This window comes from Streptomyces albus subsp. albus, assembly GCF_000725885.1.
Taxonomy (GTDB): Bacteria; Actinomycetota; Actinomycetes; order Streptomycetales; family Streptomycetaceae; genus Streptomyces; species Streptomyces albus.
In genome coordinates, this window is the sequence record NZ_JODR01000008.1 from 1 (window position 1) to 113,307 (window position 113,307).

Annotated in this window: 103 protein-coding genes, 2 tRNA genes and 3 pseudogenes (1 of these 108 only partly in view); 66 read left to right on the plus strand and 42 right to left on the minus strand. The window is 70.9% G+C overall.

Going from position 1 to position 113,307, the window contains the following annotated elements:
• Positions 1–708 (plus strand): Hsp70 family protein (locus tag IO40_RS0109445; protein WP_031175248.1); only part of this gene is annotated, 708 nt, incomplete at its 5' end.
• Positions 709–758: 50 nt separating this feature from the next.
• On the opposite strand, the gene IO40_RS0109450 is transcribed toward IO40_RS0109445, so the two are convergent.
• Positions 759–2,210 carry an FAD-dependent oxidoreductase gene (locus IO40_RS0109450; RefSeq protein ID WP_031175249.1) on the minus strand — a complete coding sequence of 484 codons (1,452 nt, stop codon included), beginning with the start codon at positions 2,208–2,210 and terminating at the stop codon, positions 759–761.
• A 68-nt stretch (positions 2,211–2,278) separates the two neighbouring features.
• Here IO40_RS0109450 and IO40_RS0109455 point away from each other — a divergent pair, with 68 nt between their 5' ends.
• Both IO40_RS0109455 and IO40_RS0109460 read left to right on the plus strand, forming a co-directional pair.
• Positions 2,279–2,908 (plus strand): TetR/AcrR family transcriptional regulator, encoded by a 630-nt coding sequence (locus IO40_RS0109455; protein ID WP_016469784.1) that lies wholly within the window; start codon positions 2,279–2,281, stop codon positions 2,906–2,908.
• 275 nt (positions 2,909–3,183) lie between these two features.
• Entirely contained in the window at positions 3,184–3,627 is a 444-nt protein-coding gene (locus IO40_RS0109460) for a hypothetical protein (protein WP_016469785.1), read from the plus strand.
• 276 nt (positions 3,628–3,903) lie between these two features.
• Here IO40_RS0109460 and IO40_RS0109465 read toward each other — a convergent pair whose 3' ends face one another.
• The 3 genes from IO40_RS0109465 to IO40_RS0109475 all read right to left on the minus strand — a co-directional run bounded on the left by IO40_RS0109465 (position 3,904) and on the right by IO40_RS0109475 (position 5,431).
• Positions 3,904–4,227, minus strand: a complete 324-nt coding sequence (locus IO40_RS0109465) for a hypothetical protein (protein WP_016469786.1) — start codon at positions 4,225–4,227, stop codon at positions 3,904–3,906.
• A 164-nt stretch (positions 4,228–4,391) separates the two neighbouring features.
• On the minus strand, positions 4,392–5,039 hold the full coding sequence (locus IO40_RS0109470) for a chaplin (RefSeq protein WP_016469787.1): 648 nt from the start codon (positions 5,037–5,039) through the stop codon (positions 4,392–4,394).
• 155 nt (positions 5,040–5,194) lie between these two features.
• Positions 5,195–5,431 carry a chaplin gene (locus IO40_RS0109475; protein ID WP_016469788.1) on the minus strand — a complete coding sequence of 79 codons (237 nt, stop codon included), beginning with the start codon at positions 5,429–5,431 and terminating at the stop codon, positions 5,195–5,197.
• Positions 5,432–6,065: 634 nt separating this feature from the next.
• Between IO40_RS0109475 and IO40_RS0109480 the strand changes: the two genes are divergently transcribed.
• The 3 genes from IO40_RS0109480 (at position 6,066) to IO40_RS0109490 (ending at position 7,873) form a co-directional block, all read left to right on the plus strand.
• Positions 6,066–7,052, plus strand: coding sequence for a universal stress protein (locus IO40_RS0109480; RefSeq protein WP_031175251.1), 987 nt, complete (start codon positions 6,066–6,068; stop codon positions 7,050–7,052).
• 49 nt (positions 7,053–7,101) lie between these two features.
• A complete protein-coding gene (locus IO40_RS0109485; protein ID WP_016469790.1) occupies positions 7,102–7,323 on the plus strand; it encodes a hypothetical protein in 222 nt (73 codons plus the stop codon).
• Positions 7,324–7,489: 166 nt separating this feature from the next.
• Positions 7,490–7,873 (plus strand): DUF6083 domain-containing protein, encoded by a 384-nt coding sequence (locus IO40_RS0109490; protein WP_016469791.1) that lies wholly within the window; start codon positions 7,490–7,492, stop codon positions 7,871–7,873.
• 238 nt (positions 7,874–8,111) lie between these two features.
• Here the strand turns inward: IO40_RS0109490 and IO40_RS0109495 are convergent, their stop codons facing one another.
• The 3 genes from IO40_RS0109495 to IO40_RS37560 all read right to left on the minus strand — a co-directional run bounded on the left by IO40_RS0109495 (position 8,112) and on the right by IO40_RS37560 (position 10,228).
• Positions 8,112–8,372: a hypothetical protein gene (locus tag IO40_RS0109495; protein ID WP_016469792.1), complete on the minus strand. Its 261-nt coding sequence runs from the start codon at positions 8,370–8,372 to the stop codon at positions 8,112–8,114.
• Positions 8,373–9,404: 1,032 nt separating this feature from the next.
• Positions 9,405–9,878, minus strand: coding sequence for a DUF3574 domain-containing protein (locus IO40_RS0109500; protein WP_016469794.1), 474 nt, complete (start codon positions 9,876–9,878; stop codon positions 9,405–9,407).
• 279 nt (positions 9,879–10,157) lie between these two features.
• Positions 10,158–10,228: transfer RNA gene (locus IO40_RS37560), tRNA-Arg, on the minus strand.
• A gap of 121 nt (positions 10,229–10,349) precedes the next feature.
• On the opposite strand from IO40_RS37560, the gene IO40_RS0109505 reads away from it, so the two are divergent.
• Positions 10,350–11,249 carry a phosphotransferase family protein gene (locus IO40_RS0109505; RefSeq protein WP_031175252.1) on the plus strand — a complete coding sequence of 300 codons (900 nt, stop codon included), beginning with the start codon at positions 10,350–10,352 and terminating at the stop codon, positions 11,247–11,249.
• Here IO40_RS0109505 and IO40_RS0109510 read toward each other — a convergent pair whose 3' ends face one another.
• The gene (locus IO40_RS0109510) at positions 11,250–12,641 is read right to left on the minus strand and encodes a helix-turn-helix domain-containing protein (protein WP_033228650.1); all 1,392 of its coding nucleotides are present in this window, start codon (positions 12,639–12,641) and stop codon (positions 11,250–11,252) included. It lies immediately after the preceding gene.
• A gap of 268 nt (positions 12,642–12,909) precedes the next feature.
• On the opposite strand from IO40_RS0109510, the gene IO40_RS33365 reads away from it, so the two are divergent.
• From IO40_RS33365 to IO40_RS35680, 5 genes are all read left to right on the plus strand, one after another.
• Positions 12,910–13,446: a bifunctional DNA primase/polymerase gene (locus IO40_RS33365; RefSeq protein ID WP_234336538.1), complete on the plus strand. Its 537-nt coding sequence runs from the start codon at positions 12,910–12,912 to the stop codon at positions 13,444–13,446.
• On the plus strand, positions 13,436–13,738 hold the full coding sequence (locus IO40_RS0109520) for a hypothetical protein (protein WP_031175255.1): 303 nt from the start codon (positions 13,436–13,438) through the stop codon (positions 13,736–13,738). Before IO40_RS33365 ends, IO40_RS0109520 begins: the two co-directional genes overlap by 11 nt.
• A 23-nt stretch (positions 13,739–13,761) precedes the next feature.
• Positions 13,762–14,085 carry a hypothetical protein gene (locus tag IO40_RS0109525; RefSeq protein WP_234336535.1) on the plus strand — a complete coding sequence of 108 codons (324 nt, stop codon included), beginning with the start codon at positions 13,762–13,764 and terminating at the stop codon, positions 14,083–14,085.
• 1,165 nt (positions 14,086–15,250) lie between these two features.
• Positions 15,251–15,604, plus strand: a complete 354-nt coding sequence (locus IO40_RS35675) for a trypco2 family protein (protein ID WP_078659700.1) — start codon at positions 15,251–15,253, stop codon at positions 15,602–15,604.
• A 785-nt stretch (positions 15,605–16,389) separates the two neighbouring features.
• Positions 16,390–18,768, plus strand: a complete 2,379-nt coding sequence (locus IO40_RS35680; RefSeq protein ID WP_234336541.1) for a tetratricopeptide repeat protein — start codon at positions 16,390–16,392, stop codon at positions 18,766–18,768.
• 311 nt (positions 18,769–19,079) lie between these two features.
• On the opposite strand, the gene IO40_RS0109530 is transcribed toward IO40_RS35680, so the two are convergent.
• A complete protein-coding gene (locus IO40_RS0109530; RefSeq protein WP_031175257.1) occupies positions 19,080–19,835 on the minus strand; it encodes a GntR family transcriptional regulator in 756 nt (251 codons plus the stop codon).
• Positions 19,836–20,039: 204 nt separating this feature from the next.
• On the opposite strand from IO40_RS0109530, the gene IO40_RS0109535 reads away from it, so the two are divergent.
• From IO40_RS0109535 to IO40_RS0109560, 6 genes and pseudogenes are all read left to right on the plus strand, one after another.
• Positions 20,040–20,417 (plus strand): SCO3933 family regulatory protein, encoded by a 378-nt coding sequence (locus IO40_RS0109535; protein ID WP_031175258.1) that lies wholly within the window; start codon positions 20,040–20,042, stop codon positions 20,415–20,417.
• Positions 20,414–21,757, plus strand: a complete 1,344-nt coding sequence (locus tag IO40_RS0109540; protein WP_033228665.1) for an FtsK/SpoIIIE domain-containing protein — start codon at positions 20,414–20,416, stop codon at positions 21,755–21,757. Before IO40_RS0109535 ends, IO40_RS0109540 begins: the two co-directional genes overlap by 4 nt.
• 18 nt (positions 21,758–21,775) lie before the next feature.
• On the plus strand, positions 21,776–21,967 hold the full coding sequence (locus IO40_RS0109545) for a hypothetical protein (protein WP_031175260.1): 192 nt from the start codon (positions 21,776–21,778) through the stop codon (positions 21,965–21,967).
• A 370-nt stretch (positions 21,968–22,337) separates the two neighbouring features.
• A pseudogene (locus IO40_RS33375) lies at positions 22,338–23,695 on the plus strand (replication initiator).
• Complete coding sequence (locus IO40_RS35685) at positions 23,685–23,876, plus strand: helix-turn-helix transcriptional regulator (protein ID WP_078659708.1); 192 nt, start codon at positions 23,685–23,687, stop codon at positions 23,874–23,876. The pseudogene IO40_RS33375 and the gene IO40_RS35685 overlap by 11 nt, the downstream one beginning before the upstream one ends.
• Positions 23,873–25,279 carry a tyrosine-type recombinase/integrase gene (locus IO40_RS0109560; protein WP_031175261.1) on the plus strand — a complete coding sequence of 469 codons (1,407 nt, stop codon included), beginning with the start codon at positions 23,873–23,875 and terminating at the stop codon, positions 25,277–25,279. The genes IO40_RS35685 and IO40_RS0109560 overlap by 4 nt, the downstream gene beginning before the upstream one ends.
• 220 nt (positions 25,280–25,499) lie before the next feature.
• Here IO40_RS0109560 and IO40_RS0109565 read toward each other — a convergent pair.
• Positions 25,500–25,571 (minus strand) — tRNA-Arg (locus IO40_RS0109565).
• Positions 25,572–25,722: 151 nt separating this feature from the next.
• On the opposite strand from IO40_RS0109565, the gene IO40_RS0109570 reads away from it, so the two are divergent.
• From IO40_RS0109570 to IO40_RS0109685, 24 genes are all read left to right on the plus strand, one after another.
• On the plus strand, positions 25,723–26,160 hold the full coding sequence (locus tag IO40_RS0109570) for a response regulator (protein WP_016469795.1): 438 nt from the start codon (positions 25,723–25,725) through the stop codon (positions 26,158–26,160).
• A 268-nt stretch (positions 26,161–26,428) separates the two neighbouring features.
• On the plus strand, positions 26,429–27,307 hold the full coding sequence (locus IO40_RS0109575) for a DALR anticodon-binding domain-containing protein (RefSeq protein WP_234336536.1): 879 nt from the start codon (positions 26,429–26,431) through the stop codon (positions 27,305–27,307).
• A 36-nt stretch (positions 27,308–27,343) separates the two neighbouring features.
• Entirely contained in the window at positions 27,344–28,735 is a 1,392-nt protein-coding gene (gene lysA / locus IO40_RS0109580; RefSeq protein WP_031025908.1) for a diaminopimelate decarboxylase, read from the plus strand.
• A gap of 108 nt (positions 28,736–28,843) precedes the next feature.
• Positions 28,844–30,142 (plus strand): homoserine dehydrogenase, encoded by a 1,299-nt coding sequence (locus IO40_RS0109585; RefSeq protein ID WP_016469798.1) that lies wholly within the window; start codon positions 28,844–28,846, stop codon positions 30,140–30,142.
• A 184-nt stretch (positions 30,143–30,326) separates the two neighbouring features.
• Positions 30,327–31,433, plus strand: a complete 1,107-nt coding sequence (thrC, locus tag IO40_RS0109590) for a threonine synthase (RefSeq protein ID WP_041968901.1) — start codon at positions 30,327–30,329, stop codon at positions 31,431–31,433.
• Between the two features lie 384 nt (positions 31,434–31,817).
• Positions 31,818–32,801, plus strand: a complete 984-nt coding sequence (thrB, locus tag IO40_RS0109595) for a homoserine kinase (RefSeq protein WP_033228669.1) — start codon at positions 31,818–31,820, stop codon at positions 32,799–32,801.
• Between the two features lie 403 nt (positions 32,802–33,204).
• On the plus strand, positions 33,205–35,280 hold the full coding sequence (rho, locus tag IO40_RS0109600) for a transcription termination factor Rho (protein WP_016469801.1): 2,076 nt from the start codon (positions 33,205–33,207) through the stop codon (positions 35,278–35,280).
• A 304-nt stretch (positions 35,281–35,584) separates the two neighbouring features.
• Positions 35,585–36,760: an LCP family protein gene (locus IO40_RS0109605; RefSeq protein ID WP_016469802.1), complete on the plus strand. Its 1,176-nt coding sequence runs from the start codon at positions 35,585–35,587 to the stop codon at positions 36,758–36,760.
• A 121-nt stretch (positions 36,761–36,881) separates the two neighbouring features.
• Complete coding sequence (gene rpmE, locus IO40_RS0109610; protein WP_016469803.1) at positions 36,882–37,106, plus strand: 50S ribosomal protein L31; 225 nt, start codon at positions 36,882–36,884, stop codon at positions 37,104–37,106.
• Between the two features lie 215 nt (positions 37,107–37,321).
• Positions 37,322–38,392, plus strand: coding sequence for a peptide chain release factor 1 (prfA, locus tag IO40_RS0109615; RefSeq protein WP_016469804.1), 1,071 nt, complete (start codon positions 37,322–37,324; stop codon positions 38,390–38,392).
• Positions 38,393–38,450: 58 nt separating this feature from the next.
• The gene (prmC, locus tag IO40_RS0109620; protein WP_016469805.1) at positions 38,451–39,296 is read left to right on the plus strand and encodes a peptide chain release factor N(5)-glutamine methyltransferase; all 846 of its coding nucleotides are present in this window, start codon (positions 38,451–38,453) and stop codon (positions 39,294–39,296) included.
• Positions 39,296–39,943 carry an L-threonylcarbamoyladenylate synthase gene (locus IO40_RS0109625; protein WP_016469806.1) on the plus strand — a complete coding sequence of 216 codons (648 nt, stop codon included), beginning with the start codon at positions 39,296–39,298 and terminating at the stop codon, positions 39,941–39,943. The genes prmC and IO40_RS0109625 overlap by 1 nt, the downstream gene beginning before the upstream one ends.
• Entirely contained in the window at positions 39,943–40,605 is a 663-nt protein-coding gene (locus tag IO40_RS0109630) for an arsenate reductase/protein-tyrosine-phosphatase family protein (protein ID WP_016469807.1), read from the plus strand. Before IO40_RS0109625 ends, IO40_RS0109630 begins: the two co-directional genes overlap by 1 nt.
• Positions 40,606–40,706: 101 nt before the next feature.
• A complete protein-coding gene (locus tag IO40_RS0109635) occupies positions 40,707–42,062 on the plus strand; it encodes an MraY family glycosyltransferase (RefSeq protein ID WP_016469808.1) in 1,356 nt (451 codons plus the stop codon).
• 266 nt (positions 42,063–42,328) lie between these two features.
• Positions 42,329–42,754 carry a Cg1360 family ATP-synthase-associated protein gene (locus IO40_RS0109640; RefSeq protein ID WP_016469809.1) on the plus strand — a complete coding sequence of 142 codons (426 nt, stop codon included), beginning with the start codon at positions 42,329–42,331 and terminating at the stop codon, positions 42,752–42,754.
• 222 nt (positions 42,755–42,976) lie between these two features.
• On the plus strand, positions 42,977–43,804 hold the full coding sequence (gene atpB, locus IO40_RS0109645; RefSeq protein ID WP_016469810.1) for a F0F1 ATP synthase subunit A: 828 nt from the start codon (positions 42,977–42,979) through the stop codon (positions 43,802–43,804).
• Positions 43,805–43,879: 75 nt separating this feature from the next.
• A complete protein-coding gene (gene atpE / locus IO40_RS0109650; protein ID WP_016469811.1) occupies positions 43,880–44,137 on the plus strand; it encodes an ATP synthase F0 subunit C in 258 nt (85 codons plus the stop codon).
• A 42-nt stretch (positions 44,138–44,179) separates the two neighbouring features.
• On the plus strand, positions 44,180–44,749 hold the full coding sequence (locus IO40_RS0109655) for a F0F1 ATP synthase subunit B (RefSeq protein ID WP_016469812.1): 570 nt from the start codon (positions 44,180–44,182) through the stop codon (positions 44,747–44,749).
• A complete protein-coding gene (locus tag IO40_RS0109660; protein WP_016469813.1) occupies positions 44,746–45,561 on the plus strand; it encodes a F0F1 ATP synthase subunit delta in 816 nt (271 codons plus the stop codon). The genes IO40_RS0109655 and IO40_RS0109660 overlap by 4 nt, the downstream gene beginning before the upstream one ends.
• Before the next feature lie 170 nt (positions 45,562–45,731).
• Positions 45,732–47,303, plus strand: coding sequence for a F0F1 ATP synthase subunit alpha (atpA, locus tag IO40_RS0109665; protein ID WP_016469814.1), 1,572 nt, complete (start codon positions 45,732–45,734; stop codon positions 47,301–47,303).
• Positions 47,304–47,305: 2 nt separating this feature from the next.
• Positions 47,306–48,223 (plus strand): F0F1 ATP synthase subunit gamma, encoded by a 918-nt coding sequence (locus IO40_RS0109670; protein WP_016469815.1) that lies wholly within the window; start codon positions 47,306–47,308, stop codon positions 48,221–48,223.
• A 2-nt stretch (positions 48,224–48,225) separates the two neighbouring features.
• Positions 48,226–49,668: a F0F1 ATP synthase subunit beta gene (atpD, locus tag IO40_RS0109675; RefSeq protein ID WP_016469816.1), complete on the plus strand. Its 1,443-nt coding sequence runs from the start codon at positions 48,226–48,228 to the stop codon at positions 49,666–49,668.
• 185 nt (positions 49,669–49,853) lie between these two features.
• Positions 49,854–50,237 carry a F0F1 ATP synthase subunit epsilon gene (locus tag IO40_RS0109680; protein WP_016469817.1) on the plus strand — a complete coding sequence of 128 codons (384 nt, stop codon included), beginning with the start codon at positions 49,854–49,856 and terminating at the stop codon, positions 50,235–50,237.
• A 150-nt stretch (positions 50,238–50,387) separates the two neighbouring features.
• Entirely contained in the window at positions 50,388–50,846 is a 459-nt protein-coding gene (locus IO40_RS0109685) for a DUF2550 domain-containing protein (protein ID WP_016469818.1), read from the plus strand.
• 52 nt (positions 50,847–50,898) lie between these two features.
• On the opposite strand, the gene IO40_RS0109690 is transcribed toward IO40_RS0109685, so the two are convergent.
• On the minus strand, positions 50,899–51,558 hold the full coding sequence (locus IO40_RS0109690; protein ID WP_031175265.1) for a response regulator: 660 nt from the start codon (positions 51,556–51,558) through the stop codon (positions 50,899–50,901).
• 86 nt (positions 51,559–51,644) lie between these two features.
• Positions 51,645–52,988 carry a sensor histidine kinase gene (locus IO40_RS0109695; RefSeq protein ID WP_031175266.1) on the minus strand — a complete coding sequence of 448 codons (1,344 nt, stop codon included), beginning with the start codon at positions 52,986–52,988 and terminating at the stop codon, positions 51,645–51,647.
• 185 nt (positions 52,989–53,173) lie between these two features.
• On the opposite strand from IO40_RS0109695, the gene IO40_RS0109700 reads away from it, so the two are divergent.
• The gene (locus tag IO40_RS0109700; protein ID WP_016469821.1) at positions 53,174–53,779 is read left to right on the plus strand and encodes a hypothetical protein; all 606 of its coding nucleotides are present in this window, start codon (positions 53,174–53,176) and stop codon (positions 53,777–53,779) included.
• Positions 53,780–53,818: 39 nt separating this feature from the next.
• A complete protein-coding gene (gene aac(3) / locus IO40_RS0109705) occupies positions 53,819–54,670 on the plus strand; it encodes an aminoglycoside 3-N-acetyltransferase (RefSeq protein WP_031175267.1) in 852 nt (283 codons plus the stop codon).
• Positions 54,671–55,013: 343 nt separating this feature from the next.
• Here aac(3) and IO40_RS0109710 read toward each other — a convergent pair whose 3' ends face one another.
• The 5 genes from IO40_RS0109710 to IO40_RS0109730 all read right to left on the minus strand — a co-directional run bounded on the left by IO40_RS0109710 (position 55,014) and on the right by IO40_RS0109730 (position 58,790).
• Positions 55,014–55,859 carry a hypothetical protein gene (locus IO40_RS0109710; protein WP_234029807.1) on the minus strand — a complete coding sequence of 282 codons (846 nt, stop codon included), beginning with the start codon at positions 55,857–55,859 and terminating at the stop codon, positions 55,014–55,016.
• A 29-nt stretch (positions 55,860–55,888) separates the two neighbouring features.
• Entirely contained in the window at positions 55,889–56,521 is a 633-nt protein-coding gene (locus IO40_RS0109715; RefSeq protein WP_031175268.1) for an HAD family hydrolase, read from the minus strand.
• Positions 56,518–57,090: a cob(I)yrinic acid a,c-diamide adenosyltransferase gene (locus IO40_RS0109720; RefSeq protein ID WP_016469825.1), complete on the minus strand. Its 573-nt coding sequence runs from the start codon at positions 57,088–57,090 to the stop codon at positions 56,518–56,520. Before IO40_RS0109720 ends, IO40_RS0109715 begins: the two co-directional genes overlap by 4 nt.
• Positions 57,091–57,184: 94 nt before the next feature.
• On the minus strand, positions 57,185–57,940 hold the full coding sequence (locus tag IO40_RS0109725; RefSeq protein WP_031175269.1) for an ABC transporter permease: 756 nt from the start codon (positions 57,938–57,940) through the stop codon (positions 57,185–57,187).
• Between the two features lie 61 nt (positions 57,941–58,001).
• Complete coding sequence (locus IO40_RS0109730) at positions 58,002–58,790, minus strand: ABC transporter ATP-binding protein (RefSeq protein ID WP_031175270.1); 789 nt, start codon at positions 58,788–58,790, stop codon at positions 58,002–58,004.
• Positions 58,791–58,871: 81 nt separating this feature from the next.
• Between IO40_RS0109730 and IO40_RS0109735 the strand changes: the two genes are divergently transcribed.
• The 4 genes and pseudogenes from IO40_RS0109735 to IO40_RS0109750 all read left to right on the plus strand — a co-directional run bounded on the left by IO40_RS0109735 (position 58,872) and on the right by IO40_RS0109750 (position 63,891).
• Positions 58,872–59,528, plus strand: coding sequence for a TetR/AcrR family transcriptional regulator (locus IO40_RS0109735; protein WP_030408169.1), 657 nt, complete (start codon positions 58,872–58,874; stop codon positions 59,526–59,528).
• Positions 59,529–59,714: 186 nt separating this feature from the next.
• Entirely contained in the window at positions 59,715–60,563 is an 849-nt protein-coding gene (locus IO40_RS0109740; protein WP_030408170.1) for a 3-hydroxyacyl-CoA dehydrogenase family protein, read from the plus strand.
• 246 nt (positions 60,564–60,809) lie between these two features.
• Positions 60,810–61,097: pseudogene (locus IO40_RS0109745) on the plus strand (STAS domain-containing protein); the annotation flags it as partial.
• A gap of 229 nt (positions 61,098–61,326) precedes the next feature.
• Entirely contained in the window at positions 61,327–63,891 is a 2,565-nt protein-coding gene (locus IO40_RS0109750) for an ATP-binding protein (protein ID WP_030408172.1), read from the plus strand.
• A gap of 151 nt (positions 63,892–64,042) precedes the next feature.
• On the opposite strand, the gene nucS is transcribed toward IO40_RS0109750, so the two are convergent.
• Positions 64,043–64,705 (minus strand): endonuclease NucS, encoded by a 663-nt coding sequence (gene nucS, locus IO40_RS0109755; RefSeq protein ID WP_016469832.1) that lies wholly within the window; start codon positions 64,703–64,705, stop codon positions 64,043–64,045.
• Between the two features lie 217 nt (positions 64,706–64,922).
• Between nucS and IO40_RS0109760 the strand changes: the two genes are divergently transcribed.
• Positions 64,923–65,315 (plus strand): SCO5389 family protein, encoded by a 393-nt coding sequence (locus IO40_RS0109760; RefSeq protein ID WP_016469833.1) that lies wholly within the window; start codon positions 64,923–64,925, stop codon positions 65,313–65,315.
• Positions 65,316–65,636: 321 nt separating this feature from the next.
• Here IO40_RS0109760 and IO40_RS0109765 read toward each other — a convergent pair whose 3' ends face one another.
• The gene (locus IO40_RS0109765; protein WP_016469834.1) at positions 65,637–66,695 is read right to left on the minus strand and encodes an LLM class flavin-dependent oxidoreductase; all 1,059 of its coding nucleotides are present in this window, start codon (positions 66,693–66,695) and stop codon (positions 65,637–65,639) included.
• A 288-nt stretch (positions 66,696–66,983) separates the two neighbouring features.
• On the opposite strand from IO40_RS0109765, the gene IO40_RS0109770 reads away from it, so the two are divergent.
• Positions 66,984–67,346 carry a hypothetical protein gene (locus tag IO40_RS0109770; protein ID WP_016469835.1) on the plus strand — a complete coding sequence of 121 codons (363 nt, stop codon included), beginning with the start codon at positions 66,984–66,986 and terminating at the stop codon, positions 67,344–67,346.
• Between the two features lie 39 nt (positions 67,347–67,385).
• On the opposite strand, the gene IO40_RS0109775 is transcribed toward IO40_RS0109770, so the two are convergent.
• From IO40_RS0109775 to mce, 7 genes and pseudogenes are all read right to left on the minus strand, one after another.
• Positions 67,386–68,372, minus strand: coding sequence for an ABC transporter permease subunit (locus IO40_RS0109775; RefSeq protein WP_030408174.1), 987 nt, complete (start codon positions 68,370–68,372; stop codon positions 67,386–67,388).
• Positions 68,373–68,611: 239 nt separating this feature from the next.
• Positions 68,612–69,961, minus strand: a pseudogene (locus IO40_RS0109780) (ABC transporter ATP-binding protein); the annotation flags it as partial.
• 125 nt (positions 69,962–70,086) lie between these two features.
• The gene (locus IO40_RS0109785) at positions 70,087–70,857 is read right to left on the minus strand and encodes an ABC-2 transporter permease (RefSeq protein ID WP_016469838.1); all 771 of its coding nucleotides are present in this window, start codon (positions 70,855–70,857) and stop codon (positions 70,087–70,089) included.
• Complete coding sequence (locus IO40_RS0109790) at positions 70,854–71,933, minus strand: ATP-binding cassette domain-containing protein (RefSeq protein WP_031175272.1); 1,080 nt, start codon at positions 71,931–71,933, stop codon at positions 70,854–70,856. Before IO40_RS0109790 ends, IO40_RS0109785 begins: the two co-directional genes overlap by 4 nt.
• Positions 71,934–72,079: 146 nt before the next feature.
• A complete protein-coding gene (locus tag IO40_RS0109795) occupies positions 72,080–73,021 on the minus strand; it encodes a coiled-coil domain-containing protein (protein ID WP_016469840.1) in 942 nt (313 codons plus the stop codon).
• Positions 73,022–73,145: 124 nt separating this feature from the next.
• Positions 73,146–77,354, minus strand: coding sequence for a polarized growth protein Scy (gene scy / locus IO40_RS0109800; protein ID WP_031175273.1), 4,209 nt, complete (start codon positions 77,352–77,354; stop codon positions 73,146–73,148).
• 238 nt (positions 77,355–77,592) lie between these two features.
• Positions 77,593–78,036, minus strand: coding sequence for a methylmalonyl-CoA epimerase (gene mce / locus IO40_RS0109805; protein ID WP_030408177.1), 444 nt, complete (start codon positions 78,034–78,036; stop codon positions 77,593–77,595).
• Positions 78,037–78,172: 136 nt separating this feature from the next.
• Between mce and IO40_RS0109810 the strand changes: the two genes are divergently transcribed.
• Both IO40_RS0109810 and meaB read left to right on the plus strand, forming a co-directional pair.
• Complete coding sequence (locus IO40_RS0109810; protein WP_031175274.1) at positions 78,173–79,372, plus strand: acetyl-CoA C-acetyltransferase; 1,200 nt, start codon at positions 78,173–78,175, stop codon at positions 79,370–79,372.
• Between the two features lie 133 nt (positions 79,373–79,505).
• Complete coding sequence (gene meaB / locus IO40_RS0109815) at positions 79,506–80,462, plus strand: methylmalonyl Co-A mutase-associated GTPase MeaB (protein ID WP_030408178.1); 957 nt, start codon at positions 79,506–79,508, stop codon at positions 80,460–80,462.
• Positions 80,463–80,716: 254 nt separating this feature from the next.
• Here the strand turns inward: meaB and IO40_RS0109820 are convergent, their stop codons facing one another.
• Complete coding sequence (locus IO40_RS0109820) at positions 80,717–81,415, minus strand: PepSY domain-containing protein (RefSeq protein ID WP_031175275.1); 699 nt, start codon at positions 81,413–81,415, stop codon at positions 80,717–80,719.
• A 124-nt stretch (positions 81,416–81,539) separates the two neighbouring features.
• Between IO40_RS0109820 and IO40_RS0109825 the strand changes: the two genes are divergently transcribed.
• Together IO40_RS0109825 and IO40_RS0109830 are read left to right on the plus strand one after the other, a co-directional pair.
• Positions 81,540–82,244 carry a response regulator transcription factor gene (locus IO40_RS0109825; RefSeq protein WP_016469846.1) on the plus strand — a complete coding sequence of 235 codons (705 nt, stop codon included), beginning with the start codon at positions 81,540–81,542 and terminating at the stop codon, positions 82,242–82,244.
• Positions 82,237–83,703, plus strand: coding sequence for a sensor histidine kinase (locus IO40_RS0109830; RefSeq protein ID WP_030408181.1), 1,467 nt, complete (start codon positions 82,237–82,239; stop codon positions 83,701–83,703). Before IO40_RS0109825 ends, IO40_RS0109830 begins: the two co-directional genes overlap by 8 nt.
• 133 nt (positions 83,704–83,836) lie before the next feature.
• Here IO40_RS0109830 and IO40_RS0109835 read toward each other — a convergent pair whose 3' ends face one another.
• From IO40_RS0109835 to IO40_RS0109850, 4 genes are all read right to left on the minus strand, one after another.
• Entirely contained in the window at positions 83,837–84,310 is a 474-nt protein-coding gene (locus tag IO40_RS0109835) for a MarR family winged helix-turn-helix transcriptional regulator (protein WP_031025938.1), read from the minus strand.
• Between the two features lie 137 nt (positions 84,311–84,447).
• Positions 84,448–85,275, minus strand: a complete 828-nt coding sequence (locus tag IO40_RS0109840) for an AIM24 family protein (protein WP_016469849.1) — start codon at positions 85,273–85,275, stop codon at positions 84,448–84,450.
• Positions 85,276–85,926: an AIM24 family protein gene (locus IO40_RS0109845; protein WP_016469850.1), complete on the minus strand. Its 651-nt coding sequence runs from the start codon at positions 85,924–85,926 to the stop codon at positions 85,276–85,278. It lies immediately after the preceding gene.
• Entirely contained in the window at positions 85,926–86,570 is a 645-nt protein-coding gene (locus IO40_RS0109850; protein WP_016469851.1) for an AIM24 family protein, read from the minus strand. Before IO40_RS0109850 ends, IO40_RS0109845 begins: the two co-directional genes overlap by 1 nt.
• Before the next feature lie 93 nt (positions 86,571–86,663).
• Between IO40_RS0109850 and IO40_RS0109855 the strand changes: the two genes are divergently transcribed.
• Together IO40_RS0109855 and IO40_RS0109860 are read left to right on the plus strand one after the other, a co-directional pair.
• On the plus strand, positions 86,664–87,062 hold the full coding sequence (locus IO40_RS0109855) for a DUF3817 domain-containing protein (protein WP_041968443.1): 399 nt from the start codon (positions 86,664–86,666) through the stop codon (positions 87,060–87,062).
• Positions 87,059–87,355, plus strand: a complete 297-nt coding sequence (locus IO40_RS0109860) for an MTH1187 family thiamine-binding protein (RefSeq protein ID WP_016469853.1) — start codon at positions 87,059–87,061, stop codon at positions 87,353–87,355. The genes IO40_RS0109855 and IO40_RS0109860 overlap by 4 nt, the downstream gene beginning before the upstream one ends.
• Before the next feature lie 231 nt (positions 87,356–87,586).
• Here the strand turns inward: IO40_RS0109860 and IO40_RS0109865 are convergent, their stop codons facing one another.
• The gene (locus IO40_RS0109865) at positions 87,587–88,609 is read right to left on the minus strand and encodes an ArsR/SmtB family transcription factor (protein WP_031175276.1); all 1,023 of its coding nucleotides are present in this window, start codon (positions 88,607–88,609) and stop codon (positions 87,587–87,589) included.
• Between the two features lie 482 nt (positions 88,610–89,091).
• Here IO40_RS0109865 and IO40_RS33380 point away from each other — a divergent pair, with 482 nt between their 5' ends.
• The 4 genes from IO40_RS33380 (at position 89,092) to icmA (ending at position 93,238) form a co-directional block, all read left to right on the plus strand.
• The gene (locus IO40_RS33380) at positions 89,092–90,480 is read left to right on the plus strand and encodes an MFS transporter (protein WP_106963792.1); all 1,389 of its coding nucleotides are present in this window, start codon (positions 89,092–89,094) and stop codon (positions 90,478–90,480) included.
• Entirely contained in the window at positions 90,434–90,952 is a 519-nt protein-coding gene (locus IO40_RS0109875) for a MarR family winged helix-turn-helix transcriptional regulator (RefSeq protein ID WP_030408190.1), read from the plus strand. Before IO40_RS33380 ends, IO40_RS0109875 begins: the two co-directional genes overlap by 47 nt.
• 129 nt (positions 90,953–91,081) lie before the next feature.
• Positions 91,082–91,423, plus strand: coding sequence for a DUF3817 domain-containing protein (locus tag IO40_RS0109880; RefSeq protein ID WP_016469857.1), 342 nt, complete (start codon positions 91,082–91,084; stop codon positions 91,421–91,423).
• A gap of 114 nt (positions 91,424–91,537) precedes the next feature.
• A complete protein-coding gene (gene icmA / locus IO40_RS0109885; RefSeq protein WP_030408191.1) occupies positions 91,538–93,238 on the plus strand; it encodes a coenzyme B12-dependent isobutyryl-CoA mutase large subunit in 1,701 nt (566 codons plus the stop codon).
• On the opposite strand, the gene IO40_RS0109890 is transcribed toward icmA, so the two are convergent.
• Positions 93,214–93,894, minus strand: a complete 681-nt coding sequence (locus IO40_RS0109890; protein ID WP_016469859.1) for a TetR/AcrR family transcriptional regulator — start codon at positions 93,892–93,894, stop codon at positions 93,214–93,216. The genes icmA and IO40_RS0109890 overlap by 25 nt on opposite strands.
• A 225-nt stretch (positions 93,895–94,119) precedes the next feature.
• Between IO40_RS0109890 and IO40_RS0109895 the strand changes: the two genes are divergently transcribed.
• The 4 genes from IO40_RS0109895 to IO40_RS0109910 all read left to right on the plus strand — a co-directional run bounded on the left by IO40_RS0109895 (position 94,120) and on the right by IO40_RS0109910 (position 98,545).
• Positions 94,120–95,076, plus strand: a complete 957-nt coding sequence (locus IO40_RS0109895; protein ID WP_031175278.1) for a tetratricopeptide repeat protein — start codon at positions 94,120–94,122, stop codon at positions 95,074–95,076.
• 634 nt (positions 95,077–95,710) lie between these two features.
• The gene (locus IO40_RS0109900) at positions 95,711–96,328 is read left to right on the plus strand and encodes a DUF6230 family protein (protein ID WP_016469861.1); all 618 of its coding nucleotides are present in this window, start codon (positions 95,711–95,713) and stop codon (positions 96,326–96,328) included.
• 113 nt (positions 96,329–96,441) lie between these two features.
• Positions 96,442–97,035: a DUF6114 domain-containing protein gene (locus IO40_RS0109905; protein WP_030408193.1), complete on the plus strand. Its 594-nt coding sequence runs from the start codon at positions 96,442–96,444 to the stop codon at positions 97,033–97,035.
• Positions 97,004–98,545 (plus strand): hypothetical protein, encoded by a 1,542-nt coding sequence (locus IO40_RS0109910; protein WP_234029808.1) that lies wholly within the window; start codon positions 97,004–97,006, stop codon positions 98,543–98,545. The genes IO40_RS0109905 and IO40_RS0109910 overlap by 32 nt, the downstream gene beginning before the upstream one ends.
• A gap of 155 nt (positions 98,546–98,700) precedes the next feature.
• Here the strand turns inward: IO40_RS0109910 and pyk are convergent, their stop codons facing one another.
• The 3 genes from pyk to pta all read right to left on the minus strand — a co-directional run bounded on the left by pyk (position 98,701) and on the right by pta (position 103,605).
• The gene (gene pyk / locus IO40_RS0109915) at positions 98,701–100,128 is read right to left on the minus strand and encodes a pyruvate kinase (protein WP_016469864.1); all 1,428 of its coding nucleotides are present in this window, start codon (positions 100,126–100,128) and stop codon (positions 98,701–98,703) included.
• 91 nt (positions 100,129–100,219) lie between these two features.
• Complete coding sequence (locus IO40_RS0109920; RefSeq protein ID WP_016469865.1) at positions 100,220–101,428, minus strand: acetate kinase; 1,209 nt, start codon at positions 101,426–101,428, stop codon at positions 100,220–100,222.
• Between the two features lie 47 nt (positions 101,429–101,475).
• Complete coding sequence (gene pta, locus IO40_RS0109925; RefSeq protein ID WP_016469866.1) at positions 101,476–103,605, minus strand: phosphate acetyltransferase; 2,130 nt, start codon at positions 103,603–103,605, stop codon at positions 101,476–101,478.
• A gap of 453 nt (positions 103,606–104,058) precedes the next feature.
• Here pta and IO40_RS0109930 point away from each other — a divergent pair, with 453 nt between their 5' ends.
• Entirely contained in the window at positions 104,059–105,084 is a 1,026-nt protein-coding gene (locus tag IO40_RS0109930; protein ID WP_016469867.1) for an ATP-dependent 6-phosphofructokinase, read from the plus strand.
• 75 nt (positions 105,085–105,159) lie between these two features.
• Here the strand turns inward: IO40_RS0109930 and IO40_RS34800 are convergent, their stop codons facing one another.
• Positions 105,160–107,655 carry a serine/threonine-protein kinase gene (locus IO40_RS34800; protein ID WP_055496037.1) on the minus strand — a complete coding sequence of 832 codons (2,496 nt, stop codon included), beginning with the start codon at positions 107,653–107,655 and terminating at the stop codon, positions 105,160–105,162.
• A 99-nt stretch (positions 107,656–107,754) separates the two neighbouring features.
• Entirely contained in the window at positions 107,755–108,612 is an 858-nt protein-coding gene (locus tag IO40_RS0109940) for a carbohydrate ABC transporter permease (RefSeq protein WP_016469869.1), read from the minus strand.
• A 206-nt stretch (positions 108,613–108,818) separates the two neighbouring features.
• Between IO40_RS0109940 and IO40_RS0109945 the strand changes: the two genes are divergently transcribed.
• A complete protein-coding gene (locus IO40_RS0109945) occupies positions 108,819–109,460 on the plus strand; it encodes an LAETG motif-containing sortase-dependent surface protein (RefSeq protein ID WP_030408200.1) in 642 nt (213 codons plus the stop codon).
• A gap of 89 nt (positions 109,461–109,549) precedes the next feature.
• Here the strand turns inward: IO40_RS0109945 and IO40_RS0109950 are convergent, their stop codons facing one another.
• From IO40_RS0109950 to IO40_RS0109965, 4 genes are all read right to left on the minus strand, one after another.
• On the minus strand, positions 109,550–110,455 hold the full coding sequence (locus IO40_RS0109950) for a carbohydrate ABC transporter permease (RefSeq protein WP_030408201.1): 906 nt from the start codon (positions 110,453–110,455) through the stop codon (positions 109,550–109,552).
• Entirely contained in the window at positions 110,452–111,816 is a 1,365-nt protein-coding gene (locus IO40_RS0109955; RefSeq protein ID WP_016469872.1) for an ABC transporter substrate-binding protein, read from the minus strand. Before IO40_RS0109955 ends, IO40_RS0109950 begins: the two co-directional genes overlap by 4 nt.
• A gap of 131 nt (positions 111,817–111,947) precedes the next feature.
• The gene (locus IO40_RS0109960; RefSeq protein WP_016469873.1) at positions 111,948–112,673 is read right to left on the minus strand and encodes a response regulator; all 726 of its coding nucleotides are present in this window, start codon (positions 112,671–112,673) and stop codon (positions 111,948–111,950) included.
• On the minus strand, positions 112,670–113,307 hold the 3' end of the coding sequence (locus IO40_RS0109965; RefSeq protein WP_106967407.1) for an ATP-binding protein. It continues 934 nt past the right edge of the window; 638 of the gene's 1,572 nt are visible here — the last part of the coding sequence; its start codon lies off the right edge, out of view — the gene reads right to left on this strand; it ends in the stop codon at positions 112,670–112,672. Before IO40_RS0109965 ends, IO40_RS0109960 begins: the two co-directional genes overlap by 4 nt.

Below are 113,307 nucleotides of genomic sequence, written 5' to 3' on the forward strand. Positions count from 1 at the left end.
CTGGGCATGTTCGAGCTGACCGGTCTGCCGCCGGCCCCGCGGGGCGTGCCGCAGATCGAGGTCACCTTCGACATCGACGCCAACGGCATCATGCACGTGACGGCGAAGGACCTGGGCACGGGCAAGGAACAGAAGATGCAGGTCACCGGCGGCTCCAGCCTCCCCAAGGAGGACATCGACCGGATGGTGCGGGAGGCGGAGCAGTACGCCGAGGACGACGCCCGCCGCCGCGAGGCCGCGGAGACCCGCAACCGCGCGGAGCAGCTCGTCCACCAGACCGAACGGCTCCTGGCGGACACCGAGCCGGGCGCCGTCCCCGGGGAGACCCGCACGGAGACGGAGACGGCTCTCGCCGACCTCAGGGCGAAACTGGCCGAGACCCCGTCCGACCCGGCGCAGGCCGCCGACCACACCGCCGCTCTGCGGCAGGCGGCCGACCGTACAGCGACCGCGGCCCAGCAGATCGGCACGGCCATGTACGCCCGCGCCAGGCAGCAGGAGCCCCCTCCGGGCCCGCAGACGCCCGGAGGGGGCGCCCAGGGGACCGAAGAGGGTGCACAGCGCCATGAGGGCGGTGGCACCGGCCAGGACGACGAGGTCGTGGACGCGGAGGTCGTCGACGACGAGCCGGACGGCTCCAGCCGGCCCGGTGGAGACGGCCGGCCCGACGACAGCCGACGCGAGGGAAACGACGGGCCGCAGGGCTGAGCGCGCGGGGGAGTGAGGGAAGAGGCCGCGAGCGGTGAAGGGGCAGCCCCTCAGCCGAACCAGCGGGCGAGGGCGCTCTCCAGCGGGGTGCCGTCGCCGGCCGTCCAGGCGACGTAGCCGTCGGGGCGTATCAGCAGTGCCTCGCCTTCCTCCTCCGTCTTCGCCGTGACGTGATCGGCCGTCTTCGCCGTGATGTGATCGACCCGGTCCGACCGGCCGCCGACGGGACGCTGCTTGCCGTCGAGGGAAAGCAGCAGGCCCCGTCCGGAATGCATCAGTTCACTCATCCGGGTCGGACCGTGCTCGGTGGTCAGATCCAGGTCGACCATGCGGGCGCCGAGGCCGTCGTACCGGATGTCCAGGCCGGACATCATGCCGGAGATGTACCGGTGCGTGTCCGGGAGCCGCAGCAACTCGGTCATCAGGTCGCGGACGGCGGCGACGTCCTGGTTGCGCCCGGGGTTCATCAGCACGGCCTGGGCGCGGGTGTGCTGCAGGACGCGAGCTGCGACGGGGTGGCGCTCGTCGTGGTAACTGTCCAGCAGACCGGCTGGTGCCCATCCACGCACCGCGGCGGCGAGTTTCCAGCCCAGGTTCATCGCGTCCTGGACACCCAGGTTGACGCCTTGGCCCCCGATCGGCATATGGATGTGCGCGGCGTCCCCGGCGAAGAGCACCCGTCCTTCGCGGTAGCGCTCCACCTGCCGTGTGGCGTCGCCGAACCGGGACGCCGCGCACAGCTCGCCCAACTCCGTCCCCGGCCCGTACACGGAGTGCAGCACCTCACGGATCTCCTCGGGGGCGACGGGTACCTCGCGCCCCGGGCCGTCCCCGGAGAGCTTGCCGAAGATCAGCCGGTACCGGTCACCGTCGAGGGGGTGCAGGACCCCGAAGAAGTCGGCGGAGGCCCTGACGTACTCGCTGAAGTGCCTGCGGGCGCCCGGGACCGCGTCGGTACGAGCGGCGAGGGTGATGTCCGCGGCCACGGCGGACACCCCGGAGGTCCTGCCGGGGAAGGGCACGCCCAGCAGCCGCCGCACAGCGCTGTGCGCGCCGTCACATGCGACCAGATAGCTGCCGCGTATCCCCCCGGCCGAAACCCCCTCCGGGTCCTGCTCGACCGCCGTCACCGCGTGGCCGCGCAGGACCGGCACGCCGCGTTCGCGCAGACGCTGTTCGAGGAACGCCTCCAGCTGGGCCTGCGGCAGCGTCACCGGGCGCGGGTACCGGGTGCGCCACGGCCGGCAGTCCAGTTCGACGGGCAGCATGGCGAAGTGCCCGCCCGTCCCCTCCTGGGGCGGCGCGTCCGCGAGCAGCGGCTCCAGCAGGCCCCGCAGGTCGAGCACTTCCGCCGTGCGCGGCTGGAGACCGCCGGCCCGGGACTGCGTGCTGCGCGTGCGCTCCTTTTCCAGGACGACGACCGTGACCCCCGCCAGTGACAGCTCGTGAGCCAGCATCAGTCCGGTCGGTCCGGCCCCCACCACGATGACATCGGTTTGCATGACACACCCCAGAGAAAGTAGATCGAGTGCAAGTCTGCACCGAGTATACACAGGGGTAGACTGAGTGCATGAATCAGCAGATGGGCTTGCGGGAGCGCAAGAAGGAACGCACGCGGGAGACGATCGCCGAGACGGCGATCCGGCTGTTCCTGGACAAGGGTTTCGACCGGGTGTCCGTCACCGAGGTCGCGGAGCGGGCGGAGGTCTCCCGGCGGACGCTCTTCGCCTACTTCCCGACGAAGGAAGACCTCGTCCTGCACCGGTTCGCCGACCACGAGAGCGAGGCGGCCCGGATCGTGCGCGCCCGGCCGGAGGGCCAGCCCCCGCTGGACGCGCTGCGGCAGGCACTGCTGACGGCCCTGGCCGAGCGCGACCCGAACACCGGCCTGAACGACAGCCCGGAGACCATCGCCTTCTTCGGGCTGATCACCAGCACCGAGAGTCTGGCGGCGCGGCTGACCCGGTACGTGGCACGAGGCATCGACGCACTGGCGGACGCCTTTCGCGAGGCGGGTGCCGATCCGCTCGACGCCCGCCTCCTGGCCGCGCAAGTGATCATGGTGGAGAGGGAGCTTGCCGAGATCAATCACGCACACCTGGTGGACGGCCAGTCCGCCGACGACCGCTACCCCGAGGCCGTACGGGCGGCAGGGCGGGCGTACGACCTCCTGCGCGACGGTGCGGGCTCCCTCGCCTGACGCCGATCCGGCACGTACCCGAGGCCATCCGGCGCCTCCGGCGTCCTCCCGGGGTGCGGTCCCGCACGCAGTTCGCCCTCCCCTGCGGGGCGGTCTCCACCTTCGGTGATCCGCGACGCGGCGGCCGGCGTCCGACAACTGGACGCGTGATCACCCGGAGTTGTGGCGCGGTCCGCCGGGGCTGGAATGCGCCCTCTTGTGTCTACTACTGTGTGCACTTGCGCGGTTACGCTCCGTTGACCCGCGTTTCACGTACTCGAATCCGGTGGTGACACATGTTCAACTCCCGATCCGCACGCCCCAACTCCCCGGCCCAGCGCACCCTGCTGCGTGCCGGTCTGCTCGCCACGGTCGTCGGTGCCGCACTCGCACCCGTGGGCACAGCCGCGGCGGCGGAGCAGGGCGAGACCGGGCCGGAGCGGGGCGGCGCCTCCGCCAAGGACATCACCGCCGGCCTGCCCGGTCCCGTCCGGACCGGCGCCTACGGCGGTGCGGTCGGTGCGCGCAAGACGCTCGAAGTCAGCAAGAGCATCCCGCTCAACCCGCTCGCCAACACGAGCGTCGACCCCCTCGACAACACCCTGGGCACCCAACTCGCCGACTTCCGTGCGGTGAACACCGGCACCCTCACCGGGCCCCTCTCGCGCGGCGCCTCCCTCGACGACCTGCCCGTCGTCGGACCCCTGACCAACACGGTGACCGAGTCGCTGCCCCGTTGACGCACCACTCCGCCGCCGTCCCGCGACGGCGGACAGGCCGTACGACGCCCGAGCCGTCCCGTCGGACACGTCGTGACCCGCGGAGGCGTTCAGACGGCCATGACACTGAAAGAAGCCACCGGCCTCGGCCGGTGGCTTCTTTCACGTCCGGACTCCTCCCACGTCCGGCCTCCGCACCGACTCGCATACGGCGGAGCCGGCCGGAGGAGTGCCGGCCGGCTCCGAAGTCACAAGCCGGCGGCGAGACTCACCCGTCACAAGCCGGCGGCAGAACCGTCACAGGTGGAGCGGCAGCCCGCCGAGCAGGGACTTGCTCTTCCGGTCCCGCCCGTCGGTGTACTTCCCGGCGCCGAGCAGGTTCTTGTCGTTGCGCAGTTCGCCGTTCTCCAGCGTGTGTTTCACGGCGTCCACCACCGAGCCCACCGGGGGACCGGCGATCTGTGCCGGCGACGAACCGATCGGCCCCTGCGGCGCGACCCGGCCGAGACCGGCCGGCCCGCGATCCGGGCCGAAGGCCGGTCCCGACGCGAACGCGGGCGAAGCCGCCCCCAGGACCAGCATCGAACCGGCCACAGCGGTGACAGTCTTCCTGTGCATCATGTGACGCCTCTTCTCCCGGGCGACTGGAGCGTCTTCGGTGCTCCAGCGGAACGGTCAGTGGAAAACGGCCCTCCGGCCTCCCTCCGCGATCCCCTCGGGAACGCACGGAATCGCGGAACGAAACCGTTCCGCGATTCCATGGAGTGCGGCAGGGCGCTGGATGATCAGGCAGCGCGCCGGAACGAACGGCGGTAGAGCACCGCCCCGCCCAGCAGTGCGCCGGCGCCGAGGGCCGCCGTCGTCCAGGCCTCGGCCGCACCCGTCTCGGCAAGCTCCGCCGCCTCGGCCTGCTGCGGCGCACGGGCCTCATGACGGGCGGGCGCCGGCTGCACGGCCCGCTCGGCAGCCGGTTCGGCGACCGGCTCGTCGGCCGTCTCGGCCGCGGGCACGGCCGCCTTCTCGACCGGGGGCTCGGCGGCCTCGGGCGCCGGGGCGGTCTCTTCCTCCGACTCCACCTGCGGGGCGCGCTCCGGACCGTGGTCCTCGGCGTGGTGCTCGGGCTTCTCCTCGTGGCTGTGCGGCGGCGTGTGCGGCTTCTCCGCGGGCTTGTGCGGGTGCTTGTGACCCGGACCGTTGTTGACGCAGATGTTGCCGAACGCCGGGTTCAGCGCCGCGATCACGTCCACGGTGTTGCCGCAGAGGTTGATCGGAATGTCGATCGGAGCCTGAGCCGCATTCCCCGACAGGACGCCGGGAGAATTGGTGGCGGCGCCCGCCGCACCCGAGTCCGCCTGCGCGTACCCGGAGGCAGCCGCGAGCATTCCCGTGGTGGCGGCAGCGGTCAGGAGGCTCTTGCTCAAGACCTTTCGCATGGTCTTTTCCTGCTCTCAGTCTGTTGCGGAAGGCGCGGAATCGTCAGATATTCCGTATCCGCGTCTCAGGAAACCGGACGGCTCCGGTGCGAAGGCTCCACGCCCCACGCACCGGAGCCGGTCCGAACTGTCCCGCGCACGAGGGCGTGGGGTCGTCAGTCGTTGACGCAGACGTTGCCGAACGCCGGGTTGAGCAGCGCGATGATGTCGATGGTGTTGCCGCAGACGTTCACCGGAACGTGCACGGGGATCTGGATGACGTTGCCGGAGATGACACCGGGGGAGTTCGCGGCGCCACCCTGCGCACCCGCGTCGGCCATGGCCGGCGCGGCAGCGGTGCCCAGAGCCATCAGCGTGCCTGCGGCGACGGTCGCGACCTTCGTGTACTTCACCTGAGAGTCCTTTCTGGAGAGCGGGTTTCGGTGGACCACGTATTTCGCATGTCCACGAGTGCTGGCTGATCGCCTGCAACTCCGCTGTCGTCATTCGTAACGACGCCGCGCGCAGTTCGACACGACCCACGGAGAATTACCTGATGTCTCCCTCTCGTGGCGTAACGCCGACTGCTTCCCGAGGTCTTCGACGGGCAGTGGGCGCACGCCTGCCGGAGGCGTACGCCCCTCTTTGACGTGCGGTTATCGCCCACCTCCGCACACATTCGCTAAAAGAAGCCACTACTTTTCCGATCGTCATTCCGGGCCTGTGGGATCCCGCCGCTTCCTGAGCCGATCGGCGGACGGGAATTCCGTCCGCCGGCGCAGTGCCCGCGGCGTCGTCGGACCGCAGGCGGCGAAGCCCAGGAAGGAGCCGACGGCGCTGTCCGGGAGGGGGCGTGCCGGGCTCCGGGGCGCTCGGTGGCGCCGGGGCTCGAGAGGCGCGACGAACCCCAGGACGGGCCCACCGCACGCCACCCCGCCCGTTCGGACGACCCGCCCTGCCGTCCGGCCCGCTGGGCGGTATCCCTGGAGGGTGGGGCCCGCAAGCCACCGGACGCGGCGGCATGAGGACCGCGGAAGGGAGTACGGCGTGACAGGGACCGTTGTCGTGGGCGTGGACGGTTCTGCGTCGAGCCTGGAAGCCGTGGACGTCGCCGCGCACGAGGCGAAGCTCCGCGGCGGCCGGCTGCACGTTGTTCACGCCTTCGTGTGGCCCATGATGAAGGTCCCGCTGGGCCCCTCCGTGATGGGCCCGCCGAGCGGCGGACTGCGCAATCTCGCCCGCAAGACGACGGAGGACGCCGTCGCACGGGCGCGCAACACGGAACCGAGCGTCGAGGTCACCCAGGAGGTGATTTCCGGTGACCCCCTGTCCGTACTGACCACCGAGTCGAGAGGCGCCGACCTGGTCGTCGTCGGCACCCGCGGCCTCGGCGGCTTCACCGGGCTCCTCGTCGGCTCCGTCGCCGTCTACCTCGCCGCCCACGCCGAATGCCCCGTCCTGGTCACCCGCGGCCGACGCGAACCCTCCGGCCCCGTACTGCTGGGCGTGGACGGCTCCGAAGTGGGTGACGCCGCAGTCGGCTGGGCCTTCGAAGAAGCGTCACTGCGCGGCGCCGAACTCGTCGCCATGCACAACTGGAACAACTGGGCGGGCCCCGTCGCCGCCGGCCCCGGCATCCAGGTGCCCACCTACTACGACGTCGACCTCTTCCGTGCCGAGGAAGAACGCGTCCTGGCGACCGCCATCGCCGGCTGGCGCGAGAGATACCCCGACGTGACGGTGACGCCGCGACTGGTGCAGGAGTACACCCGGCAAGCACTCATCTCGGCCAGCGAGGAGTCCCAGCTGCTCGTCGTCGGAGCACGCGGCCGGGGCGGCTTCGCCGGTCTCCTCCTAGGCTCCGTCAGCCAGGCGGTGCTCCACCACGCCCACTGTCCCGTGACCGTCGTACGCACGCACCGCGCCCACGAGCACGGGCACGGCCGCACGCGGGAGGACGGCACGCACCACCTCCCGTGGCCGGGCCGCACCCACCGGCAGCCCGGCGACGTCGAGAACGGCCCCGCGGACTGACCGCACCGCCGGGCCACACATTGTCGGACCCTCTTGCCACCATGGCTCCATGGACACCGCGAAGCTCGAACTGGCCGCGAAGCGACACCGCGAGGCGGAAGAGATCTACAACGCCGCAGCCGCAGACCTCAAAACGGAGGCACTGGCGCTCCTCCGCGACACCGACGACCCGGACGCCCCCGCCACCGTCGCCCGGATCACCGGCTGGAACGCGGAGGAGATAGACCGGCTACGGTCCACAGCCGAAACGGATCCGGACCTGCCGCACTGAGCCACGTCGAACCCGCCAGAGACCGATTGAGGCCGTGCGCAGTCGGTCGTTGGTTACCGGCCGCACCTGCCGCGTCGTCTTCCGTCCCGCTGACAGACGGCTCTCCCAGATCTTCCGTCCGATTCGCGCGCTGCGTTCCGGATGACGGGTGGGCGACCCTCACGGCATGGGGGCTCTGGAGGAGAAACCGCGGCGATTGAAAGGCGGGCGGATTCGTTGCCCGCGCTGCGGGCTGATGCAGGACCGTGTGCTGACGCTGGAGTACGACTGGGTGCTGCTCGAACCCGCCGTGCACCCGCTGGCCCATACGGTCCCGGCGGAACACCGTTGGATCGAACTGTCCGACGGGAGGGTGACGGTCTACGGGGTATGTCCGCCGGATCAGTTCCAAAGGTGCCGCATCGAGCACAGCCTCGCCTGCCCGGCACAGCCTCTGCCGGATTTGTGGCCGTGGCTGACAACGCTGCGGGACCAGAACGCCCGGCAACTGGAGCGGCTGAGCGCCCCGGAGCCGCCGTTTTCCGAGAACGAATGGCCGGACGCCGGCTGACGGGACGCCCCGTGGCTGGTGACCGATAGGGGCTGTCCCCGGTCGCGGACGAGCGGCCCGCAGCTCCGCCCTGTGAGCGCTCAGCACCGCACATGCCTGCGCCTGCACCAGTATCCCTCTCCAGCGCCTCCGCCGGTCACGGCCCACAGGCAGTTCAATGCAACTAGCCGGCGAACTCGACGCTGTGAGCGTTGGCCCGTCACTGCTGACGGCAGTGGGCCGGTAGCGCCTGTCGGCGTCAGCCGAAGAGGAGGTCGACGTCCTTCTCGATGCAGAGCTGCAAAACGACCACCAACTGGCGGGCTGCAGCTATGTGCCGTCGGAGAAGCGGGTCGGTGCTTCCGCCCTCAGCCTTGTCGGCGATCTCTCGCAGGCGGGGCAGGATTGCGGCGCACTCTGAGGCAGTGAGGTCGGGCCCGTCGTCATCGGGGTGATTGAGCAGCGGTGCCAAGGGGGTGAGAATCTCGTCCCATGGGCGCTGTCCGCCGAAGCCGTGCATCTCGTCCAATGCGAAACCCTCGATCTGCGCCAGCCACCGCGGGGAAAATTGCGAAGCCGTTGTACGACCAGGAGACGTCTGAGCTGCTGGTGTCATCGTCTCCTGGGAACAGAACAATCCCCATCTCTACCCCTAGTCGTCCGAGAATTTTGGATCAGTGTGGGGGGAAGGACGGCTACTTCAGCACATCGAGGTTGTCCCGGCCAGCCCGTTCATCGGACTGAGTCCTCAGTAGCTCAGCAATCTTGCAACGGCGCCGCGGTGCTGGCAGCGACCGTACGCAACGGTGGCCCTGAAAACTGGCGTTTGAGGGCCGAGTGCTGGTGCCGCGTACCGGCGCACTGAGCTCGTTCCTCCGCCGATCGGCGGAACATGATGCTGATCCTTGGGCGGTACGTTGATGCCCGCTCGTGACCACACTATCGCCGAGCAGCTGGAAACTACCCGTTCCTCGCTGACAGCCAAGACCTTCATCGACGCCGGCGCCTGTCCCCCTGGTCCGCCGCTGACAGACGTTGCGCCTGGGTCGCTCATTAAGGTGAAGGATCGGCAGACTTGATCGTGAACGCCCAAATCAAGGCGTGCAGGAGTTGGTCTTTCTCCTTCTCGGAAAGGAGGTTCAGCCCTTCGTAAGCAGGCGGCGCTACGTCCAGACGATGCGGTATCCGACGCAAAGGCGAATGCTTCCCTCCCAGGAGGGAGGGATCATACGCGAGCAGGATGCAGATCCAGCTTTGAGTGGGAGAACTTTCTGGAAGGATCGGTACGAGTATGTACCGGGTCGTCTCTCTCGAGTCTATGTCGATACGCTCACCCGTCCTGCTGAACCCGGAACTTTGTGCCTCGGAGATGAGCCACCGGAGGGTGTCCGTGTCCACGCACCGGGCCTCTTCGGGCACGGGCCAGCCGAAGGGCGACACGACCCGTCCTGACCTGCGCGCACGGAGACGGGACGCCACACGCTTCGCCTTCTTCTCTCCCCAGGAAGGTACGAACTGCTCCCATTTCATACTTGGCCGACCAAACATATTGCTAGAAGTCCGCTCGCTCGTTGTCGTCCGTGCGCAGGACGGACTCCTGGTCGAAGATGCGCTTGTACGTGCTGCGGATCTTCTCGATATCGGCGTCGTGGACACGGGCCTCAGAAACGGGATAGAGAACGCTGAGTTCGTATGAGCCTTCCCGACCGATGCGACCGTCCTGGTCGCGCCACTGCCCGCGGCCCCGCTGGATGGTCAGCCCCGAAGGGAACTTCGGCGTCACGTGTTTGTCCACGAACGTGAGGAACTGCTTGTCGGAGACCGGTGGCTTGCCGTCCGGCCGGCCGGTCCCGAAGTAGAGACGCGTGTTGATGTACGGCTTGCCTCTGGCGACAGTCGCGGACTTGGCCTGGCTGCTCGGTGTCGGCCGTCCATCCAGCGCCGCGTATGCCTGCGGGGTTCCCGCGGCGACTGCGAGAACGGCCGCTGAAGCGACGATGCGTGAGCGTGTCTTCCTGGTGAGCACTGTGGCAACGGTCCCTTCGGTCTGCTCGGGAGAGGAACGGTCGAGCCTCTGCCGAGCGAGATCCTTCTGTGACGGCGCCGGTTTGTCAGCGGGTTCCGAGAACCGGTCCGAGCGTGGGCGGCTCCTGGCCCAGGAGAGGCGACCCCCCAAGAACATCAGGCCGTCGCCACTACGTGATCACCGGCATCGGCCTGCACCCGACCGCATCCCGCACACAACGACAAACGCCCCGCACCAGCATCCAAGCTGGTCGCGAGGCGTTCAGTACTTCGGTCGAAGTACCCCCGGCAGGATTCGACCCTGCGCACACGGCTCCGGAGGCCGACGCGCTTCTCTGCGTCTGCGCAGGTCGGTGTACTGATCGGCTTGGGCTGGGGGTGCGTCACGCCGCGCATACGCCATGGGCGCTCTGTAAGCGGCGGCTGCGAAGCGATACCGTCGATATGATCTATGCGGCGGGGAGGCGCGAGCATGACGGCGGAGTTCACTGCTGAGTCGGCGGGCGCGGTGCTGGGGGAGGCGTGCCGCTCGGCGGGGCTCGACCCTACGGGCGCGGAGCTGCTGCGCCTGGGCTCCAACGCCGTGTATCGGCTGTCGACAGCCCCTGTCATCGTCCGGATCGCACGGGACGCCGATGCCCTGGACGAGATGCAGCGGGCGGTCGGGGTCGCACGCTGGCTGGAGACGGAAAACTTCCCCGCTACGCGCGTGCTGGGCGACGTGGAACAGCCGGCCGTCATCGGTGGCCGGGTCGTCACGTACTGGGTGAACCTTCAGGACGAGGTCGAGTACGCCCGCCTGGACGAGCTGGCCGATCTGCTGAAGCGGCTGCACTGGCTGGAAGAGCCGCAGTCGCTCGGGCTGCCGCACTTCGATCCGTTCGCCAAGGTGTGGGACTCGCTGCGTGGTCTCGGTAGCGCTGTCTCGGACGGGGACCGGTCGTTCCTGGAGGAGCGGGCCGGAGAGCTGAACAAGGCGTACGACCGTTTGGACTTCGTTCTGCCCTTCGGCATGATCCACGGGGACGCCAACGTCGGGAACTGCCTCCGCGACCGGGCCGGACGCGCTGTCCTCATCGATCTCGACGGCTTCGCGCTGGCACCTCGTGAGTGGGACCTGGTCCTCACGTCGCTCTACTACGAGCGCTTCGGCTGGCACACGCGCGCTGAGTATGAGTCCTTCGTGCATCACTACGGATTCGACCTCATGAACTGGCCGGGCTACCCGGTGCTGGCTGACGTGCGCGAGCTGATGATGACGCTGTGGCTCGGGCATCAGGTGACGACGAACAGCAGGGCGGCGGAAGAGTTCCCCCGGCGGGTCGACAGCATCCGGACCGGAGGTAGTCGGAAGGATTGGCAGCCGTACTGATCAGCGGTTTCCGTCGCGCTGTCCTTCGGCTGCGGCCCACAGCCGGTGTCCTTGCGCTTGCTCGCGGAAGGAACGGACAGTGGCTGTCTCTCCCACCGCCACCAGGCCGTCCCGGAACTCCTTGAGGTAGCTGACACAGCGTGCTGACTTGAGCTGTTCGCCAAGATCAAGAGCGTCGAGGGCTACGCGGCATGCCTCCTCGGGATCTCCGGCCCGAAGGTGGGCGTCGGCAAGAACCATGGTCGCGAAGAAGTCGCTTCTCACATGACTGCCGCTCATAGCGTTCTCGGCGTGGGCCACGGCTCGGCGCGCGCTGTTCACGTCGCGGAAGCAGTGGGCGGCCTCGGCTGCCAGCTCGGCCTCGTCGAAATAGGTGATCCACTCCGGTTCGTCGCTGACGTTCCGGCTCTCCAGCGCCTTGGTGGCCTCGCTCAGCGCCAGCTCGCACGCGCGGATGTCACCCGTACGAGCAAGGGCGCGAGCCTCCATTGCGTGAAACTGCGCCATCAGGGTCGGTGTGGCCACACCCGAAATGCCCATTCGTGCCGCTCGGGCGAGTGTGGCGGCCTCGGTGTAGTTGCCCAGGAACGTGGCCTGATGACTCATCGCGGAGAGTATGCTTCCGGCGAGCCGGCGGTCGTCACCGTCCTGAGCGAGACGGAGAGCCTGGAGGAAGTACCGCTGGGCAAGGCCGTGGTGACATGCGTCGTATGACATCCAACCCGCCAGCAGCGTGGACTCCGCGACCGTGGAGAAGAGCGCACGGCCGACGGCTTCCGTGTATTGGCCGGTGAGCAGGGGTGCCACGTCCTGACTGAGGTACTGGACCACAGACTGTCGCGCATGCTCTCCGCCGAACCGGTCGTCCATCTCGGCGAACATGTCGCTGGTCGTCTTGATCATCGCTACATCGGTCAGCCCCACTCGTGCGCCATCCGGGCGGGCGGTCGACGGGAAAGACGGGTCTGGTGCGACCAGCCACCGGAGGGACGCTTCACTCCACGCATGCTGTGACGCCTCGGAGAGCAACAGTGGCTCATACCCGTGCAGGTCAGCGCGCCACAACTGACTAACGGTATGAAACGCCTCCTCCGGGGTCGGCGGATAGCGCGTCTCCAGCAAACGGGAATCCTGGCCGTCGGCGACGCTCAGCCCCAGCTCGGCCGGAGCGATGTCGAGCGCCTCGCAGATGAGCGTCCCATAGAACTGATCGGGGACACTGTGCCCGTTCTCCCAGGTTGCGAGGCGCCGCTTCACGCTGGCGTCGGACGGGAGCGCCTTCCCGTGGCGCTTAGCGCACCGTCGCAGTTCGCTGACGAGCCTGAGTTGACTCCAGCCGCGGGCCTTACGAGCCGCGCGAAGAAGTTCCCCAAAGGGGCGGTTCGCTTCCATTCTGATCACTCCCCCCGCCCGTCCGGCTACGTGCGCTGTCCTGCTGACCCTTCCGAATTTACGGAACGTAAGTCGTCGCTGTCTGCCCGTAATACGGAGGTTGCCACCTTCTTCGGCAGGTGATTCGGGGTGACGCGGGACCGGAAGACACGTCATCCCCCGTCATCTCTCGTCATCTGCCCAGCTCAGGGCCGTGCACCCGAAGGTGGTTCCAACGCAGTCAAACGGCTGGGGCTCGGAACAACTGAGGTGACTCGACGTGCAGATGATGACAAGAAGGGGAGTTCAGTGGATCTCCTGCGCATCCGATGACCCGGATGAGTGCCGTGAGCAATGGGCGGTTGACCCTCGGCGCCCCTGCGCACTTCCGACTGGGCGCTTCTTCGACGTTGTGGTGGTCGGGCAGCGGGTTGGATTGGAGACGTTCGACCAACTCCAGCGCCACGGAATGCCACTGGGGCCCGTGATGGCGGACCGGGCATCCGAGCAGGTCGGCTTCTTCGTCCCCACCTGGTCACACGATCCGTTCGCACGCATGGTCCGGCAGGAGTCAGCGGCTGAGGCGCCTGAGTACCGATACCTGGGAGAGGGCTCTGTGGTGGTCGTTCCCGGGCCGATGCCGCTGACGGGAGATCGATACATCTGGCTGCGGGCTCCAATGCGGCGACCGGAGGCGTCCCTTTCACGGATTGCTGCGCTTGCCGCAATGTTCGTCGCCGCGTCGTCTGTCGTGGCTCGGGCGGACCGGTACGGCCGTGAGCAGTCGGCTGCCTCCGTGAAAGGCGAGGCCACCCATGCCGGCTGACCACGAACCCAGCGGCGACGGCGCAAGCTGGTCCCCGCTCGACAGCGAGGGGTGGTACGCGGCGCGGGACGCGGTCGCTGAGCTCCGGGACGTACTGATCGCTGCTGGCATGGAACGCGACTTCCCATACCTGCGTGCCGACCTGAACGCCTTCGGGCACGGGCTGATCGAACTCGGCCGTATCTCGCCGGAGACGGCTGAGCGCCTGACGGAGCTGCTGCGGAGGGCTCTGGAGAGTACGTACGAGGTGCCGGGAACAGGCACGAACGGCCGTCAGCAGCGGAACGACTGAGCAGAGCGGATGAGGTGGACGACGTGACGGACCCCAAGGGCGTATGTGCTCGACCTGCGGACTACCTCACTCCCGGTGTGGCCTACGTACGCGGTTGGGCGGAAGGCAAGCGCGCTGCTGACGACCTCGCGGAGATGCTGCGCGCGTTCGGCCTGGAGGTGGACCTGCCAGGGCTCAAGGCAGACGTGAACGTCTTCGGGGACGGCGTCGTCACCCTCGGCGCGGTACGTCCGGACGCTGCACGGCTGCTGGCCGACTTGCTGACGACTGGGCTCACGGCGGAGATGACGTGGCGGGACGACGGCCGGCCTGGACTCGGGGGCACCGCTGACAGTTCAGCGGCGTAGCACAGTTCGGCGAACAAGCCCGTCAGGCAGGACAGGTGGCTCGTCGTCGGCCGGGACCGGCGCCCCAGCGCCGCAGCCCGAGCCGAACGACGGGCCACCTTCTTGTTTGCTGAGCTATGAGCTTGGGAATCACTGATCGTTTTGGGCGCCATTGCGGCTTTGACCTGCAAGGATGAGCGCCTAAAGGCGCCATGTGGCGACGGCGTTGTGCGCCCCTGTTGACCGTGGTTCACCGCTCCGCCTGGTGCCCATCTAGTCCGCTGGGGTGCAGCTGGCCCCTCGCTCCGTCTGGGGTACGTCGCTGGCGCGCCATCGTGATCACCTTCGCTTGGCTAGCCATGGTTCCACGTGATGACACCCTCTCCCGCTGGGTGTACCCGCCGGGGACTTCCACGCTCACGGAGTCCCAGAAGGGTTCGGACTCGCGGAAGTGGCTCCCGTGTGCCACTGCGCTTTGGGGCACGCGCGACGCAAAGAACGGAGAGCGCTGTGGCGAGACCACAGCGCTCGTATCCCTCATAGGAGTGAGGCGCTTCCACCCAACCGATCTCGCATGGATCGCAGACCACGTACTCGACCTCGAACGGCAAGTCGGGTCCGCAGTACACCGCTCTGATGCGCTAGTCGGTTCGCTCGAAGGCGCCGGCTGGCCGGTCGACCCATGGTCTCGGCGGCTTAGCCATCCGGTCGAAGCAGGAGAACTCGGGATACATCCATCGACGGAGTCGGTCGCGCCAGGTCCGCTTGTCGGGCCATCCCCGTACTCAATGCACGTGGTCAGCAAGCTGAGCCACGGCACGAACCGCCGCATCCTCTTCTGCTGGTCAGTCCTGCTGGCCTCTGAACGTGCTCTCGGTCTGCCGGGCGTGGAACTGCTGTACAGCACAGCAACTGCGTTGCGAAGCCCCACCCGCGTACATGCTGATGACCCGACAGCGCCGGGTCGAGGCCGTCGTACCGCTGTGTACGCGGCCGAACGAAACTGGATGAGGCGGGAACTGAGACGAACAGCAGCGAGGGGTGCTCTTCAGCGGCTCGCACGGTTGGCCTGGCCGAGCATCAGCGTCGTTTTTGAGCCAGGATGAGTCATTGTCCTTACCGTTGGAGAAGGATCGTTGCCACTATGGCGGTGTTGACAGTTGGAGGAGAGACGGGGGTGTAAGCGATGCAGGGTGCCTTGGAAAACGTCGAACTCACTGCTGCAGTGCAGGGATTGCGAGATCAACTGATCTCGTCTGCAGATTCATCAAGCGGGCAGAATATTCGATTCGAAGTAGAAGAAATCAGCCTAGAGTTCACGGTCGAGCTTCGTCGTGATGCGAGCGCCAAAGCTGGCTTCAAAGCGTGGGTAATTTCGAGTGACCTCCAAGCTAGCGCAGCAAAATCCTCCGTTCATAAAGTATCAGTGAAGCTCAAGCCGAAACATTCCACTGATGGAACGCCGGTAGAAATCGGAAACGCGGCTGAGGTTGATATGGGTGACTTCGGAGGCGCGACTTGCGAGGTAACTAACAGGTGAGTGCACGATCCGCCGAGAGATTGGCGATTGTCCAAGCCGAACGTCAAGGCAGTGGCTTCCTGCTTAACCCTCGCTTGGTTCTCACATCAGCTCACCTATTCGATACGAGCGTTACTGCTCGTGTCGCGGTTCCTGGCGGTGCAGGCAAGCGCCTTTGTCGCATAGTTTGGCGTCGTCACGATGACATATGTGATGCGGCACTCCTCGAAGCAGACGATGACCTAGTAGCGGATGTGTCGAAGTGTCGGGTATCCGACGTCAAATGGGGAAGGGTAACTGACCTCTCGTCCTGGAGCGGCTGTGAGGCGATCGGGTATCCGCGTGTGTCACTGCGTGAAGGAAAGAGACCAGACACTGAACAGATCGTAGGAACTCTCAAGCCCGGCTCTTCCATTTTGCGAAGCCGGTACGTTCTGGACAGTGCGCACTCGGCACCGCCTAAGACAGACGACGCCTCACGATCTCCATGGCAAGGCATGTCTGGAGCTGCTCTCTTCATAGGCGACTTCTTGATTGGCGTGGTCTCTGGGGACCCGGTGCAATGGGGGCATGCCCGCGTCGAGGCAGTCCCCATCTCAACGCTATTCGAGGATCAAGGCTTTAGGGCAACGGTCCAGGGAATCACTGGCCAGTCGATAGAACTGGTTGACGTCGCAAAGCGTACGCTGTCACCTAGTCGCGATTCTCAGAGTGCGGCAGAGATTCAGTGGCAGGTAGTATCCGAGACAAATCCGATTAGCTTCGGTGTGCATCGAGCTCCAGACTCGCCCGGATATCTAGATGTCGTGGAGTACATTCCGCGGGGTGTCGACGGGCAGCTGGACCATCATATTGAGTCGCTGGCGCAAGAGGGTGGAATGCTTCTCTTGTCGGGTGATTCAGCGGCGGGCAAGACGCGAGCGCTATTCGAAGCGATGCATCGAAAGTTGCGAGACTGGTTTGTCTATAAACCTGATCCCGACGCCGATATCTCGCATGTACTGAACTCTCTGCACGGCAGGAACCAAGTTATATGGCTTGACGATCTGCAGGATTATCTCAGATCCGATGGATTGACTCCCTCGTTGCTCGACAGGCTTAGCGATCTGCAGGTTGTTGTGCTTGCTACTATCCGAACGGAGTTCTACCAGCATTACACAGATGGCCAAAGCGGTAAGTTTGCAAGTGGAGGAACTGATGCTCGACTGCCTGCGTTTCCAGCGCGAGTAATCCGAACCTCTCGTCATATAACTATTGAGCGCATCTGGGATCACGGAGACCGGCAGAGAGCTTCTGCCAGCGAAGATCCGCGAATAGTCAGCGCTCTAGAATCTGATAATTCCTACGGAGTAGCGGAGTACCTGGCGGCGGGGCCCCAGGTGCTCAAGCTGTGGCGTTCTGCTTCCAGGGTGGGCGGCAATCCGCGCGGTGCGGCGCTCGTCGCTGCGGCGGTAGATTTGACGCGTACAGGTGTAGGCTCTTCATTTCCGCCTGAAGCCTTGGAACGCCTGCATGACCACTACCTTAAGCAGGCTGGCGGTCCGACGCTCAGGCCGGAACGCCTCGACGAAGCCTGGAAGTGGGCGAGTGATGTTGTGCTGGGAGTCACCAGCCCTCTGGTTCCGGGCAAAGGAGGTAGGTGGAAACCGTTCGACTACCTGGTATCCGATGCTGCACGTCGCTCCCGTCCTGGCGATCTTCCAGACCTGGTCTGGGATGAAGCTCTTCGCATAGTGGACGACTCTCGCCGTGCCGTAGTAGCTATGGTGGCCCGCAGCGCCAATCGACTAGACGTGGCAAAAAATGTACTCATTCCTCTTTCGGAAACGGATGACCCTGAGGGTTTGAACCTCCTTGGCGCGCTTGCGGTATTTGAAGAAAAGTACCCGGACGCCAGCGGTTTCTTTCAGCGTGCTCACAATCTCGGAGATTCGACAGGCACTCACAATCTGGGAGCCTTGGCTGCCCTCCTAGGTGACCTTGATGACGCTCGTGATTGGTACATGCTAGCGATTGAGCGTGGGGAGCTGCGGGCGATCGGGTCTTTGGGGGCAGTCTACGAAAGGCTGGGAGATCAAGAGAAAGCAGTGACGCTTTGGAAGCGGGGGACTGAAGAGGGTGACCCGGGTAGTGCTCTTCATTATTCAGATTGGCTGAGAAATAAATGGCAGTCAGATGAATCGGTAGACGCTCTGCGGGTTGCGGCAGATGGGGATATTCCGATTGCGACACTTTCGTACGCTGGCGTTATGCTGCGAAAGAAGAACCATGAGTCAGCTAATGAGTACCTTGCAAAGGCTTATCAGGCTGCTCAAAAAAAGGGATACTTGGGAGACCCGCTTGGGGCTGTGATGGCCGGCGTAATAGCCCACTCTTTCGGTAAAGTGGATGAGGGTAGTGAGTGGTGGCAGCGTGCCCGCAACAGCGGGTACGAGGTGGAATGGGCCATCGTTGAGGCATCAGAAAGTTCACGGGGGCTGAAACGCCTTGCGGTTAGTCACGATACGCTCGACCGTGTCGGCGGCGAAGAGGTGCGTTCCCTCATGCAGCTGCTCTGGGCGGGTGACTGCCTTGACTGCGGTTACCCGCTAGGAGAAGGAGTTCCGGCCCTTTACGTCGATGACTCGTACACTAGGGCTGATGCGCGGCTGTTTCACTTCGGGTTGTGCAGGTTTCCACAATGGAATGACTCTGCGTTGATATCGGTTGCGAAGGATTCCGGTATCACTTGGAAGTCGATGAGTGCTCCTGTTGTGATGAGTGGAGGATCTGCCCGCCCCATACCTGCCCTGATTGTTAACCCTGCACTTGAGGTAGCCCAGTTCATAGATGCCGGTGACCAAGTCTGGACAGCGACTAGTCAGTATGGCCCGCAGTCGGTCTTGAGTTCGTCTTTGAACATGCGTGCGCTGTGGTCCGGTATCCCACCGAAGAACCCTGATTCCCTCGCGTGGAGTTTCGTCGGGGAAGGCGAGGTTGCGGTGGCGGTTCCGCAGCAAGTTTGGGGGGCTCCAGCGACGAGCCAGTTCGTAGCGCTCGCGGAGCAGTGTGAAGGGGTGCTTCTTATCCTGACGAGCGTCTTGGGGCCAGCAGATTCCTACGGCATGAATGTGGTCGTGGACGTATTGCGATCCTGGGACTCGATGGTTCGATGGGCCCCTCTCCGGAGTGGTGGGACGCCTTAGGTTGGCGGAGCGGCTCGGGGCTGGAGTTGCTTTGCGACGAGCGATCATGGCTCAATAAGCCTGTGGCGCGTCGGGCAGTCTGTGGACCTCCCGGTAAAGCACGACGTTGGGGCCATGATCGTGGAGGCTCGCCCCAAAGTGGCTGCCTAAAGCCGTGGAGCCAGCCGCCCCAGCCACGACGTACCCCTTCTCTGGCGTCAGGTGGCTGCTTGCTATGCGCACGGTGCGGGTGTCGGCCCGGGGGCCGGGCCGCGTGCGGGGAGCGGAGCGAGCCGCCTCGAAAACGTAGAGAAAGTCTGAGCCACACTCGGTCAGAGAGGGTACGTCAGCTCCAAGTCGTTGCCTGGTAGGTGCAACTCTTCCAGGGCGAGCGGTCGGCCGTCGGAGTTCCGTGTAACTCGAAGGAGTTGGAGGAGCGGAACGCCATCCGGTAGGCGCAGCGCTTCCGCCTGATCTGGCAGGGGCATGCGGGTGCGGACGTGCTCGGTGAAGTGGAGTTCGTGGCCTAGGGCTGACAGGGCTTCGTACAGCTCGGTCGCCGGAGGCGGGGGCTCTTCTTCGAACTTGGTGCCGACCAGTACGGAGAACGGCACGTATGTGCGGTGGAGCTGGCGGAGGGGGCTGCCCTCGGCGGTCTGGAGCACGCCGTACGTGAACAGTGGCTCGCCCGGTGGCACGCGGAGAAGGTCCGCCAGTGCGACGGGGGTGTCCGTGCGGGTGGCCGTGGGCTCTTCGGCGTTGGTCCAGCGGATGCCGTCGGCCTCGACATAGCGGCCGTCCGGCTCGCGGCGTACCCCGCGCGGGCGGGTGAGGCTGGGGCGGCTGTGGGGGGAGCGGACGAAGCCGCCTCGGCCGGCCATGACTTCGACTAGCCCGGAGGCTCGTAGCTCTGCGATGCCCTGGCGCACCGTCGGCCGCGTGACGCTGAACTGCTTCGCCAGGGTCTCCTCTGAGGGCAGTGGCTGCCCCGACGGGTAGGTGCCGTCCATGATGCCGGCACGCAAGTAGTCCGCGATCTGGCGGTACTTGGGCTGCTTCTGCTTATCGCTGGCCCTCTGCGACGGCATCTGGCTCCCCTGAATCGCTGGTCAAGGCTCTGTTGTCTCACCCCGGAGACGAGTCGTCCCCGAACGGGGACAGCCTCTCTCATCCCAACACGGTTGACAACCCGTACTACGGCTGGTCACTCTGGACTCTCCGCAGCCCGTAGTACGGGCTGTAAAGCAGCACGAAGGAAGGGCCTTCGGTGCGACAGACAAGGAGTTCAGACAGTGGTAGCTCTACCGATCGATACGGCGAAGTTCACGGGGATCATCTGCGCCGTAGCCCCTACGCCGCGCATAGCCAACCGGGAGACCGGACAGGTTCGCGTCGACCGGGACACTGGCCAGACCGTCTATCAGGTGGGCCTCTGCCTCATGTCCGGGAGGTCGGCCGACGTCGTCACGGTGAACGTACCGGGGGAGCCGTCGGGCGTACAGAACGGGGTGCCCGTTCAGGTCCGGGACCTGGTGGCCACGCCGTGGGAGAACGAGGGGCGGCACGGCGTCTCGTTCCGCGCCACCGAGATCAAGCCCCTCACGGCTCCGGCAGCCTCGTCCCCGTCCGGCTCTTCGGCGACGGCACCCGGGAAGGGGACCGGACAGTGATCGCCCTGGCCGCCCCGAATTCGGCGGGGTCCGCCTCGTCGAGCTGCACGCTCGTGGTGGTCGCAGTGCTGGTGTCGGGTCTGCTTCTGGCGGGCCCGGCGCTGCGCCGCCGCTACCCGGTTGTCTGGTGGGTGTGCCTCGGGTTCCCGGTCGCGTGCATACGGGTTGCACGCACCTGGCGGCCGTTGATGGCCGGCTGCGGGCTGGTCGGCAACGGTGCGTCTCCGCCGCAACCTCGTGTGCCTCGTCGGGGACTCACACGGCCGACTCGGGGCGGCTTCTGGTTCCTCATCCGGCTGCTGCCGGGGCAGGTGCCGGAGGATTTCGTCAAGGCGGCTGCTGCCATGGCGCACTACTGGGGAGTGCATGCCGTGCGCGTGACTGCCTGGAAGCCGGGCGTCGTGCGGGTAGTGGCTTCGGCCACTGACCCGCTGAAGGCGCCGCAGATTCCGAAGCAGCGTGGCGCGGGTCGGCTGCTCCGCGTCGTGGTTGGGGCGCTGGAGACCGGTGCCCAGTGGGTCATCGACCTTCGGGAAGTGCCGCACTGGCTGATTGTCGGGGCAACGCGCTCGGGCAAGTCGACGCTGATCAACGCCCTCGTTGCGGGTCTCGCCCGGCAACCCGTCGCGCTGGTCGGCATCGACTGCAAGGGCGGGATGGAACTCTCGCTCTACGGTCCGCGGCTGTCCGCGCTGGCGACCAGCCGGGCACAGACGGTCAAGCTCCTCGGCGCCCTGGTCGACCTGACCTTGGACCGGATGACGGTCTGCCGCGCTGCCCGAGTCCGGAACGTTTGGGGACTGCCGGAGGACGAACGGCCCGTGCCGATCGTCGTGATCGTGGACGAGCTTGCGGAGCTGTTCCTGGTCGCCAGCCGCCACGAAAAAGAAGAAGCACAAGCGGCGAGTACGGCTCTCATCCGGCTGGCTCAACTCGGCGCGGCACTCGGCGTGTTTCTCGTCGTCGCCGGGCAACGGGTCGGGTCGGATCTCGGGCCCGGCGTTACGGCCCTCCGTGCCCAGCTGGCCGGCCGCGTCTGTCACCGGGTGGCCGACCCCGGTACGGCGGAAATGGCGCTCGGTGACCTCAACCCGGATGCGCTGCACGCGGCGCAGTCGATCACGCCCGAACAGGCCGGTACGGCGGTGCTCGCCTCGGCCGACGGTTGGGACCGTGCCCGGTCCCACTTGGTGTCGGAAGCCGAGGCGGAACGCATAGCTGCCGAGTCCGCCCACCTCACGCCTTACGTGCCGGAGCTGGTCACAGCAGGGGGTGGAACCTCGGCGGGAGACGTTCCCAGCGTGCGGCTCGAACGACTCGACGGCGACGAGAACGAGTGAGAGAGGGGGTGGAACTCCGTGATCCTTTCCGTATCCGCCGTGGTGCTGCTCGGCCTCCTGATCTGGTTCCTGCTGCGCATCCGGTACTTCCGGTGGGCCGAAGTGCTGATCTGTTCGACCTTCGGCTTTCTGCTGGCCGAGACCGGCGCCGGACCTGTCGTTCGAGGGGTCCTGGAGGGCCTCGGCGGGCTCCTCAGCGAACTGAGCTGAAGGGAGAAGTCGCCCAAATGATCTCCGTGAAAAACGGCTCCCGACGGGGCGCGAAGTCGCCAAACCCGACCCCGTCAGGAACCCACTCCATCCGCTACGTCAGCAGTGAAAGGAGCAGTCTCACTTTGTCCGCTGCGCATCGATCGCGCAAACCGTCGCGCCGCCCTTGGTGCGACCTGAAGGAAGACGATTACCGAACGTGCCGGGGGCGCGAACAGGTGGTCCTGACTGACCGGGAGGGCACTGAGTGGCGCGTGTGCCCCGCGCACGCTGCCTCGCTCTGGTTGACCGACCCGAGTCTGCGCTTCTCGGCGAAGACGCCGTCCGAGGCCATCGCCGCAGTGATGCGGCAGGCATTCGGGGGTGGCCGATGACTGAGGCCAGTAAGGCCCTCGGGGCGCTCATCGAGCGTGCTGGGCGGTCGGACTTCGGTGGCTGGCGGCGGAGTGTTCTCCGCCTTGGCGGCTGCACCAATCCCGTTCACCTCGTCGGCTCCGCCGCGTATGTGGACGTTGCTACGGCGCTGGCGCTTCACTCGTACACCTCGGAAGCTCTCGGTGGTCGGCTCCTGGTCGCGTGCGGCAATCGTCGGGCGACGGTCTGTCCGACCTGCGCTCGGCTCTACCGGGCGGACACATATCAGCTCATCCGGGCGGGACTGGTCGGCGGTAAGTCAGTGGCGGAGACGGTGAGCGGGCATCCTCGGGTATTCGCCACTTTCACCGCTCCGAGCTTCGGCCCGTCCACTCGCGGCGGGAGCGGGGCGGCCGGGTGCTGGCCTGCCGTCCGCGGAAGGTGGGGGAGTGCTGCCCGCATGGCGCTCCCGTCGGGTGCCGTACGCGGCATGCGGCGGACGATCCGCGACTCGGTGAGCCGCTGTGTCCGCGCTGCTACGACTATGCCGGCGCCGTGCTCTGGCAGGCGCAATCCGGTGAGCTGTGGCACCGCTTCACGCTGGAGCTGCGTCGCGTGCTGGCTCGGCGCGCGGGACTGTCCCGTACGGCGCTGGCGGACGCGGTACGGCTCTCGTACGCCAAGGTGGCGGAGTATCAGCGGCGGGGCCTCGTGCACTTTCATGCCGTCGTTCGTCTCGACGGTCCTGCCGGGCCGGGGGAGACGCCTCCTCCCTGGGCAACGTCGGGTCTTCTGGCGGACGCGGTGCGAGAAGCGGTCGGCCGGGTGCGGGTGGTCGGCTACGGTGCTGACGTCGTCGGCTCGCGTGTCCTGCGGTTCGGCTCTCAGGTGGACGTGAGGACCGTTCCGGTGGCCGACTCGGCGGACGGGCTGTCCTCGTCGGCAGTCGCGGGCTACATCGCCAAGTACGCCACCAAGGGAGCCGAGTCGGCCGGGGCCGTCGACGGGCGTATCCGGCACGGCAAGGACCTGGCCACGCTGCCCGTGCGGGATCACGTGCTCCGCATGATCGGTACCTGCTGGTGGCTCGGCGCGCTGCCCTCATTCGAAGGGCTGAGGTTGCGTCGCTGGGCACACATGCTCGGCTACCGGGGCCACTTCTCGACCAAGTCCCGCCACTACTCCACCACCCTCGGCGCACTGCGCTCGGCCCGCGCGGAGCACCGCGCGAGCGAACAGCGCTCGGCGCTCGGCCTGGACGACCGGAACACGGTCCTCGTCGGCCAGTGGCGGTACGCCGGGCGCGGCTATAGCCCGGAGGCAGCTCTCCTTGCGGCCTCTGTCCGAGAGGGCGGTGACGGACATGGCAACTGATGAGCTGATGACCGTTCCGCAGGTTCTCGCCGAACTGGGCGGTGTTTCCCGACGCACCTTCTACCGATGGCGCGAGGTGGGACGTGGCCCTGCCTCGCTCAAGTTGCCGAACGGTGAGATCCGCGTCTGGCGCAGCGAATTCACTGCATGGCTCCGGCGTCGTGAGGAGGAGGTCGTATGAAATCGCAAGACGTGCGGGTCTGGGAGATCCGGCGGAACAAGTCGAGCAAGCGGCCCTCCTACGAGGTGCGGTGGAAGGTGGCCGGGAAACCGTTTTCGAAGACATTCCGCACCAAGGCGCTGGCCGACAGCTTCCGGGCCAGCCTCGTCAAGGCGTCTCGGGCAGGGGAAGGGTTCGACACGCAGTCCGGTCTGCCGGACTCGTTGGTCGAAGCTGCCCCCTCCCTCACCTGGTACGAGTTCGCGCTGAAGTACCTCGCGATGAAGTGGCCGCACGCCGCGCCCAACTCGCGCGACAGCATGAACGAGACGCTGACACTGGTGAGCACGGTCCTTGTGAGCAAGAAGTCCGGTCGACCTGCGGACTCGGTGCTGCCCAAGGCGCTGCGGGGCTGGGCGTTCGTGCACTCGCCGGCCGAGGACAAGGAAGAACCACCGGCCAAGGTGAGCAACGCCCTCGCCTGGGTGGCCAAGGCATCGCTGCCGCTTGCTGATCTGAAGAATCCGGCTGTGATGCGCAGCGTTCTCAACGCGCTCACGCTGAAGCTGGACGGCACTCCGGCCGCGCCGGAGACGGTACGGCGTAAGCGTGCGGTGCTGTCCAACGTTCTCCGGTACGCGGTCGAGGTCGGGGAGCTGAATGAGAATCCGGTGGCGTCGGTGCAGTGGAAGCCACCGAAGCTCGCCAAAGAGGTCGATCGCCGGGTCGTGATCAATCCCGTACAGGCTCGTGAGCTGCTGACCGCGCTGTCGTACGTGGGGCTCTACAAGCGGGCGCGGGGGCGTCGGATGGTCGCGCTTTTCGCCTGCATGTACTACGGCGGGCTGCGTCCGGCGGAAGCGGTTGGGCTTCGCCTTCAGGACTGCGAACTGCCGGAGAAGGGGTGGGGACGGTTCATCCTGCACAATACGCGTCCCACGGTGGGGAAGCGGTGGACCGGGACCGGCAAGGTCCATGATCACCGAGGGCTCAAGAACCGTTCGCAGGACGAAGTCCGGCCCGTGCCGGTGCCGCCCCAACTCGTGCGCATCGTCCGCCAGCACGTGGAGGAGTTCGGCACGGCCGAAGACGGCCGGCTGTTCTCCAACGAGCGGGGCGGCGTCATCGGCTCGTCGTCGTACTCCCGTACCTGGGAGGAAGCGCGCGCCCTGGCCCTCACCCCGGAACAGGTTGCCTCACCGCTCGCCGGTACGCCGTACGACCTGCGGCACGCTGCCCTGTCCTCCTGGCTGAACGCGGGAGTCGATCCGGCTGAGGTCGCGGAGCGCGCGGGCAACAGCGTCGACGTGTTGCTGACCCGCTACGCGAAGTGCCTCGACGGTCGGCAGCACGTAGCCAACCAACGGATCGACGCCCTCTGGGGCGACGGTCCCGAGGCCGAGGACGAGAGCGAGACCGACTGAGAACTGAAAGCTGAACGACTACAGTCAGGCCCCTGGGAGTCATCCCGGGGGCCTTCTCATGCGTTGGCCCTGACCTGCGGAAACGGGACCGAATCCATCCCGCGAATACGCCGCGACCACCGACAAACAGCGGCGCAGAGCCGCATGCCGCTGCACAACGACAAACGCCCCGCACCAGCATCCAAGCTGGTCGCGAGGCGTTTCAGTACTTCGGTCGAAGTACCCCCGGCAGGATTCGAACCTGCGCACACGGCTCCGGAGGCCGTTGCTCTATCCCCTGAGCTACGGGGGCGTGCCGTCCGTTTCGGCGACAGGTAGAACACTACCAGGTCATCGGGGGTGGGTCGGAACGGGTCGGGGGAGGGGGTAGCGGGGGCGGTGGAAAAGAGGGAAAACCCGGACGCAGGTGGAGGGGCGCGCCTACGCTTCTGGGTGTGCCAGGTATGTCCGGCCGGGTGCTTGTCGTCGACGACAGCAGCGTCATCCGGCAGTTGATCAGGGTCAACCTCGAGCTGGAGGGCTTCGAGGTGGTGACCGCCGTCGACGGTGCCGAGTGCCTGGATGTGGTGCATCGTGTGAGGCCCGATGTCGTGACGCTCGATGCGGTGATGCCGCGTCTGGACGGGGTGCGTACGGCGGAGCGGCTGCGGGCCGATCCGCGTACGCGGCACCTGCCGCTGGCGCTCGTGAGTGCGTGCACCGAGCTGGAGGGCGAGGGTGTCGTGGGGGACGGGAGAGGGGTGGACGCCTTCCTGGCGAAGCCGTTCGAGCCCGTCGATCTGGTGCGGATGGTGCGTCGGCTGATGCATGGGCGTGCCGGTGCCGCGGAGGGAGAGGGGGACGGGTCCTTCGGGCCGGTCTCGGAGGTTGTCGAGCCGTAGTTCTGTGTCGTTTCGGTTCGCGACCGGGTGCGAGGTGTCGGCGGGGTGTTGTGGAATACGTCACCTCTTGTCGGCTGCTCCGGCGGCGCAGGGTGTGTTTTCCGGGCTGTCGGCGATGGTTTCGCTGCCCTCTGTTGCCGTAGGGCAGGGGGCGGGTGCTCTGTGTGACCGTGTGTCTCCGGGAGCGCCCCTGGTGCGATACGGCGCGGCGTTCCAGGTGGCGAAACCGGTTCGCGTCGACCCACCCCGCCTCCCATACGCTTGCTCTGTGACCCCCGCCCAGCTGGCGCGCACCATCCGGCATGTGCTGTGCAGCGCGCTCTCCGACCGCACCGAGGGCGCGCGTGACGCGTGCCCCGGCGAGGGGGCTTCCGGTCATCTCACCCAGCGGGGGGTGCACGGTCACGTTCCGGAGCGGGTCGTGGTCGCCTCGCCGCCGCGGCGGGGAGGCGGGGACTACGCGACGGGTGTCGCCTTCCAGGTCGGCAAGCGCTGCGGGCGGTCTCCGCGTGAGGTCGCCGAGGTGCTGTGCGAGCGGCTGGTTGCGGACGTTCCGCAGGTCGCGGAAGCGCGGGTGGTCGGCGGCGGGTTCGTCAACGTGACTTTGACGTCGCAGGCGCGTGCCGCGCTGGTGCGCGGTCTCGTCGCCCGGCGGCCGGCCGCGGCCGGTGATCCCGCGGGGGAGCCCGGCTGGGCGCCGTGCGACGATCCCGGGCCGGACATCGCCCGCTGGGCGTCGGTGACCGGGGAGAGCCCGGCCGCGCTCGCTGTCCGTACTGAGCGGTCCAGTTCCCTCTTCCGTGTGCAGTTCGCCCATGCGCGGGCCTGTGCGCTGCTGCGCAACGGCCGTCGTTTGGGGGTGCGGCCCGCCGCGGAGTGCGTCGATCCGCTGCCGGCGGCCGGGGCGCGGCTGCTGGCCCTGTGCGCCGACCGGGACCGGGTCACGGAGCCGGGCGCGCTGGCGCGGCATCTGGACGCGGTGGCGGGCGCCTTCGGGGCGTTCCAGGAGACGTGTGAGCCGCTGCCGCGCGGCGGGGAGAAACCCGGGGCCGCCCACCGCGGCCGGCTGGCCCTCGCCGAGGCTGCCGGAGCGGTGCTGGCCGGCGGCCTGTCCCAGCTCGGCGTGACCGCACCCGCTCATCTATAGCGACTCGAAGCGACAGGGACCAGGGACTCCAAGATCATGAGCCGTTCCGCACACCCCGCAGGACCCCGCCACGGTGACGTCCTCCCGGAGGGTCACTACACACCGCCGCCGTCCGACCTCAACTCACTCGACCCGCGCGTGTGGGCGCAGACCGTCGAGCGCACCGCGGAGGGTGCGCTCAGTGTCGGCGGCATGGACGTCCGCCGGCTCGCCGAGGAGTTCGGTACCCCCGCGTACGTCATGGACGAGAACGACTTCCGGGCCCGCTGCCGGGCTTGGCGGGAGGCGTTCGGACCGGACGCCGACGTGTTCTACGCCGGGAAGGCGTTCCTCTCGCGCGCCGTCGTGCGCTGGCTGCACGAGGAGGGCCTGAACCTCGACGTGTGCTCCGGCGGCGAGCTGGCGACCGCGCTGGCCGCCGGGATGCCGCCCGAGCGCATCGCGCTGCATGGGAACAACAAGTCGATGGACGAGATCACCCGTGCCGTGGAGGCGGGGGTGGGCCGCATCGTGGTCGACTCGTTCCAGGAGATCGCCCGTGTCGCGCACGTCGCGCGGCGGCTCGGGCGGCGGCAGCCGGTGCAGATCCGGGTCACCGTGGGCGTCGAGGCGCACACGCACGAGTTCATCGCGACCGCGCACGAGGACCAGAAGTTCGGTCTCGCGCTGGCGGGCGGGCAGGCCGCCGAGGCGGTGCGCCGGGTGCTGGGGCTGGAGAGCCTGGAGCTGACGGGCATCCACTCGCACATCGGCTCGCAGATCTTCGACATGGCCGGCTTCGAGGTCTCGGCCCGCCGCGTGGTGGGTCTGCTCACGGAGGTCCGGGACGAGCACGGGGTGGAGCTGCCGGAGATCGACCTGGGCGGCGGCCTGGGCATCGCCTACACCTCCGAGGACGACCCGCGGGAGCCGCACGAGATCGCCAAGGCGCTCGGGGACATCGTCACCCGCGAGTGCGAGGCGGCGGGGCTGGCGGTGCCGCGGCTGTCGGTGGAGCCGGGGCGCGCGATCGTGGGGCCGACGGCTTTCACGCTGTACGAGGTCGGCACGGTCAAGGAGCTGGAGGGGCTGCGTACGTATGTGAGCGTGGACGGCGGGATGTCGGACAACATCCGCACCGCGCTGTACGACGCGGAGTACAGCGTGACGCTGGCGTCGCGGGCCTCCGAGGCGGAGCCGATGCTCAGCCGGGTGGTCGGCAAGCACTGCGAGAGCGGCGACATCGTGGTGCGGGACGCGTTCCTGCCGGCGGACCTGGCGCCGGGTGATCTGCTGGCCGTGCCCGCCACCGGTGCGTACTGCCGGTCGATGGCGAGCAACTACAACCATGCGCTGCGCCCGCCGGTGATCGCCGTGCGGGACGGGGAGGCGCGCACCATCGTGCGGCGTGAGACGGAGGAAGATCTCCTGCGGCTCGATGTCGGCTAGCGAGATATATGTCCCACATACTGGACCCGGCGTGGAATCTCCGTTCCGGTACGTGAGACTTGAGGCACCAGTACCTGTGACGGGACAGACGGAAAAAGAGGTCAGATGATGCGTACGCGTCCGCTGAAGGTGGCGCTGCTGGGCTGTGGGGTCGTCGGCTCAGAGGTGGCACGCATCATGACGACGCACGCCGAGGACCTCGCCCAGCGCATCGGCGCCCCGGTCGAACTGGCCGGGGTCGCCGTCCGCCGTCCCGACCGGGTCCGCGCGGGCATCGACCCGTCGCTGATCACCACCGACGCCGCGGCGCTGGCCGCCCGCGACGACATCGACGTGGCGGTGGAGGTCATCGGCGGCATCGAGCCCGCCCGCTCCCTGATCACCTCCGCGTTCGAGCACGGCGCCAGCGTCGTGACCGCGAACAAGGCGCTGCTGGCCGAGGACGGCGCCACCCTGCACGAGGCGGCCGAGAAGCACGGCGCCGACCTGTACTACGAGGCGGCAGTCGCCGCCGCGATCCCGCTGGTCAGGCCGCTGCGCGAGTCCCTGGCCGGGGACAAGGTCAACCGGGTCCTGGGCATCGTCAACGGCACCACGAACTTCATCCTCGACCGGATGGAGTCCACCGGCGCCGGCTACAGCGAGGCCCTGGACGAGGCCACCGCGCTCGGTTACGCCGAGGCCGACCCGACCGCCGACGTGGAGGGCTTCGACGCGGCGGCCAAGGCGGCCATCCTGGCGGGCATCGCCTTCCACACCCGGGTGCGCCTGGACGACGTGCACCGCGAGGGCCTGGCCGATGTGACGGCGGCCGACATCGCCTCCGCGAAACGCATGGGCTGCACCGTCAAACTGCTGGCCATCTGCGAGCGGGCGGCCGACGGGCGCTCGGTGACCGCCCGCGTGCACCCCGCGATGCTCCCGCTGAGCCACCCGCTGGCCTCCGTCCGTGAGGCGTACAACGCGGTCTTCGTCGAGTCGGAGGCGGCCGGGCAGCTGATGTTCTACGGGCCGGGCGCCGGCGGCTCGCCCACCGCCTCGGCCGTCCTCGGCGACCTGGTGGCCGCCTGCCGCAACAAGCTGAACGGCGGCAGGGGGCCGGGCGAGTCCGCGTACGCGCAGCTGCCGGTTTCCCCGATGGGGGAAGTGGTCACCCGGTATCACATCAGCCTGGACGTGGCCGACAAACCGGGCGTGCTGGCGCAGGTGGCAACCGTCTTCGCCGAGCACGGCGTCTCCATCGACACCGTGCGGCAGAAGGGCAAGGAGGGCCCGCACGACGGTGCCTGGCTCGTCGTGGTCACCCACCGGGCCCCCGACGCGGCGCTCAGCGCGACGGTCGAGGCGCTGCGCGGCCTGGACACCGTTCGGGGCGTGGCCAGCATCATGCGGGTCGAGGGTGAGTGAGCGGCGCGCCGAGCCGGTGCGCCGGCACCTCACGTGCCCGGCCCGCCACAACCGCGCCGCGGGTGCGGTGCGCCTCGGGTGTGACGTTCCGCGGATCCGCGGTGCGAGAGGCCCGGCGCGGTGGGCAGCGCCGGACAATGGTCAGTAAGGGAGCCAAGGAACAGTGACCGTCATGGAGCCTGAGATGTCTCAGCTGCCCGAAGGGGCGCCCGCGCCCGCCGCCCGTGCCGCGGGCCGCCCGCAGTGGCGCGGCATCATCGAGGAGTACCGCGACCGCCTCCCGGTCGCCCCTGACACCACGCCTGTCACCCTCCGTGAGGGCGGTACGCCGCTGGTGCCCGCCCAGGTGCTCTCCGAGCTGACCGGCTGCGAGGTCCACCTCAAGGTGGAGGGCGCCAACCCGACCGGCTCCTTCAAGGACCGGGGCATGACGATGGCCATCACCCGAGCGAAGGAGGAGGGCGCCCAGGCGGTCATCTGCGCCTCCACCGGCAACACCTCCGCCTCGGCCGCGGCGTACGCCGTGCGTGCGGGCATGGTCTGCGCCGTGCTGGTGCCGCAGGGCAAGATCGCGCTGGGCAAGATGGGGCAGGCGCTGGTGCACGGCGCCAAGATCCTCCAGGTGGACGGCAACTTCGACGACTGTCTGGAGCTGGCCAGGGGGCTGTCGGACAAGTACCCGGTGTCGCTGGTCAATTCGGTCAACCCGGTGCGGATCGAGGGGCAGAAGACCGCGGCGTTCGAGATCGTGGACATGCTCGGCGACGCGCCGGACATCCATGTCCTGCCGGTCGGCAACGCGGGCAACATCACGGCCTATTGGAAGGGCTACCGCGAGTACCGCGAGGACGGTCCCGCCACCGCCACCCCCCGGATGTGGGGCTACCAGGCGGCCGGTGCTGCGCCCCTCGTACGCGGCGAGGCCGTGCGGGAGCCGAGCACCATCGCCACGGCCATCCGCATCGGCAACCCCGCGTCCTGGACGCTGGCCGAGCAGGCCCGCGACGAGTCCGGCGGCTTCATCGACATGGTGACCGACCGTCAGATCCTCCGTGCCTACCGGCTGTTGGCCGCGCAGGAGGGCGTGTTCGTGGAGCCGGCCTCGGCGGCGTCGGTCGCCGGGCTGATCCAGGCGGCCGAGCAAGGCAAGGTCGATCCGGGGCAGCGCATCGTGTGCACCGTCACGGGCAACGGCCTCAAGGACCCCGACTGGGCGGTGGCCGGTGCGCCGCAGCCGCTCGTGGTGCCCGTGGACGCCGACGCCGCGGCCGAGCGCCTCGGCCTCGTCTGAGCCGTCCCGGTCCGGGCTCCGGCCCGTCCCGGCGCCGTCCGGGCCGTGCGGGTCCGCTCTTGGCGGGGCCCTCGGCCGGCGGCGTCTTCCGGGCGAGTCCGGTTCGTTCCCGGGCCCGTCCGGTCCAATCCCGGACCCCGGGGCGGCGGCATCCTCCGATGTCGCACCGGCCCCAGGCGTCAGCACGGAAGCACGGGGAGGCTCACGACACGCATCGTGCGCCTCCCGTGCGCCCTATGTCGCCACTGAACCCACCTTCGATAGGCTGAGTTTCACCCCCACTTCCGTACGTCCCTGGCGGGTCAGGCGTGGAGTGGTGGCCGGACCGGCGCCGCCGCGGCCAGTGGGTGCTCCGCAAACCGAACCAAGGAGAGTCATCGGAAGATGGCCGGTCCCGCGTTCCGCGCCGCCGCCGTCCGGGTGCGCGTCCCCGCCACCAGCGCCAATCTCGGCCCCGGTTTCGACGCCCTGGGCCTCGCGCTGGGCCTCTACGACGACGTCGTCGTCCGCGTCGCCGACTCCGGACTGCACATCGACATCGCCGGCGAGGGCGCAGACACCCTGCCGCGCGACGAGAACCACCTGCTCGTGCGCTCCCTGCGCACCGCCTTCGACCTGCTGGGCGGGCAGCCGCGCGGCCTGGAGATCGTCTGCGCCAACCGCATCCCGCACGGCCGTGGCCTGGGCTCCTCCTCCGCGGCGATCTGCGCCGGAGTGATGGCGGCACGCGCCGTGACCACGGGCGGTGAGGCCCGGCTCGACGACACCGCGCTGCTGGAACTCGCCACCGAGATCGAGGGCCACCCCGACAACGTCGCCGCCTGCCTCCTCGGCGGCTTCACCCTGGCCTGGACGGACGGCGGCGCGGCCCGCGCGGTGCGGATGGAGCCCGCCGCATCCCTCGTCCCGGTGGTCTTCGTACCGGCGAAACCCCTGCTCACGCAGACCGCGCGCGGTCTGCTGCCGCGCACCGTGCCGCACGTGGACGCGGCGTTCAACGCGGGGCGCGCCGCGCTGCTCGTCGAGGCGCTGACGCGCCGTCCCGAGCTGCTGCTGGCCGCCACCGAGGACCGGCTGCACCAGGAGTACCGGGCGCCGGCGATGACCGAGAGTGCGGATCTTGTCGCCCGGCTGCGTGCCGAGGCCGTCCCCGCCGTGATCTCCGGCGCCGGCCCCACGGTGCTGGCGCTGGCCGCGGACGACGGCGAGGCCGACAAGGTCTCGCGGCTGGCGGGCGAGGGCTGGACCGCGAACCGGCTGGCCCTGGACCTGGCGGGGGCCAGCGTGCTGCCCCTCACCGCAGGCACCCACGGCAGCGGTGCCACCACCGAGAACGCACCGGGAGGCGCGGGCAGCGGCCCCCGGTGACAGCGGGTTGCGGATCTTCGAGAGGGGGAATGTTTGTTGGATCCGGTAGTGTTAACCTCAAGTCTGCACTCGCAGTCTCGTGGACCCCGCACAGGAAAGTGCGACGGTCCGAAGAGTGCGGTGCTTGCGTGTTCCCCTGGCAGCCCCAGCAGGGGCCACCTCTTCTCCCAGGAGCCTCCCAGATTGCTCGGAACGCTGCCGGGCAGGCGCGAACACGCTCCGGAGCCGACGTGAAGGTCATCCATGTCGAGGCTTCACGCCGAAACCACGTATTGATTCCCCCGCCGTACATCGAGGCGGGACCACCGCCCCGGCAAAGTCCCCCAGCACAGGACCACAGCCGGACAGCACAACCGGTCGCCGAGCCAGACTGGCCGACGTCCGCTCCAGGGAAGGACCCTTCGTGAGCGACACCACCGATCTGATGGGCGTGAACGCCGATACCGCAGCCGACGGTGCCGCGGCGCCCGCTTCTACGGACGCTTCCGCCGCGCCTGCGGCCTCCGGTGCCGCACCCCGGCGTCGGCGCTCCGGCACGGGACTGGAGGGCATGGTGCTGGCCGAGCTCCAGCAGATCGCCTCCAGCCTCGGCATCAGGGGCACCGCCCGGATGCGCAAGAGCCAGCTGATCGAGGTCATCAAGGAGCGCCAGGCAGGCGGCAGTTCGGACTCCGCCCCCGCCGCAGGCAAGGCCGCGAAGGCCGCTGACAGCAAGGACTCCAAGGAGGCCAAGGACTCCAAGGAGGCGAAGGCCGCCGGCGAGTCGCAGCCCGCCGACGGCGCGGCCGAGCAGAAGCCGAAGCGCCGCGCCACCTCGCGCGCCCGTACGGGTGAGCCCGAGGCTGCCCAGGCCGAGGCGCAGGGCGGTCAGCAGCAGATCGACATCCCCGGACAGACCGAGGGCGACGCCAAGGCCGCTCAGGAGGGCGGCCGGGGGCGCCGCGCCAAGGGCGAGTCCGCCGAGGGCCGCTCGGACGCGAAGTCCGGCGGCGACGACAGCAGGGCCGACAAGGCTGAGAAGTCCGAGAAGCCCGAGAAGAACGACAGGGCGGACAAGGACGGCAAGGACGGCCGTTCCGACAAGGGCGGCGCCGGTGACGGCAAGCAGCAGGACCGCCCCTCCAAGCGGGAGCGGCAGCGTGACCGCGACCGCGACCGTGACCGCAACCGCGGCAAGAACGACGGCGGCGGCCAGCAGAACCAGGCCGGCGGCGGCCGTCGGGACGACGCCTTCGACGACGACGGCGGCGGCGGCCGGCGCGGGCGCCGGGGCCGCTACCGCGACCGTCGGGGCCGTCGCGGCGGGCGGGACGACTTCGAGCCGCAGATCTCCGAGGACGACGTCCTGATCCCGGTCGCCGGCATCCTCGACATCCTCGACAACTACGCGTTCGTGCGCACCTCCGGCTACCTGCCGGGCCCGAACGACGTGTACGTCTCGCTGGCGCAGGTCCGCAAGAACGGGCTGCGCAAGGGTGACCACGTCACCGGTGCGGTGCGCCAGCCGCGTGAGGGCGAGCGGCGCGAGAAGTTCAACGCGCTGGTCCGCCTCGACTCCGTCAACGGGATGTCGCCGGACGACGGCAAGGGCCGTGCGGAGTTCAACAAGCTGACTCCGCTCTACCCGCAGGAGCGGCTGCGTCTGGAGACGGAGCCGAACCAGCTGACCTCGCGGATCATCGACCTGGTCTCGCCGGTCGGCAAGGGGCAGCGCGGTCTGATCGTGGCCCCGCCGAAGGCGGGCAAGACGACGGTGCTCCAGTCGATCGCGAACTCGATCACCCGGAACAACCCCGAGTGCCACCTGATGGTCGTCCTGGTGGACGAGCGTCCGGAAGAGGTCACCGACATGCAGCGGTCGGTCAAGGGCGAGGTCATCTCCTCGACCTTCGACCGCCCGGCCGAGGACCACACCACCATCGCCGAGCTGGCCATCGAGCGGGCGAAGCGGCTGGTGGAGCTGGGCCACGACGTGGTGATCCTGCTGGACAACATCACCCGGCTCGCGCGTGCCTACAACCTGGCCGCCCCGGCCTCGGGCCGCATCCTGTCCGGTGGTGTGGACTCCACGGCGCTCTACCCGCCGAAGAAGTTCTTCGGCGCGGCGCGCAACATCGAGGACGGCGGCTCCCTGACGATCCTCGCCGCGGCGCTGGTGGAGACCGGCTCCCGGATGGAGGAGGTCATCTTCGAGGAGTTCAAGGGCACCGGCAACATGGAGCTCAAGCTCGACCGGAAGCTCGCCGAGAAGCGGATCTTCCCCGCGGTGGACGTGGACCAGTCCGGTACCCGCAAGGAAGAGATCCTCATGGCGAACGAGGAGCTCCAGATCGTCTGGAAGCTGCGGCGCGTGCTGCACGCCCTGGACCAGCAGCAGGCCATCGAACTGCTGCTGGACAAGATGAAGCAGACGAAGTCCAACGCGGAGTTCCTGCTCCAGATCCAGAAGACGACCCCGACGCCCAACGGGCAGGACTGAGGGTCGCCCGGACGGGCTCACGGCGAGGGCCGTTCCACCACGCACGGTGGAACGGCCCTCGCCGTCTGTTCTGGCTGCTGAGAGCTTGCCCACAGGGCCGGGGCGCGGCGGGGTGCTGCCGCTTCGGCGGGCGCGGGCGCGTCGTCGCAGGTAAAACGGGAGCAGTGGGCGGATGCGACCCGGCCCGGGCGTCGCTGTCCCGGCGCGCACGTCCGACGCGCGTGCCGACGCGTTGTGCGACCCTTCGGCGAGACCCAGCGTCCGGACAGGACACACGCCACGAGCAGGACCGAGGGAAGTGACAATGGCGGGCGACAGCTACGAGGGCGACACAGCGGCACAGCGCCGCACCCGGGGCATACGCGCCACCGGCCGTCGCCGCAAGCCGCGAGACGGGCGCGGACGGGCCGTGCGGGCCGCGGCCTGGACCGCGGCGGGAGCGGTCGTGCTCGGTGCGGCGAGCCTCGGCTTCGTCTACTTCAAGCTGGACGGCAACATCTCCGGCGTGGACATCAACGCCGCCCTGGGCGCCGACCGGCCGCAGGACGTGCCCAACGGTTCCCTGGACATCCTCGTCCTGGGTTCGGACACCCGGGCGGGCGCGAACGCCAAGTACGGCCGCGACGAGGGCAGCGCCCGTTCGGACACGGCGATGGTGCTGCACATCAACGAGCAGCACGACAAGGCCACCGTCGTCTCGATACCCCGTGACACGCTGGTGCAGCGCCCGGCCTGTCAGGGCGACGGCTCGGAGAACCACAGAAACGTTCCCGCGCAGCGCGCCATGTTCAACACCGCCTACGAGGTCGGCGGCCCGGCCTGCGCCGTCAAGACCGTCGAGTCCCTCTCCGGGGTCCGCATGGACCACTACATGGAGGTCGACTTCGCCGGCTTCAAGAAGCTCATCGACACCCTCGGCGGCGTCCAGATGACCACCGCGCAGTCCATCCACGACAAGAGCAGCCACCTCGACCTGCCCGCCGGCACCCACCGGCTGGACGGCGAACAGTCGCTCGGTCTGGTGCGCACCCGGCACGGTGTGGGGGACGGCAGCGACCTGGGCCGCATCCAGCTCCAGCAGGCGTTCATCAAGGCACTGATCGACCAGGTCAACAGCATCGGCGTCTTCAGCAGCCCGAAGAAGCTCTACGACCTGGCCGACACCGCCACCTCCGCGCTGACCACCGACTCCGACCTGGACTCCGTCGGCAAGCTGACCGGCATGGCCAAGATGCTCAAGGGCATCAAGTCCGACGACATCCAGATGACGACACTGCCGGTCGAGTACGACCCGGCCAACCCCAACCGCGTCATACAGATCGACTCCAAGACCGACAAGGTCTGGCGTGCGATCAAGCGGGACGAGCCCATACCGCGGTCCGCCACCAAGGGCTCGGCCGGCGACAAGACCGACATCGGCGGGGTGCTCCGCGCCAAGGGGAAGCCCACTGGATCGCCGCAGGCCGGCGCGGCGGAATAACGGGCGTCGCCCCCCGGTTTTGGGGGGTGCGGCAACCAGTGGCAAACTGGTCCGTCGGCCCCGGTTCACGGTTGGACAACCCGTCTTCCGACCCGGCGCCCTCCCGAACCTAGGAGTGACCTTGAAGCGCGACATCCACCCCGAGTACCGCGAGACCCAGGTCAGCTGCACCTGCGGCAACTCGTTCACGACGCGTAGCACCATGCCGGAAGGCGTGATCCGCGCCGACATCTGCTCGGCCTGCCACCCGTTCTACACCGGCAAGCAGAAGATCCTCGACACCGGTGGCCGCGTGGCCCGCTTCGAGGCCCGCTTCGGCAAGACCGCCGGCACCGCCAAGAAGTAGCGACACCGCAGCGCCGGTCCGCGCTGCCCGAGCCGGGCAGCGCGGCCCGGCGCTCTTTTGGTGCTCAGCGCCCCGGCTGGGTGCCGGTGCCCCGGCGCCCGGCCGTCCGGCGGGGCGCCGTACGTCTTCCGTGAGCGGCACGAGCGAGCGCTCAGCGTCTTCCACCAGCGGTCTGTCACCAGGCCACCAGCGGTCCGTCAGTAAGGGATGCCACGATGTTCGAGGCGGTCGAGGAACTCGTCGGCGAGCACGCCGACCTGGAGCGGCGGCTCGCCGATCCGGCGATCCACGCCGACCAGGCGGGTGCCCGCCGGCTCAACAAGCGGTACGCCGAGCTCACCCCGATCATCACCGCCTACCGCGAGTGGAAGCGCACGGGTGACGACATCGGCACCGCCCGGGAGCTGGCCGCCGAGGACCCCGACTTCGCGGACGAGGTCAAGCAGCTGGAGCGGCGCCGCGAGGAGCTGACGGAGAAGCTGCGGCTGCTGCTCGTCCCGCGCGACCCGAGCGACGACAAGGACGTCATCCTGGAGATCAAGGCGGGCGAGGGCGGCGACGAGTCCGCGCTGTTCGCCGGCGATCTGCTGCGGATGTATCTGCGCTACGCCGAGCGCAACGGCTGGAAGACCGAGCTGATCGGCGCCACCGAGTCCGACCTGGGCGGCTACAAGGACGTCCAGGTGGCCGTGAAGTCCCGCGGCACCACCGAGCCGGGAGGGGGCGTGTGGGCGCGGCTGAAGTACGAGGGCGGGGTGCACCGCGTGCAGCGGGTGCCCGCCACCGAGTCGCAGGGGCGTATCCACACCTCCGCCGCCGGCGTCCTGGTGCTGCCGGAGGCCGAGGAGGTGGACGTGGAGATCAACCCCAACGATCTGCGCATCGACGTCTACCGCTCCTCCGGCCCGGGCGGGCAGTCGGTCAACACCACCGACTCGGCAGTCCGCATCACCCACGAGCCGACCGGCATCGTCGTCTCCTGCCAGAACGAGAAGAGCCAGCTCCAGAACAAGGAGCAGGCGCTGCGCATCCTGCGGGCCCGGCTGCTGGCCGCCGCCCAGGAGGAGGCCGACAAGGAAGCCTCGGACGCCCGCCGCAGCCAGGTGCGCACCGTGGACCGCTCCGAGCGGGTCCGCACCTACAACTTCCCGGAGAACCGCATCTCCGACCACCGCGTCGGCTTCAAGGCCTACAACCTCGACCAGGTGCTGGACGGGGAGCTGGACGCCGTCATCCAGGCGTGCGTCGACGCGGACTCGGCGGCCAAGCTGGCCGCCGCCCAGTGACACCGGTACGGCCCGACGTGACGGAGAAGATCCCGCAGGCCCCGGGAGGGGGAACGGAGTGAACGTGCTGCTCGCCGAGGTGGCGCAGGCCACCCAGCGGCTGGCCGACGCGGGCGTGCCCTCGCCGCGTTTCGACGCCGAGGAGCTGGCCGCCTTCGTGCACGGCGTCAAACGGGGCGAGCTGCACCGCGTCGCCGACGCCGACTTCGACGCGCGCTACTGGGAGGCGGTGGCCCGCCGCGAGGCCCGTGAGCCGCTCCAGCACATCACCGGGCGGGCCTTCTTCCGCTACCTCGAACTGCACGTGGGGGCGGGTGTCTTCGTCCCCCGGCCGGAGACCGAGTCGGTCGTGGGCTGGGCGATAGACGCGGTCCGTGCCATGGACGTCGCCGAGCCGCTGATCGTGGACCTGTGCACCGGCTCGGGCGCCATCGCCCTCGCGCTCGCCCAGGAGGTGCCCCGCTCGCGGGTGCACGCCGTCGAGCTGGACGAGGGCGCCCTGGAGTGGGCCCGCAAGAACGTCGAGGGCTCCCGGGTGGTGCTGCACCACGGGGACGCGCGCACGGCGCTGCCCGAGCTGGACGGACAGGTGGACCTGGTGATCTCCAACCCGCCCTACATCCCGCTCACCGAGTGGGAGTATGTGGCACCCGAGGCACGGGACCACGATCCGCAGGTGGCGCTGTTCTCCGGCGAGGACGGCCTGGACCTCATCCGCGGCCTGGAGCGCACCGCCCACCGGCTGCTGCGCCCCGGCGGCGTGGTCGTCATCGAGCACGCCGACACCCAGGGCGGGCAGGTGCCCTGGATCTTCACCGAGGACCGCGGCTGGGCCGACGCCGCGGACCACCCCGACCTCAACAACCGTCCCCGTTTTGCCACCGCACGCAGGGAGGTGCCGTGATGGCACGGCGATACGACTGCTCCGACGCGACCGATCGCGCGACCGGCCTGAGGGAGGCCGCTTCGGCGGTGCGGCGCGGAGAACTCGTCGTGCTGCCGACCGACACCGTCTACGGCATCGGCGCGGACGCCTTCAGCGCCGACGCGGTCGGTGACCTGCTGGAGGCCAAGGGCCGCGGCAGGGGCATGCCCTCGCCGGTGCTGGTGGGCTCGCCGAACACGCTGCACGGCCTGGTCACCGACTTCTCCGAACAGGCGTGGGAGCTCGTCGACGCTTTCTGGCCGGGCGCCCTCACCCTGGTGGCGCGGCACCAGCCGTCGCTCACCTGGGACCTGGGCGAGACCCAGGGCACGGTGGCCGTCCGGATGCCGCTGCACCCCATCGCCATCGAGCTGCTGACCGAGTTCGGCCCCATGGCCGTCTCCTCGGCGAACCTGAGTGGCCACCCGGCGCCCGTGACCTGCGACGAGGCGCAGGAGATGCTCGGCGAGTCCGTGGCCGTCTACCTGGACGGCGGCCCCACCGAGGACAGCGTGCCCTCGTCCATCGTCGACGTCACCCGTCCGGTGCCCGTGCTGCTGCGCGCGGGCGCCGTCGACGCGGACGAGCTGCGCAAGGTCGTACCGGACCTGGAGGTGGCCGGGTAGTGACCGCCCCACCCGGGCGTGGTGCGGCCGAGTCCGGCGGCATAAACGGCGCCGAGCGCGCGTTCCGCATCCTCCACGTCTCCACAGGCAACGTGTGCCGCTCGCCGATCACCGAGCGGCTCACCCGGCACGCCCTGGCCGAACGGCTCGGGGACAGCCGCAGCAGCGGCCTCGTGGTCGAGAGCGCCGGCACGTGGGGGCACGAGGGCGCGCCCATGGAGGAGAACGCGGTGGCCGTGCTGCTCGAACACGGCGCGGACGCCGAGGGCTTCACCGGCCGTGAGCTGCTGGACGAGCACGTGATCCGCGCCGATCTGGTGCTGACCGCCACCCGCGACCACCGGGCCCAGGTGATCTCCATGGGCCATTCGGCGGGCCTGCGCACCTTCACGCTCAAGGAGTTCACCCGTCTGGTGCGCGCCATAGACCCGGCGACGCTGCCCGAGGCCCACGGCCCCGAGGGCGTGGTGGAGCGGGCGCACGCGCTGGTGCAGGCCGCCGCCGCGCTGCGCGGCTGGCTGCTGGCGCCCAGCCCCGAGGCGGACGAGATCCACGACCCCTACGGCGCGCCTATCCCGTACTTCCGCAGTGTCGGCGAGGAGATCAGCCGGGCCCTCGACCCGGTCGTCACCGCGCTGACCGGCGTTCCCGCCCATACCTAGAACCGGCAGGCCCCGCACCGCGTGTCCTATGGTGTGGGCCTGAGCAGCCCAACTGACCGGGCCCTTGAACAGCCCGCGAGACCCCTGGGGAGCCCGTTTCCGTGCGTGAGTACCTGCTGACGCTGTGCGTCACGGCCGCGGTCACCTATCTGCTGACCGGCCCGGTGCGCAAGTTCGCGATCGCGGCGGGCGCCATGCCGCCCGTGCGGGCGCGGGACGTGCACCGGGAGCCGACGCCGCGGCTCGGTGGCATCGCGATGTTCGGCGGCCTGTGCGCCGGACTGCTGGTGGCCTCTCAACTCACCAACATCGGCGACCTGTTCAGCATGTCCGACGAGCCGCGGGCCCTGCTGTCCGGGGCCGGCCTCATCTGGCTGATCGGTGTGCTGGACGACAAATGGGGCGTCGACGCGCTGGTGAAGCTCGGCGGCCAGATGATCGCCGCCGGTGTGATGGTGCTCCAGGGCCTGACGATCCTGTGGCTGCCGGTCCCCGGCGTCGGCAACGTGGCCCTGACGCCGCTCCAGGGCACCCTGCTGACGGTCGCGCTGGTGGTCATCACCATCAACGCGGTGAACTTCGTGGACGGTCTGGACGGACTGGCCTCGGGGATGGTCTGCATCGCCTCCCTCGCGTTCTTCATGTACGCCTACCGCATCTGGTACGGCTACGGCATCGAGGCGGCGGCCCCCGCGACGCTGTTCGCGGCGGTGCTGATGGGCATGTGCCTGGGGTTCCTGCCGCACAACATGCACCCCGCGCGGATCTTCATGGGCGACTCCGGCTCCATGCTGATCGGTCTCGTGCTGGCCGCCGGCGCCGTGTCGATCACCGGCCAGGTGGACCCCGACCTGATGGTGGAGCACACGGGTTCGGTCAAGAGCGCGGTGCACACGATGGTGCCGCTGTACATGCCGTTGCTGCTGCCGCTGAGCATCATCGCCATCCCCGTGGCCGACCTGGTCATGGCGATCGTGCGGCGCACCTGGAACGGCCGTTCGCCGTTCGCGGCCGACCGCGGCCATCTGCACCACCGGCTGCTGGAGATCGGGCACTCGCACAGCCGCGCCGTGCTGATCATGTACTTCTGGGCGGCGCTGATCGCCTTCGGCGCCGTGGCCTTCTCGGTGCGCTCCTCCAGCCTGGCGATCGTGCTCGCGATCGTCCTGCTGAGCGCGGTGGGCCTCGTCGTCCTCCTGCTGCCCCGTTACACCCCCCGGGTGCCCCAGTGGGCGCAGAAGGTGCTGCCGCCCCGCTACCGGCGGCAGGAGGACGCCGCGTCCGGTGCGGCGGCGGTGGACCCGACGCCGCCTGGGCCGGGCGAGGAGCCCGAACCGGCGGGCGAGAACGGCGAGCAGAAGGAGCGGGAGCCGGCGCTGGCGGGTCTGGAGGGGGCCACGGCGATCGGGGAGCGGCGGCAGTTCTCCCGTCCCAAGAAGATCAACACCCGGGAATGAGCCGCCCCGTGGGGCCGGGGAATCGCCCCATAGCAGACAAAGTGCCTGCCGTCAGCGGTTGCACAGATCCTCACCCCCGTGTGTGACAGGGGGCACACGAAGTAGGTAAAGACCTCATCAAATAGTTTGTGATACCGTTCACGAAACCCGGTGACAACCGAAGTGCCGCCCTTGTGCGGGCCCTTCCCCGGAAGATTCGGCCCCCGTCCCGGGCTACGCTCGTCATCGACGACTCACGTCCCCCGAGTTCCCCCGGAGCACACCACATGCAGTCGAACGACGCACGCATGCTGCTGCACTGCGCCGTCCCGACCGCCCTCGCCGGTGTCGTGGCCGCAGCCATCAGCGGCGTGTTCGCAGGAGGCAAGGGAGCCATCGGCGCGGCGGCCGGAGCACTTGTCGTGATCCTCTTCATGGGCCTCGGCCTTTACGTCCTCCAGCGGACAGCGCGCTCGTTCCCGCACCTCTTTCAGGCGATGGGCCTTCTGCTCTATACGACGCAGATCCTCCTGCTGTTCGTGGTGCTCGTGGTCTTCCGGGATACCACCCTTTTCGACACCAAGACCTTCGCTTTCACTCTGCTCGGCGCCACCATTGTGTGGGTCGCGGCCCAGGGCCGGGCGCACATGAAGGCGAAGATCATGTATGTCGAGCCCGCCAGCGGCAACGGCGAGAAGGCCAGTGCCACGTAGGGGCGGGATAAGTGCTCGTTCGAGCAACTGCTATCGTCCGTTGCCAACTGCGGCGCCGCAGACGGAGGCGGCAGAGTTCCGACAGGTTCCGGACCCCAAGGGACGGAGCGGACACTCTCCCACCTTGTTCAGCCGCCGCCCCCCGATTCGTACGACCAAGACCAGTGCCGTTCCGTGGCAGCGCGCCGCGCCGACACAACGAGGTAGCCGTTTTCATGCGCCATGCAGAAGGAGCCCGCGGTGAGTGCTGACCAGATGCTCGCCTTTGAGACCGACTGCCACCTTTTCAGTGGCTGCGGCTTCGAGGCTCCCGGGCTCCACTCGTTCGTCTTCGAGCCGATGTTCAGCATCGGCGGATTCGACTTCAACAAGCCGATCCTGCTCGCCCTCGTCGGCACGCTCGCCATCGTCTGGTTCTTCTGGGCCGCCTTCAACAAGCCGAAGCTGGTCCCCGGCAAGCTCCAGATGGTCGGTGAGGCCGGCTACGACTTCATCCGCCGCGGCGTGGTCTACGAGACGATCGGCAAGAAGGAGGGCGAGAAGTACGTCCCCCTCGTGGTGGCGCTCTTCTTCTTCGTCTGGGTGATGAACCTGTGGTCCGTCATCCCGCTCGCGCAGTTCCCCGTGACGTCGATCTTCTCGATCCCGCTGGGTCTCGCGCTGCTCGTCTACGTCCTGTGGGTGGGCCTGACCTTCAAGCGCCACGGTTTCGTCGGCGCCTTCAAGAACTTCACCGGCTACGACAAGTCGCTGGGCCCGGTGCTGCCGCTGGTCATGGTCATCGAGTTCTTCTCGAACCTGCTGGTGCGCCCCTTCACGCACGCCGTCCGGCTCTTCGCGAACATGTTCGCCGGTCACATGCTGGTGGCCCTCTTCACCATCGCGACCTGGTACATGCTCAACGGCATCGGCATCGCCTACTCCGTCGTCTCCTTCGTGATGACGGTCGTGATGATCGCCTTCGAGCTGTTCATCCAGGTCATCCAGGCGTACGTCTTCGTCCTGCTGACCTGCACCTACATCCAGGGCGCGCTCGTCGAGGAACACTGAGCCAGCCCACTCCCGCAACCCCCAGCTGTCCGGCGGCCAACCCCCGCCGGTCCGTACAGAGAAGGAAGTAACGGCATGTCCGCTGCTCTCGAAATGGTCAACCTCGCCGCCGAGGCGAAGGGCGTCACCGGCAACCTCGGTTCCGTCGGCTACGGCCTCGCGGCCATCGGCCCCGGCATCGGCGTCGGCATCGTCTTCGGTAACGGCACCCAGGCGCTGGCCCGCCAGCCCGAGGCGGCCGGTCTGATCCGTCAGAACCAGATCCTCGGTTTCGCCTTCTGTGAGGCGCTGGCCCTCATCGGCATCGTCATGGGCTTCATCTTCCGCTCCTGACGACCGAGCGAACGAACCCTTTTTCCGACGGAAGGCACTGACGTGAACGCCCTGGTAACCCTGGCGGAGACCGAGGTTCCGCAGAACCCGCTCATCCCGCCGATTCCAGAGCTGGTCATCGGCCTGATCGCATTCGCCATCGTCTTCTTCTTCCTGTGGAAGAAGCTCCTTCCGAGCATCAACAAGGTGCTGGAAGAGCGTCGTGAAGCCATTGAGGGCGGCATCGAGAAGGCCGAGGCGGCTCAGCAGGAGGCTGCCGAGGTACTCAAGCAGTACAAGGACCAGCTCTCCGAGGCCCGCCACGAGGCCGCCCGCCTGCGTGCCGAGGCACAGGAGCAGGGCGCGGCGCTCATCGCCGAGATGCGCGCCGAGGGCCAGCGGCAGCGTGAGGAGATCATCGCCGCCGGCCACGCCCAGATCGAGGCCGACCGCAAGCAGGCCGCTCAGACGCTCCGCCAGGACGTGGGCAAGCTCGCCACCGACCTGGCCGGCAAGCTGGTGGGTGAGTCCCTCGAGGACCACGCCCGGCAGAGCCGCGTCATCGACCGGTTCCTCGACGGGCTGGAGGAGGCCGCCGAGGCCGAGGCGAACGCCAACGGGGCCGCCCGATGAACGGAGCGAGCCGTGAGGCGCTTGCCGCCGCACGCGAGAGCCTGACCGCGCTGACCGACTCCACGTCGGCCGACGCCGCGGCCCTCGCCGACGAGCTCGCCGCCGTGACCGCGCTGCTGGATCGCGAGGTCTCGCTGCGCCGGGTCCTCACCGACCCGGCGCAGAGCGGGGACGCCAAGGCCGAGCTGGTCCAGCGGGTGCTCGGCGGCCGGATCAGCGGCCCGGCGGCCGACCTGGTCTCCGGCATGGTCCGCTCCCGCTGGTCCGCGCCGCGCGACCTGGTGGACGCGACCGAGGAGCTGGCCGACCTCGCCGATCTGGTGGCGGCCGAGCGTGACGGCTCGCTGGACGACGTCGAGGACGAGCTGTTCCGCTTCGCCCGGACCGCCGCCTCCTCGCCGGACCTGCGCTCCGCGCTCACCAGCCGCACGGCCGACGCCTCGGCCAAGCGCGAGCTGGTGCGCACGCTGCTGACCGGCAGGGTCAGGCCGGCCACCGAGCGGCTGATCGTCCGCCTGGTGACCCAGCCGCGGGGACGTAGCCTGGAGGCGGGGCTCGACGCCCTGTCCAAGCTGGCCGCCGAGCGGCGCAACCGTTCGGTCGCCGTCGTGACCTCCGCGGTGCCGCTCAGCGACGAGCAGAAGCGGCGCCTGGGCGCGGCGCTGGCCAAGCTGTACGGCCGCCAGGTGCACCTGAACCTGGATGTGGACCCCGAGCTGGTCGGCGGCATCAGGGTTCAGGTGGGCGACGAGGTGATCAACGGCTCGGTCGCCGACCGGCTGGAGCAGGCGCAGCGGCGGATGGCGGGCTGACGGCGACGACCGGACGGCCGCCCGCAGCGCAGCAGGACCCGGCGCGCGTGCGCCAACCAACTCAACAAGCACGAAAGCGGCCCGAGTTGGGCCGTACATGGGAGCCGGGGGAGACAACCCCCGGAGCCCGCAGCAACTTACGGGCCCAACAAGGAGAGCAGGGAACCCAGATGGCGGAGCTCACGATCCGGCCGGATGAGATCCGGGACGCGCTGGAGAACTTTGTCCAGTCGTACACGCCGGACGCGGCCTCGCGCGAAGAGGTCGGTACGGTCAGCGCTGCCAGCGATGGCATCGCGAAGGTCGAGGGGCTGCCCTCGGCCATGGCGAACGAGCTGCTGAAGTTCGAGGACGGCACCCTCGGCCTCGCCCTCAACCTGGAGGAGCGCGAGATCGGTGCGGTCGTCCTCGGTGAGTTCAGCGGCATCGAGGAGGGCCAGCCGGTGCAGCGCACCGGTGAGGTCCTGTCGGTTGCGGTCGGTGACGGCTACCTGGGCCGTGTCGTCGACCCGCTGGGCAACCCGGTCGACGGTCTCGGCGAGATCGAGACCGAGGGCCGCCGCGCCCTTGAGCTCCAGGCGCCCACGGTCATGCAGCGCAAGTCCGTGCACGAGCCCATGGAGACCGGCTACAAGGCCGTGGACACCATGACCCCGATCGGCCGTGGCCAGCGTCAGCTGGTCATCGGCGACCGCCAGACCGGCAAGACCGCGCTGTGCGTCGACACGATCATCAACCAGCGGGACAACTGGCGCTCCGGCGACCCGGACAAGCAGGTCCGCTGCATCTACGTCGCCGTCGGTCAGAAGGGCTCCACCATCGCGTCCGTGCGCGGCGCGCTGGAGGAGGCCGGCGCCCTGGAGTACACGACGATCGTCGCCGCTCCGGCGTCCGACCCGGCCGGCTTCAAGTACATCGCCCCCTACACCGGCTCGGCCATCGGCCAGCACTGGATGTACCAGGGCAAGCACGTCCTGATCGTCTTCGACGACCTGTCCAAGCAGGCGGACGCCTACCGTGCGGTCTCCCTGCTGCTGCGCCGCCCGCCGGGCCGCGAGGCCTACCCGGGTGACGTCTTCTACCTGCACTCCCGGCTGCTGGAGCGCTGCGCGAAGCTCTCGGACGAGATGGGCAAGGGCTCGATGACCGGTCTGCCGATCGTCGAGACGAAGGCGAACGACGTCTCGGCGTTCATCCCGACCAACGTCATCTCCATCACCGACGGCCAGTGCTTCTTGGAGTCCGACCTGTTCAACGCGGGCCAGCGCCCGGCGCTGAACGTCGGTATCTCCGTCTCCCGTGTCGGTGGCTCCGCGCAGCACAAGGCGATCCGCCAGATCACCGGTTCCCTCCGTGTGGACCTGGCCCAGTACCGCGAGCTGGAGGCGTTCGCCGCCTTCGGTTCCGACCTGGACGACGCCTCCAAGGCGGCGCTGGAGCGCGGTAAGCGCATGGTCGAGCTGCTCAAGCAGCCGCAGTACCAGCCGTTCGCCACCGAGGACCAGGTCGTCTCCATCTGGTCCGGCACCAACGGCAAGATGGACGACGTCCCGGTCGAGGACATCCGCCGCTTCGAGCGCGAGCTGCTGGAGTACATGCACCGCGAGGAGCAGGGTCTGCTGACCGGTATCCGCGAGGGCGGCAAGATGTCGGACGACACGATCCAGGCGCTCGGCGACGCGGTCGAGAAGTTCAAGACCCAGTTCGAGACCTCGGACGGCAAGCTGCTGGGCGAGGGCTGAGCATGGGTGCCCAGCTCAGGGTCTACAAGCGGCGGATCAAGTCCGTCTCTGCGACCAAGAAGATCACCCGGGCGATGGAGATGATCGCCGCCTCGCGCATCATCAAGGCGCAGCGCAGGGTGGCCGCCTCCGAGCCGTACGCGAAGGAGCTGACCCGCGCGGTCACCGCCGTCGCCCAGGGCTCCGACACCCAGCACCCGCTGCTGACCGAGGCGGAGCAGCCCAAGCGGGCCGCGGTCCTGCTCATCACGAGCGACCGGGGTCTGGCCGGCGGTTACAACTCCAACGCCATCAAGGCGGCCGAGGAGCTGAACGCGCGGCTGACCGCCGAGGGCAAGGAGATCGTCAGCTTCATCGTCGGCAACAAGGGCACGGCCTACTACGGGTTCCGGAACCGCCCGGTGGAGAAGTCGTTCACCGGCTTCACCGACAACCCGACGTACGCGGACGCGAAGGCGGTGTCCGCGCCGCTGATCGAGGCGGTGCAGAAGGACACCGCCGAGGGCGGCGTGGACGAGCTGCACATCGTCTACACCGAGTTCGTCTCGATGATGACGCAGGCGCCGCTGACCGACCGGATGCTGCCGCTCACCCTGGAGGCGAGCGGTGCCGAGGAGGCCGGTGGCAAGGGAGTCCTTCCGCTGTACGACTTCGAGCCCTCGGCCGAGGACGTGCTGGACGCGCTGCTGCCGCGGTACGTCGAGTCCCGGGTCTACAACGCCCTGCTCCAGGCGGCTGCCTCCAAGCACGCCGCCACCCGCCGGGCGATGCAGTCCGCGACCGACAACGCCGAGGAACTCATCAAGTCGCTGACGCGGCTTGCGAATGCGGCCCGGCAGGCCGACATCACCCAGGAAATCAGCGAGATCGTCGGTGGGGCGAGCGCGCTGGCTGACGCTAACGCGGGGAGTGACCGCTAACCATGACCACCACAGTTGAGACGGCCGCTGCGACGGGCCGTGTTGCCCGGGTCATCGGCCCGGTCGTCGACGTGGAGTTCCCCGTCGACGCCATGCCGGAGATCTACAACGCGCTGACGGTCGAGGTCTCCGACCCGGCCCAGGACGGCAAGAAGAAGACGCTGACCCTCGAGGTCGCCCAGCACCTCGGTGAGGGCGTCGTCCGCGCGATCTCCATGGAGCCGACCGACGGTCTGGTTCGCCAGGCCCCGGTGACCGACACCGGTGAGGGCATCACCGTGCCGGTCGGTGACGTCACCAAGGGCCGGGTGTTCAACACCCTGGGCCGGATCCTGAACGAGCCGGAGGCCGAGTCCGAGGTGACCGAGCGGTGGTCCATCCACCGCAAGGCCCCGGCCTTCGACCAGCTCGAGTCCAAGACCGAGATGTTCGAGACCGGTCTGAAGGTCGTCGACCTGCTGACCCCGTACGTCAAGGGCGGCAAGATCGGCCTGTTCGGCGGTGCGGGCGTCGGCAAGACGGTCCTCATCCAGGAAATGATCATGCGTGTGGCCAAGCTGCACGAGGGCGTTTCCGTGTTCGCCGGTGTCGGCGAGCGCACCCGTGAGGGCAACGACCTGATCGAGGAGATGGCCGACTCCGGCGTTCTCCCGCAGACCGCGCTGGTCTTCGGCCAGATGGACGAGCCGCCGGGGACGCGTCTGCGCGTCGCGCTGGCCGGTCTGACCATGGCGGAGTACTTCCGCGATGTGCAGAAGCAGGACGTGCTGTTCTTCATCGACAACATCTTCCGCTTCACGCAGGCCGGTTCCGAGGTCTCCACGCTGCTGGGCCGGATGCCCTCCGCGGTGGGTTACCAGCCGAACCTGGCGGACGAGATGGGTGTGCTCCAGGAGCGCATCACCTCGACCCGTGGTCACTCCATCACCTCGATGCAGGCGATCTACGTGCCCGCGGACGACATCACCGACCCGGCGCCGGCCACGACGTTCGCGCACCTGGACGCCACCACGGTGCTCTCGCGTCCGATCTCGGAGAAGGGCATCTACCCGGCGGTGGACCCGCTGGAGTCCACCTCCCGGATCCTCGACCCGCGGTTCGTCTCCCAGGACCACTACAACTGCGCCGAGCGCGTCAAGGGGATCCTCCAGAAGTACAAGGACCTCCAGGACATCATCTCCATCCTGGGTATCGACGAGCTGTCCGAGGAGGACAAGCTCACGGTGTCCCGCGCCCGCCGTATCGAGCGCTTCCTGTCGCAGAACACCCACGCGGCGAAGCAGTTCACCGGTCTGGACGGATCGGACGTGCCGCTGGACGAGTCGATCGCGGCCTTCAACGCGATCGCCGACGGCGAGTTCGACCACTTCCCGGAGCAGGCGTTCTTCATGTGCGGTGGCCTCGACGACCTGAAGAAGAAGGCCAAGGAGCTCGGCGTCTCCTGACGCCGCCGTCCGGCGCCGCCCCGGCTCACCGGGCCGGGGGCGCCGGGTCCCGGCGCCTCCACGTGCTTCCGCGCGCGGTCGTACGCGTATGTGCGCCGGTTGTGCTCCGCGGCGGGGGCGGGTGCGAGTACCCGCCCCCGCGCCGCACCCTTTATCCTTTCCCCATCCCAGTCTGAGGAGCCACAGTGGCTGAGCTGCACGTCGAGTTGGTCGCCGCCGACCGCAAGGTCTGGTCCGGTCAGGCCAGCCTGGTCGTCGCGCGCACCTCCTCGGGTGATATCGGTGTCATGCCCGGCCACCAGCCGCTGCTCGGCGTGCTGGAGTCCGGCCCGGTCACCATCCGCACCACAGGTGAGAGCGGCAACGGCACGGTCGTGGCCGCCGTCCACGGCGGGTTCATCTCCTTCGCCGACAACCAGCTCTCCCTGCTCGCCGAGGTCGCGGAGCTGACCGACGAGATCGATGTCGAGCGGGCGGAGCGCGCGCTGGAGGAGGCCAAGACGAAGGCCGACGAGGAAGCCGAGCGGCGCGCCGCCGTCCGGCTGCGAGCGGTGACCGCCGCTCGCTGACGTTTGTCAGCGTCACAACCGGCGCACGACGACACTCAGCCGCGGGTGGACCCGGAATTCTCCGGGGCCGTCCGCGGCTGAAGCCATACAGAAGCGTTTGAGAGACTTGCCGCCCGGCAGGTCCCGGATACAGCGAGGAGGTCGGTGAAGATGGTCCTCGCTCTGTTGCTGTGCGGCGTGGTCGTCCTGCTGGTGGTCGCGGGGCTCTTCGCCTTCGGGGTGCGCCGCCGGCTGATCCAGCGGTCGGGCGGAACGTTCGACTGCAATCTGCGCTGGGACGTCTCCGATGAGGAGGCCGCCGAGCCCAAGGGAAAAGGCTGGGCTTACGGAATCGCCCGGTACAACGGCGACCGCATCGAGTGGTTCCGCGTCTTCTCCTATGCCCCCCGGCCCCGCCGCCATCTGGTGCGCGGGGCCATCGACGTTCTGGAGCGCCGCTCCCCGCTGGGCGAGGAGGAACAGGCGCTCCTTTCCGACTCCGTGGTGCTGGCCTGCGCGGTGGGGACCGAACGGGTACGGGTCGAACTGGCCCTCAGCGAGGACGCGCTCACCGGCTTCCTCGCCTGGCTGGAGGCGGCGCCGCCCGGCCAGCGGGTGAACGTGGCCTGACGGACGGGGACGACTGCCCCCGCCTGCGGGACGGTTCAGCCTGCGGGACGGTTCAGCCGGTCTCGACGCCCCACTCCTGCGCCAGGACGGCCGCCTGGGTGCGGCTGCGCAGCTCCAGCTTGGCCAGCAGCCTGCTGACGTGCGTCTTGACGGTGGCCTCCGCCATGACGAGCCGGTCCGCGATCTCCGCGTTCGACAGACCCTCGCCCAGGCAGCCGAGCACCTGCCGCTCCCGGCGGGTCAGTTCCGCCAGTCCGGGCGGCGGGGTGCGTTCCGGGTCCGGCTCGCGCGCCGTCCGCAGCCCGGCGAACTCGGAGATCAGCCGCCGGGTGACCGCGGGCGCGATCATGCCCTCGCCCCGGGCGACGGTACGCACGGCCTCCACCACGGTCGCGGCGTCACTGTCCTTGAGCAGAAAGCCGGCCGCCCCCGCGCGCAGGGCGCCGAAGACGTACTCGTCCAGGTCGAACGTCGTGAGCACCAGCACGTCGGCCAGTCCCTCGCCGGTGATACGGCGGGTGGCCGTCACCCCGTCCAGGCGCGGCATCTGGATGTCCATCAGCACCACGTCCGGGGCCAGTTCCGCGGCGAGCCGTACCGCCTCCTCGCCGTCGCCGGCCTCGCCGGCCACCGTGATGCCGCTGGCGTGGCGCAGGATGAGGACGAGCCCCGCGCGGACGGCCTGCTGGTCCTCGGCGACCAGTACCTGGATGTCCCGCTGCTCGCTGTCCTGCCGCGCGCTGTCCTGCTGCGCCTCGGCGTCCCGGGCGTGCCGGACGCCGCCCCGGTCCTCGTCGTTCACACATCCCGCCTTCCCTGGTCCGGCACCGTGCCGGCCTGCTGGAGCTGCCGTGGGCCCTGCGGCTGTCCGCCTTCCTCACCCGGGTCGGGAAGCACCGCGTCGACCTCCCACAGCCGCGCGCCGCCCGGTGCGGTGACCGGCCCGGTGGACAGGCTCCCGCGCAGCAGCTCCACCCGCTCCCGCATGCCGACCAGACCCGCCCCCGCGCCGGGCGCACGCGGCCCCTCACCGGCCGGCGGAGTGCGGGGCAGGGGAGAGGTGACCCGGACACGTAGCTGCCCGGCCGGGGCCGCGCGGCCGTCCGCGTGGCGCAATTCGACCGTGACCGGGCCCGGTGCGGCGTGCTTGACCGCGTTGGTGACGGCCTCCTGGACGATGCGGTAGGCGGCCAGCTCCACCGGTGCGGCGGGCCGGTGGCCGGGTGGGCGGTGGTCGGAGAGGACGAACGTGCGGCCGTCGCCCGCCATGGTGCGGGCCCGCTCCAGCAGTGCGTCGAGCCCGTCGAGCGAGGGGGTGGCCGCGGGCTCGTCGGCGTCCGCCGCACTGCGCAGCAGCCCGATGAGGCGGCGCATCTCGGCCAGGCCCTGCACACTGTTCTCGCGGATGACACCGAGCGCGTCGCGGGCCGCCTCGGCGCCGTGCGGGCCCTCGTGCAAGGAGAGGGCGGCGGTGGAGTGGATCGCGATGGCCGAGAGGTGGTTGGCGACCACGTCGTGCAGCTCGCGCGCCATGCGGGCGCGTTCGGCGTCGATGGCCTGCTTGCGGTCCAGCTCGGCCAGCAGTGCCGTCTGTTCGGCGCGCAGCCGCTCGGCCGCCGCCTGGGCACGGTGGTTGCGGATCATCTCGCCCGTGGTGGTCGGCACCAGCAGCACACCCGCACAGGCGGCGATGAGCAGCAGCACCTCCCGCTGGTGCAGCACGACGGCCATCACCGCGGACAGCACGACGGTGACGGCCACCGATCCGTACAGCACCGCCTTCGACAGCCGCGCGGAACCGTAGAGGACCGCCGCGTACAGCATGTCGGTGAACAGCACCGTGGTGGCCAGCAGGGAACCGGCCAGCATGTCGGCGGCCTGCGCGAGTAGCGCCACGTACAGCACGTACGGCTGGCCGGTACGGCGCAGCGCTGCCGCCAGGCTCATCACCGCCAGCGGCACGAGCGTCAGCCAGCCGGGCAGACCGCCGAGCAGCGGCCGGCTGTTGAGGTCGAGCGCCCACAGCAGCAGGCCGCACGCGGTGCCGGCCAGGGCGATGAGCACGTCCTCCGGGTGCGGGCGCAGGGTGCGCGGCGCGTGGGCGTTCGGAACCCAGGCTGCGGCGGTGGTCATGCCCTCCATTGTCCCGTGCCGCTCGCTCCTCCGCCCGGGTGAGCCGGGACGGACGGCGACTGCATCTTTCGATGCACCCGGGGCGGCGCGGAATCGTCGGGCGCGACGACGTGAGGGGGGCCGGGCGCGGGTGACCCTGGTGGGGCCGGTCCGCCACCGGGACCGGAGGGGAACAGAACGAGGGGGCCACCACCGTGATCGTGACGCTGATCATCGCCTGCGAGGTCGGCTTCTGGGTGCTGCTCGCAGCGGGTCTCGCGCTGCGCTACCTGGCCCGGATGCCCCGTACCGGCGCGGCCGTGCTGCTGTGCGAGCCGCTGCTGGAGGTGGTGCTGCTGGTCGCCACGGCGATCGACCTCAAGAACGGTGCGGAGCCCGATGTCTGGCACGGCCTGGCCGCCGTCTACATCGGCGTCACCGCCACCCACGGCCACTACATGGTCAAGTGGGCGGACGGGCACGCGGCACGTCTGCTCAAGCGCGGCCCCCGCCCGGCCGGGCCGCCGAAGTACGGGTGGCCGCGCGCCGTCCACGAGTGGAAGATGGCCGCGCGCGGCGTCGGGGCAGCCGCCATCGCCGCCGCGCTCCTCCAGATCGCCGTCTGGTACGTGGGCGAGGGCACCACCCAGAGCGAGCCGCTGCACGACTGGCAGCTGCGGGTGGCGATGTACGCGGGGATCTGCGTGCTGATCGCGGTGACCTACACGGTCTGGCCCAAACAGGCGCCCGCCGAGGCGGCTTCCGGGAAATCCGGCCCCGCCGAGGAGAGCCGGCCGGTGGACAGCGGCGCCCGCCGATAACCGCGGGTGTCCCTCCGCGTGCGCACCTAGGCTGGCCGTATGGACGAACAGGCGCTGCTCGCCCGCTCCCGGGGACCGGTCACCCGCAGCCGGCTGGCCCGGGATCTGGCCGCTCTCGGTGTCCGCGACGGCGACACCCTCATGTTCCACACCCAGCTCTCGGCGCTCGGATACGTGCCGGGCGGCCCCCTCACCGTCATCGGCGCCCTGCGGGACGTCCTGGGCGATGCGGGCACGCTGCTGGCCTACAGCGGCTGGAACGACCAGCCGCCCGCCGAACTGGGGGAGTGGCCGGCCGCGTGGCAGGACGCGGTACGGGCCGAACACCCGGCGTTCGACCCCCTGCTGAGCGAGGGCACCCACGACAACGGCCGGCTGCCCGAGGCGCTGCGGCACATGCCGGGTGCGCGGCGCACGGCGCACCCGGACAGCTTCGTGGCGCTGGGTGCCCGGGCCGCGGAGCTGGTGGACGACGTCCCCTGGGACGACCTGTACGGCAGCGAGGGAGTGCTCGGCCGTCTCGTGGCCCGGGGCGGCCGGGTGCTGCTGCTGGGCGCCCCGCTGGACGCGCTGACGCTCCTGCACCACGCCGAGTCCCTCGCGCAGGCGCCGGGCAAGAGGTATCTCACCTACCAGGTGCCCGTGCTGGACGAGCACGGCGAGCGGGTGTGGCGGACCTACTGGGACGTGGACACCGAGGACGGGGCTTTCTCCTACGGGCAGGCCGTCCCCGAGGGCGTGTGGCCGTTCACGGTCATCGCCCAGGCGGCCCTCGCCGCGGGCATCGGCACCAGCGGCACCGTCGGCGCGGGCGAGAGCCATCTGTTCGACGCGGCGGAGCTGGTGCGGTTCGGCGTGAAGTGGATCGAGGAGCACATCAGGCAGCCGTGAGGCCGCCGGGACGGCGGGTCCGATGGGGGCTCCGTCCTACGTGACGTGCCGGGCGCGTACGTACGGGGTGCGGTACGTACGGGGCGCGCGCACCGGTCCGTACGCGCCGGGCCCACATGCCTGAGCGTCCGGGCCCGCGTGCCGGCGTGCAAGGTCGCGCACGCCCACCGCGCCCGAGCCCGCGCGCCGGAGTGCGGCGGGCTCGGGCCTTCGGGAGTGGGACGGAGCGCGGCGCCGGGGCGGAACTGCCGCCCGTCTGGCCGCGCTCCTCCGGCAGATGAACGCGGCCCGGCAGATGAACGCCTGCACGGCAGGGGAGAGCCGGCCTGGCGGACGGGCGTCGTCAGGCGGACGGGTCGCGGCCGGGGGCCTTGGAGCTGTCCGGCTGCTTGAGTGCTTCGAGCGTCGCGCGGGTGTCTTCCTTCATCCAGCCGGTGACCTCGGAGGCGGACGGCGGCTCGTAGTGCTCGTCGACACCGCCGCCGAACCAGCTCCAGCTCATCTCGTAGGTCATCCACCCGGCGCGCACATGGAGCTTGAGGCTGCCCAGGGTGTCGCCGCGCTGCTCCTCGATCAGGTACGCCTCGTCGCCGAAGCCCTTCACCGGGGTGATCTCGTACTTGTACTGGCCGGTCTCCTGGTCCTCCCAGATGCGCTGGGACGAGGCGAACTCACCGGTGGGGTCGGACTTCTTGTGCCACTCGGCGCGGGTGGTCACATAGGTGGTCGGCGGGGTGCTGGAGGTCTCGCCCCGCTGGGTCAGGGTGCGGCTGCAGGTGCTGACGTCGATGCCCTCCTGCTGCGAGGAGTAGCCGTCGGGATTGTCCGAGTCCGGCTCGCGGACCTCGTACTGCTTCTTGAACGCGTCGAGCTTCGCCGTCTCGCACATGTCGTGGTGGAACTGGTGCCCCCGGAAATCCGGTGACGGCTCGTTGTCGAGCGCGCCGGTCGCCATCAGCGTCACCACCCAGGTGACCGAGGCGAGCACCACGCCGCCCAGCGCCCACAGCCAGCGCGGGCCGCCGCCGCGTGCCGGCGGGGCGGGTGGCGGTCCGGGCGGTCCGGGTGGTCCGGGCGGGACCGGCGGCTGCGCGTACGGGTTGAACTGGTACGCGGGCATCGCGGATGCGGTGGGTTGCTGTGAGTGCGGCTGCTGTGGCTGCTGTGGCTGTGCCCCCGATATGGCCATGCTGGGCACAGTACCCGTCGAAGCCCCGGTCAGGAGGTGCGGGATGCGGGGAGACGGGCCGCGAAAGCGTCGAGGACGTCCAGTGTGCTCGCCCGGTCGGTGTGCTGGTGGGCGGACATGCCCAAAGCCCTGGCCGCCGCCACGTTGGGCGCCATGTTGTCGACGAACAGCGCGTCCTGGGCCGCGACGCCCAGCAGGTCCAGGGTGTGCGTGTAGATGCGGGGGTCCGGTTTGGCGAAGCCCACCTCGCACGAGAGCACGGTGACATCCGCGGTCTCCAGGACCTCCCCGAGGTTGGGGCGGGCGTCGGGCCAGGCGTTGCTGACGAACGCGACGGCGGCCCGGCCGCGCAGCGCCGCCACCGCGTCCAGCAGTGTCCGGTCCCAGACCGGGTGCGCCACGAGATCGGCGCGCACCTCGGCGAGCTGGCCCTCCGTCAGGCCGAGGCGCTGTCGCACCACCGACCACCATTCGGCGCCGCTCATCCTGCCGACGAGGACCTCGGTGTCGTTGCCCGCGTACACGGCGGTCACGAAGTCCCGTTCGCTGATGTCCAGCCTGGCCGCCCATTTGGCGGAGGCGGCGGGCAGTTTGTCGTGCACCAGGACGCCGCCCAGGTCGATCAGCAGAGCGGGCCTCCTGCGGGCCGCCGCCGCGCTCACCGCTCGCCTCCCGGGACCCACAGCACGTCGCCGACGGCCTTGTTGGCGGTACGGGCCAGGATGAACAGCAGGTCGGAGAGGCGGTTGAGGTAGGTGGCGGTCAGCGGGTTCATCGTCTCGCCGTGCTCCTCCATGGCGGCCCAGGTGGAGCGTTCCGCCCTGCGGACGACGGTGCACGCCTGGTGCAGCAGTGCCGCACCGGGGGTGCCGCCCGGGAGGATGAAGGAGCGCAGCTTCTCCAGTTCCTCCAGGAAGCGGTCGCAGTCCTCCTCCAGCTTGTCGATGTACGCCTGCTCGACGCGGAGCGGCGGGTACTCGGGGTTCTCCACCACGGGGGTGGAAAGGTCGGCGCCCACGTCGAACAGGTCGTTCTGGACCCGCAGCAGTACGGTGCGGACCTCCTCGTCGAGGCTGCCGAGTGCCAGGGCGACACCGATCGCGGCGTTGGCCTCGTTGGCGTCGGCGTACGCCGCGATGCGGGAGTCGGTCTTGGCGGTGCGGCTCATGTCGCCGAGTGCGGTGGTGCCCTTGTCGCCGGTACGGGTGTAGATCCGCGTGAGGTTAACCATGCTGCGAGCGTAGCCCGCACGGTGCGGCGGGGAAGGGCGCCGCCGCACCCGTGGTGCCGCACCCGATGCCGGCCGGTGCCGTACGGGCGGTGTCTCAGGCGTTCGCCTTGCGGAAGACCTGTGTGCCCAGTCCCAGTGCGAGCGCCGCCAGGGCCGCGGCGACAGCGGCGCCCAGGGCAAGGGGGCCGCCGGCGTAGTGCCCGGTGAAGGCGTCGCGCACGCCGTCGACCACGTACCGGAAGGGCACGCACCGCGAGACGGCGTCCAGCCAGCCGGGCGCCAGCGTCATCGGCAGCAGGATGCCCGACAGCAGGGTGGCGGGCATGTTGAGCGAGCTGATGACGGGGGCGAACTCCTGCGGCGAGCTGACCCGCATGGCCAGCGCGTACGACAGCGAGGCGAGGGCGGCGGCCAGCAGCCCCAGCAGGCCGAAGGCGATCAGCACGCCCGCCACGGGCGCACGCAGGCCGAAGGCGAGGGCGGCCACGAGCAGCAGCAGGGACTGCGCGAAGAGCTGGAGGACATCGCGTACGAGGCGCCCCAGCAGCAGCGCGAGCCTGCTGACGGGGGTCACGCGCATCCGCTCCACCACGCCGTGGTGCTTCTCGATCAGGAGGGTGAATCCGGCGAACGTGGAGGAGAAGAGGCACAGCTGGACGAGGAGTCCGGGGACGAGGGTCTGCCAGGAGTCGCCCCGGCCGCCCAGATCGACGTCCTGGAGGAGCGGGCCGAAGAAGACGAGGAACACCAGGGGCTGGAGCGCCCCGAAGAGCAGTCCCGCGCGGGCGGCGAGTGTCTGCCGGATGTAGCGCCCGGCGACGATGCCGGTGTCGGTGAGGAGATGGGACACGGCTGGTCCGTTTCTGTCCGTTGGCGGTGTGGTGGGTGACGCCGTGCGGGCGGGCGGGCCGTCAGACGGCGACGGGCGCGTTCTCGGTCTCCCGGCCGGCCCGGCGACCGGTGAGGGCGATGAAGGTGTCCTGGAGGGTGGCGTCGGGCGAGCCGCCGTGCAGCTGTTTCAGCTCGGCCGAGGTGCCCTGCGCGACGATCCGGCCGCCGTCCACGATCACCAGCCGGTCGGCGAGGGCGTCCGCCTCGTCGAGGTAATGGGTGGTCAGGAAGACGGTGGTGCCGTGCTTCTCGCGCAGACGCCGCACCAGCTGCCACAGGCCGGCCCGGCTGGCCGGGTCCAGTCCGGTCGTGGGCTCGTCCAGGAAGAGCAGCCCGGGTGCGTGGGTGAGCGCCATGGCGATGTCCAGGCGCCGCCGCTGGCCGCCGGAGAGGGCGCCGCAGGGGCGGTCCAGCAGGCCGGTGAGGTCCAGTTCCCCCGCCAGTTCCTCGGTGCGGCGGGCGGCTTCCGTCTTGCCGAGCCGGTAGAGGCGGCCCTGGGTGGTCAGCTCCTCGCGGACGCTGACGGCGGGGTCGGTGCCGCCGGACTGTGCGACGTAGCCGATGCGTTCCCGCACGCCGCCGGGGTCGGTGATCAGGTCGCGGCCCGCCACCGTGACCTTGCCCGCGGTGGGCGTCAGCAGGGTGGTGAGCATCCGCAGGGTGGTGGTCTTTCCCGCTCCGTTGGGCCCGAGGAAGCCGATGATCTCGCCCTGCGGCACGGTCAGGTCGATGCCGCGTACGGCCTCGACGGTGCCGTTCTTGGTGCGGAAGGTCCGGGTCAGCCCGGCGGTGTGGATGGCTGCTGGCATGATGGACAGAAAAACAGAGAGACTTAAAACTTGCAACCTCCCCAAAATTTCATGCACACCATGGACGCGTACGATGAGGGCATGACCAGTACCGCCCCCAAGGAGGGCCGCCGGGAACGGAAGAAGCGGGAGACCCGGCAGCGGATCTCCGACATCGCCACCGGTCTGTTCTTGGCGCGCGGCTTCGACGCGGTCACCATCGCCGAGATCGCCGAGGCCGCCGACGTCTCGGTCAACACCGTCTACAACTACTTCCCGGCCAAGGAGGACCTCTTCTTCGACCGCGAGGAGGAGATGGCCGACCGCACCGCGGCCCTGGTGCGGGACCGGGCGCCCGGGCAGTCCGCGGCCGACGCGGTGCTGGGCCGGCTGCGCCAGGACATCGCCGAACGGAACCTGTACGCGGGCATCCGCGAGGGCTTCGGCGACTTCATGCGGGTCGTACGGGAATCGCCCGCACTCGTCGCACGGCTGATGGTGCTGCACCACCGCATCGCCGACCGGCTGCGCGAGACGCTGGCGGCCGAGACCGGCGCGGCCCCCGACGACCCGATGCCCGAACTCGTCGCCTACGAACTGGTCAACCTCGTCGATCTGGTGACCCGGCGCGCCACGCTCAGCGTCACCGACGGGGCCTCACCCGAACAGGCCGCCCGTGCCGCACTCGCCAAACTGGACGCCTACGAGTCCCTGGTCACCGACGAGCTCCTCAACTACGCGACCCGGCCCGCCGAGTGAGTCCCGTACGGTGGGATCCACCCGCCGGTGTGACGTCCGCCATGTGAGACGTGATACGTGTCTCTTCGCCACCCACGCCCCGCCGATAAGCGCTAATGTCCGCCCAACGGACGGTCATTCACGGGAGCGCGGGCGACGCCGCGTCGGCGGCCGGGACGCCCGGCGGGACGAAGTGAGGGGAACAACGTGGCGAAGAAGCTCGCCGTCATCGGGGCCGGTCTCATGGGTTCCGGCATCGCACAGGTCTCCGCCCAGGCCGGCTGGGACGTGACGCTCCGCGATGTGACGGACGAGGCGCTCACCCGGGGCACCGACGCGATCAAGGCGTCGTACGACAAGTTCGTCTCCAAGGGCAAGCTGGCGGCGGAGGACGCGGAGGCGGCGCTCGGCCGCATCACCACCACCACGGACCTGGACGCGGCGGCCGACGCGGATGTCGTCGTGGAGGCCGTGTTCGAGAAGATCGAGGTCAAGCGGGAGATCTTCGCCGCCCTCGACAAGCTCGTCGGCGACGAGACGGTGCTGGCCTCCAACACCTCCGCCATCCCCATCACGAAGATCGCCGCGGCCACCGGGCGTCCGGAACGGGTCGTGGGCACCCACTTCTTCTCGCCGGTGCCGATGATGGCCCTGTGCGAGCTGGTGCGGGGCCACAAGACCAGCGACGAGACGCTTGCGACCGCCCGCCGGTTCGCCGAGTCCGTCGGCAAGACCTGCGTCGTCGTCAACCGTGACGTGGCCGGTTTCGTCACCACCCGCCTCATCTCCGCCCTCGTCGTGGAGGCGGCCAAGCTGTACGAATCCGGGGTCGCCTCCGCCGAGGACATCGACACGGCCTGCAAGCTGGGCTTCGGTCACGCCATGGGGCCGCTCGCCACCGCCGATCTGACCGGCGTGGACATCCTGCTGCACGCCACCGAGAACATCTACACCGAGTCCCAGGACGGCAAGTTCGCCCCGCCCGAGCTGATGCGCCGCATGGTCGACGCGGGCGACCTCGGTCGCAAGAGCGGCCAGGGCTTCTACTCGCACTGACCTTCCCCGCACACCACTGACCCCCGTCGGCACCCCACCGACACCCCGCAGCACCACCGCACAGCCGCCCCGGTCCGCACACCACGGCCGGGGCGCCCCGTTCCCGGCCCTCCGCTCGCCCACGCGGGTGAAAGTCGGTATCGGTCAGGACACGGGCGGCAACTCCACCACGGCGGCACCCGTCATCCGTGGTGGGGCCCGCATCACTGAAGGAATCACGCCACGGACACCATTCCGGGAGCACATATGCATATCAGGGGCGACCACGCCGAGCTGGTCGTCGGAGGTCGTCTCGACGTCCGCAGCGCGGCGGACGCCCGTACGGTCCTGCACGCCGCCGTCGACTCGGGTGACGGAGACCTCGTGCTCGACCTCGCCGAGCTCGACTCGTGGGACGCCACGGGGCTCGGCGTCATCATGGGCGCCCACCGCCGCGCCGGGCGCTGCGGCAGGAGGCTCGTCCTGCGCGAGGTGCCACCGCAGATGCAGCGCGTCCTGGTGGCGACCCGGCTGCACCGCATCCTCGCCATCGAACCCGCGACCACCCCCGGCGGCCGGCCCGCCACCCAGACCGCCCCGGCAGGCCCTGCCACCCCCGGTGCACCACCCGCCTCACCCGGTACGGGAACGCCCGGCATACTGGCGAACCCATGACAAGACCACCGGTACCGTCCCGGCACGTCTCCGTCTCCCGCAGAATGGAACGTGCGCGCCGGACCGGTCCCTCCCGGGCGGCCGGACGCGCCACCTGTTCTTGGGAGACATGACGATGGAACGGCACGGCAGCGACCGCGACGCGCACGGCGACCAGCACCAGCCCACCGGCGACCGGCCCGCCCCCCAGGGGGCCAGGGCCGTCCAGCTCGTCGCCGACCGCTATCTCGTCACGGTCAACCCGGTCGACGGCAGCGAGGTCGAACCCTGCCCGCCCGGCGCACAGCACACCCCGCCCGCCCGACGCGCACCGCAGGACCGCACCGAGCAGGACACCGCCGTGCGGGCCACGCTGCCGCCCGGCAGCATGATCGAACGCGACGAGGAACGCGAACGCCTCACCAGGCTGCTCACCCGGGGCCGCTCCGTGCGGCTGACCGGACCGGCCGGATCGGGCCGCAGCGTCCTGCTCGACGCCGTGGCCCAGGACGTCGCCCACCTCGCGCCCGACGGCGTCGTCCGCCTCAGCGGCCACCGCCGCACCGCGAGCGACCTGATGTACGACCTGTTCGCCGCCGTGCACAGCGCGCCGCTGCACCGCCCCGGCAAGGAGGAGCTGCTGGGCGCGCTGGCCGGGATCGGGGCCGTCGTCCTCGTGGACGACCTGGAATGCGGCGGCGCCGCCCTCGACGAACTGCTGCGGGCCACCCCCGAGTGCGCCTTCCTGTTCGCCGCCACCCCCGACACCCCCGCCCCCGCCGCCGACTCGTGCGTCGAAGAGGTCTTCCTGCCGGGGCTGAGCCGCACCGCCTGCGTCGAACTGCTGGAACGGGCCGTCCACCGGCAGCTCACCGACGACGAGGCCGACTGGGCGGCCGATCTGTGGGTGGCCTGCGAAGGGCTGGCCCGGCGCTTCGTGCAGGCCGGCGCGCTGCTGCGGCTCCAGGGCAGCGACGGCGTCGTCCCCGGCCTCACCGGCGACGCGGCCCTGGCACCGCTGCTGGCCGCCGCCCTCCCGGAAGCCGGCCGCGGCGCCCTGCGACTCGCCCTCGCCCTCGACGGGGAACTCCCGCACGCCGGCCACCTGCCCGCCCTCACCGGCGACCCGCAGGCCGAGACGTGCGTGCCCGAACTGCTCGACTCCGGCCTCATCAGCCCCGTCGGCGGCCACTACCGGCTCGCCGACGGCGTCGCGGGCCAGCTCACCGAGGCCGGCTACGGCGAAGGCCGCGCCAGCCACGCCCTGACCGCCGTCCAGCACTACACGTGGTGGGCCAAGCAGCCCGCCGCCACCACCGACCTGGTCACCCAGGAGGCCGACGCACTGCTGGCCGCCGTACGCGCCGCACGGCGCGGCGGCAACGCGAGCGCCGCCGTGCTGCTCGCCCGCACCGCCGCCCCCGTGCTCGCCGCCGGGATGCGCTGGAGCGCCTGGGAACGGATGCTGCGCGACGGCCAGGAGGCGGCACGGGCCGCGGGCGAGCTCGCCGAGGAGGCGTACTTCCACCACGAGCTGGGCGTCCTCGCCCTGGTCGCCGGCCACCCGGAGCGGGCCCGCACCGAGCTGGAGGCGGCGCTGGGGCTGCGCGGCACCCTCGGCGAGCAGCGCGGCATGGTGGCGGGCCGCCGGGCGCTCGCCCTGGTCACGGACCGGCTCGCGGTGAGAGGCGGCTCGCAGGCACCCACGGGCGGCCCGGGTCCGTTCGGCGCGGTGGCCCCGGGTACGACGGTGCCCATGGCGCCCGTGGCGGGCCCCGTGGACGACGCCGCGACCACCGCAGTGCAGCCGGCCGTGCCGACGCCGCCCGAGGCGACGACCGCCGCCTTCCCGGCCGCCACCACCGCACCGCTCCCGTCCGCCGGCACACCGGACCCCGGGGCCGGTACGACGTCCGGCGGTGCGAAGTCGCGCAGCGGGGCGTCCGGCAGCGCGAAGCGCGCCGGCGTGAAGTCCCGTGCGGACAGCGGCAGTGGGTCCGCCGGGGCCGGTGCGGCTGCCGCCAAGGGCGGGCGGCACGGCTCCGCAGGCGGCTGGCGCGCCCTCGCCGGCGGCGGCTGGCGCACCCTCACCCGCAGCAGGCGGAACATGGCGGCGGCCGGGGCGGGGGCCCTGCTCGCCGCCGTGCTCGGCACCGTCGTCACCCTGGGCGCCGTCTCGGACGACGGCCCGCCCGCCTCCCAGCGGTCCCGCACCTCCGAGCACCACAGCAAGCAGGACAACGCCCCCGGCGACGACGAGCCGGGCACCGGTGGCGAGGTCGGCATCCCCGACCAGCAGCAGCGTCCGGCCGCCGGTACGCCCTCGCAGGAGCCGGACGGGACGGGCTCGCCGCAGGAGGACGGCGACGAGACCCCCACCGACGACCCGAGCACGTCCACGGGCTCCCCCGGCAGCCCCGACGAGTCCGGCACCCGCGAGCCGGGCGACGGCTCGTCCTCGTCGCAGAAGCCGCCGCCCTCCTCGCACAAGCCCCCGTCCTCGACCCCGGACGACCCGCCCTCCTCCGAGGACCCGCCGCCGCCCACCGACGACCCGACCACCCCCGACCCGCCCGCCTCCTCGGGCGGCGGGGACGGCGGAACGCCCGGCGGCGGCTCGCCCGGCGGTACGGCGACCGACCGGACCACCAGCAGCGGCAGCGCCCCGGCGTCCGGCTCCCCGAGCGCGCAGTAGCGGTCGCTTTCCGGGCACGCCCGGCCGCCGGTCCACGGGCGTGCCCGGCCGCCTCGGTCCACGGGCGCGCCGTGACCGGCTCCCGGACCGCTCGGTGAACGCAGAGGTCCCCGCACCGGCCGGCCGGTGCGGGGACCTGACGTGACGGGCTTCAGAACAGGCGCAGTTTGTCGTCCTCGATGCCCCGCAGGGCGTCGTAGTCGAGGGTGACGCAGTCGATGCCCCGGTCGGTGGCCAGCACCCTTGCCTGGGGCTTGATCTCCTGGGCGGCGAACACGCCCTTGACCGGCGCGAGATGCGGGTCGCGGTTGAGGAGTTCGAGATAGCGGGTGAGCTGCTCGACCCCGTCGATCTCACCGCGCCGCTTGATCTCGATGGCGACCGTGGCGCCGTCGCCGTCGCGGCCCAGGATGTCCACCGGACCGATGGCGGTGGGGAACTCCCGGCGGATCAGCGTCCAGCCGTCGCCCAGGGTCTCCATACGGTCCGCGAGCAGCTCCTGGAGGTGTGCTTCCACGCCATCCTTGATCAGGCCCGGATCCACGCCCAGTTCGTGGGAGGAGTCGTGCAGTATCTCCTCCATCGTGATGATGAGTTTCTCGCCAGCCTTGTTCTCCACCGTCCAGCGGTGGTCGTCTCCCTCTTTCAGGGTGCACGGCGGAGACATCCAGTTGAGGGGTTTGTACGCACGGTCGTCGGCGTGCACGGACACCGAGCCGTCGGCCTTGATCAGGATGAGCCTGGGCGCCGACGGAAGGTGCGCGGTGAGCCTGCCGGCGTAGTCCACGGAGCAGCGGGCGATGACGAGACGCATGGTCGCTCACGCTACTGGACGGCACCGCCCGCGCGCGATTCGCCCCTGGATGAGGCGTTCGACGGTGGCGCGAGTATTCCCATTCTCGTGCTGTCCTCACCGCCGGAGCCGTACGGTAAGGCAGGGCGTCGCCGTCCGAGGTTGCGCGACTACACGGTGATGTCCCTTCACCCCCAAAAGACCCGGCCCCGCGCCAGGGTCGCGAGAGGAGAAGCCCATGTCGCTCGACGTCCCACCCGCGCTGCTGGAGCAGGCGGAGCGTGGCGAGGTGGATGAGGCGGCGTTCGTCGACTGCGTCCGCACGTCCCTCCCGTACGCGTGGGAAATGATCAGCTCGCTCGTCGCGCAGTTGAAGGTGGACGGCGGTGAGTTCGCCGACAACCAGACCCCGCCCCCGGACGAGCAGCACCGCGGCCAGCTGCTCCGCGCACTGGCGAGCGACGCGATCCGGGGAGCTCTGGAACGCCACTTCGGGGTACGGCTCGCGTTCCAGAACTGCCACCGGGTCGCGGTCTTCCCGCTCGACGCCTCGGCGGACGAACGTCTCGCCCGCTTCACCTCCATCCGCGGCCAGTTGCTCAACCAGTCCCCGGAACTGCGCGACTGCTGACCGCCGCTCCCGGCGGCTGACACGGTCGACGCGGTCGCCGGCGCGCCCGTCGCGGCGGTGGTACGCCACCGCCGCGACGGGCTTCGCCTCCGGCGCTCGGGACTACGGGGTACGCGCTCGGTCCTGGAGCTGTGCATGGGGCGCGCGGTTCGGTGCGGTCGTTCCGGCGGCCGGTCCCGGCATCGGTCCCGGTGCCTTGCGCCGCCCACTGCGCTGTCGTCCGTCTGCGTCCCCGGTGGACCCGCAGGCGCGTCCGTGTGCGCCCGGTGGGCCCGTATCCGTGCCGGTGCCGTCCCGGCCCGGCAGTGCGCCGGGAGGGGCTCAGCGCAGCAGGGGCAGCACCTCACCGGCGAGCCGGTGGACGTTGTGCACCGTCGCGTCGTGGTCGCCGGTGCCCTCCAGCAGGAGCGCGAACCGGCTGATGCCGGTGCGCTCGGCCGTGGCCGCGAGCCGGTCCGCGCACAGCCGCGGGGTGCCCACCGGGTGCAGCTCGCACAGCAGTTGGGTGTAGTCCACCGGGTCGCGCATGGAGCGGGGCCGTCCGTCGACGGTCACGTGCTGGCCGAGCCCTTCGCGCAGCCAGCCCGGCATCCCCTTGAGCAGGGACTCGCGGGCCTCGTCGTGGGAGTCGGCGACCTGGGCGACCCCGGCCGACACATGGCGGGTGGCGACGGACTCCACCGTCTCGGGCGGGTGGCCGGCCGCCAGTGCCTCGCGGCGCCACATGCTCGTCATCCGGGCCTTCTCCTCGTCCCCGCAGTGCATGCCCACCAGCATGGGGAGCAGCCGGGCGGCGGCCAGCCGGACGGTGGCCGGGGATGTGCAGGCGACGATCACGGGCGGCCCGGCGCCGCCGCTCCGCCGCACGCCACCGTGGGGGACGGCTGAGCGGTCGGGACGCGGCACCACCGGGACCTCGCGGAAGCGGAAACGCTCTCCCCGGGCGTCCACCCGGGGTTCGCGCAGCCAGCGCAGCAGCAGGTCCAGCGCTTCGGGGAAGTGCTCCTCGTACGCGGCCAGTCCGCCACCGAACACCTCCAGGTCCACCCACGGCCCGCCCCGGCCCACGCCCAGGGTGAACCGGCCGTCGGAGACCAGGTGCAGGAGCGCGGTCTGTTCGCCGAGCGCCACCGGATGTGTGGTCGGCAGCACACTGACCGCTGTGCCGACCCCGATCCGCCGTGTGCGCCCCAGCAGCAGCGCCGCCAGGGTCACCGCGGAGGGGCATACGCCGTACGAGACGAAGTGGTGTTCCGCGAGCCAGACGTCGTCCAGCCCGGCTTCCTCCGCGGCCTCCGCTTCCCGTACCGCCCGGTCCAGTGCCTCGTCCTGTTGCTGGCCCGGGAACTGTGCGCCCAGGACGAAAGCTCCGATTCGCATTCCCCACCGCCTTGTGTCCTTCGTGGCCGCCCGGCCCGGCCGGGTGCCCGGGGACACCGCGCACCCCACTCAGCACTAACGCCTGACACGTGCCGAAGGCACGGCCGCCACCCCATTCATCAGATGAACGCCGATCATGGGCTGCCTGTGGACAACCCGCGGCGCCCCCGCCCGGCGTGCGTAGGCTGGAAAGCACACGGCCAACCGTGCCCCAGCGGCATCAGCGCACCGCGGCGGCGGGTGAGGCCGTCGGTCCGTCCATCGCCGTCGACTCTCCGAGGTGCCCACGTGTCCCCGCGCCGTAACCGCCCCCGCGGCGGTGCCGTCAAGTCAGCCAAGGCCGCCCGCAACGGCATCGCGGCGAACCGCGACGACGAGGACCGGGGCGGCCGGGAACGCTTCGGCCTGGAGCGCACCGAGGACTGGCGCGGCGAGGAGTGGGCGGTCCGCCAGATAAGCGGAGGCGCCGCGCTCAAGCACTACCGGTGCCCCGGATGCGACCAGGAGATCCCGCCCGGGGTGCCCCACGTGGTCGCCTGGCCCCTGCTGGGTGACGTGGACGACCGGCGGCACTGGCACCGCGCCTGCTGGAACGCCCGCGACCGCCGCACCGCCCGGCTGCAGCGGTCCCGCAACGCCCCCCGGTACTGAGGGACTCCCCAGTACCGAGGGGCGTCGCGGGGGCCGCCCTCACACGTCGCGCTTGTTGAGCAGGGCGTACGCCGCGGCGAGCACCAGCAGGGTGACGACGGCGAGGCCGCCCAGCAGGGGCCAGCCCGTGGCGTCCGGATCGTCGGCCATCGGGATGCGGTAGAGGGAGGCCAGACCGTTGAGGGGGGAGTACTCGATGAGCTTTTCGCGGATGTCCTGCAGGGCCTCGCCCGCCATGAACAGCGCCATCACCAAGGGCAGCAGCACCAGCCCCATCATGGTCGTGATGGCCCCGGCGGAGTGCCGCAGCAGCGCGCCCACCGCCAGGGACAGCAGCCCCAGCAGGGCCACGTACAGACCGGCGCCCACCGTGGCGCCCAGCCACTCGCCGCCGGAGGCGACCAGCTTCCCTCCTTCGAAGGAGTCGGCGAGAGGGCTCCTGGACTCGTACGAGGGAAGCGTCTGGTCGCTCAGCAGCGCGTCGTTGATCAGCGCGGTGAGCGTGCAGGCCAGCGTCGTCATCACGAACGCCAGCAGGAAGAAGACGACGGCCTTGGCCAGCAGCACCCGGCCGCGCTGCGGGCAGGCGGTCAGGGTGGTGCGGATCATGCCGGTGCCGTACTCGGAGCTGATCACCAGCACCCCGAGCGTGATCACACACAGCTGGCCGAGCATCAGCCCGAACAGACCGGGGGAGAGCAGCGGCATACCCAGGAAGCTGTCCCCGCTCAGACCGGCGGCCGTCACCAGGCCGATCCCGACCACGAGGACGAACATCACGCCGAGGGTCCACACCGTGGAGCGCACGGTACGGATCTTCGTCCACTCCGCCAGCAGCGCGTGGCCCAGATGGGAGCGGGCCATGGGGATCGGCGAGGTGTAGCCGGCACCCAGTGGCGCGCCCGGCTGCGGGGCCTGCCCGACGGGCTGCTGCATGGCCGGCTGCGCGGGTGGCTGCTGCGCCGGGTGCGGGGCGGCGGGCTGGGCGGGGACCGGGGCCTGACCGTCGTACTGCTGGGTGCTCATCGGGCGTCCTCGCCTTCGTTCGTGGCGTCGCCGCTCGGTGCGCCCTGGGAGGGGGCCGAGGGCGGGGGAGCGGGGGTGGCGTGCGGTGCGGGGGCGTCCGTGGCGTAGGGGTTGGCGCCGGGCGCCTGGGCACGCATCTGGAGCGTGCCGCTCTCCCGCGGGCCCGCCTGCGGGGTGCCGGGGTACGGGGCACCCGCCGGGGCCGCCCCTCCCGGCTGTGGGGGTGCCCCTTGCGGTGCCGCTCCCTGGGATGCGGCTTCCTGGGGTGCGGCCCCCGCTGAGGGCGCCTGCGCGGAGAGCGCCTGCGGGGAGGCCGCCTGCGGCGCCTCAGGGTGGGCCGGCACGCCGGGCTGCGGGGCGCTGGGCTGCGGTACGCCGGGCTGCGGGGCGCCCGGCTGCGGGGCCGGGGCCTGTGGGGCGGCGCCCTGGTGCGCTCCCTGGTGCGCTCTCTGGTGCGGCGCGGGCTGCGGGCTCCCCTGCGGCGCGGGCGGCGCCATGGGGGGCGCCCCGGCCCCGCCCGGAACGGCCGCCGCCTGCGGTGCGGGGGAGCCGGGCGCCCCCGGTGCCGCCCCCGGCATCCCCGCGGGCCCGCCCGGCAGCCCGGCGGGGGCCGGGGCGGTGCCCGCCGCGACCGTCCCGGGGGCCGGCTGGTGCAGGCCGGCGCGCTGGTCGGCCGTGGAGCGGTAGTCGACCGCGCCCTGGGTGAGCCGCATGTACGCCTCTTCGAGGGACGCCTGGTGCGGGGACAGCTCCCACAGCCGCACGTCGGCACCGTGCGCCACGTCGCTGATGCGGGGCAGCGGCAGACCGGTGACGCGGAGCGCGCCGTCCTGCTCGGGCTGGGTGTGGCCGCCCGCCTCGTGCAGCGCGGAGACCAGCTTCTCGCGCTGTTCGGGCTCGCCGTCGGGTGTGCGGACGCGGGCGAAGCCTATGGAGTGGCGTTCGATGAACTCCCTGACGGACATGTCGGCCATCAGCTGTCCGCGCCCGATGACGATGAGGTGGTCGGCCGTCTGTGCCATCTCGCTCATCAGGTGGCTGGAGACGAAGACAGTGCGCCCTTCACTCGCCAGACGCCGCATCAGGTTGCGGACCCACAGGATGCCCTCGGGGTCGAGCCCGTTGACGGGCTCGTCGAAGAGCAGCACCTGCGGGTCGCCGAGCAGCGCCGCCGCGATGCCGAGCCGCTGGCCCATGCCGAGGGAGAAGCCCTTGGAGCGCTTCTTGGCGACGTCCTGGAGTCCGACGACGCCGAGCACTTCGTCCACCCGGCGGGCCGGGATGCCGGACAGCTGGGCCAGGGAGAGCAGATGGTTGCGGGCGCTGCGCCCGCCGTGCACGGCCTTGGCGTCGAGCAGGGCGCCGACCTGCCGGGGGGCGTTGGGCAGGCTCCGGAAGGAGTGCCCGCCGACGGTGACCCGCCCGGAGGTGGGGGTGTCGAGCCCCAGGATCATGCGCATGGTGGTGGATTTCCCCGAGCCGTTGGGCCCCAGGAATCCGGTCACGGCCCCTGGCCGGACTTGGAAGGACAGGTTGTAGACGGCCGTCTTGGCGCCGTAGCGCTTCGTCAGGCCGTACGCCTCGATCATCTTCGCCCCTGGACGTAAGTTCGGGGCTCACGTGCCCCCGGACATGGCCTAGGAGGGTACGAGAGGGCTGATCGGTTCCGTCGGGCGGGCCCGCACCGGGGCGGACCGGGTGCGGGGCGGCGGGATCAGGCGTCGCGCTTCTTGAGGACGATCAGCCCCGCGACCAGGGCCGCCGCCGTCCACCCCACCAGGATCAGCAGCCCCTCCCAGGGGCCGTAGGGGCGGTCGAGGGTCTCGGGCACCACGGAGATCACGGTGGTCCCGGCCTGGTCGGGGAGGTACTGCCCGACCTTCTTGGTGGCCTCGACGGTGCCCAGGATGTTGGAGACGAGGAAGAACCAGGGCATCAGGATCGCGAAGGCCAGCAGCGGGCTGCGCAGCACGAAGGTGATGCCGATGGCGAACAGGGCGATGAGCGCCATGTAGAGGCCGCCGCCGAACACGGCGCGCAGCACCCCCGGGTCGCCGATGCCCACGCCGTGCGGTCCGAGCAGTGCCTGGCCGAGGAAGAACGTGCCGAAGCTCGTGATCATGCCGACGACGAGCACCAGTGGCCCGGCGACCAGGACTTTGCACCACAGGAAGGTGGCCCGCTGCGGTACGGCGGCCAGGGAGTTGCGGATCATCCCGGTGCTGTACTCGGCGGAGACGACGAGCACACCGAAGGCGATCATGGCGAGCTGCCCGATGCCCATGCCCGCGAAGCTGGTGTAGGTCGCGTCGAAGGTGGTGCGGCTGGTGGGGGACAGGTCGTCGAACGTGGAGGCCGTCACGGCGCAGATCAGGGCGCCCAGCCCGATGGTGACAAGGACGGCGGCGGCCAGTGTCCAGACGGTGGAGCGGACCGAGCGGATCTTGGTCCACTCGGAGGTGAGCACGCGCGCGGTGTGGTTCATCGTCCCCCTCCCCTCCGCCGCCAGTCCTGTCCCCATGCGGGCGGAGGCTGCCCGCCGCCCGGCGGGCCCTGCGCCGGGCCGGTAGCCTCGCCGGGGCCGGTACCCGTGCCGGAGGCGGGGCCGCCCGCCGGTCCGGGCGGCTGTCCGGGGGCCGGCGTGTCGCCGTCGCCGGGTGCGTGGCCGTGGTACTCGACGCTCTGCGCGGTCAGCCGCATGAACGCCTCCTCCAGCGAGGCCCGCTGGGTGCTCAGCTCGTGCAGCACCAGCCGGTGCTCGGCGGCGAGTTCCCCGATCCGCGGTGCCTCGGCGCCGTCCACCTCCAGGGCGCCGTCCGCGCCGGTCGCCGGGCGCAGTCCCTCGGCGGTGAGCACGTCCCGCATCCGTTCGGGCTCCGGCGTACGCACCCGTACGTGCGTACGGGAATTCTCGGCGATGAACTGCGCCATCGAGGTGTCCGCGAGCAGCTTGCCCTGCCCGATGACGACAAGGTGCTCCGCGGTCTGCGCCATCTCGCTCATCAGATGGCTGGAGACGAACACGGTGCGCCCCTCGCGCGCCAGGCGCTGCATCAGTGTGCGGATCCAGTGGATGCCCTCGGGATCGAGGCCGTTGACCGGCTCGTCGAACATCAGGATGCGCGGGTCGCCCAGCAGCGCGCCGGCGATGCCGAGCCGCTGCCCCATGCCGAGGGAGAAGCCCTTGGGCCGCTTGCGCGCCACACCTTCGAGCCCGACCATCTCCAGCACCTCGCCGACCCGCCGCTCGGGGATGCCGTTGGACTGGGCCAGGCACAGGAGATGGTTGTAGGCGCTGCGCCCGCCGTGCACGCCCTTGGCCTCCAGCAGGGCGCCGATGCTGTGGAGCGGCTCCTTGAGCTCGGTGTAGTGCTTGCCCTCGATGCGTACGTCGCCCCGCGTGGGGGCGTCCAGCCCGAGGACCATACGCATCGTGGTGGACTTGCCCGCGCCGTTCGGGCCCAGGAAGCCGGTGACCGTACCGGGACGTACGGTGAAGCTGAGACCGTCCACGGCGGTCTTGGGCCCGTACCGTTTCGTCAGGTCCCGCAGCTCGATCATTCTTCGACGCTAAAGGCGCCCCGGCGCCCCCGCCACTCCTGCGCGCCGTCCTCGCACGACCCGCACAAGAGGAGCGCCCCCCACCGTCGGGTGAGGGGCGCTCGTGGTGCGAAGCCGTTCCCGGTGCGGAACCGTTCCCGGTTCGCTCAGCGGGACTGCTGGGCCGGGACCGTGCGGGTCTCCTCGTCGCCGAGGTCGTCGGTCTGCCCGCCCGCGGCGACGGCGGCACCCGTGAGGGTGGCGAGCATCTCGCGCACGTTGGTGAGCTGCGCGTTGATGCTGTCGCGGCGGTTGGTGAGGGCGGCCAGCTCGCGCTCGGACTCGCTGCGCACCCGGTCGGCCTTGGCGTTGGCGTCGGCGACGATGTCCTCGGCCTGCCGCTGTGCCGTCTCCACCGTCTGGCGGGCGCGGCGCTCGGCGTCGGTGCGCAGCTTCTCGGCCTCCAGACGGAGCTGCTCGGCGCGGTGCTCGATCTCCGCCAGCCGCTTCTCCGCCTTCGCCTGACGGGACGCCAGATCGCGCTCGGACTGCTCACGCCGCTTGGCGAGGTTCGTCTCGAAGTCGGCTGCGGCCTGGGCCGCCTTGGCGCGGGTGTCCTCGAACAGCGAGTCGGCTTCCTCGCGCTTGGACTGCGCGTCCTTCTCCGCCTCGCTGCGCAGCGTCGCGGCCTCGCCCTTGGCCTTCTCGACGATGCGGGCGCCCTCTTCCTCGGCCTTCTGCTTGCGCTCGGCGGCGAACTGCTCGGCGTCGTTGCGGACCTGCTGCGCCGCGCTCTCGGCGAGTTCGCGGTGCTGCTCGGCCGCGCGCCGGGCCTCCTCGCGCAGATCCTTGGCCTCCTCCTCCGCGAGGCGGAGGATCTTCTCGACGCGGGCGCCGAGACCGGCGTAGGAGGGTTCCGCGTCGTTGACCTGGGCCTGGGCGTTCTGCGTTTCGAGGTGCAGTTCCTCGATGCGCTTTTCGAGAGACGTGATCCGGGCCAGGGCGCTGTCCCGGTCGGCGACGAGCTTCGCGATGCGGTCGTCAACCTGTCCGCGGTCGTAGCCACGCCGCACGAGCTCGAAGCCGTAGGGGGAGGAAGTGTCGCTCATGGGGTTCCTGTCGAGTCAGACGGGTTATCAGACGGGGAGTGATAAGGGGAATCCTAGGGGTCCAAGCGGCGTGTCATCGAGCTTCCGCGCGTTTGGTCGGGAGAATGTGCCCTCGTTCGAGTGGCTACCCCTCCGAACCCTTGCCGTTCGAACGCGTCGTGCCGGCGCCGACGCCCGCCGCCACACCACCGTTCGCGCCGGAGGCGCGCCCGCCCTTCTTGCCGGAGCCCGAACCGCGCCCGGATCCGCCGCCGGACGAAGTGCCGCCCGTGGAAGCGGAATCCGAACCGGAGCCGGCGTCCGGGTCCGCGTCGCCTGACGCGGCTCCCGGTGTCTCGAACGACTCGAGCGCCTCCAACACGTCCTGAACGCGGGAGATCTCCGCGTTGATGTCCTTCTGACGCCGCATCAGCACGTCCAGTTCGTGCTGTCCGGCCTCCACCGTGCGCCGGGCCTCCTCGGCGGCCTCCTCGCGCATCTGCTGGGCCTCACGCAGCATCTTGGCCTTCTTCTGCTCGGCCTCCTTCAGCAGGCCCTCGGCCTTCTTGACGGCCGCGATGCGCACCTTGCCGGCCTCCGCGTCGGCGTCCGAGCGCAGCTTCTCGGCCTTCGCCTGCGCCTCGGCCAGCTGCTCCTCCGCGGCCTTCACCAGCTTGTCGCAGCGCTCGCCCGCGGCCTGCATCGCCTCGGCCGCCTCCCGGCGGGCCCGCTCGTGCAGCTCCTCGACCTCCGCCTCGACGCGGGTACGCAGTTCCTCGGCGCGCCGCCGGATGGCGCCCGAGTCGCTGCGGGCCTCCTCCAGCAGCGTGTCCGCGTCGGAGCGGGCCTTCTCCACCAGTTCGCGGCCCTCGGCCTGCCCCTCGCCGACCAGCCGTTCCGACTCGGCGCGCGCCGCGCCCACCATGGCGTCGGCCTGCTCCTCGGCGGCGGCCTGGGTACGCAGCGCCTCCTCCTGGGCCTTGGCCAGGAGTTGGTCGGCCTGCTCGGCGGCCTCGGTGCGCTTCTTGGCGGCCTCCTCGCGTGCCTCGTCCAGCACCCGTTCGGCCTGGGCCCTGGTCTCCTCGCCGTACTGGTCGGCGGCGGCCCGGACCTGGCGGTCGTACTGCTCGGCCTCGGCGCGCACCTGCTCGCCGGCGCGTTCGGCCTCGGCCCGGATCTCCTGAGCGGTCTGCTCGGCCTGGGCCCTGGTCTCCTCGCTGAACTGCTCGGCCGCGGCCCGGACCTCGCGGTCGTACTGCTGGGCGGCTGCCCGCGTCGCGGCGTCGTACCGCTCGGCCTCGGCGCGGGTCTCCCGGTCGAACAGCTCGGCGGCGGCGCGGACTTCCCCGTCGTACTGCTCCGCCTTGGCGCGGGTGTCCCGGTCGTACTGATCGGCCTCGGCGCGGACCTGCTGGCCGTACTGCTCGGCCTCGGCGCGCGTCTCCCGGTCGTACTGCTCGGCCGCCGCGCGTGTCTCCTGGTCGAACAGCTGGGCGGCGGCGCGGGTCTCCTCGCCGAACCGCTCCGCGGCCGTACGGGTCTCCTCGGAGAACTGCTCGGCCGCGGCGCGGGTTTCGCGGTCGAACCGCTCCGCCTCGGCCTGCACCTCCTGCGCGGCCCGCTCCGCCTCCGAGCGGATACGGTCGGCCTCCTCCTGCGCCTTGGCCAGGAGTTGGTCGGCCTGCTCGGCGGCCTCCGTACGCTTGCCGGCCGCCTCCTCGCGCGCCTCGTCCACGAGCCGTTCGGCCTCGGCACGGGCCTTCTCGGTCACCCGTTCGGCCTCGGTGCGGGCTTCCTCCCGCAGCCGTTCGGCCTCGGCGCGGGCCTCCTCGCCGACCCGCTGCGCGTCGGCACGGGTGCGCTCGGCCTCCGCCGTCGCGTCCGCGACCGTGCGCTCGGCCAGGTCCTTGGCGGCGTCCGCCTCCTCCTGGGCCTCGCGGCGCATCGTCCGGGCGGCGTGCTCGGCCGCCGACCGCAGCCCGGCGATCTCCTCCTCGGCCTCCTCGCGCAGCCCGGCCACCGAGTCGCGCACCTGCTGGGCCGTCTCCTCGGCGGACGCCACCAGCTCCGCCGCGCGGCGCTCGGCCTCCTCCGTCAGCCGCTCGGCCTCCGCCTGCGCCTCCGAGACCCGCTTGCGGGCCGACGCCAGCAGTTCCTCGCTCTGCTCCCGGGCCTGCGTGCGCTCCTGGTGCGCCTCCTCGCGGGCCGACGTCAGCAGCTCTTCGGCCTCCCGGCGGCGCCTTGCGGCCTCCTCCTGGGCGGCGCTCAGCGCCTCGGCGGCCTCCGTGTTCGTCCGCTCCGCCGCCGCGTCCGCCTCCGCGCGGACCCGGTCCGCGGTGGCCTTGGCCTCCTCGCGCAGCCGCTCCGCCTCGGCGGCGGCCTCGCTGCGCAGCTGGACGGCGACCGACTCGCCCTCCGCGCGTGCCTGCGAGGCGTCCGAAGCGGCCTGGGTCCGCAGCCGCTCGGCCTCCTCCTCGGCCTGCTCGCGCAGCGTGCGCACCCGCTCGGCCGTCTCCGTGCGCAGCCGCTCCGCCTCGGCGCGCGCCTCGTCCCGCAGCCGCTCCGCCTCGCTGCGGGCCTCGGTCAGCCCCGACTCGGCCTCGGCGAGCTTCGCCTCGGCCTCCTCGCGCAGCCGCGTCAGCTCCGCCTCGGTCTCCGCCTTGCGCTCGCGCGCGGCCTCCTCGGCCTCCGCGCGCGTCCTGCGGGCCGCCTCCTCGGCCTCCGAGCGGGCCGTCTCCGCCTGCTCCTCGGCCTGCGAGCGCAGCTCCTCCGCCTCGCTGCGGGCCCGCTCCAGCGCCTCCTCGGCCTGCTTGCGCAGCGCCGTGGCCCGCTCGATCGCCTCCGTACGGACGCGTTCGCTCTCCGTGGCGGCCTCGGTGCGGGTCTCCTCCGCGTCGGCCTTGGCCTTGCCCAGCAGCTCCTCGGCGCGGCTGGCGGCCTCCTCGATCTGCTGGACGGCGTCGCGGCGGGCCTCGCCGCGGATCTTCTCGCCTTCCTCGACCGCCTCGGCCCGCAGCTGCTCGGCCTCCCCGCGCAGCCGGCGGGCCTCCTCCTGGAGCTCGACCGTCTTGGCGCGGTACTCCTTGGTGTCGTCCTTGGCGGCGCCCTTGAGCTGCTCGGCCACATCATGGGCCTCGGCCCGCAGCCGGTCCGCCTCCTCCTCGGCCTCCCGGCGCAGCCGCTCGGCCTCCTCGGCCGCCGACCTGGTGGTGGCCTTGGCCTCCTCGGCGGCCTTGGTCAGCACGTCCTCGGCAGTCCTGGCCGCCTGGGCGAGCTGGTTGGCGGACTCCTCCGCGGTGGTCGTCCGGGCCTTCTCGCGGGCCTCCGCGATCAGCCGCTCGCCCTCGTCCTTGGCGTCCTGGCGCAGCTGCTCGGCCTCGGCCCGGATCGCCTCGGCCTCCTTGGTGGCCTGGCCCACCAGCCGCGCCACCTCGGCCTTGGCCGTACGGGTGCGCTGCTCGTTCTCCGACTCGGTGTCGGCGAGCCGCTTGCCCGCCTCCTCCTCGGCCTCCTGGAGCTTCTCGGCGGCCTTCTCGCGGGCCTCGCGCAGAGCCTCCTCGGCCTCGCGCATCCGCTCCTCGGCGCGGCGCACCAGCTCGGTGGACTCCCGCCGGCTGGCCTCGACCTCGCTCGCGGTGGAGCTGCGCAGTTGCTCCGCGTGCTCGGTGGCCTCCTGCGCCTGCGTGGAGGCGGCGTCCAGCAGCCGTTCGGCGTCCGCGCGGGCGCGGCGCAGGATCGCCTCGGCCTCGCCGCGGGCGTGCTCCGCCTCGGCGGTCAGCCGCTGCCGTGCCTCCTCCGTCAGCCGCTGCGCCTCGGCGCGGGCGCGGGCCAGCGACTGCTCGGCCTCCGCCCGCGTCTCCTCCATGAGGCGGCGGGCCTGCTGCTCGGTGCGGGAGCGCAGCTGTTCGGCCCAGGCGACGTTCTCGTTGACGTGGGTCTCGACCGTGGCGCGGCGCTCGGCCAGCTCCTGGTCGAGCTGCTGGCGGCGGCGTACGGCCTCGGTGTGCAGCTCGGTCTCCAGGCGGGCCTGCGCCTCGGCCTGCTCCTGGAGGAGCCGCTGGGTCTGGGCGCGGGCCTCGCGCAGCTCACGCTCCGCGTCCGCCCGCATCTGGTCGGCCTGGAGCTGGGCGTTGCGGAGCAACTGCTCGGCCTGCTGGGAGAGGTTGTCGTACCCCGCCGGGCGCGTGGCAAGAGCGCGGCGCGCCTCGTGCAGCTTGGCGCGCAGCACTTCGACCTGGTAGCCGAGGTCGTCGGCATGCTCGACGGCCCGCTCCCGCTCTTTCTTCAGCCGCTCCATCTCGGCCTCGAACTGCGAGAGGTGATCGTCAGCCTCGTAGCGGTCGTAGCCCCGCACTGCGCGGTCCCATCCGTCCCCTGGTAGTCGTGGAGATGATCCGAACCCTTCGTCCGGACTCGGTGACACGTCCCGACGGAAATGGTGTCAGATCGTCGGCGGAACGTGGACCGAGCCCCCAACCCGGAGATTTTGTCGGGTGGGGAGGGCCCGCCCCGGCCGAAAGCCCACTCTACCGGGCGCGGAAGCCGACGTCAGTGGTCCGTTGGTGCTGCTGGGGTTTGACGGCCGTGAGAGGTCACCGGCCCTCGTCGTCGCCGGGTGTGGCGGCTGTGACCAGTTCCGTGAGCACGCCGTGACAGTCCTTGGGGTGGAGGAAGGTGATGCGGGAGCCCATGGAGCCGCGGCGGGGCTCGTCGTAGAGCACGCGCACGCCCTTGTCGCGGATGGCCGCGGCCTCGCCGTCCACATCGGCGGTGCCGAAGGCGATGTGGTGGACGCCCTCTCCGTTCTTGGCCAGCCATTTGGCGACCGTAGAGTCCTCGCGGATGGGCTCCAGCAGCTGGAGGTAGGAGGCGCCGCCGTCGTCGGTGCCGTTGATGCGCAGCATGGCCTCGCGGACGCCCTGCTCCTGGTTGACCTCGGTGTGGAACACCTCGAAGCCGTACGTGCGAGAGTAGAAATCGACGGTGGCTTCCAGGTCGCGGCAGGCGATTCCGATGTGGTCGATTCGCGTCAGCATGGGGACCAGTGCAGCGCTCCCCGCGTGGTTACGCAACGTGCGCACGGTCACACTCACCGACCGGTGACCCGGACTGGTACCGCTCAGTATGTTGAGTGGTAACCCTCGTTAACTTCCCGCCGGAAGGGAACCCCACATGACTGCGACTCCCAGCAGCACCACCTCCGTGATCGTCTCCGGTGCCCGTACGCCCATGGGTCGTCTGCTCGGCTCCCTGGCGCCCTTCAGCGGGGCCGACTTGGGCGGCTTCGCCATCAAGGCGGCGGTGGAGCGGGCCGGTATCGGCGGGGACCAGGTCGAATACGTGATCATGGGTCAGGTGCTCCAGGCCGGCGCCGGCCAGATCCCGGCCCGCCAGGCGGCGGTCAAGGCGGGCATCCCCATGAACGTCCCGGCCCTGACGGTCAACAAGGTCTGCCTCTCCGGGCTGGACGCCATCGCGCTGGCCGACCAGCTCATCCGTGCGGGCGAGTTCGAGGTGGTGGTCGCCGGCGGCCAGGAGTCGATGACCAACGCGCCGCACCTGCTGCCCAAGTCCCGCCAGGGCTACAAGTACGGCTCGCTCGAAGTGCTCGACTCCATGGCGCACGACGGGCTGACCGACTCCTTCGAGGGCATCGCCATGGGCGCCTCGACGGAGAAGCACAACACGCGGCTCGGCATCCCGCGTGACGTGCAGGACGAGATCGCCGCCCGCTCCCACCAGCGGGCCGCGGCGGCCCAGCGCGACGGCCTGTTCGAGGCGGAGATCACGCCCGTGGAGATCCCGCAGCGCAAGGGGGACGCGGTCCTCTTCTCGCAGGACGAGGGCATCCGCGGCGACTCGACGCCCGAGTCGCTGGCCAAGCTGAAGCCGGCCTTCGCCAAGGACGGCACCATCACGGCGGGTTCGTCCTCGCAGATCTCCGACGGCGCCGCGGCGGTCGTCGTGATGAGCAAGGCCAAGGCCGAGGAACTGGGCCTGGAGTGGATCGCCGAGATCGGTGCCCACGGCAACGTGGCCGGGCCCGACAACTCCCTCCAGTCGCAGCCCGCCAACGCCATCCAGCACGCGCTGAAGAAGGAGGGCCGGTCCGTCGCCGACCTCGATCTGATCGAGATCAACGAGGCGTTCGCCGCCGTCGCCCACCAGTCAATGAAGGACCTCGGGGTAGGCCCCGAAAAGGTGAACGTGAACGGCGGGGCGATCGCTCTGGGGCATCCGATCGGCATGTCCGGGGCGCGCATCGTGCTGCACCTCGCGCTGGAGCTCAAGCGGCGCGGCGGCGGGCTCGGTGCCGCCGCGCTGTGCGGTGGCGGCGGCCAGGGCGACGCCCTGATCGTCCGCGTTCCGTAGGACCGCCCGCCGGCCCGCTCCGTCCCCTCCCGCCGTGTTCGGGAGGGGACGGGACGGGGGCGGGCACCGGTCCCGGGGCGCGGGCCCCGGGACAAGCCCTGGTCGCAGCCGTATGAGGGGAGCCGGACGAGCAATGGTGGATGTCGCAGCGTTGGTGGCGGCGGCCCGCGAGGGGAAGCCGCGCGCGGTCGCGCGGCTGATCTCCCTGGTGGAGGGCGCCTCCCCGCAGCTTCGCGAGGTGATGGCCGCGCTGGCCCCGCACTGCGGCAACGCCTATGTGGTCGGCCTCACCGGCTCGCCGGGCGTGGGCAAGTCGACGACGACCTCCGCGCTGGTGACCGCGTACCGGGCGCAGGGCAAGCGGGTGGGGGTGCTGGCGGTGGACCCGTCCTCGCCGTTCTCGGGCGGGGCGCTGCTGGGCGACCGGGTGCGGATGGGGGAGCACGCCTCCGATCCGGGGGTCTACATCCGGTCGATGGCCACCCGCGGCCATCTGGGCGGTCTGGCGTGGGCCGCGCCGCAGGCCGTGCGGGTGCTGGACGCCGCGGGCTGCGAGGTGATCCTCGTGGAGACCGTCGGCGTGGGCCAGTCGGAGGTGGACATCGCCGCGCAGGCCGACACCAGCGTGGTGCTGCTCGCGCCGGGGATGGGCGACGGCATCCAGGCGGCGAAGGCCGGGATCCTGGAGATCGGCGACGTGTACGTGGTCAACAAGGCCGACCGGGACGGCGCGGACGCCACCGTCCGGGAGCTCAACCACATGCTGGGGCTGGGCGAGGCCCGCAAGCCGGGCGACTGGCGTCCGCCGGTGGTCAGGACGGTGGCCGCCCGCGCGGAGGGCGTGGACGAGACGGTCGCGGCGCTGGAGAAGCACCGCGGCTGGATGGAGGAGCACGGGGTGCTCGCCGAACGCCGCGCGGCGCGGGCCGCGAAGGAGATCGAGAACATCGCGGTCACCGCGCTGCGGGAGCGGATGGGCGAGCTGCGGGGCGGCAAGCGGCTGGAGGCGCTGGCCGCCCGGGTGGCGGGCGGCGTACTGGATCCGTACGCCGCAGCCGACGAACTGGTCGAGGGCGTCACCGAGGGGTGACGCCCCCGTCCCTGTCCCGCCGGGGCCGCGGCGGGATGCCCGGTCCGCCGCCGGGCGGGCCTGCTGCGGGCTGTCGCCGCTTGTCGGTCCTCGACGGCTGTGCCAGCCACCCTGCCGGCCTCGCCGGCGGCGGTCGGCCCCGGCCCTCGCCGGGCGGCGTCGGCCCCCGGCCCTGCCCGGGCGGCCGTCGCCCCTCGCCGGACGGCGTCGGCCCCCGGCCCTGCCCGGTGGCCGTCGGCCCCCGTCGGGCGGTGTCAGTCGTCGTCCTGCTCGGTCTCGTGGTGGAGGACCTTGCCGGAGGTGCCGTCGAGGACGAGTTCGTGCTCCTGGCCCTTCTTGTCGACGGTCTCGGCCTCCCACCGGCCCTTGTCGTGGTCGTCGCGGTCGGCCTCCAGGCTGACGGAGGTGACGGTGCCGCCGGTCCGGGCGGCGGCCTTGTCGCCGATCCCGGCGGCGTCGATCTTGGCGGCCCGGACGGTGGCGCGGTCGTCGTCCTTGTGGTCGTCCACCCGGTTGGTGACGACCCCGCCCTTGACGGCGTCGATCTTCACCTCGTGCCACTTCGCGTCCTTGCCGAGGACGTCGGCCTCCCACACGAGCCGGTCGCGCTCGGTGTCGAGTTCCAGCTCGGTGACGGTGCCGGGGACGGCCTTGAGCACTGCCCGGGCCGCGCGGTCGTGGGAGAGGGCGCCGGCGCCGGTGTCCTCCGCCCTGTCGCCGTCGTCCTTGCCGTCGTCGTCCTTACCGTCGTCGTCGTGGTCGCGGCCGTCGTCGTCGCGGTCCTGCCCGTCCGCGTGGTCATCGTCGTGCTCCGCCGGACGGAGGTGCGTCTGCGAGGCGGTACCGGCCTTGTCGCCGTCGCCGTCGTCGCCCGCGACGCCGAAGGCGGTCGCCGTGCCCCCTCCGATTAGGACGGCTGCGGTGACGGTCGCGATGATGACCTTGCGCTTCATGAGTACGGCTCCTCGGGTCGTTCGCTGTCGGTGCTTGCGATGACTCCACGGTCGCCCGCCGTCGCTGAACGTGAGCTGAAGCATCCTGAAGCCTTCTTCAGCCGCGGTTTGGCAGGGTGGGCGCATGCGCCTGCTGATCGTGGAGGACGAGCGGCGACTGGCCCGGTCGCTCGCCAAGGGCCTGATGGCCGAGGGATTCGCCGTGGACGTCGTGCACGACGGCGCCGAAGGTCTGCACATGGCCGTCGAGAACGACTACGACCTGATCGTGCTCGACATCATGCTGCCCGGCATGAACGGCTACCGCGTCTGTGCGGCACTGCGCGCCGCCGGCGACGAGACGCCCGTCCTGATGCTGACCGCCAAGGACGGGGAGTACGACGAGGCCGAGGGCCTGGACACCGGTGCCGACGACTACCTCACCAAACCGTTCTCCTACGTCGTGCTGCTGGCCCGCGTACGGGCGCTGCTGCGGCGCCGGACGCGCGGCGCGAAGACGGTCCTGCGGGTGGGCGAGCTGACCGTGGACCCGGCCGCGCAGCGGGTGAGCGTGGGGGAGCGGGAGGCGGCGCTGACGGCCAAGGAGTTCGCCGTACTCGAATACCTGGCCGTACGGGCGGGCGAGGTGGTCTCCAAGACGGAGATCCTCGAACACGTCTGGGACTTCGCCTACGAGGGCGACGTCAACATCGTGGAGGTCTATGTGAGCGCCCTGCGCCGCAAACTGGGCGCGGGGTGGATCGCGACCGTACGCGGCGCCGGGTACCGGCTCCAGGACGGCGGCGCGGCCACCGGCCGTAGTGCGCGAAGCGGCGGCAGCGGTGCGTAGGGCCTCCGTCCGGGTACGCGCGGCACTCGGCGCCACCGTGGTGGTGGCGCTCGCCCTCGTGGCCGCCGGCTTCTTCGTCGTCGCCACCCTGCGCGACGGCCTCGCGGGAACGGCACGGCTCGGCGCGGAGAACGCCGCGCGGAGCACGGCGGCCCAGGCGGGCCACACCGCCCGCGGCGCGATCCCGGACCTGGACGGCCTCGACGGGGACGAGCCCGTACAGGTCGTGGACGCCTCCGGAAGGGTGCTGGGTGCCAGCGACCCGCTGGAAGGACGCGGCCCGGTGGCCGACTTCGCCCGGGTGGACAAGCCGGACGAGGGGGACGGCGGGTCCGATGACGACGGCGGGGACGACGACGGCGACGACGGCGACGGCGTCGAGGTGGACTCCGACAGCGAGCACAAGACGCTCTCCTTCCCGGTGGACGACGACGGCGATGTGACCTACGACAAGGACGACATCGTCGGCTCGCAGGACTTCAGCGTCGCCGCCGTCCAGGGCCGCACCCGCGACGGCACCCCCGTGACCGTCTACGCCGGTGCCTCCCTCGGCGCCCAGCAGGAAGCCGTCTCCACGGTGACGCGCTCGATGCTGTTCGGCCTGCCCGTGCTCCTCGTCGTCGTCGGCGGCGTCACCTGGCTGGTCACCCGGCGGGCGCTGCGTCCTGTCGAGGGCATCCGGCAGGAGATGAGCGCCATCACCGCCAGCACCGACCTCTCCCGCCGGGTGCCCGAACCCGAGGCCCGCGACGAGGTGGCCCGGCTCGCCCGCACCACCAACGAGACCCTCGCCGCGCTGGAAGCCTCCGTCGAGCGGCAGCGGCGGTTCGTCGCGGATGCCTCACACGAACTCCGCAGCCCCATCGCCTCCCTGCGCACCCAGCTGGAGGTGGCAGCCGCACACCCCGAACTCCTCGACGTGGACGGCGCCGTGGAGGACACCGTGCGGCTCCAGGCGCTCGCCGCCGACCTGCTGCTGCTGGCACGGCTGGACGCGGGCGAGCGGCCCGCGGGCAAACGGGTCTCCCTCGCCGAGCTGGTACGGGAACACGTCGCCCAGCGGGCCGGCGATCCGCATCCGGTGCGGCTGCCCGCCCTGGACGACGGTGAGGTGCTCGGCTCGGCCGGGCAGCTCGCACGTGTCCTGGGCAACCTCCTGGACAACGCCCAGCGCCACGCGGCCTCGCAGGTGACGGTCCGGGTACGGCGCGAGGGCGGCGGCGCGCTCGTGCTCGCCGTCGAAGACGACGGCGCGGGCGTGCCCGAGGACGAGCGGGAGCGGATCTTCGAACGGTTCGTGCGGCTGGACGACGCCCGGTCACGGGACGAGGGCGGCGCCGGACTGGGGCTCGCCATCGCCCGCGACGTCGCCGAGCGGCACGGCGGCACCCTCCGCGTGGAGGACTCCGAGGCGGGCGGGGCCCGCTTCGTGCTGCGGCTCCCCGGCGCGGACGGCTGACCGGCGGGACGGCACCGTCCCCGGCGCGGGACGGGACGCCCGGCCGCTCATGCTCGGTCGCTCTCGCGTTCAATCGCTCTCGCGCGCGGTCGCCCCGTCGCTCGGACGCTCGGCCGGCCGGTCCCTCCGTCGCTCAGACGCGGCCCCGCTCGGCGCGCAGCTTCTCCGCGACCGGGCGCAGGGTGCGCTCCAGATGGGCCAGGTCGGCGGCGGAGACGCTGTCGATGAAGTGGCGGCGGACCGAGGCGACGTGGTGCGGTGCCACCCGGCGCATCGTGGTCCAGCCCTCGTCCGTCAGGACGGCGAACAGGCCCCGCTTGTCCGACTCGCAGGACTCGCGCCGCACCAGCCCGGCCTTCTCCATCCGGGTGATCTGGTGGGACAGCCTGCTCTTCGACTGGAGCGTGGCCGCGGCCAGGTCGGTCATCCGCAAGCGGCGGTCCGGCGACTCCGAGAGGTTCACGAGGATCTCGTAGTCGTTGAGGGTGAGCCCGAACGGCTGGAGATCACGTTCGAGCTGATAGCTGAGCAGCTTGCTGACGTCCAGGTGCATGCGCCAGGCGCGCTGCTCTTCCTCGGTGAGCCAACGGGTGTCGTCGGTGTCCATGCTGTGAGACTTTACCCAGACTCGTACACACGTGCTTACTCGGTGTGGCGTAAAGATGTCGCAGCGTCGTCGTCGGAGCGTACGGCGGCCGTGCGGTCACCGACAGCGGTGAGCGGCTCCGCGGTGCGCGCGTGCCGTCACAGTCCGAAGCGCCGTTGCAGACTGCCGAGCTGGCCGGGAAGCTGCGGGCCCCCGTGGCCGCCCTGGCCGCCCTGCCCGTGCCCCTCGGGCCCGCCTTGCGGTACGCCGGGCTCGTGCGGCACCTCGCCGGTGTCCCGGCCGGGCAGCAGCGCCTCGGTCGACTGGATCAGCACCGTGCCCGCCCCGACGAACTCGAACTGGTGCTCCTCGCCGGAGGCCCCGCCCAGCCCGGTGAGGGCCCGCACCCCGCCCATGACGCCCCGCAGATAGGCGTGGTCGTAGTGGTGGCACGGCGAGGGGCAGTCGGCCCAGCCCACCAGCGCCTGCGGATCGACACGCACCGGCGGCTCCACGAAGTGGATCTCACCGTTGGAAGCCGCGACGAACTTCCCCGTACCGATCAGGGTCAGAAAACCGGGCACGATCGACTGCTTCAGCGACAGGGCGGGATCGAAGGCGAGCAGATTGCCCGCCCGCACGGTCAGATTGCCGTCCTCCAGGTCGAAGGAGTTGACGTCGAAGGCACGGTCGGCCAGCAGCAGCTTTCCCCGCCCCTCCGCGACCACCCAGTCCGCCGCGTGCAGCGGGGAGTGGAAACTCGTGGCGACCAGCCGGTCCAGCGGGCCGTGCCCGACGCCGTGGAAGTCGATCTGCCCGTAGTAGGCGATCATCTTCCCCTTCTGGAGGAACCACCGGCCGTCCAGATCGACGGCGAAGGCGTACGGGTTGACGTTGTCGTTCGCCGGCAGCGTGACCGCGTCGTACACCTGGTAACCCTGCGGGACGGCGCCCTGCGGCCCGTGGCCGTGCGGTGGGTGGGACATCTACAGCTTCTCCTCACTCGCCTGCACGAACACCGCGCCCGTCCCCGACAGTTCGAGCTGGAACGCCTCGCCCGAGCCGCGGCCCACCATGTCGCGCCAGCCCAGCGCCGAGGACAGCCTGTTGCGTACGTCGCCGAAGTGCGCCACGTAGGCCTGCGGATCCACGTGCACGGGCCGGCCGGGCGAGATCTCCAACTGGACGATGCCGCCGTGCGCCATCACCGCAGCCGAGCCCGTCCCCGTCAGCGTCGTGGTGAACAGCCCCTGGCCGCTGACCTGGCCGCGCACCATGCCCATCACCCCGCCGTCCCGGCCCAGGAACAGCGTGCCCTGACGCAGGCTGCCGTCGAAGGCGAGCAGCCGGTCCGCCTCCACGCACAGGGTCTGCCCGTCCAGTTCGATCACCTCGACGTGGTGGCCACCGTGCCCGAACATCACCGTGCCGTCGCCCTCCACGGTCATCAGCGGCGTGGCCTCGCCCGCAACCCGCCGGCCGATCATGGACAGCACACCGCCCTGGCCGCCCTGGATGTTGGGCGTGAACGTCACCTCGCCGGTGTAGCCGATCATGGCGCCGCGCTGGCTGAACAGCCGCTGCCCCGGCACCACCCGGGCCTCGACGAGCTTGCTGGACAGTTCACGGAACGGCATCAGACCTCCCCCGCCGGCGTCTCGCGCTCGCTCGGCTGCACATAGACGATGCCCTCGCCCTCGAACCGGACCTGGAACGCCTCGCCGGAGCCCTCCCCCAGGAACGTGCGGAAGTTCACACCCGACTGGAAGCTCTGCCGCAGCTCCCCCTGGTGGGCCACATAGGCGCCGGGATCCACCTGGAGCGGCATGCCGCGGGTGACCCGCAGCAGCACCGCGGGACCGTCCGACATCACCGCCGCCCAGCCCGTGCCCTCCACCGAAGTGGTGAAAAGGCCCCCTCCCTGGGAAGCGCCGCGCAGCCCGGTGAATGTCGTACCGGTGCGCAGCCCGCCGTCCGTGCACAGCAGATTGCTCGCCTCCACGTGCAGCTTCCCGCCGTCCAGCCGGACGAGGGAGATGTCGGCGGCACGGTCGGCGAAGTAGCAGGTGCCCCGCCCCTTCACCTCCATGACCGTCATCTGCTCACCGGTCAGCCGGCGGGTGACCATGCCGCGCAGGCCCTCGCCGCCGCCGGTCAGCTTCTTGAACGCCATCTCGCCGTCGTAGGCGACCATCGAGCCGTTCTTCGCCTTGACCATGTCGCCGCCCCCGTCGAGCGTGACGGCCAGCACCTTGGTGCCCTGAAGTCGGAACCGAGCCACGCTGCGAACCTACCCTGGGCCCCGCGTTCCACGGCAGTGCTGCCACAATGGCAGAGCTTGTGCTTCCCTTCACAAACGATCTGAGGACCTGCCGTGGCCATACTGGAAACTCCTAGCGGCCTGCCGCCCAAATCGGTCTCCGCGCTGCGCCGCCTGCGACTGACCTCGGTCCCCGAGGGCGTCTCCTTCCTCCTCCTGCTGGTCTGTTCCGTGCTCAAGCGCACCACGGACTTCAACGCCGTGCCGGTCATGGGAGCGGTCCACGGCATCCTCTTCATCCTCTACGTCATCTTCTGGGCCGACGCCTGGAACCGCATCAAGTGGCCCTTCGGCCGCGCCGCCCTCTACTTCGTCCTCTCCGTGCTGCCCACCGGTGGCTTCTTCGCGGACAGGATGCTCCGCGAGGAGGAGAAGGCCGGCATCATCGCCGCCCGCGCCCGCAAGGAGCAGAGCGGCACGGTCAACGCCGGCGGAAACGCGGCCACGTCATGATCGTCGCCTTCTCCGTCACCCCGCTCGGCGTCGGCGAGGACGTGGGGGAGTACGTCGCCGAAGCGGTACGGGTCGTCCGCGAATCCGGACTGCCGCACCGCACCGACGCGATGTTCACCTCGATCGAGGGCGAATGGGACGCCTGCATGGACGTCGTACGGCGGGCCGTCGCCGCGGTCGAGGCCCGCGCCCCGCGGGTCTCCCTCGTCCTGAAGGCCGACATCCGCCCCGGCGTCACCGACGGCCTCACGGCGAAGGTCGCCACGATCGACCGCCACCTCGCGGCCGACTGACACCACCGCCCCACGAAGGGCTGGTGCCCCCGCCCCGCCCCCGCGCACGGTTGGTGCCGGCGGCCACCCGGAGAGCTGGTGCCCCCGCCCCCCGCGCACGGCTGATGCCGGCCGCCCTGCGCACGGCTGGTGCCCCCGTGGGACAGCACCCCGGCGGTGCCGCACCTGGCGCCGCGGATCCGGCTCCGCGGCGCCGCTGGGCGGGGGACGTGAGTGTCGTACCCCGCCGTTTCACCGGGGCGTGGTGGGCGGGTCTGCCTCCAAGTCGTCAGGGTGGCCGTCGGTCAGGGCGCGGCCGAGTGCGGTGCGGGCGTACAGGACCTGGTGGCCCACGCGGCAGGAGACCAGCAGGCCGGCGTCCCGCAGCGTCGACAGGTGCGCCGAGACGGACGAGGGCGCCAGGCCCAGGCGGGTGGCGAGCGCGGTCGTCGAGGCGGGCTCCTCCAGCGCCGTGAGGACCGCCGCGCGCCCCCGTCCCAGCAGCCGCACCAGCGCACCCCGGCGATCCGTGCGCGGCGGCGACCACAGGCGCGCGATCCCGCGCGCCGGGTACAGCACCGCGGCGGGGGCGGGCGCCTCGAACCCGCCCGCCACTCCCGGCCACACGAAGACGCTGGGCACCAGCGTCACCCCCTCGCCCCCGGCCAGCACCCGGTGGTGCCGGGGCGGACGGTCGATCCGCAGCGTCCCGTCGCACCAGGTGATCTGGGGATGCAGCGAGTCCAGCACCCGGCCCAGACCACCGTCGGCCAGCTGCCGCGCCCGGTGCGCGACGTCCGCGTCGAGCACCGCCCGCAGCCGGGGCCACTCGGGTGCCAGCAATGTCTCCCACGCACGGGTGACCGCTGCCGCCAGCGTCGTGACGGCGGCGGCCGGATCGGCGAGCAGCGCGCGGCCCACGGCGGACCCCGCCGCCCCCGGCGTACAGGCCAGCGCACGGGCCAGCTCCCCCTCCGCGCGGCCCGGATCGGTGGCCCGGATCCGAGCGGCCTCCTCCTCGAAGGAGGCCGTCGGTCCGGCGGGAGCGGGGAAGAGGAAGTCCGGGGTGTAGCCGTGCCGGGGCATCACCGCCCACAGCGCGTCCAGGGGCAGCGAGCGTACGAGGGGCGCCGCCTCGCGCGCCCAGCGGCGGTGGGGCGCCCCCTCCGGCGGATGCGCCAGCGCACGCAGTGCCGCCTGTGTCTCCCAGACGGGGGAGAGTGCGAACCGGCAGTTGAGGGGGTCGGCCGGCCCGAAACGGATCGTGATCGCCACCAGTTGCCCTCCCCCCGGATTCGGCCTGCGCCGAAACACTAGGCGGCGCCCCGGTGCCCCGCCAGGCTGCGGCCATGCCCGAACCGGAAGAGCACGCCACGGCACCGGCCCCTTCCCCGGAGGGCGGACGGACGGTCCCGCCACCCGGGGCCGGACCGACGATTCCTTCGTCCGGGGACGGATCGCTGTCTCCTTCGGCGGGGGCTGGTCCGGGGGTTTCTTCGTCCGGGGACGGATCGCTGTCTCCTTCGGCGGGGGCTGGTCCGGGGGTTTCTTCGTCCGGGGACGAACCGCTAGCTCCTCCGCCCGAGGCTGGTCCGGGGGTCTCTCCGCCCGGGGCCGGATCGCCGGTCACCCCGCCTGCGGAAGGGGCGGACCCTCAGTCCGGGCCGGAGGCGGGCCGTCCCTCCGGAGGAGTACGCAGCGCCCCGCCCGCTACCGAGACGACGGGCACCCCGCCTCCGGGCGACGGCGCCCATCCCCTGCACGCGGCCGACGAGGCTGCCACCCCGCCCCCGGGCGACAGCGCCCGTCCCCCGCACGCCGCCGATGCCGCCACCCCACCCCCAGGCGACGGCCCCGCGGTCCCGGGCCCGGCCGGCAACGCCACCACCCCGGCCGAGAAGGCCACCTACGGTTCGCTCTTCCGGGTGCGGGAGTTCCGGGCTGTGTTCGCCGCGCATGTGCTCTCGCTTCTGGGGACGGTCGTGGCGGGGCTGGCGCTGCCGGTGCTCATCTATCAGCACACGTCCTCGCCCCTGCTGACGGCCCTCACCTTCGCACTGGGCTTCCTGCCCAACGCGGTGGGCGGAGTGGCCCTGGCCCCGGTCGCGGACCGGTTCGCCGCGCGTCGGGTGCTGGTCGCCTGCGATCTGTTCAGCGCGGCCGGGGTCGCGCTGATGCTGCTGCCGCACGCCCATGTCGCGCTCCTGCTGGCGCTGCGCGCGGCCGTCGCGTTCGTGCAGCCGCTGTTCACGGGCGTACGGGCGGCCAGCCTGGGCGCGATCCTGCCGGGCCAGGACGCGTTCGTGCTGGGCCGTTCGCTGATCCGGGTGGTGGCGCAGAGCGCGCAGATCGTCGGCAACGCGGCCACGGGGCTGCTGCTGGTGGTGGTGACGCCCCGCACGGCGCTGGTGCTGACCGTGGCAGGGTTCCTGGGTTCGGCGCTGCTGCTGCGGACGGGCACCCGGCTGCGTCCGCCACTGGCGCGCGCCGCGGCGCGGACGACGGCCGGCACCCGGCGGCTGCTGGCCGACCGGAAGGTGCGGGCGTTGCTGCTGCTGTGCTGGCTGCCGCCCACGTTCGCCGTCGTCCCGGAGGCGCTGGCCGCGCCGTACGCGGACGGGCTGGGGGCCGGGCCGGCCGGGGTGGGGCTGCTGCTGGCGGCCGGGCCCGTGGGCAGCGTCGTCGGCGAGCTGGCGGTGGGTACGCTGCTGCGCCCGGCGGCCCGGGAACGTCTCGTCCTGCCGCTGGCCTCGGTCCTGCTGCTGCCGCTGCTGGTCTTCCTGCTGCATCCGGCGCTGCCGCTGGCGCTGGCGGCCCTGTGTCTGTCCGGTATGGGCATGGGCTACACGCTGGGGCTGGACCGCTGGTTCTTCGACGCGGCGCCCGAGGAGCTGCGGGGCCGGGCACTGACGGTGATGACGGCGGGCCTGATGAGCGCCCAGGGGATGGGCATGGCCGCGGGCGGCGCGCTGGCGGAGTTCCTGCCCGCGCATCTGGCGATCGTGCTGACGGGTGTGGTGGGCACGGTGTGTGTCGCGGTGAACGCCCGGAACGTGAGACGGCTTCTGCGGGGCTTCGACCGGCCGGTAGGGTCGAGGCGTGCCGAAGCCGCTCAGTCTGTCGTTCGATCCGATCGCCCGTGCTGATGAGCACTGGAAGCAGCGATGGGGGTCGGTGCCGTCCATGGCCGCGATCACGTCGATCATGCGGGCGCAGCAGATCCTGCTGTCCGAGGTGGACGCGGTGGTCAAACCGTACGGGCTGACGTTCGCGCGGTACGAGGCGCTGGTGCTGCTCACCTTCTCGCAGAAGGGCGAGCTGCCGATGTCCAAGATCGGGGAGCGGCTGATGGTGCACCCGACCTCGGTGACCAACACGGTCGACAGGCTCCAGGCGGCGGGCTTCGTCGAGAAGCGGCCCAATCCCAACGACGGGCGCGGCACCCTGGCCGCCATCACGGACAAGGGCCGCGAGGTGTGCGACGCGGCGACCCGGGAACTGATGGCGATGGATTTCGGGCTCGGCGTCTACGACGCGGGGCAGCTGGAGGAGATCTTCCGGCTGTTCCGTCCGCTGCGGGTGGCGGCCGGGGACTTCGCCGACGACCCGGTCGGCTGACCGGTCGGCGGGGACGACGGAAGCGGGCGGTGGCCGGGCCGCCACGGGCGGTGCGACTGCCGTGTGCCGTCCGCCTCTTCGGCGAGGGGGCCCGAAGATCGCCGTCGTCGGCGGGCTACGCTCGATCCCATGAAACGAAGCGTGTTGACCCGCTACCGCGTCATGGCGTACGTGACCGCCGTGCTCCTCGTTCTGCTGACGCTCGGCGTGATCGGCAAGTATCTGCTGGGCATGGACGGCGCCGCGGGCTTCACCAGTGTGGTCGGCATCGCGCACGGCTGGCTCTACATCCTCTATCTGGTCTTCGCCTTCGACCTCGGCCAGAAGGCGAAGTGGCCGCTGGGCAAGCAGCTGTGGGTGCTGCTGGCCGGCACGGTGCCCACGGCCGCCTTCTTCGTGGAGCGCAAGGTCACCCGCGAGGTCGAGCCGCTGGTCAAGGACGAGCGGCCGGCGACGGCCGGCGCCGCCTGAGCCTCCTCCCGGCGGTCCGCGCGCAGGGGCGAGGCCCTTCCGCTCGGGGTCCGGAGCCACTCCGGACCCTTTCCTCATCGACTTTTACTTGGACGTCCTAGTAAATTCGGTGGTATGGATGCTGACGCCATCGCACAAGGCCGCCGCCGCTGGCAGGAGCGCTACGACGCCGCACGCAAGCGCGACGCCGATTTCACCACGCTCAGCGGTGACCCCGTCGAGCCGGTCTACGGACCCCGGGACGGCGACACCGTCACCGGGTTCGAGCGCATCGGGTGGCCGGGCGAGTTCCCCTTCACCCGCGGACTCCACCCCACCGGATACCGGGGGAGGACCTGGACGATCCGCCAGTTCGCCGGCTTCGGCAACGCCGAGCAGACGAACGAGCGGTACAAGATGATCCTGGAGGCGGGCGGTGGCGGGCTCTCCGTCGCCTTCGACATGCCGACGCTGATGGGCCGCGACTCGGACGACCCCCGCTCGCTCGGCGAGGTCGGCCACTGCGGTGTCGCCATCGACTCCGCCGCCGACATGGAGATCCTCTTCCGTGACATCCCGCTCGGTGACGTCACCACCTCCATGACCATCTCCGGCCCCGCCGTGCCGATCTTCTGCATGTACCTGGTGGCCGCCGAACGGCAGGGCGTCGACCCGGCCGTCCTCAACGGCACTCTCCAGACGGACATCTTCAAGGAGTACATCGCGCAGAAGGAGTGGCTCTTCCAGCCGGAGCCGCATCTGCGGCTCATCGGCGACCTGATGGAGCACTGCACGCACGGCATCCCCGCCTACAAGCCGCTGTCCGTGTCGGGCTACCACATCCGGGAAGCCGGTGCCACGGCCGCGCAGGAGCTGGCCTACACGCTGGCCGACGGTTTCGGCTACGTCGAGCTCGGTCTCTCCCGCGGCCTGGACGTCAACACCTTCGCGCCCGGTCTGTCGTTCTTCTTCGACGCGCACCTGGACTTCTTCGAGGAGATCGCCAAGTTCCGTGCGGCGCGCCGCATCTGGGCCCGCTGGTTGCGCGACGTGTACGGCGCCACCAGCGAGAAGGCGCAGTGGCTGCGCTTCCACACGCAGACCGCCGGTGTCTCGCTGACCGCCCAGCAGCCCTACAACAACGTCGTGCGCACCGCCATAGAGGCCCTCTCCGCCGTCCTGGGCGGCACCAACTCGCTGCACACCAACGCGCTGGACGAGACACTGGCGCTGCCCAGTGAGCAGGCCGCGGAGATCGCGCTGCGCACCCAGCAGGTCCTCATGGAGGAGACGGGCGTCACCAACGTCGCCGATCCGCTGGGCGGTTCCTGGTACGTGGAGGCCCTCACCGACCGGATCGAGGCCGACGCGGAGAAGATCTTCGACCAGATCCGCGAGCGGGGGCGGCGTGCCGTGCCCGACGGGCAGCACCCCATCGGGCCCATGACGTCCGGCATCCTGCGCGGCATCGAGGACGGCTGGTTCACCGGCGAGATCGCCGAATCGGCGTTCCGCTACCAGCAGGCGCTGGAGAAGAACGACAAGAAGGTCGTCGGCGTCAACTGCCACACCGGGTCCGTCACCGGGGACCTGGAGATCCTGCGGGTCAGCCACGAGGTCGAGCGGGAGCAGGTGCGCGCCCTGGCCGCGCGGCGGGCCGAGCGTGACGACGCCGCGGTGCGGACGGCGCTCGCGGCGATGGTGGAGGCCGCGCGCGGGACCGGCAACATGATCGGGCCGATGCTCGACGCCGTGCGGGCCGAGGCGACGCTCGGCGAGATCTGCTCGGCCCTCCGCGACGAGTGGGGCACCTACACGGAGCCGCCCGTCTTCTGAGCGGCCCGCTCCGGGAGCGGGTCCGAGGGGGACGAGACGGCGCCCAGGCCCTCCAGGAGGAGGGTGGTGAAGTGGTGGGCCCAGCTGCGGTCCACGGGGCGGTCGCTCACCAGGGAACGGTGGACGACCGCCCCGGCGATGACGTCGAAGATGAGGTCCACGACGCGTGCGGTCTCGCCGTCGTCGGACGAGTCGGGCGGCAGCTCCCCCCGCTGCTGGGCCCGCGCCCGTCCGGCGAGGACCAGCCGTTTCTGGCGGTCCACGATGGCCGACCGGATCCGCTGGCGCAGCGCCTCGTCGGTGGTGGACTCGGCCAGTACGGCCATCAGCGCGGTCTTGGTCTCGGGCCGGCGCAGCAGGGCGGAGAAGGAGAGCACGACGCCTTCCACGTCCGCCCGCAGGCTGCCGCCGTCGGGGAGTTCCAGTTCGTCGAAGAGGACGGCGACCGCGTCGACGACCAGTTCGCTCTTGGCGGCCCAGCGCCGGTAGAGGGTCGTCTTGGCGACTCCGGCGCGGTGGGCGACCTCGCTCATCGTCAGCCGGCTCCAGCCGAGGTCGACGAGGGCGGCGCGGGTCGCGTCGAGGATCGCGCGGTCGGCGGCGGCACTCCGGGGGCGTCCGCGTCGTTGGGGGCAGGGGCGGTCGGCGGCGGCCATGCGCTGACCATACCGAGCGGTAGGACGGGTGCCGCCGGGCTCGTACCGTGAGGCGGATCACCGCTCGCGGGCGCGGATGTGGTCTTGCGGTGGCGCCGTCCCTTCGAGTTACGCTACGGCTCGTAGCGGAATGGGTGGCGGACCGGCCACCGCGACAACCACCCGCCAGGTGGGGACCTGGCGACCAGTGCACACACGGCCGCGCGGAGGGGGGAGACTGGTGCCATGCAGCCACGCAACATGTCCATGAGCGGAGTGGTCGACCTCGCCGCGGTGAAGGCGGCCGGGGAGGCCAAGCAGAAGGCGGAGCAGGCGCGGGCCGACGCCGCGCAGGGGCGCGGTGCCCCCGCCCCCTCCGGCCTGGTGATCGACGTCAGTGAGGCCACCTTCGAGGCGGAGGTGCTCCAGCGGTCCGCCGAGGTCCCGGTCGTCATCGACTTCTGGGCCGAGTGGTGCGAGCCGTGCAAGCAGCTCTCGCCGGTGCTGGAGCGGCTCACCCAGGAGTACGCGGGCCGGGTGCTGCTCGCCAAGATCGACGTCGACCGGAACCAGATGCTGATGCAGCAGTTCGGCGTCCAGGGCATTCCCGCGGTGTTCGCGGTGGTGGCCGGGCAGGCGCTGCCGCTGTTCCAGGGCGCCGCTCCCGAGCAGCAGATCCGCGCCACGCTGGACCAGCTCGTCCAGGTGGCCGAGCAGCGTTTCGGCATCACCGGTCTGGCCGCCCCTCCGGAGGGTGGCGAGGAGCAGCCGGCCGCGCCGCAGGCCCCGGAGGACCCGGTGCTGGCGGCGGCGCAGGAAGCGCTGGACGCCGGTGATCTGTCGGGCGCGATCCAGGCGTACCGCAACAAGCTGACGGACGAGCCGGGCAACGTGGAGGCGAAAGTCGGCCTCGCGATGGCCGAACTCCTCAGCCGGGTGCGGGAGATGGACGCGCGGCAGGTCCGCAAGGACGCCGCTGACCGCCCGGACGACGTGGCCGCCCAGCTGCAGGTCGCGGACCTGGACATGGCGGGCGGTCATGTCGAGGACGCCTTCGGCCGGCTGGTGGACACGGTGCGCCGGACGGCGGGGGAGGACCGGGACGCGGCGCGGGTGCGTCTGCTGGAGCTGTTCGAGGTGATCGGCGCCGAGGATCCGCGGGTTGTCAGTGCCCGTGCGGCGCTCGCGCGTGCCCTGTTCTGACCTGCCCGTACCGACGGTCACCCGCCCGTCGTGACTCATTGATTTAGCGACAACAGCGGCTGCACTTTGCCAAAACTTGGCAATTGCAGCCGCTGTTACTCGTCGTAACGGCAGTGCGTGGAATGCATCCGGCGTGCCCGGATTGATGGGCATTGGTACCCGTCGGCCGCCGTGGCGTTCCGTCACCGTCCGAGACCGCGCAGGGGCTCTTCGGTTACCCGTCCGTTACTCGTAAGTAACGAACCCCTTGTGCCGCGGGCCCTGATGCACCACGATCGGCCACGCTCGGTCCCTCGTCCCACAGCCCGGCAACCATTCGGCGCCCCGTGGCGATGAGGGGTCCCCACCGGGTGGACAGGGGGGTCCCTGCCGCGGCAGGGCCTGTCCGCACAAAGCAAGGTTGCGCGAGAGCGTGGCCCGTGGTTGTCGCTCGGGGGTGATCGCCGGCAGCTCGGACGTGTCGTGCCAAGGCCGCCACGTGCGCAGGGTGTTGGCGCTCTCCGTTCCGAGGACGTAGCTCTTCTCCCTCCCCAGCCTCGAGGCCGGGAGGTACCCCCACGGCAGGAGCGGCCCGCTGAGTACAGGCGGCACGGCTCTCCGAGCCGGAGATGTACGTCCGAGAAGGAGGAAAGTCATGGAGTCCCTGGCTCGTGGCGGGACCAGATGGAAGCGGTTCGCCGTCGTCATGGTGCCGAGCGTGGCCGCTACGGCAGCGATCGGTGTGGCACTGTCGCAGGGTGCGCTGGCGGCGTCGTTCAGCGTCTCCGGCCAGCAGTTCAAGGTGACGGCGGATCAGCTGGACGGCGACGGTTTCGTCCAGTACGGCGCGCTCGACAGCACGGAGAAGGGCAAGAAGCCCGTCACCGTCGTCGGCATGGACTCGGCGAAGATACGCAACCTGTGCCAGTCCGTCGTCGTGCCCGTCCCGGTCTTCGGCAACGTGTCGATGAAGCTCAACGCCGGCGGTGCCGGCAGCCCCAAGGTCGAGGCGAAGAAGCTCTACATCGACGCCGACGACCTGAGCACCAACGGCACGTTCAAGAACATCGACATCGGCGTCAGCGTGGACAAGACCACCAAGGGTCCCGGTCCGCACAAGGACGACGCCTACGCCAAGGGATCGTTCTCCCAGCAGGCGGACAGCGTCCACTTTACCGACGTCAAGCAGCGCGCGTGGGCGACCACCGCCGGCACCTTCAAGCTCAGTGGCCTCCACATGAGCGTCAAGAAGGGCAAGCACGAGTGCTACTGAACTGAGCCTTGCGGGTGCGGAGGGCGAGGGCGCCCGCTCCGTCCCGCCTCCGCACCCGTAGGGTCCGCTCCACACCAGCAAGTTCTGTGCCAGTTCCGAGGAGCCCCGTACCCATGAGCGCCGACACGCAGCAGAGGATGACCACCGGATTCGGCCGCAAGCGGCAGGCCTTCCGGAACTGGCGTGGACAGCGCCCGTTCTGGGGCGGGATGCTGACGCTGCTCGCGGGCATCCCGATCATGTACGTCCCCTACCAGAACCTCACTCTGGGATCCCTGACCATCCGCATGTCCACGACGGCGGGCGCCGGCTCGCTGATCATCGGCGTGCTGCTGGTCGTCCTCGGGCTGACCATGTGGTTCCAGCCCCACTCGCGGGTCTTCGCGGGCATCGCCGCGATCCTGCTCTCGCTGGTCTCCCTCGTCGTGTCCAACTTCGGCGCCTTCCTGGTCGGTTTCCTGCTCGGACTGATCGGCGGCGCGCTGGGCGTCTCCTGGGCCCCGGGCAAACCGGTGAAGGCCGAGACGTCCGGGAGCCGGCAGACGGCCCGCGCGGCGGGTGCGCCGGCGTCCGACGACGCCGATGCCGCACCGCCCGCGTCCGGCCCGGCCGACGGGGGCCCGCAGGGCAACACAGCAGTCTTTGAAGCGTCCCCCCAGGACGGGACGGACGCGTATGACGGGAACGGGAGGCACCGTGCCGGGTGACGAGGTCCACGAGGGGGAGGGCGCGGGGAGCACCTTCGCTCCCGCCGGGAGGGGGAAGACCGGCCCCCGGCACGCGGCCCCCAGAAAGCCGCTGCTGACCCGGCTGCACATGCCCGCGGGCAAGGCCGTGGCGCTCGCCGCGATGCCGTCCGCCGTACTGATGGGCATGGGGCTCACCCCTCAGCTGGCGAACGCCAAACCGCTGCCGAAGAACCCCTTCAAGGGCGAGTCCTGCGTCTCCATATCCGAGCAGCAGGAGACCGCTCAGGAGAAAGCGGAACGCAAGAAGCGCGCCGAGAAACTCAAACGCGATCTGGCCAAGGCCCAGGCGGAGCGCGAGAAGGCCGCCGAGGAAGCCCGGCGGGGCGGGAAGGGCGACGAGGCCGGGGCCGACGGCTCCTCGGCCGCCCCCGGACACGGCGACGGCGCGGACCGGCCCTCCGGCGGCGACACGTCCCCCGCGGAACCGCCCGCCGCCGACGAGCCGCCCGCGACGCCGCCGTCCTCCTCCACCCCGCCCTCGTCCGGCGGCGACGAGGACGAGGAGGCGGACGGGAAGAACCCCTGGTACGACCCGCTGGGGCTCGGCAAGAAGCTGGAGGACACCTTCAAGCCCCGCAAGGACGCCGAGGACTCCGGGGACTCCGAGGACTCCGGGAACGACGAGGACACCGGGGACTCCGGGAACACCGAGGGCTCCGAGGACACCGGCGACGGCAAGGACGCGGGGAAGGGAGAGGACACCGACCCCTCCGGCGGCACACAGAAGTCCCCCTCGCACCGCAGGAGCCAGGACGGCGAGCGGACCGGGGGCACGGCACAGGGCAAGGCGAAGGCCCAGGACCGCGACGGGGACTCCGGCCAGGGCGGCGACGACAAGGGCGACGAAGCCGAGGACGGCGAGCGCTCCGGGGACGGCGAGGACGGCAAGCCCGGCGGGAAGAAGGACGGCGAGAAGTCCGGGGAATCGGGCGTCGACAAGAAGGACGGCACCGTCCGCGACTACGACCCCGCCAAGGACGCGGGCAAGCCGTTCCCCTGCCCCGAGAAGACCCACGTCGCCGGCACCGACGAGCAGACCCCCGCCCAGGTCGCCAACGACCCCTGGTACCTGGAGGCTTCGTCCCTCACCCTCAAGGGCCTCGACTACAAGGGCGTCGTCAACATCACCACGCCCGACGGCCGGACCAAGCAGGCCCTCAAGTTCACCGCCAGCGGCCTCGACATCGGCGATCTGCACCAGATCGTCAAGGGCGACAACGGGCTGACCTACCACGTGGAGGCCGCGAAGGGGTCCACCTCCACCATCCGCGACGGCCAGGTGACGCTCTACACCGAGGAGCTGAAGGGCAATCTGTTCGGGCTCATCCCGATCACCTTCACTCCCGAGACGCCGCCGCCGATCAACGTGCCCTTCGCCTACTTCACGCACGTCACGGTGAAGCAGGCCGGCCAGTTCGGCGGCACCCTCACCATCCCCGGCCTGCACCAGTACGTGCGCAGGGCGTAGCGGGCCCCCTCACCGAACACGCACCGGGACCGTATGCGGGACCGGTACCCCAGGCATGGGCGCCGGACCGCAGGCGAGCGCCGGGCGGGCCCGCACGGCCTGCCCGGCGCTCGCCTGCGGCGTGCGCGGCGGTGCCCCCTCCCGGGGGCACCGGTTCACGCCGCCGGGTTGCCCAGGTGGTGGACCCGGACCATGTTCGTCGTGCCGGGGACACCGGGCGGGGAGCCCGCCGTGATCAGCATGGTGTCGCCCTCCTCGAACCGCTGGAGGCGGGAGAGCTCGGCGTCGACCAGCTCGACCATCTCGTCGGTGTGGTCGACGTGCTTGACCACGAAGGTCTCCACGCCCCAGGTGAGGGTGAGCTGGTTGCGGGTGGCGGCGTCCGTGGTGAAGGCGAGGATCGGCTGGCTGACCCGGTAGCGGGAGAGCCGGCGTGCCGTGTCACCGGACTTGGTGAAGGCGACCAGTGCCTTGCCGTCGAGGAAGTCGGCCATCTCGCAGGCCGCGCGGGCGACGGAACCGCCCTGCGTGCGCGGCTTCTTGCCGGGCACCAGCGGCTGGAGGCCGCGGCCCAGCAGCTCCTGCTCGGCCGCCTCGACGATCTTCGACATCGTCTTGACCGTCTCGACCGGGTACTGGCCCACCGAGGACTCGGCCGAGAGCATCACCGCGTCCGCGCCGTCCAGCACCGCGTTGGCCACGTCGCTGGCCTCCGCGCGGGTCGGCCGCGAGTTGGTGATCATCGACTCCATCATCTGCGTCGCCACGATCACCGGCTTGGCGTTGCGGCGGCACAGCTCGACCAGCCGCTTCTGCACCATCGGGACCTGCTCCAGCGGGTACTCGACGGCCAGGTCGCCGCGGGCCACCATCACGCCGTCGAAGGCCATCACGACCTCTTCCATGTTGGCGACGGCCTGCGGCTTCTCCACCTTGGCGATGACCGGCACCCGGCGGCCCACCTCGTCCATGACGCGGTGCACGTCCCGCACGTCCGAGGCGTTGCGCACGAAGGAGAGGGCGATCATGTCGGCGCCCATCTTCAGCGCGAACTTGAGGTCCTCCACGTCCTTCTCGGACAGCGCGGGCACGTTGACGGCCGCGCCGGGCAGGTTGATGCCCTTGTGGTCGGAGATGACGCCGCCCTCGATGACGATGGTGCGCACCCGCGGGCCCTCGACCTCGACGACCTGGAGCGCCACGTTCCCGTCGTTGATCAGGACCGGGTCGCCCTTGGCGACATCGCCCGGCAGCCCCTTGTAGGTGGTGCCGCAGATGGTCTTGTCACCGGGCACGTCCTCGGTGGTGATGGTGAACTCCTCGCCGCGGACCAGCTCGACGGGGCCCTCGGCGAAGGTCTCCAGGCGGATCTTGGGGCCCTGGAGGTCGGCGAGCACGCCCACGGCGCGGCCGGTCTCCTCGGCGGCCTTGCGGACGCGGTGGTACCGCTCCTCGTGCTCGGCGTGGGAGCCGTGGCTCATGTTGAAGCGGGCCACGTTCATGCCCGCGTCGATGAGCGTCTTGAGCTGCTCGTAGGAGTCGACGGCGGGACCCAGGGTGCAGACGATTTTGGAACGGCGCATGGGGGCGATCCTATCGTTTTGTTTAGGTACTGAACGATTCGGGGCGGCCCCGCGTCCGGCGGCGGGGGCCTTGGGCCGCCCCGCCGCCTGCTCAGCGGGAGGCGACCAGCGCGTAACTCTGCTCTGCGATCTCCAGTTCCTCGTCGGTCGGTACGACGGCCACCTTCACCCGCGCGTACGAGGGCGAGATCAGCCGGGCCTCCTTCCCGCCCGCCGCGTTCAGCTCGCCGTCCACGGCCAGGCCCAGCTCCTCCAGGCCCGCCACGGCGGCCTCCCGCACGGGGGCGGAGTTCTCCCCGACGCCCGCGGTGAAGACCACGGCGTCGACCGTGCCGAGCACCGCGTAGTAGGCGCCGATGTACTTCTTGAGCCGGTGGATGTAGATGTCGAACGCCAGCCGGGCCGCCGCGTCGCCCTCCGCCATGCGGCGGCGGATCTGCCGCATGTCGTTGTCGCCGCACAGCCCCAGCAGGCCGCTGCGCTTGTTGAGCAGCTCGTCCACCTCGTCCATGCTCATTCCGGCCACCCGGCCCAGGTGGAAGACCACCGCCGGGTCGATGTCCCCGGAACGGGTACCCATCACCAGGCCCTCCAAGGGCGTCAGGCCCATCGAGGTGTCCTCGCAGCGCCCGCCGCGCACCGCCGACGCCGAGGCGCCGTTGCCCAGGTGCAGCACGATGAGATTGACCTCGGAGGGGTCCTTGCCCAGCAGCTCGGCGGCCTTGCGGGAGACGTAGGCGTGCGAGGTGCCGTGGAAGCCGTAGCGGCGCACACGGTGCGCGTCGGCCGTCTCGACGTCGATGGCGTAGCGGGCCGCGTGCTCGGGCATCGCCGAGTGGAAGGCGGTGTCGAAGACGGCGACCTGCGGCAGATCGGGCCGCAGCCGCTGCGCGGTGCGGATGCCGGTGACGTTGGCCGGGTTGTGCAGCGGCGCCACCGGGATCAGCCGTTCGATCTCCTTGAGCATCGCGTCGTCCACCAGCGTCGGCACCGTCAGCTTCAGCCCGCCGTGCACCACCCGGTGCCCGATCACGGCCAGCTCGGGGGAGTCCAGCCCCATCCCGTCGGCGGCCAGCTCCTCGGCGATCGCCTCCAGCGCCGCGTCGTGGTCGGCCAGCCTGCCGTGCCGCTCCCGCTTCCCGCCGCCGCCGGCCAGCGGCTCGTGGTGGAGGGCGGAGGTCTCCTCACCGATCCGCTCGGCGAGGCCGACGGCCAGCCGCGAACGGTCGGCCATGTCGATGAGCTGGTACTTCACCGACGAGGAGCCGGAGTTGAGGACGAGGACACGGGTGGGGGTCACGAGGAGGAGCGCTCTTTCCGTACGGGGACTTCACATGGTCGGGGTGTTCAGGCACCGCCGGGCGCCGTCTCGCCCTGCGCCTGGACGGCAGTGATCGCGACAGTGTTCACAATGTCCTGCACCAAGGCGCCGCGGCTCAGGTCGTTGACGGGCTTGCGCAGGCCCTGGAGCACCGGGCCGACGGCGACGGCCCCGGCCGAGCGCTGCACCGCCTTGTAGGTGTTGTTGCCGGTGTTCAGATCGGGGAAGACCAGCACGGTCGCCTGCCCCGCCACCTTCGAGCCCGGCAGCTTGGTGGCGGCGACCGACGGCTCCACGGCCGCGTCGTACTGGATGGGGCCCTCCGCCAGCAGGTCGGGGCGGCGCTCGCGCACCAGCTCGGTGGCGCGGCGCACCTTGTCCACGTCGGCGCCGGAACCCGAGGTGCCCGTCGAGTACGAGAGCATGGCGATCCTCGGCTCCACCCCGAACCTGGCCGCGGTGGTGGCCGACTGGATCGCGATGTCCGCGAGCTGCTCGGCGTCCGGGTCGGGGACCACGGCGCAGTCGCCGTAGACCAGCACCCGGTCGGCCAGGCACATGAAGAACACCGAGGAGACGATCTCGGCGTCCGGCTTGGTGCGGATGATCTCGAAGGCGGGGCGGATGGTGGCCGCCGTGGAGTGCGCGGCGCCCGAGACCATGCCGTCGGCCAGCCCCTCGTGGACCATCATCGTGCCGAAGTACGACACGTCGGCCACCACGTCGTGGGCCAGCTCGTAGGTGACGCCCTTGTGGGCGCGCAGCTTCGCGTACGACTCGGCGAAACGTTCCCGCAGCGGCGAGGTCTGCGGATCGACGAGACGCGCGGTGGCCGTGCCGCCCGGCGCCGGCGCTTCCCCGTCGGCCAGCAGCTCCAGGGAGATGCCCAGCTCGCCGGCCCGCCTGCGGATCACGGCCGGGTCGCCCAGCAGGGTCAGGTCGCAGATGTTGCGCCGCAACAGCACCTCGGCGGCCCGCAGCACCCGCTCCTCGTCGCCCTCGGGCAGCACGATGTGCCGCCGCGCCGCTCGGGAGCGCTCCACCAGCTCGTGCTCGAACATCATCGGGGTGACGCGCTCGCTGCGCTCCACGGACAGCCGCTGGGACAGCTGCGCCGCGTCCACATGGGTCTCGAACAGGCCCAGCGCGATCTCGGCCTTGCGCGGGGTGGCCGCGGTCAGCTTGCCCTCCAGGGACAGCAGCGCGTCCGCCGTCTCCATCGAGCCTTCGGGCACCACCATCACCGGGGTGCCGGGCGCCAGCCGGGAGGCCAGCGCGAGGGTCTGCTCGCCGGGGTGCTCGTCCAGGGTGAGCAGGACACCGGCGATGGCGGGGGAGCCCGCGGAGTGCGCGGCCAGCGCCCCGATGATCAGGTCCGAGCGGTCGCCCGGCGTGATGACCAGCGAGCCCTCGGTGAGGGCGGGCAGGAAGGCGGGCAGATGGGCGCCGCCGAAGACGAGGTGGCGCACGTCCCTGGCCAGCCCGGCGTGGTCGCCCAGCAGCACCTCGGCGCCGGTGGTCTCCTTGACCTGCGCGACGGTGGGGGCGGCCAGCGCCGGCTCCTCCGGCAGCACGTACACCGGTTCCGGCAGCCGCTCGGCCAGGCCGCGCACCGCCTCGGCGGCCTTGGGGTCGGCGACCCGGTTGGCCACCATCGCGATCAGGTCCGCGCCCAGCGAGGCGTAGGCGTGATGGGCGTTGCGCACCTCGGCGACCACGGCGTCCGGCGCCTGGTCGCGGGCCGCGACGACGGGCAGCACGGCCGCGCCGAACTCGTTCGCCAGCCGCGCGTTGAGAGCCAGCTCGGCGGGGAGTCCGGTGTCGGCGAAGTCGGTGCCCAGCACCAGGACGGCCTCGTACGCGCCGGCGACCTGGTGGTAGCGCTCCACCAGGCGGGAGACCAGCTCGTCGGTGCCCTGTTCGGCCTGGAGGGCGGCGGCCTCCTCGTATCCCATGCCGAAGACGGTGGAGGCGGGCTGGCTGAGCCGGTAGCGGCTGCGCAGCAGGTCGTAGAGCCGGTCGGGGCCGTCGTGCACGAGGGGCCGGAACACCCCCACCCGGTCCACCTGGCGGGTCAGCAGTTCCATGACGCCCAGCTCGACGACCTGGCGGCCGTCGCTGCGTCCGATGCCGGTCACATACACGCTGCGCGTCACGCGCTGTCTCCTCCGGGTCGTCGCGGTCGAGACCGTGTGGGCGGTCTCTTGAGCGGTTTCGCCTAGAAAGCACCTGTAAGAGTACGGCTATACCCTTGACACTACCCGTGCCAGTGGGTATGCCGCTCGCCGGCCGTGAGGGCCCCGGCCACCGGCGGCGAGCGGGCGGCGCGGCCCTGCCGCGGGACCGTGGCAGGAGCCCGCGACGGCCGGGGCGGAGGGCCGCCGGAGCGGACGGCGAGAGGAAGACGAGAGGACGAGGAGGGGCCCTCGGTCGCGGGGTCCGGATGCTGGGCGGGGCCCATGCCCCCGTCTTCAAGACGTGAAACAATCGCACCGGCTCATACGGACCAGCGGCACCGGACAGTGAGGTCCGGCCATGCCCCAAGCGGCCCGCCCCCGGGTGGGCACCCGTTCCCAGGCGGGCATCTACGAGCAGGAGAAGCGAACCCCATGCGCATCGGAGTCCTCACCGCAGGCGGAGACTGCCCCGGTCTCAACGCCGTGATCCGATCCGTCGTGCACCGTGCCGTGCACGACCGCGGCGACGAGGTCATCGGCTTCGAAGACGGTTTCAAGGGCCTGCTCGAAGGCCGCTACCGCCCCCTCGACATAAATTCCGTCAGCGGCATCCTCGCCCGCGGCGGCACCATCCTCGGCTCCGCGCGTCTGGAGCGGGCCCGGCTCCGCGAGGCGTGCAACAACTCCGAGGAACTGATCGAGCGGCTCGGGCTGGACGCGCTCATCCCGATCGGCGGCGAGGGCACCCTGACCGCCGCCCGGATGCTCGCCGAGATCGGCCTGCCGGTCGTCGGCGTCCCCAAGACCATCGACAACGACATCTCCGCCACCGACCGCACCTTCGGCTTCGACACCGCCGTGACCGTCGCCACCGAGGCCATGGACCGGCTCAAGACCACCGCCGAGTCCCACCAGCGCGTGATGGTCGTGGAGGTCATGGGCCGGCACGCGGGCTGGATCGCACTGGAGGCCGGCATGGCGGCCGGCGCCCACGCCATCTGCGTGCCCGAACGCAACTTCGAGGTCGACGATCTGGTGAAGATGGTCGAGGAGCGGTTCGCCCGCGACAAGAAGTTCGCCATCATCTGCGTCGCCGAGGGCGCCCACCCGGCCGAGGGCTCCATGCCGTACGAGAAGGGCGTGATCGACCAGTACGGCCACGAGCGGTTCGCCGGGATCGGCAACCGGCTCGCCGTCGAGCTGGAGCACCGCCTCGGCAAGGAGGCCCGGCCCGTGATCCTCGGCCACATCCAGCGCGGCGGCACCCCCACCGCCTACGACCGGGTGCTGGCCACCCGCTTCGGCTGGCACGCCGTGGAGGCCGCCCACCGCGGCGACTTCGGCCAGATGACCGCCCTGCGCGGCACCGAGATCGTCATGGCCCCGCTCGCCGACGCGGTCGCCGAACTCAAGCGGGTGCCGCAGAACCGGATGGACGAGACGGAAGCCGTCTTCTGATCCGCTGCGCCCCCCACCGCCGGTGGCGTCGCCCGCCCGCCTCTTCCGGAGCGCGGAGGGCGGCGCGCCGCCGGGTCAGGACGTGCCGGCGGTGAGCGTTCCCGTCCGCTTCCAGGCGCCGTCCTTGCGCTCGTCCACCCACACGGGCCGGCCCGCGCCCGCTCCGAGCCGGTAGCGGCCCAGCAGCCCCTCGGCCGAGAAGTCGCCCATCCGCCGCGCCAGTCCGGTGCGGGCCTTCTTCGTCGTCGGCTTCTCGGCGAGCACCTCGGCCAGCTCCTGGGCCACCAGCAGTGTCGTGTCGTACAACTCCGCCGCGCCGCGGTGCCGCAGCAGCTTCTTGAGGGAGGCGGGCGCCGCGCACAGCCCCGGCGCGGCCTCGCAGTCCGGGTCCTGCGACTCGTCGTGGAAGGTGCGGAACCGCAGCGCGCCGTCGGGCAGCTCGGCGTCCCGCGCGACCGAGTCGGCCGCGTCGCACGCCGCGTACCGTCCGCTCTCCAGCACGATGCGGGCGCCGCTCGCGCGGGCCGCGCGGGCCCAGCGGGCCGTGCCGCCGTCGTCGGCCCCGATGTCGTTGGGGACCACCACACCGTCCGCGTCGCTGCGCTCGATGGCACGGCGCACCTGGGGCTCGGTCGTCGGCGCCTCCTCGGGGGAGACGGCCTTGATGCCCGAGCCCTCGAAGTCCTCCGCCTCCACCGCCGCCTCGTCGGCGACCAGCAGGGTGCGCACCCCGCGCTTGCGCAGCTCCGGTGCCTGCGTGCGGGCCAGCACGTGCTCCGGCACGGCCAGGGAGGGGCCCTCCACCGGCCAGTCGGCGCGGCAGGAGTCGAGCGTGGGAAGCGGGGTGCCCTTGCCCTCGGCCGGCGTGCCGCCTGCCGTGCGCCCGACCAGCGCCACCACGCCGGGATGGGTGGTCAGCAGCTGGGCGCGGGTGGCGGAGCCCTCGCCGACGGGGACGGGACGCAGCGGCAGGTCCTTGCCGGTCCGCCGCTCGGCCTCCGCGACCGCCGCCCGTGCCACCTGCATCGCCTGCCGGGTGTCCGAGTCCGCCGCCGGATCCGCGACCCCCACTGCCAGCTCGTAGGTGTCCGGGGTGACCGTCTCCATCAGCTCGGCCGCCGACGCGCTGCCGTGCTCCGCCCCTCCGCCTTGCGTCATGGGGACGACGACGGCGCCGCCGAGGACGAGAGCGCCGGCCACCCCCAGCGCCACCCGCCTGGTGCGGGCCTTGCGCTGTGCGGCCGTACGCCGGGGCGCCGGGCGCTGCCGCGGCTCGCGCCTGTCCGGCCACAGATACGGGTCACCGGCGGTACCGACCGGGGCCACCGGACGCGCCTGCGTACCGCCCGGCTCCACCGCCGCGGGGCGCTCCGGCACCGTGCCGGAGCCGGGTCGGGCCGTCTGCGGCGTGCGGGCTGCGGTGCCGCCGACGACCGGACCGGCCCCGGAGCGTGCCCCTTCGGGGGCCGGGCCCGTCGCCGGGCGGGCCGGCCGTCCCGCCGCCGGGCCTGCCTCCGCCTCCGCCGCCGGGTCCGTCTCCGCCGTCTGTGGGGGCGGGTTCGTCTTCGCCGGTGCGGGGCGGGCCGCCATCCCCGTCGCGGAGGTTCGCGTCGCCGGGGCAGGGGCGCCGGGCGGGGACGACGGCCGGGCGCCGGGACCGGATTCGTCCGGAGCGCCGGGGGAGGCCGCCGTCGCCGTGGCGGCGGCCGTGCGTGCCGTCTCCTCGATGCGGGCCAGTGCCCCGGCGGCGTCCGAAGGGCGGTCGTCCGGGTCGCGGGCCATCAGCGAGAGCACCAGCCGGTCCACCGCGGGGGACAGTTCCGCGCGGGCGCGGCTGGGGCGCAGCGGCACGTCGTTGAGGTGGTTGTACATCACCCCGGCGGCCGAGCCGGTGTACGGCGGGCGGCCGACCAGCAGCTCGTACAGCACACAGCCGAGCGCGTACAGGTCGGTGCGGCCGTCCACCTCCTCCTGCCGGAACTGTTCGGGCGCCATGTACAGCACGCTGCCGAACGGCATGGCCCCGGTGGTCGTCAGCCGCGGGTCGGAGGAGCGGGCCTCAAGGAACTTGGCGATGCCGAAGTCGACGACCTTGGCACGGGTCTCGCCCTCCTCGCCCTCCACCATGATGTTGGCGGGTTTGATGTCCCGGTGGACGACGCCCGTCCCGTGGGCGGCGCGCAGCGCGCGGCACACGTCGGCGCACCAGCGCAGGGCGTCGGCGAGCGGGACCCGGCCGGCGTCCCGCAGCACCTCGTGCAGGGAGGGGCCGCGCACCAGCGCCATGACGAGGAAGGGCGTGGCGCCCCCGTCCGAGTCGTCGGTGCCGTGGTCGTGGACGGCGACGATGTGCGGGCTGTCCAGGGCGGCTGCCGAACGGGCCTCGCGCCGGAAGCGGCCCAGCAGTTCGGCGTGGTCCCTCTCCTCGTCGGTGCCGCGCGCAGGGACGAAGACCTTGACGGCGACCTCGCGGTCCAGCGCGCGGTCATGGGCGCGCCAGACCTCGCCCATGCCACCGGCACCGATGGGTTCGAGCAGTTCGTAGCGGTTGTTGAGCCGGCGCCCTCGCATGAGGATCATGCTAGGCGCCCGAGCCCGTACGGGTGTTCGCGCGTACCGGGTTGTGACGGCACCGTGAAACGGCCGCACGCCTCCCCGGTGCGGGGGCCGTCACCCTTTGACGGCGCCGCCCAGGGCGAATCCGCCGCCCAGCCGGCGGGAGACGAGCACGTACAGCAGGATCACCGGCGTCGAGTACAGCACGGAGAACGCGGCCAGTTGGCCGTAGACGACGGCGCCGTAGTTGCCGAAGAAGGTGTAGATGCTCACGGACGCCGGCATCTGTTCGGGGCTGAGCAGCAGCATGAACGGTACGAAGAAGTTGCCCCACATCATCACGAAGCTGTAGATGGCCACGACGGAGACGCCCGGGCCCATCAGCGGCAGCACCACGCGCAGCAGCGACTGGAGCCAGGAGGCGCCGTCCGTCCAGGCGGCCTCCTCCAGCACCTCGGGCACACCGTCCATGAAGTTCTTCATCAGCCATACGGCGAAAGGCAGTTGGGAGGCGGCCAGGAACAGGGCGGTCCCGTACATCGTGTCGATGAGATCGGTCTGGACGAACAGCCCGTAGACGGGCACCATCACCGCCGTCACCGGAAGACACGTGGTGAACAGAATGCCCAGCAGGTAGGGGCGGTTGAGGCGCGAGGGGAAGCGGGAGAGCGGATAGGCGGCCAGCGCGGCGCACGCCACCGTGAGCGCGGTCGCGCCGCCGCACAGCAGCAGGCTGTTGCGCATCGGGGTGAAGGTGATCTCGTCGGTCAGTACGGCCGAGAAGTTCTCCAGCGTGGGGTGCTGCGGCGGCTTCACCCGCAAGGTCGCCTCGGCGTCGAAGGAGGCGAACACCAGCCAGGCCAGCGGCAGGACGAACGCGGCCGTCACCACGAGCAGTCCGGCATCGGCCGCCAGCCGTCGGCGCGCGGTCCGGTTGATCCGGGGATGTCCGCTGTGCTTCGTAGGATTCACCGAATCGCAACCTCCCCGGGCGACAGCCGCCCGTACCGTGCTGACCTGCGGTGGCGGTCTTTCCGTCGGCCTGTCGGCAACTGTCGGATCGTGTGGTGGAGTTGGATGTGCCGGGGTCGGTGTGTCAGGGGTTGTGGAGGCGAGTACCGTGCTGTCACCCGCCGTGTGGGTTTCGTGCACGGCGTGGTCCTACCGGAAGGAAAACGATGAAAGCTCTGCCCCTCAGATGGCAGCGGTCGGTCGCCATCGCGGCGACCGGTGCCGCGGCGTTCGTCGGCACGGCGATAGCCGCCGTGCCCGCCCAGGCGCACACCCCCCAGTGGTCGGTCACCTGTGACTCGGTCAGCATCGACCTCAAGTCGTACGGGGACAGCGGCAACAAGGTTCTCGTCAAGGCCGGCGACAAGGTCCTGATCGACGAGACCTTCGGCAAGGAGTTCACCAAGAAGGCCGAACTGCCCGAGCACGACGCGCCGCTGAAGGTGACCGCCCAGGTCACCGCCGCGGACGACGCCAAGTACTCCTGGGGTCCGGAGACCAAGGAAGCCCCGGTCTGCGACACGCCCACGAAGCCGACCCCCAGCGAGTCGGAGAGCACCACTCCGCCCCCGAGCGCCACCCCCTCGGAGAGTGCCACCCCCTCTCAGAAGCCGAGTGAGAAGCCCGAGCCGAGCGCTTCGGAGTCCAGCAGCGCTCCGGCGGCCAAGCCGCAGGGCGGCGGCGAGGACCTGGCCGAGACCGGTTCCTCCAGCAACACCCCGATGATCGCGGGCATCGCCGCGGCCGTGGTCGTCGTCGGCGGCGGTCTCGTCGTCTTCGCGCGCAAGCGCCGTTCGTCCCACAGCTGATCCGGCCCCGGGGACCCCGTAGCACCGCCCGGCGGCCCGTCCACGACGGCCGCCGGGCTCCCCGGCCGGGCACCGGCCCGCGCCCGCCGTCACGGCCGCGTCTCCTCGCGCAGCAGCCGCAGATAGACGAGCGAGAACAGCGCGCCGACCACGAGCAGCAGCAGGGCCACCGCCGTCCCGTAGCCGATCAGGGACTTGGTGAACGCCTGGTCGTACATGAACACCGGCAGTGTCTCGCTGCGGTGGGCCGGACCGCCCTTGGTCATGGCCCAGATCAGCCCGAAGACGGACAGCGTCTGCAGGGTGTTGAGCATCAGATTGGTGCCGATGGAGCGGCGGATCATCGGCAGGGTGATGTGCCACAGCCGCTGCCGGCCGCTCGCGCCGTCCACCTGCGCCGACTCGGTGACCTCCCGCGGGATCTGGTCGAGGGCCGCGGAGTAGACAAGCATCGAGAAGGCCGTGCCCCGCCACACGTTGGCGAAGGAGACGGCCAGGACCGGCAGGGTGAACAGCCAGTTCTGGCCGGGCAGTCCCAGCGCTCCCAGCACCGCGTTGAGCTGCCCCTCCTTGTGGAAGAACGTGTACAGCAGGAAACCCGCCACGATCTCCGGCAGCACCCAGGCGCAGATCACCACGGCGCCCGCAACGGTCCGCACCGTCTTCGAGGCGCGCCGCATCAGCGCGGCCAGGGCCAGCCCGAGGGTGTTCTGGCCCAGCAGCGAGGACAGCACGGTGAACACCAGCGTGAGGACGACCGCGTTGCGGAAGGCGGGGTCGCCGAAGGCGCGGGTGAAGTTCTCCACCCCCACGAACGACGCCGAGGCCTGGCCGGTGAGCCGCATGTCCGTGAAGGCGACGGCCACGCAGTAGGCGATCGGCCCGACGAGGAAGAGCAGCAGCAAGGCGGTGGCCGGGGCCAGCGGCAGCCGGCGCAGCACCCGTGTGGTGCGCCGCCGCCCGCGGGGCACGGCCGCCGCGGCCGGGCCCGTCATCGGGTGACGGTGGCGCCGTCGGTGATGCCCTCCAACTGATCGTCGTACGCCGCCGCGGCCTCCCGCGGGGAGGCGCTGCCGGTCGCCACCGACTCGGTGGCCTCGGTGATCGCCGTGGACACCTGCGGATAGACGGGCAGCGCGGGCCGGTAGTGGGTGGTGGGGACCCGGTCGGTGAAGAACTTGATGCCCGGCATCGACCGCAGATAGCGCGGATCGGTGGCCACGTCCTGCCGCACGGCGACCTGGGAGCCGCGTACGCACCACTCCACCGCGTTGCGCTTGCTCTGCAGGACGCGGATCATCTTCCAGGCCAGCTCGGGGTTGCGGGACTTGGCCGGGATCGACCACGTCCAGCCGCCCGACATGCTGACCTCGCCCGGCGCCTGCCCGTGCTGGGTCGGCATCGGGGCGCGGCCCATCGTCCGCCGCCACTGGGGCCACGGTTTGCTGCCGCTGGTGTCGATCCAGTGCTGGCTCAGCCACGAGCCGTCCAGCGCGATGGCCAGCTTGCCCTGCGGCAGCAGCTGGGTGGCCACGTCGGTGGTCACGTTGGGGTCCACGACCTGGGACTCGTCCGGGCCCAGCTTGTCGCGGCGGACCGTGGCCAGGAACTCCAGACTGTCCCGGAAGCCCTTGCCGCCCTTGACCCACTTCTTGGCCTTCGGGTCGTAGAGGGGGTCCTTGCCGGTGCCGTACAGCAGCATCTCGAAGCCCTGCATGGCCGTCGCCTCGCCGGCGCCCTTGCCCGCGTAGACGTTCAGCGGGACGACGCCGGGGAGCTTCTTCTTGAGGGTGCGCGCCGTGCTGAGCACCTCTTTCCAGGAGCGCGGCTTCCAGTCCTGTGGCAGCCCGGCCTTGGCGAAGAGTTTCTTGTTGAACCACAGGGCGCGGGTGTCGGTGCCGTCCGGAATGCCGTAGACCTTGCCGTCCGCGCCGCCGGCCGCGCGTTTGGCGGCCGGCTCGAACTGCTTCCAGTCGTCCCAGGAGGCCACGAAGTCGTCCAGGGGCCGCAGATAGCCGCTCTCGATGTCGGAGTTGATGAGGAAGGTGTCCTCGTAGACCAGGTCGGGGGCGGTCTTCGGCGACCGCATCATCTGCTGGATCTTGGTGTAGTAGTCCTGCTGGGGCGCCTGGACGGGCACCAGTTTCACCTTCTTGCCCGGGTACTTCTTCTCGAACCGCCCGGCGACCGACTTGAGGTAGTCGTCGCGGAAGGTCACCTTGCTGTCGGTCTCCTTGTGGAAGGCGATCCGCACGGTGTCGCGGTCTGACGCACCGCCGCCACCGCCGCAGGCGGTGAGCGTTCCGGCGGCCAGGGCTGCGGCGCACACGAGGACCGGCGAAGCGGTGGGACGCACGGCATCCTCCTCCAACCAGGCGGTGCTCCGTACGGTGACGCCGCCGCGCCGTGGCGGTCAATATCCGTGACAGCACCGGTGGTCGGCCCGCGGCGGGCGCTCACGGCGTGCACCCGGAGTGCGCGTCCCGCTCAGCACCCCTCGGGGGCGGTGCCGGGGCGCGGCCGGCCGCCGCCGCGCCACCGGTAGTGGTGCTCGGGGCGTCCCACCTGCCCGTAGCGCTGGTGCCGGTCGGCGTGGCCCGTCGCCACGAGGTGCTCCAGATAGCGGCGCGCGGTGATGCGGTTGACGCCCAGGGCCGTCGCCGCCTCGCTGGCCGTCAGCCCCTCCTCGGCCGCCGCCCGCAGCCGCGCCGTCACCCGGCCGAGCGTGGGGGCGCTGAGCCCCTTGGGCAGCGCGGAGGAGGCGGGGGCCGCACGCAGCACCGACAGCGCCCGGTCCACCTCGTCCTGGCTGACCGCCTCCCCGCGCTCCTCGGCCGTCGTACGGAAATCCGCATACCGCAGCAGCCGGTCGCTGAGCGTGCGGAAGGTGAACGGTTTCAGCACGTGCTGGACGACACCGAGGGAGACCCCCTCCCGGATGACGGCCAGATCGCGGGCCGAGGTCACCGCGAACACGTCCTCCGCATGGCCGGCGGCCCGCAGCGAGCGCAGCAGCTCCAGCCCGTTGCCGTCGGGCAGGTACAGGTCCAGGAGGATCAGGTCCACCGGTCCGTCCTCCTCCAGGGCGCGCAGCGCCGCCGCCCGGGAGTGCGCCGTGGCCGCCACCTCGAACCCGGGCACCCGGGAGACGTAGAGGGCGTGGGCGTCGGCCGCCACCGGATCGTCCTCCACCACGAGCACCCGGAACGTCATGGCCGCACCGCCCGGCCGGGCAGGGGCAGCCGTACGGTGAACTCCGCGCCGCCGCCCGGCAGATCGCGGGCCTGGGCCTGACCGCCGTGGCGGCCGGCCGTCTGCCGCACCAGGGCCAGGCCGATGCCGCCGCCGTCCCGCTTGGTGGACCAGCCGCGCCGGAAGAGGGTCTCCCCGTCCTCCGCCTGCGGCGGCAGCCCCGGGCCGTTGTCGGCCACCCGCACCAGCAGCCCCGGCCGCGGGGTGCCGACGTGGTGGACGGTGACGGTGACCCGCGGCGCGGCGGGTGCGGGCTCCTTGGCGCGGACCGCTTCGAGGGCGTTGTCCACGAGGTTGCCCACGATCGTCACCAGGTCCCGGGGCGGGATGCCGTGGGTGTCGTCCAGCCGGCTGTCCTCGGACAGGGACAGCTCGACGCCACGTTCGCTCGCCTGCGCGGCCTTGCCCAGCAGCAGGGCGGCCAGTACGGGCTCCCGCACGGCGCTGACCACCCGGTCGGTGAGCGCCTGGGCCAGCTCCAGCTCCTCGGTGGCGAAGCGCACGGCGTCCTCGGTGCGGCCCAGTTCGATGAGGGAGACGACGGTGTGCAGCCGGTTGGCCGCCTCGTGGGCCTGGGAGCGCAGCGCCTCGGCGA

What these genes read in the sequence shown, in the direction of transcription:
- IO40_RS0109960 (WP_016469873.1), bottom strand. Translation starts at nt 112,673, where the DNA reads ATGACGTTCCGGGTGCTCGTGGTGGAGGACGATCCGGTGGCGGCCGAC.
- IO40_RS0109510 (WP_033228650.1), bottom strand. Translation starts at nt 12,641, where the DNA reads ATGGAAGCGAACCGCCCCTTTGGGGAACTTCTTCGCGCGGCTCGTAAG.
- IO40_RS0109450 (WP_031175249.1), bottom strand. Translation starts at nt 2,210, where the DNA reads ATGCAAACCGATGTCATCGTGGTGGGGGCCGGACCGACCGGACTGATG.
- IO40_RS0109950 (WP_030408201.1), bottom strand. Translation starts at nt 110,455, where the DNA reads ATGACGGGCCCGGCCGCGGCGGCCGTGCCCCGCGGGCGGCGGCGCACC.
- IO40_RS0109485 (WP_016469790.1), top strand. Translation starts at nt 7,102, where the DNA reads ATGGACACCGCGAAGCTCGAACTGGCCGCGAAGCGACACCGCGAGGCG.
- IO40_RS0109660 (WP_016469813.1), top strand. Translation starts at nt 44,746, where the DNA reads ATGAACGGAGCGAGCCGTGAGGCGCTTGCCGCCGCACGCGAGAGCCTG.
- pyk (WP_016469864.1), bottom strand. Translation starts at nt 100,128, where the DNA reads ATGCGCCGTTCCAAAATCGTCTGCACCCTGGGTCCCGCCGTCGACTCC.
- IO40_RS0109495 (WP_016469792.1), bottom strand. Translation starts at nt 8,372, where the DNA reads ATGCACGGCTTCGGCGGACAGCGCCCATGGGACGAGATTCTCACCCCC.
- IO40_RS0109735 (WP_030408169.1), top strand. Translation starts at nt 58,872, where the DNA reads ATGACCAGTACCGCCCCCAAGGAGGGCCGCCGGGAACGGAAGAAGCGG.
- atpD (WP_016469816.1), top strand. Translation starts at nt 48,226, where the DNA reads ATGACCACCACAGTTGAGACGGCCGCTGCGACGGGCCGTGTTGCCCGG.
- nucS (WP_016469832.1), bottom strand. Translation starts at nt 64,705, where the DNA reads ATGCGTCTCGTCATCGCCCGCTGCTCCGTGGACTACGCCGGCAGGCTC.
- IO40_RS0109560 (WP_031175261.1), top strand. Translation starts at nt 23,873, where the DNA reads ATGAAATCGCAAGACGTGCGGGTCTGGGAGATCCGGCGGAACAAGTCG.
- IO40_RS0109695 (WP_031175266.1), bottom strand. Translation starts at nt 52,988, where the DNA reads ATGGAGGGCATGACCACCGCCGCAGCCTGGGTTCCGAACGCCCACGCG.
- atpA (WP_016469814.1), top strand. Translation starts at nt 45,732, where the DNA reads ATGGCGGAGCTCACGATCCGGCCGGATGAGATCCGGGACGCGCTGGAG.
- IO40_RS0109460 (WP_016469785.1), top strand. Translation starts at nt 3,184, where the DNA reads ATGTTCAACTCCCGATCCGCACGCCCCAACTCCCCGGCCCAGCGCACC.
- IO40_RS0109490 (WP_016469791.1), top strand. Translation starts at nt 7,490, where the DNA reads ATGGGGGCTCTGGAGGAGAAACCGCGGCGATTGAAAGGCGGGCGGATT.
- IO40_RS0109890 (WP_016469859.1), bottom strand. Translation starts at nt 93,894, where the DNA reads ATGGCCGCCGCCGACCGCCCCTGCCCCCAACGACGCGGACGCCCCCGG.
- IO40_RS35685 (WP_078659708.1), top strand. Translation starts at nt 23,685, where the DNA reads ATGGCAACTGATGAGCTGATGACCGTTCCGCAGGTTCTCGCCGAACTG.
- IO40_RS0109685 (WP_016469818.1), top strand. Translation starts at nt 50,388, where the DNA reads ATGGTCCTCGCTCTGTTGCTGTGCGGCGTGGTCGTCCTGCTGGTGGTC.
- IO40_RS0109455 (WP_016469784.1), top strand. Translation starts at nt 2,279, where the DNA reads ATGAATCAGCAGATGGGCTTGCGGGAGCGCAAGAAGGAACGCACGCGG.
- IO40_RS0109520 (WP_031175255.1), top strand. Translation starts at nt 13,436, where the DNA reads ATGCCGGCTGACCACGAACCCAGCGGCGACGGCGCAAGCTGGTCCCCG.
- IO40_RS0109810 (WP_031175274.1), top strand. Translation starts at nt 78,173, where the DNA reads ATGACTGCGACTCCCAGCAGCACCACCTCCGTGATCGTCTCCGGTGCC.
- IO40_RS0109905 (WP_030408193.1), top strand. Translation starts at nt 96,442, where the DNA reads ATGAGCGCCGACACGCAGCAGAGGATGACCACCGGATTCGGCCGCAAG.
- IO40_RS0109605 (WP_016469802.1), top strand. Translation starts at nt 35,585, where the DNA reads ATGGCGGGCGACAGCTACGAGGGCGACACAGCGGCACAGCGCCGCACC.
- IO40_RS0109910 (WP_234029808.1), top strand. Translation starts at nt 97,004, where the DNA reads ATGACGGGAACGGGAGGCACCGTGCCGGGTGACGAGGTCCACGAGGGG.
- IO40_RS0109900 (WP_016469861.1), top strand. Translation starts at nt 95,711, where the DNA reads ATGGAGTCCCTGGCTCGTGGCGGGACCAGATGGAAGCGGTTCGCCGTC.
- IO40_RS0109625 (WP_016469806.1), top strand. Translation starts at nt 39,296, where the DNA reads ATGGCACGGCGATACGACTGCTCCGACGCGACCGATCGCGCGACCGGC.
- IO40_RS0109710 (WP_234029807.1), bottom strand. Translation starts at nt 55,859, where the DNA reads ATGGCCATATCGGGGGCACAGCCACAGCAGCCACAGCAGCCGCACTCA.
- IO40_RS0109840 (WP_016469849.1), bottom strand. Translation starts at nt 85,275, where the DNA reads ATGTCCCACCCACCGCACGGCCACGGGCCGCAGGGCGCCGTCCCGCAG.
- IO40_RS0109505 (WP_031175252.1), top strand. Translation starts at nt 10,350, where the DNA reads ATGACGGCGGAGTTCACTGCTGAGTCGGCGGGCGCGGTGCTGGGGGAG.
- IO40_RS0109795 (WP_016469840.1), bottom strand. Translation starts at nt 73,021, where the DNA reads ATGAGCGACACTTCCTCCCCCTACGGCTTCGAGCTCGTGCGGCGTGGC.
- thrC (WP_041968901.1), top strand. Translation starts at nt 30,327, where the DNA reads ATGTCTCAGCTGCCCGAAGGGGCGCCCGCGCCCGCCGCCCGTGCCGCG.
- IO40_RS0109470 (WP_016469787.1), bottom strand. Translation starts at nt 5,039, where the DNA reads ATGCGAAAGGTCTTGAGCAAGAGCCTCCTGACCGCTGCCGCCACCACG.
- IO40_RS0109465 (WP_016469786.1), bottom strand. Translation starts at nt 4,227, where the DNA reads ATGATGCACAGGAAGACTGTCACCGCTGTGGCCGGTTCGATGCTGGTC.
- IO40_RS0109790 (WP_031175272.1), bottom strand. Translation starts at nt 71,933, where the DNA reads ATGATCGAGCTGCGGGACCTGACGAAACGGTACGGGCCCAAGACCGCC.
- atpE (WP_016469811.1), top strand. Translation starts at nt 43,880, where the DNA reads ATGTCCGCTGCTCTCGAAATGGTCAACCTCGCCGCCGAGGCGAAGGGC.
- IO40_RS0109845 (WP_016469850.1), bottom strand. Translation starts at nt 85,926, where the DNA reads ATGCCGTTCCGTGAACTGTCCAGCAAGCTCGTCGAGGCCCGGGTGGTG.
- lysA (WP_031025908.1), top strand. Translation starts at nt 27,344, where the DNA reads ATGAGCCGTTCCGCACACCCCGCAGGACCCCGCCACGGTGACGTCCTC.
- IO40_RS35675 (WP_078659700.1), top strand. Translation starts at nt 15,251, where the DNA reads ATGCAGGGTGCCTTGGAAAACGTCGAACTCACTGCTGCAGTGCAGGGA.
- IO40_RS0109750 (WP_030408172.1), top strand. Translation starts at nt 61,327, where the DNA reads ATGACGATGGAACGGCACGGCAGCGACCGCGACGCGCACGGCGACCAG.
- IO40_RS0109930 (WP_016469867.1), top strand. Translation starts at nt 104,059, where the DNA reads ATGCGCATCGGAGTCCTCACCGCAGGCGGAGACTGCCCCGGTCTCAAC.
- meaB (WP_030408178.1), top strand. Translation starts at nt 79,506, where the DNA reads ATGGTGGATGTCGCAGCGTTGGTGGCGGCGGCCCGCGAGGGGAAGCCG.
- IO40_RS34800 (WP_055496037.1), bottom strand. Translation starts at nt 107,655, where the DNA reads ATGCGAGGGCGCCGGCTCAACAACCGCTACGAACTGCTCGAACCCATC.
- IO40_RS33365 (WP_234336538.1), top strand. Translation starts at nt 12,910, where the DNA reads ATGACAAGAAGGGGAGTTCAGTGGATCTCCTGCGCATCCGATGACCCG.
- IO40_RS0109530 (WP_031175257.1), bottom strand. Translation starts at nt 19,835, where the DNA reads ATGCCGTCGCAGAGGGCCAGCGATAAGCAGAAGCAGCCCAAGTACCGC.
- IO40_RS0109895 (WP_031175278.1), top strand. Translation starts at nt 94,120, where the DNA reads ATGCAGCCACGCAACATGTCCATGAGCGGAGTGGTCGACCTCGCCGCG.
- IO40_RS0109825 (WP_016469846.1), top strand. Translation starts at nt 81,540, where the DNA reads ATGCGCCTGCTGATCGTGGAGGACGAGCGGCGACTGGCCCGGTCGCTC.
- IO40_RS0109720 (WP_016469825.1), bottom strand. Translation starts at nt 57,090, where the DNA reads ATGGTTAACCTCACGCGGATCTACACCCGTACCGGCGACAAGGGCACC.
- IO40_RS0109765 (WP_016469834.1), bottom strand. Translation starts at nt 66,695, where the DNA reads ATGCGAATCGGAGCTTTCGTCCTGGGCGCACAGTTCCCGGGCCAGCAA.
- thrB (WP_033228669.1), top strand. Translation starts at nt 31,818, where the DNA reads ATGGCCGGTCCCGCGTTCCGCGCCGCCGCCGTCCGGGTGCGCGTCCCC.
- IO40_RS0109730 (WP_031175270.1), bottom strand. Translation starts at nt 58,790, where the DNA reads ATGCCAGCAGCCATCCACACCGCCGGGCTGACCCGGACCTTCCGCACC.
- IO40_RS0109670 (WP_016469815.1), top strand. Translation starts at nt 47,306, where the DNA reads ATGGGTGCCCAGCTCAGGGTCTACAAGCGGCGGATCAAGTCCGTCTCT.
- IO40_RS0109760 (WP_016469833.1), top strand. Translation starts at nt 64,923, where the DNA reads ATGTCGCTCGACGTCCCACCCGCGCTGCTGGAGCAGGCGGAGCGTGGC.
- IO40_RS0109785 (WP_016469838.1), bottom strand. Translation starts at nt 70,857, where the DNA reads ATGAACCACACCGCGCGCGTGCTCACCTCCGAGTGGACCAAGATCCGC.
- IO40_RS0109585 (WP_016469798.1), top strand. Translation starts at nt 28,844, where the DNA reads ATGCGTACGCGTCCGCTGAAGGTGGCGCTGCTGGGCTGTGGGGTCGTC.
- IO40_RS0109835 (WP_031025938.1), bottom strand. Translation starts at nt 84,310, where the DNA reads ATGGACACCGACGACACCCGTTGGCTCACCGAGGAAGAGCAGCGCGCC.
- IO40_RS0109945 (WP_030408200.1), top strand. Translation starts at nt 108,819, where the DNA reads ATGAAAGCTCTGCCCCTCAGATGGCAGCGGTCGGTCGCCATCGCGGCG.
- IO40_RS0109880 (WP_016469857.1), top strand. Translation starts at nt 91,082, where the DNA reads ATGAAACGAAGCGTGTTGACCCGCTACCGCGTCATGGCGTACGTGACC.
- IO40_RS0109570 (WP_016469795.1), top strand. Translation starts at nt 25,723, where the DNA reads ATGTCCGGCCGGGTGCTTGTCGTCGACGACAGCAGCGTCATCCGGCAG.
- IO40_RS0109860 (WP_016469853.1), top strand. Translation starts at nt 87,059, where the DNA reads ATGATCGTCGCCTTCTCCGTCACCCCGCTCGGCGTCGGCGAGGACGTG.
- IO40_RS0109775 (WP_030408174.1), bottom strand. Translation starts at nt 68,372, where the DNA reads ATGAGCACCCAGCAGTACGACGGTCAGGCCCCGGTCCCCGCCCAGCCC.
- prfA (WP_016469804.1), top strand. Translation starts at nt 37,322, where the DNA reads ATGTTCGAGGCGGTCGAGGAACTCGTCGGCGAGCACGCCGACCTGGAG.
- IO40_RS0109820 (WP_031175275.1), bottom strand. Translation starts at nt 81,415, where the DNA reads ATGAAGCGCAAGGTCATCATCGCGACCGTCACCGCAGCCGTCCTAATC.
- icmA (WP_030408191.1), top strand. Translation starts at nt 91,538, where the DNA reads ATGGATGCTGACGCCATCGCACAAGGCCGCCGCCGCTGGCAGGAGCGC.
- mce (WP_030408177.1), bottom strand. Translation starts at nt 78,036, where the DNA reads ATGCTGACGCGAATCGACCACATCGGAATCGCCTGCCGCGACCTGGAA.
- IO40_RS0109640 (WP_016469809.1), top strand. Translation starts at nt 42,329, where the DNA reads ATGCAGTCGAACGACGCACGCATGCTGCTGCACTGCGCCGTCCCGACC.
- atpB (WP_016469810.1), top strand. Translation starts at nt 42,977, where the DNA reads ATGCAGAAGGAGCCCGCGGTGAGTGCTGACCAGATGCTCGCCTTTGAG.